General features: G+C 48.9%; 85 protein-coding genes (1 of these 85 only partly in view). 44 read left to right on the top strand and 41 right to left on the bottom strand.

The features are described 5' to 3' along the window. Nucleotides 1-532: 532 nt before the first annotated feature. Complete coding sequence (locus tag J3999_RS10365) at nucleotides 533-1741, top strand: histone deacetylase (protein WP_305791382.1); 1209 nt, start codon at nucleotides 533-535, stop codon at nucleotides 1739-1741. A 47-nt stretch (nucleotides 1742-1788) separates the two neighbouring features. Next, on the top strand, nucleotides 1789-1953 hold the full coding sequence (locus J3999_RS10360; RefSeq protein WP_208127821.1) for a hypothetical protein: 165 nt from the start codon (nucleotides 1789-1791) through the stop codon (nucleotides 1951-1953). 32 nt (nucleotides 1954-1985) lie between these two features. Here the strand turns inward: J3999_RS10360 and J3999_RS10355 are convergent, their stop codons facing one another. The 12 genes from J3999_RS10355 to J3999_RS10300 all read right to left on the bottom strand — a co-directional run bounded on the left by J3999_RS10355 (nucleotide 1986) and on the right by J3999_RS10300 (nucleotide 14122). Continuing rightward, entirely contained in the window at nucleotides 1986-2600 is a 615-nt protein-coding gene (locus tag J3999_RS10355; RefSeq protein WP_208127820.1) for a YigZ family protein, read from the bottom strand. Next, nucleotides 2601-5660, bottom strand: a complete 3060-nt coding sequence (locus J3999_RS10350; protein WP_208127819.1) for an efflux RND transporter permease subunit — start codon at nucleotides 5658-5660, stop codon at nucleotides 2601-2603. It lies immediately after the preceding gene. Further along, nucleotides 5660-6727: an efflux RND transporter periplasmic adaptor subunit gene (locus J3999_RS10345; RefSeq protein ID WP_208127818.1), complete on the bottom strand. Its 1068-nt coding sequence runs from the start codon at nucleotides 6725-6727 to the stop codon at nucleotides 5660-5662. Before J3999_RS10345 ends, J3999_RS10350 begins: the two co-directional genes overlap by 1 nt. Beyond that, nucleotides 6714-7160: a hypothetical protein gene (locus J3999_RS10340; RefSeq protein ID WP_208127817.1), complete on the bottom strand. Its 447-nt coding sequence runs from the start codon at nucleotides 7158-7160 to the stop codon at nucleotides 6714-6716. Before J3999_RS10340 ends, J3999_RS10345 begins: the two co-directional genes overlap by 14 nt. A 240-nt stretch (nucleotides 7161-7400) precedes the next feature. Then, nucleotides 7401-8030, bottom strand: a complete 630-nt coding sequence (locus J3999_RS10335; RefSeq protein WP_208127816.1) for a YchE family NAAT transporter — start codon at nucleotides 8028-8030, stop codon at nucleotides 7401-7403. 96 nt (nucleotides 8031-8126) lie between these two features. Next, nucleotides 8127-8705, bottom strand: a complete 579-nt coding sequence (locus tag J3999_RS10330; protein WP_208127815.1) for a histidine phosphatase family protein — start codon at nucleotides 8703-8705, stop codon at nucleotides 8127-8129. A 10-nt stretch (nucleotides 8706-8715) separates the two neighbouring features. Further along, nucleotides 8716-10077 (bottom strand): tRNA uridine-5-carboxymethylaminomethyl(34) synthesis GTPase MnmE, encoded by a 1362-nt coding sequence (gene mnmE, locus J3999_RS10325; RefSeq protein WP_208127814.1) that lies wholly within the window; start codon nucleotides 10075-10077, stop codon nucleotides 8716-8718. A 164-nt stretch (nucleotides 10078-10241) separates the two neighbouring features. Beyond that, nucleotides 10242-10574 (bottom strand): hypothetical protein, encoded by a 333-nt coding sequence (locus J3999_RS10320; protein ID WP_208127813.1) that lies wholly within the window; start codon nucleotides 10572-10574, stop codon nucleotides 10242-10244. 11 nt (nucleotides 10575-10585) lie between these two features. Beyond that, entirely contained in the window at nucleotides 10586-12262 is a 1677-nt protein-coding gene (gene yidC, locus J3999_RS10315; RefSeq protein ID WP_208127812.1) for a membrane protein insertase YidC, read from the bottom strand. A gap of 23 nt (nucleotides 12263-12285) precedes the next feature. Then, complete coding sequence (rnpA, locus tag J3999_RS10310) at nucleotides 12286-12744, bottom strand: ribonuclease P protein component (RefSeq protein WP_208127811.1); 459 nt, start codon at nucleotides 12742-12744, stop codon at nucleotides 12286-12288. 18 nt (nucleotides 12745-12762) lie between these two features. After that, on the bottom strand, nucleotides 12763-12897 hold the full coding sequence (gene rpmH / locus J3999_RS10305) for a 50S ribosomal protein L34 (protein ID WP_024852172.1): 135 nt from the start codon (nucleotides 12895-12897) through the stop codon (nucleotides 12763-12765). Nucleotides 12898-13255: 358 nt separating this feature from the next. Next, on the bottom strand, nucleotides 13256-14122 hold the full coding sequence (locus J3999_RS10300) for a delta-class carbonic anhydrase (RefSeq protein ID WP_208127810.1): 867 nt from the start codon (nucleotides 14120-14122) through the stop codon (nucleotides 13256-13258). 352 nt (nucleotides 14123-14474) lie between these two features. On the opposite strand from J3999_RS10300, the gene J3999_RS10295 reads away from it, so the two are divergent. From J3999_RS10295 to J3999_RS10230, 14 genes are all read left to right on the top strand, one after another. After that, on the top strand, nucleotides 14475-15281 hold the full coding sequence (locus J3999_RS10295) for a sulfite exporter TauE/SafE family protein (protein WP_208127809.1): 807 nt from the start codon (nucleotides 14475-14477) through the stop codon (nucleotides 15279-15281). A 211-nt stretch (nucleotides 15282-15492) separates the two neighbouring features. Continuing rightward, nucleotides 15493-16926 carry a chromosomal replication initiator protein DnaA gene (gene dnaA, locus J3999_RS10290; protein ID WP_208127808.1) on the top strand — a complete coding sequence of 478 codons (1434 nt, stop codon included), beginning with the start codon at nucleotides 15493-15495 and terminating at the stop codon, nucleotides 16924-16926. Nucleotides 16927-16955: 29 nt separating this feature from the next. Next, entirely contained in the window at nucleotides 16956-18065 is a 1110-nt protein-coding gene (dnaN, locus tag J3999_RS10285; protein WP_208127807.1) for a DNA polymerase III subunit beta, read from the top strand. 154 nt (nucleotides 18066-18219) lie between these two features. Next, nucleotides 18220-19113, top strand: coding sequence for a cation diffusion facilitator family transporter (locus J3999_RS10280; RefSeq protein ID WP_208127806.1), 894 nt, complete (start codon nucleotides 18220-18222; stop codon nucleotides 19111-19113). A 6-nt stretch (nucleotides 19114-19119) separates the two neighbouring features. Next, nucleotides 19120-20220, top strand: coding sequence for a DNA replication/repair protein RecF (recF, locus tag J3999_RS10275; RefSeq protein WP_208127805.1), 1101 nt, complete (start codon nucleotides 19120-19122; stop codon nucleotides 20218-20220). A 133-nt stretch (nucleotides 20221-20353) separates the two neighbouring features. After that, on the top strand, nucleotides 20354-20713 hold the full coding sequence (locus J3999_RS11935) for a hypothetical protein (protein WP_243755441.1): 360 nt from the start codon (nucleotides 20354-20356) through the stop codon (nucleotides 20711-20713). Nucleotides 20714-20925: 212 nt separating this feature from the next. Next, nucleotides 20926-23358, top strand: coding sequence for a DNA topoisomerase (ATP-hydrolyzing) subunit B (gyrB, locus tag J3999_RS10265; protein WP_208127804.1), 2433 nt, complete (start codon nucleotides 20926-20928; stop codon nucleotides 23356-23358). Nucleotides 23359-23542: 184 nt separating this feature from the next. Then, nucleotides 23543-24484, top strand: coding sequence for a phosphoribulokinase (locus J3999_RS10260; RefSeq protein ID WP_208127803.1), 942 nt, complete (start codon nucleotides 23543-23545; stop codon nucleotides 24482-24484). A gap of 275 nt (nucleotides 24485-24759) precedes the next feature. Beyond that, the gene (locus J3999_RS10255; protein WP_208127802.1) at nucleotides 24760-27555 is read left to right on the top strand and encodes a monovalent cation/H+ antiporter subunit A; all 2796 of its coding nucleotides are present in this window, start codon (nucleotides 24760-24762) and stop codon (nucleotides 27553-27555) included. Then, nucleotides 27555-27971 carry a Na+/H+ antiporter subunit C gene (locus tag J3999_RS10250; protein ID WP_208127801.1) on the top strand — a complete coding sequence of 139 codons (417 nt, stop codon included), beginning with the start codon at nucleotides 27555-27557 and terminating at the stop codon, nucleotides 27969-27971. The genes J3999_RS10255 and J3999_RS10250 overlap by 1 nt, the downstream gene beginning before the upstream one ends. Next, nucleotides 27968-29533, top strand: a complete 1566-nt coding sequence (locus J3999_RS10245) for a monovalent cation/H+ antiporter subunit D (RefSeq protein ID WP_208127800.1) — start codon at nucleotides 27968-27970, stop codon at nucleotides 29531-29533. Before J3999_RS10250 ends, J3999_RS10245 begins: the two co-directional genes overlap by 4 nt. Beyond that, nucleotides 29530-30039 carry a Na+/H+ antiporter subunit E gene (locus J3999_RS10240; RefSeq protein ID WP_208127799.1) on the top strand — a complete coding sequence of 170 codons (510 nt, stop codon included), beginning with the start codon at nucleotides 29530-29532 and terminating at the stop codon, nucleotides 30037-30039. Before J3999_RS10245 ends, J3999_RS10240 begins: the two co-directional genes overlap by 4 nt. After that, nucleotides 30027-30296 (top strand): K+/H+ antiporter subunit F, encoded by a 270-nt coding sequence (locus J3999_RS10235; RefSeq protein ID WP_208127798.1) that lies wholly within the window; start codon nucleotides 30027-30029, stop codon nucleotides 30294-30296. The genes J3999_RS10240 and J3999_RS10235 overlap by 13 nt, the downstream gene beginning before the upstream one ends. A gap of 12 nt (nucleotides 30297-30308) precedes the next feature. Then, complete coding sequence (locus J3999_RS10230; protein WP_208127797.1) at nucleotides 30309-30638, top strand: Na+/H+ antiporter subunit G; 330 nt, start codon at nucleotides 30309-30311, stop codon at nucleotides 30636-30638. Between the two features lie 77 nt (nucleotides 30639-30715). On the opposite strand, the gene J3999_RS10225 is transcribed toward J3999_RS10230, so the two are convergent. From J3999_RS10225 to hemF, 3 genes are all read right to left on the bottom strand, one after another. Further along, nucleotides 30716-31432 carry a hypothetical protein gene (locus J3999_RS10225; RefSeq protein WP_208127796.1) on the bottom strand — a complete coding sequence of 239 codons (717 nt, stop codon included), beginning with the start codon at nucleotides 31430-31432 and terminating at the stop codon, nucleotides 30716-30718. 106 nt (nucleotides 31433-31538) lie between these two features. Continuing rightward, nucleotides 31539-31907 (bottom strand): RNA-binding S4 domain-containing protein, encoded by a 369-nt coding sequence (locus tag J3999_RS10220; protein ID WP_208127795.1) that lies wholly within the window; start codon nucleotides 31905-31907, stop codon nucleotides 31539-31541. A 142-nt stretch (nucleotides 31908-32049) separates the two neighbouring features. Then, the gene (hemF, locus tag J3999_RS10215) at nucleotides 32050-32994 is read right to left on the bottom strand and encodes an oxygen-dependent coproporphyrinogen oxidase (RefSeq protein ID WP_208127794.1); all 945 of its coding nucleotides are present in this window, start codon (nucleotides 32992-32994) and stop codon (nucleotides 32050-32052) included. Nucleotides 32995-33154: 160 nt separating this feature from the next. On the opposite strand from hemF, the gene J3999_RS10210 reads away from it, so the two are divergent. Beyond that, nucleotides 33155-33940, top strand: a complete 786-nt coding sequence (locus tag J3999_RS10210) for a DUF4197 domain-containing protein (protein ID WP_208127793.1) — start codon at nucleotides 33155-33157, stop codon at nucleotides 33938-33940. Further along, the gene (locus J3999_RS10205; protein WP_208127792.1) at nucleotides 33937-34773 is read left to right on the top strand and encodes a M48 family metallopeptidase; all 837 of its coding nucleotides are present in this window, start codon (nucleotides 33937-33939) and stop codon (nucleotides 34771-34773) included. Before J3999_RS10210 ends, J3999_RS10205 begins: the two co-directional genes overlap by 4 nt. A gap of 8 nt (nucleotides 34774-34781) precedes the next feature. Here J3999_RS10205 and J3999_RS10200 read toward each other — a convergent pair whose 3' ends face one another. Together J3999_RS10200 and J3999_RS10195 are read right to left on the bottom strand one after the other, a co-directional pair. Next, entirely contained in the window at nucleotides 34782-35345 is a 564-nt protein-coding gene (locus J3999_RS10200) for an L-threonylcarbamoyladenylate synthase (RefSeq protein ID WP_243755440.1), read from the bottom strand. Further along, nucleotides 35338-36288 (bottom strand): homoserine kinase, encoded by a 951-nt coding sequence (locus J3999_RS10195; RefSeq protein ID WP_208127791.1) that lies wholly within the window; start codon nucleotides 36286-36288, stop codon nucleotides 35338-35340. The genes J3999_RS10200 and J3999_RS10195 overlap by 8 nt, the downstream gene beginning before the upstream one ends. A 61-nt stretch (nucleotides 36289-36349) precedes the next feature. Here J3999_RS10195 and polA point away from each other — a divergent pair, with 61 nt between their 5' ends. Continuing rightward, on the top strand, nucleotides 36350-39160 hold the full coding sequence (gene polA / locus J3999_RS10190; protein WP_208127790.1) for a DNA polymerase I: 2811 nt from the start codon (nucleotides 36350-36352) through the stop codon (nucleotides 39158-39160). Between the two features lie 197 nt (nucleotides 39161-39357). Further along, a complete protein-coding gene (locus tag J3999_RS10185; RefSeq protein ID WP_173283674.1) occupies nucleotides 39358-40080 on the top strand; it encodes a hypothetical protein in 723 nt (240 codons plus the stop codon). Between the two features lie 60 nt (nucleotides 40081-40140). Here the strand turns inward: J3999_RS10185 and yihA are convergent, their stop codons facing one another. Next, the gene (gene yihA, locus J3999_RS10180; RefSeq protein WP_208127789.1) at nucleotides 40141-40770 is read right to left on the bottom strand and encodes a ribosome biogenesis GTP-binding protein YihA/YsxC; all 630 of its coding nucleotides are present in this window, start codon (nucleotides 40768-40770) and stop codon (nucleotides 40141-40143) included. Nucleotides 40771-41085: 315 nt separating this feature from the next. Here yihA and J3999_RS10175 point away from each other — a divergent pair, with 315 nt between their 5' ends. The 5 genes from J3999_RS10175 to J3999_RS10155 all read left to right on the top strand — a co-directional run bounded on the left by J3999_RS10175 (nucleotide 41086) and on the right by J3999_RS10155 (nucleotide 47136). Further along, nucleotides 41086-43044 carry a cytochrome c biogenesis protein ResB gene (locus tag J3999_RS10175; protein ID WP_243755439.1) on the top strand — a complete coding sequence of 653 codons (1959 nt, stop codon included), beginning with the start codon at nucleotides 41086-41088 and terminating at the stop codon, nucleotides 43042-43044. Between the two features lie 13 nt (nucleotides 43045-43057). After that, nucleotides 43058-44236: a c-type cytochrome biogenesis protein CcsB gene (gene ccsB, locus J3999_RS10170; protein WP_208127788.1), complete on the top strand. Its 1179-nt coding sequence runs from the start codon at nucleotides 43058-43060 to the stop codon at nucleotides 44234-44236. Nucleotides 44237-44246: 10 nt separating this feature from the next. Then, a complete protein-coding gene (locus tag J3999_RS10165) occupies nucleotides 44247-44870 on the top strand; it encodes a thiol:disulfide interchange protein DsbA/DsbL (protein WP_208127787.1) in 624 nt (207 codons plus the stop codon). A gap of 232 nt (nucleotides 44871-45102) precedes the next feature. Then, nucleotides 45103-46746: an acetolactate synthase large subunit gene (locus J3999_RS10160; protein WP_208127786.1), complete on the top strand. Its 1644-nt coding sequence runs from the start codon at nucleotides 45103-45105 to the stop codon at nucleotides 46744-46746. Nucleotides 46747-46794: 48 nt separating this feature from the next. Next, on the top strand, nucleotides 46795-47136 hold the full coding sequence (locus J3999_RS10155) for a hypothetical protein (RefSeq protein ID WP_208127785.1): 342 nt from the start codon (nucleotides 46795-46797) through the stop codon (nucleotides 47134-47136). A gap of 84 nt (nucleotides 47137-47220) precedes the next feature. Here the strand turns inward: J3999_RS10155 and J3999_RS10150 are convergent, their stop codons facing one another. Then, complete coding sequence (locus tag J3999_RS10150; protein ID WP_243755438.1) at nucleotides 47221-47820, bottom strand: nitroreductase; 600 nt, start codon at nucleotides 47818-47820, stop codon at nucleotides 47221-47223. A 473-nt stretch (nucleotides 47821-48293) separates the two neighbouring features. Here J3999_RS10150 and J3999_RS10145 point away from each other — a divergent pair, with 473 nt between their 5' ends. Next, a complete protein-coding gene (locus J3999_RS10145) occupies nucleotides 48294-49220 on the top strand; it encodes a hydrogen peroxide-inducible genes activator (protein ID WP_208127784.1) in 927 nt (308 codons plus the stop codon). A gap of 17 nt (nucleotides 49221-49237) precedes the next feature. After that, nucleotides 49238-50023 carry a VacJ family lipoprotein gene (locus J3999_RS10140; RefSeq protein ID WP_208127783.1) on the top strand — a complete coding sequence of 262 codons (786 nt, stop codon included), beginning with the start codon at nucleotides 49238-49240 and terminating at the stop codon, nucleotides 50021-50023. Between the two features lie 13 nt (nucleotides 50024-50036). On the opposite strand, the gene J3999_RS10135 is transcribed toward J3999_RS10140, so the two are convergent. After that, entirely contained in the window at nucleotides 50037-50501 is a 465-nt protein-coding gene (locus J3999_RS10135; protein WP_243755437.1) for an Lrp/AsnC family transcriptional regulator, read from the bottom strand. A gap of 156 nt (nucleotides 50502-50657) precedes the next feature. Here J3999_RS10135 and J3999_RS10130 point away from each other — a divergent pair, with 156 nt between their 5' ends. The 4 genes from J3999_RS10130 (at nucleotide 50658) to pgl (ending at nucleotide 56473) form a co-directional block, all read left to right on the top strand. Beyond that, nucleotides 50658-52325 carry a 2-isopropylmalate synthase gene (locus J3999_RS10130; RefSeq protein WP_243755436.1) on the top strand — a complete coding sequence of 556 codons (1668 nt, stop codon included), beginning with the start codon at nucleotides 50658-50660 and terminating at the stop codon, nucleotides 52323-52325. Nucleotides 52326-52764: 439 nt separating this feature from the next. Further along, complete coding sequence (gene gnd / locus J3999_RS10125) at nucleotides 52765-54225, top strand: decarboxylating NADP(+)-dependent phosphogluconate dehydrogenase (protein WP_208127781.1); 1461 nt, start codon at nucleotides 52765-52767, stop codon at nucleotides 54223-54225. A gap of 2 nt (nucleotides 54226-54227) precedes the next feature. Then, nucleotides 54228-55709 carry a glucose-6-phosphate dehydrogenase gene (gene zwf, locus J3999_RS10120; RefSeq protein WP_208127780.1) on the top strand — a complete coding sequence of 494 codons (1482 nt, stop codon included), beginning with the start codon at nucleotides 54228-54230 and terminating at the stop codon, nucleotides 55707-55709. 23 nt (nucleotides 55710-55732) lie between these two features. Continuing rightward, nucleotides 55733-56473, top strand: coding sequence for a 6-phosphogluconolactonase (gene pgl, locus J3999_RS10115; RefSeq protein WP_208127779.1), 741 nt, complete (start codon nucleotides 55733-55735; stop codon nucleotides 56471-56473). 121 nt (nucleotides 56474-56594) lie between these two features. Here pgl and J3999_RS10110 read toward each other — a convergent pair whose 3' ends face one another. Beyond that, on the bottom strand, nucleotides 56595-57209 hold the full coding sequence (locus J3999_RS10110; protein ID WP_208127778.1) for a rhodanese-like domain-containing protein: 615 nt from the start codon (nucleotides 57207-57209) through the stop codon (nucleotides 56595-56597). 194 nt (nucleotides 57210-57403) lie between these two features. On the opposite strand from J3999_RS10110, the gene J3999_RS10105 reads away from it, so the two are divergent. Then, nucleotides 57404-59197 (top strand): Na/Pi cotransporter family protein, encoded by a 1794-nt coding sequence (locus J3999_RS10105; RefSeq protein WP_243755435.1) that lies wholly within the window; start codon nucleotides 57404-57406, stop codon nucleotides 59195-59197. A gap of 3 nt (nucleotides 59198-59200) precedes the next feature. Here J3999_RS10105 and J3999_RS10100 read toward each other — a convergent pair whose 3' ends face one another. From J3999_RS10100 to J3999_RS10080, 5 genes are read right to left on the bottom strand one after another with little or no spacing between them, the layout of a single operon-like run. Then, a complete protein-coding gene (locus J3999_RS10100; RefSeq protein WP_208127777.1) occupies nucleotides 59201-60490 on the bottom strand; it encodes a hypothetical protein in 1290 nt (429 codons plus the stop codon). After that, nucleotides 60468-61166: an ABC transporter ATP-binding protein gene (locus J3999_RS10095; RefSeq protein WP_208127776.1), complete on the bottom strand. Its 699-nt coding sequence runs from the start codon at nucleotides 61164-61166 to the stop codon at nucleotides 60468-60470. Before J3999_RS10095 ends, J3999_RS10100 begins: the two co-directional genes overlap by 23 nt. Nucleotides 61167-61178: 12 nt before the next feature. Then, the gene (locus J3999_RS10090; protein ID WP_208127775.1) at nucleotides 61179-62453 is read right to left on the bottom strand and encodes an FtsX-like permease family protein; all 1275 of its coding nucleotides are present in this window, start codon (nucleotides 62451-62453) and stop codon (nucleotides 61179-61181) included. 8 nt (nucleotides 62454-62461) lie between these two features. Continuing rightward, a complete protein-coding gene (locus tag J3999_RS10085; RefSeq protein ID WP_208127774.1) occupies nucleotides 62462-63712 on the bottom strand; it encodes an FtsX-like permease family protein in 1251 nt (416 codons plus the stop codon). Then, nucleotides 63709-64551, bottom strand: coding sequence for an outer membrane lipoprotein-sorting protein (locus tag J3999_RS10080; RefSeq protein ID WP_208127773.1), 843 nt, complete (start codon nucleotides 64549-64551; stop codon nucleotides 63709-63711). The genes J3999_RS10085 and J3999_RS10080 overlap by 4 nt, the downstream gene beginning before the upstream one ends. Nucleotides 64552-64696: 145 nt before the next feature. Here J3999_RS10080 and J3999_RS10075 point away from each other — a divergent pair, with 145 nt between their 5' ends. After that, complete coding sequence (locus J3999_RS10075; protein ID WP_208127772.1) at nucleotides 64697-65185, top strand: hypothetical protein; 489 nt, start codon at nucleotides 64697-64699, stop codon at nucleotides 65183-65185. Between the two features lie 39 nt (nucleotides 65186-65224). Here the strand turns inward: J3999_RS10075 and J3999_RS10070 are convergent, their stop codons facing one another. Continuing rightward, a complete protein-coding gene (locus J3999_RS10070) occupies nucleotides 65225-65644 on the bottom strand; it encodes a secondary thiamine-phosphate synthase enzyme YjbQ (protein WP_208127771.1) in 420 nt (139 codons plus the stop codon). 149 nt (nucleotides 65645-65793) lie between these two features. On the opposite strand from J3999_RS10070, the gene J3999_RS11980 reads away from it, so the two are divergent. Together J3999_RS11980 and J3999_RS10060 are read left to right on the top strand one after the other, a co-directional pair. Continuing rightward, nucleotides 65794-66045 (top strand): (2Fe-2S)-binding protein, encoded by a 252-nt coding sequence (locus tag J3999_RS11980; protein ID WP_371811880.1) that lies wholly within the window; start codon nucleotides 65794-65796, stop codon nucleotides 66043-66045. Between the two features lie 109 nt (nucleotides 66046-66154). Further along, the gene (locus tag J3999_RS10060; RefSeq protein ID WP_208127769.1) at nucleotides 66155-68200 is read left to right on the top strand and encodes a M3 family metallopeptidase; all 2046 of its coding nucleotides are present in this window, start codon (nucleotides 66155-66157) and stop codon (nucleotides 68198-68200) included. Nucleotides 68201-68315: 115 nt separating this feature from the next. Here J3999_RS10060 and J3999_RS10055 read toward each other — a convergent pair whose 3' ends face one another. The 3 genes from J3999_RS10055 to J3999_RS10045 form a co-directional block, all read right to left on the bottom strand. Beyond that, nucleotides 68316-69602: a porin gene (locus J3999_RS10055; protein WP_208127768.1), complete on the bottom strand. Its 1287-nt coding sequence runs from the start codon at nucleotides 69600-69602 to the stop codon at nucleotides 68316-68318. Between the two features lie 66 nt (nucleotides 69603-69668). Next, complete coding sequence (locus tag J3999_RS10050; protein WP_243755434.1) at nucleotides 69669-70163, bottom strand: DsrE family protein; 495 nt, start codon at nucleotides 70161-70163, stop codon at nucleotides 69669-69671. Between the two features lie 43 nt (nucleotides 70164-70206). Further along, on the bottom strand, nucleotides 70207-70701 hold the full coding sequence (locus J3999_RS10045) for a DsrE family protein (RefSeq protein WP_208127767.1): 495 nt from the start codon (nucleotides 70699-70701) through the stop codon (nucleotides 70207-70209). 234 nt (nucleotides 70702-70935) lie between these two features. Here J3999_RS10045 and J3999_RS10040 point away from each other — a divergent pair, with 234 nt between their 5' ends. Together J3999_RS10040 and J3999_RS10035 are read left to right on the top strand one after the other, a co-directional pair. Beyond that, a complete protein-coding gene (locus J3999_RS10040) occupies nucleotides 70936-71508 on the top strand; it encodes an RNA polymerase sigma factor (protein ID WP_208127766.1) in 573 nt (190 codons plus the stop codon). A gap of 2 nt (nucleotides 71509-71510) precedes the next feature. Beyond that, nucleotides 71511-72209 carry a hypothetical protein gene (locus J3999_RS10035; RefSeq protein WP_208127765.1) on the top strand — a complete coding sequence of 233 codons (699 nt, stop codon included), beginning with the start codon at nucleotides 71511-71513 and terminating at the stop codon, nucleotides 72207-72209. Nucleotides 72210-72233: 24 nt separating this feature from the next. Here J3999_RS10035 and J3999_RS10030 read toward each other — a convergent pair whose 3' ends face one another. Beyond that, complete coding sequence (locus J3999_RS10030) at nucleotides 72234-72725, bottom strand: DsrE family protein (protein WP_208127764.1); 492 nt, start codon at nucleotides 72723-72725, stop codon at nucleotides 72234-72236. 586 nt (nucleotides 72726-73311) lie between these two features. Here J3999_RS10030 and J3999_RS10025 point away from each other — a divergent pair. Beyond that, on the top strand, nucleotides 73312-73974 hold the full coding sequence (locus tag J3999_RS10025; RefSeq protein ID WP_208127763.1) for a gluconate 2-dehydrogenase subunit 3 family protein: 663 nt from the start codon (nucleotides 73312-73314) through the stop codon (nucleotides 73972-73974). Between the two features lie 5 nt (nucleotides 73975-73979). Continuing rightward, the gene (locus J3999_RS10020; RefSeq protein WP_208127762.1) at nucleotides 73980-75668 is read left to right on the top strand and encodes a GMC family oxidoreductase; all 1689 of its coding nucleotides are present in this window, start codon (nucleotides 73980-73982) and stop codon (nucleotides 75666-75668) included. Between the two features lie 72 nt (nucleotides 75669-75740). Here J3999_RS10020 and J3999_RS10015 read toward each other — a convergent pair whose 3' ends face one another. From J3999_RS10015 to J3999_RS10005, 3 genes are all read right to left on the bottom strand, one after another. Then, the gene (locus tag J3999_RS10015; protein ID WP_208127761.1) at nucleotides 75741-77729 is read right to left on the bottom strand and encodes a choline BCCT transporter BetT; all 1989 of its coding nucleotides are present in this window, start codon (nucleotides 77727-77729) and stop codon (nucleotides 75741-75743) included. A 29-nt stretch (nucleotides 77730-77758) separates the two neighbouring features. Beyond that, a complete protein-coding gene (locus J3999_RS10010) occupies nucleotides 77759-78982 on the bottom strand; it encodes a hypothetical protein (protein ID WP_243755433.1) in 1224 nt (407 codons plus the stop codon). Nucleotides 78983-79156: 174 nt separating this feature from the next. Continuing rightward, complete coding sequence (locus tag J3999_RS10005; RefSeq protein WP_208127760.1) at nucleotides 79157-79702, bottom strand: DUF924 family protein; 546 nt, start codon at nucleotides 79700-79702, stop codon at nucleotides 79157-79159. 268 nt (nucleotides 79703-79970) lie between these two features. Here J3999_RS10005 and J3999_RS10000 point away from each other — a divergent pair, with 268 nt between their 5' ends. Then, a complete protein-coding gene (locus J3999_RS10000; RefSeq protein WP_208127759.1) occupies nucleotides 79971-80345 on the top strand; it encodes a hypothetical protein in 375 nt (124 codons plus the stop codon). Between the two features lie 117 nt (nucleotides 80346-80462). Here J3999_RS10000 and J3999_RS09995 read toward each other — a convergent pair whose 3' ends face one another. The 5 genes from J3999_RS09995 to J3999_RS09975 all read right to left on the bottom strand — a co-directional run bounded on the left by J3999_RS09995 (nucleotide 80463) and on the right by J3999_RS09975 (nucleotide 88819). Next, a complete protein-coding gene (locus J3999_RS09995; RefSeq protein ID WP_208127758.1) occupies nucleotides 80463-81458 on the bottom strand; it encodes a formamidase in 996 nt (331 codons plus the stop codon). Nucleotides 81459-81539: 81 nt separating this feature from the next. Then, complete coding sequence (locus J3999_RS09990) at nucleotides 81540-82553, bottom strand: alpha/beta fold hydrolase (RefSeq protein ID WP_208127757.1); 1014 nt, start codon at nucleotides 82551-82553, stop codon at nucleotides 81540-81542. Between the two features lie 30 nt (nucleotides 82554-82583). Then, nucleotides 82584-83942, bottom strand: a complete 1359-nt coding sequence (locus J3999_RS09985) for a cytosine permease (RefSeq protein ID WP_208127756.1) — start codon at nucleotides 83940-83942, stop codon at nucleotides 82584-82586. Nucleotides 83943-84506: 564 nt separating this feature from the next. Continuing rightward, complete coding sequence (locus J3999_RS09980; protein WP_208127755.1) at nucleotides 84507-87629, bottom strand: efflux RND transporter permease subunit; 3123 nt, start codon at nucleotides 87627-87629, stop codon at nucleotides 84507-84509. Next, entirely contained in the window at nucleotides 87629-88819 is a 1191-nt protein-coding gene (locus J3999_RS09975) for an efflux RND transporter periplasmic adaptor subunit (RefSeq protein ID WP_208127754.1), read from the bottom strand. The genes J3999_RS09980 and J3999_RS09975 overlap by 1 nt, the downstream gene beginning before the upstream one ends. 195 nt (nucleotides 88820-89014) lie before the next feature. Between J3999_RS09975 and J3999_RS09970 the strand changes: the two genes are divergently transcribed. Continuing rightward, nucleotides 89015-89686 (top strand): TetR/AcrR family transcriptional regulator, encoded by a 672-nt coding sequence (locus J3999_RS09970; protein ID WP_208127753.1) that lies wholly within the window; start codon nucleotides 89015-89017, stop codon nucleotides 89684-89686. 56 nt (nucleotides 89687-89742) lie between these two features. Here J3999_RS09970 and J3999_RS09965 read toward each other — a convergent pair whose 3' ends face one another. Further along, nucleotides 89743-90327, bottom strand: coding sequence for a YceI family protein (locus J3999_RS09965; protein ID WP_208127752.1), 585 nt, complete (start codon nucleotides 90325-90327; stop codon nucleotides 89743-89745). Then, nucleotides 90324-90884 (bottom strand): cytochrome b, encoded by a 561-nt coding sequence (locus J3999_RS09960; protein ID WP_208127751.1) that lies wholly within the window; start codon nucleotides 90882-90884, stop codon nucleotides 90324-90326. Before J3999_RS09960 ends, J3999_RS09965 begins: the two co-directional genes overlap by 4 nt. A 150-nt stretch (nucleotides 90885-91034) precedes the next feature. On the opposite strand from J3999_RS09960, the gene J3999_RS09955 reads away from it, so the two are divergent. The 3 genes from J3999_RS09955 to J3999_RS09945 form a co-directional block, all read left to right on the top strand. After that, nucleotides 91035-91937 (top strand): LysR family transcriptional regulator, encoded by a 903-nt coding sequence (locus J3999_RS09955; protein WP_208127750.1) that lies wholly within the window; start codon nucleotides 91035-91037, stop codon nucleotides 91935-91937. A 75-nt stretch (nucleotides 91938-92012) separates the two neighbouring features. Then, nucleotides 92013-93278, top strand: coding sequence for an MFS transporter (locus tag J3999_RS09950; protein WP_208127749.1), 1266 nt, complete (start codon nucleotides 92013-92015; stop codon nucleotides 93276-93278). Between the two features lie 47 nt (nucleotides 93279-93325). Then, nucleotides 93326-94385 carry the 5' portion of an AMP-binding protein gene (locus tag J3999_RS09945; RefSeq protein ID WP_208127748.1) on the top strand. 1103 nt of this gene lie beyond the right edge of the window, so only the first 1060 of its 2163 coding nucleotides appear in the window; it begins with the start codon at nucleotides 93326-93328; its stop codon lies off the right edge, out of view.

The following is a 94385-nucleotide window of genomic DNA, read 5'->3' as shown; positions in this document are numbered from 1 at the left end:
TTTCGAGATTTTTTATCGGTCACTCATCTAGAGAGCTTCCACATAAATTATCTCTGAATTACCATATTGTTAAAGAGCTAACCAACTCGATCCGCGCTGCGTTCCTCGTTGGTAGGCCGCGTATTTTATAGAGTTAAAAACTTCGTGTCAAATGTTTTTTCAAACTTTTTTCAGAAAATTTTCAACCGTTTTAAAACACTTAAAACGACCGGCTAAATCATTCCGCTTACTCTCATTATATATTCCAATAACTCAAGCAAACTCAACCACTTAGCACCAAATTTTTCTTGTCTTTCGAAGCCTGCTTAGCGCCGCCCCTCAAGACAGGTGCGTATTCTAGGGATTTCTAAAAACAACGCAACCCTTTTTTTCACTTTTTTCACAAAAAATCGCAAAAAAACTCAACCGACCCGCTTATACACTTTACCCCACACCTTATCCACAGACTTATGCACATTTATAAGCTTTTACCGGTTGCAGTAACGGATTATCACTTCCTAATAAACTTAATTCACGGATAACTTTGTTCTATATGACAGTGATTTCGCAAATTCATATAGTAGGCAGTAATCCAATCCACTACCAGATGAGTTTCAATATGCCATCCAGTCGTCGTCAGTTTATTCAATACTCATTGCTCGCATCAATGGGACTCTTGAACAGCAACCGTCTGCAGGCACAAACGCCGGCTAAACATAATGTCGGTGTTCTGCTCGATCCGCTTTTCTTTAAACATGATCGTAAAGGGCATCCTGAAAGTGCCGCACGCCTTGAAGCGATTGATAAAGAGTTGAGCCGTCGTAATTACTGGCAGCACTTCACACCGGTAAAGGGACGACCGGCGACACAGGATGAATTGCTCAGCACACACCAGTCCGGATACATTTTCGAAATACGGACACTGAGCGAGGAAGGAAAGGATATCTTCTATAGCGCTTACAGCGAAGACACTTATATCAATCAGCACACCTACGATGCCGCTCTAATGGCCGCAGGCGGTAATATCGAATTGAACCTGGCGGTGTATGACCGCAAGATTGATCGCGGTTTCGGCCTGCTGCGTCCCCCCGGACACCATGCCAGAGCCGATCAGGCGATGGGATTCTGTATCTTTAACAGCGATGTCATTGCCGCACGCGCGCTGCAGAAGTATCGCGGAGTTAAACGCGTGGCGATTATCGACTTTGATGTCCATCACGGTAACGGCACCCAGGATCTGACCATTAAAGACCCTTCAATTATGGCCGTCTCGATCCATCAACACCCTTACTGGCCGATGACCGGCTTTGAAAGCTTTACGGGAATCGGCGATGCCGAGGGAACCAATGTAAATTGCCCTTTCCTCAAAGGCGCCGGTAATCAGACCTACCTGGATGTCTACGATCAGGTGATCCATCCGAAACTGGAGCAGTTTAAACCGGAACACATCATTGTTTTCGCCGGTTACGACGGTCACTGGCAGGACCCGTTAGCCGGTCACCAGCTATCGGTTGCAGGCTATAACCGTCTGGTACAGCGCTGTATCGATTCCGCCGAGGCACTTTGCGGCGGGCGAATCAGTTTTTCCTTGGGCGGCGGCTACAACCTCGATCCTCTGGCCCAGTCGGTGGCGGGCAGTCTGCACACACTATTAGCTCTGGAGGATGAGTTCGTAGATACCATCGGCGAAAGCAGCGAATCAGAAGAGAATTTTTCCGAGCAGATCGAAAAGCTTACCAAGCTGCATATTAGACAGATTTGAAACCTTCTATATAGTGTCAATAACGACCAAATAGAGGAAGAGAATCGATGGAATCTGAAATCGTCAAAGCAATCACCGGCGCCGCAATCATTTTAGGCGTGGGTTTTAGTAGCATTTTTCTACTCGACCTATTCTTTAAGTCAATTGGCAAAGAAGATAAGGAAGATGGTGATCAAAATGAAAAAAAATCAAATAATGATCGTCAGCCCTAAAACATTCACAGAATTAAATACCTGCCAAATACCTAGGCCGACTCGATTTCATCAGTAGCTCGGTAAACACATCCCATCGCATCCAGCTGCGCCTGTAACTCGGTAATATTTTCTTCCGGAAGCTGCAGATGCATGGTCACTTGCTGACTATAGTCGACAGAATTAACCACCCCCTCCCCCTGCTGGCAGAGATAGCGAACCTGCTGCTCCTGCGAAAAATCGCAAATCACCGTCAGCGCCTGCTGAGGCACCTGCTCTTCGGTCGGCAGACTTTCCATCACCGCTTGCGCTGCCTGCCCGTAAGCTCGGGTCAAGCCACCGGCACCTAACTTAATGCCTCCGAAATAGCGCACGACAATAATCATAATGTCGCCGATGCCCTTATGCTGAAGTACATTCAGAATCGGTTTGCCGGCCGTACCGGAAGGCTCGCCATCATCTCCCATACCGGCATTGGCGGCGCAGTTCGGATTTCCGAGAAGATACGCCCAGCAATGATGTCGAGCATCGGGATACTGCTGTTTAATCTGCTCGAGCCACAGCATTCCCTCTTCACGACTCTGAATGCCGCGCGCGTAGGCAATAAAGCGGCTCTTCTTAATTTCGATTTCCGCTACGGCCTCTTCGGCAGGAATTGGGTAGGACATTCAGGTAACCTTCACCTTAAACCAAAGCGCATATAATGCCGGTAAGAACAGCAAGGTCAAGAGGGTACCGACACCGACACCCCCAATCAGGACAAAAGCCATAGGCCCCCAGAAAGTCGATGTCGTTAACGGAATAAACGCCAGCATGGCGGCAACCGCGGTCAGCAATACCGGACGGGCACGTCGCAGAGTCGCATCCACCAGAGCCTCGTGAGCAGACATCCCGTGACGGGCGTTATCATCGATCTGCCCTGTCAGAATCAGCGTATTACGCATCAATATGCCCGCCAGACCGATCAAACCAAGATTGGCGACAAATCCGAACGGCTGCTGGAACAGCACCAAGGCAGCTACCGCACCGATCAAACCGAGCGGCGCCGTCAGAAGCACCATAAACATACTGCTGAAACTGCGCACAAACAGCATCAACAGCAAGGTAATCATCAACAGCATCAACGGCATCATCGCCTGAATTGACGCTTCGGCTTTGGCCGACTCTTCGACCGATCCGCCGACATCGATCCGGTAGCCCGGCGGCAGGCTGTCTTTCAAAGGCCCCATAACATCGAGAAGCTTCTGAGTCGCCACCGGCGGCTGCATTCCCGGAGTCACTTCGCTGTTAACGGCCAGGAACAACTCGCGGTTGCGGCGATCGAAGAGCATATCTTCGTATTGCGGTACCAGCTCGGCCAAATGACTGAGTGGCACGGTAGCGGAAGGCGTTCGGATCAAAATATCTTCAAGATTGCCGAGATTACGCCGTGTCTGCCGATCCGAGCGCAGAACCACTTCAAGAGTCCGGTTATCCTGTCGAATCTGGCCGATCGCCGTTCCCTGTAGCTGAGCATCTAACTGCGCCATTAACTGCTGCTGGGTCATGCCCAGTTGCAATAAGCGCTCGCTATCGAATTTAAGACGCATAACCAGTGAGCGCTGCCCCCATTGCAGATGCGGATCGATGGTAAAGTCCTGTTCGGCCATCAGATTTTGCAGACGCTTGGCGATCCCTCTTAAGGTTTCCGGATCAGGCCCGACAACACGGAAGGTCACCGGCCAAGGCACCGGAGGACCAAAAAGCAATGGATGCGCTCGAACGCGTGCCTCCGGGAAAAGTCCCTGGTCAATTTGTGCCTGTAGCTCCGCTTGTAGCTGGTCGCGATCTTCCTTGCCATGCGTGACAACGATAATCTTGGCAAACGCCGGATTCGGTAGCTCCGGATTCAGGGCCAGAAAGAAGCGCGGCGCCCCCTGACCGATATAAGAGGAGAGCGACTTAACCTGAGGATGGCCTTTAATCAGCTCTTCCACCCGCAGCGCCACCTTGTCGGTCGCTTCGATTGAGGTTCCTTCCGGCATGGCGATATCAATCATTAACTCAGGACGGTCGGAACTTGGGAAAAACTGCTTTTCAACCACATCTTTCATGGCAATCGCCGCAAGAACGAAAATTGCGAACGTCAGCAGCACCACTGTTTTCTTGTAACGCACACAGGTCTGCACAACCGAGCGCAGGAAACGGTAAAAACGGCTGTCGAACAGCTCCTGATGCGGATTACTGACTTTAGGCAGCATTTTTACGCCCAAATAAGGCGTGAAATAGACCGCAACCAGCCAGGAAGCGATCAGCGTCATCCCCAATACCCAGAAAATTCCGCCGGCATAATCGCCAACCTGCGACTGGGCCAGACCGATCGGCAGGAAGCCGACCACCGTCACCAGTGTACCAACCAGCATCGGTGCAGCAGTCACACTCCAGGCATAGGCAGCCGCCTTGGCTTTTTCCATCCCCTCGGCCATCTTCACCAGCATCATCTCGATGGCGATAATGGCATCATCGACCAGCAAGCCCAGTGAAATAATCAAAGCCCCCAGTGAAATACGGTCGAAGTTCAAACCGTTCAGGAACATAAACATAAACGTCATCGCCAGTGTAAGAGGCACTGCTAAGGCGACGATAAATCCGGCGCGCAAGCCCAGCGCCAGCAGGCTGACCACCAGAACCACCAGCAATGCCGTGACGAATTTAAGCTGAAAAGTACTGACCGCGCCATGAATCGCATCGGCCTGATTTGTCACCTTATCCAGCAGAACACCGGCAGGTAGCTGATGAATATACTGATGCTCAAAGTCGATCAGACGTTTTTCCAGCTTCAGGCCGTCAACCCCTTTTGCCATTACCACACCGACCAGAACCGCTTTTTCGCCCTTGTCGCGGATCAGATAACTCGCAGGAGACTGATAGCCCTGATAAACCACAGCGACGTCGCTTAAACGGATTGTCGTGCCGTTGATGTTGAGCGGTAAAGCCGCAATTTCGGATACCGTCAGCTCCCGGCCGTTTTGCGGCGCACGTAAATAGACTCTCGGTCCGCTGGACTCAATAAATCCACCAGACGTTTTCTGCAGATGCGCAGAGAGCTGTTCCTGCAGCGCGTTTAAATCCAAGGCCATCTGCGACAGTTTTTCATGATCAAAATCGATAAAGATTTTCGACGGCTGTTCGCCGATCAGATTGACCTTTTTGATTCCTTGCACACGGCGCAAGGCTACCGACATGTCATCCGCAACCTGAACCAGTTCCTGATGCGACCACCCCGGCGCCGTCAGACTGTACAGCGTGAAATAGACGTCCTCGAAGTCATCATTAAAGAAAGGGCCCTGAACACCTTGCGGCAGGGTCGGCGCCAAATCATTCAGACGCTTGCGTACCTGATAGTAAAGATCCTGCGACATACCGCTCGGAGTGTCCTGCGCGAAGATCACCAGCAAATCGGTTCGTCCGGGACGGGATTTGGTTTCAACCCGATCGAAATAGGCAATCTCTTCAAGACGCTTTTCCATCGGATCGGCGACCTGCTCCTGCATTTCGCGCGCCGTCGCTCCCGGCCAGGTCGCGGAAACCACCATGGTATTCAAGTCAAAGCTCGGATCCTCGGCACGGCCCATATGCAGGAAAGCGTAGATTCCGGCCAGCGCCACAACAATAATAAAATACAGCGTAACGCTCTGTTCCCTGACCGCCAGAGCGGACAGGTTCCACTTTGAAGGCTGATTCGACACTAAGGCATCTCCTCAAGCGCCTGCCCTTCCGACAGCAGATGGACCCCGAGAGCAATCACTTTGCTGTTTTCAGGAAATTCTCCGGCAACCCAGGCCGAGTCACGGTCGATACGCAATATCTGAACGGGAACGCGCTTGGCCTTGCCTTCTTGCAGAAGCCATACCGAGCGGTAATCGCCCTGTTCATACAGCGCGCTCAGAGGCAGACGGATTCCGCTTAGCGTCTGGGAAAACTGTACCCGAACCGTCTGACCAAGCGGTAAAGCATTGATCTCTTCCGATTCCGGAATTCGATAGAAAGCCGTCCAGGTGCGGCTCGCAGCATCCGCTTGCGGCTCAAGAGTTCGTAACTCGACCGGATATTCATGCCCCTGAAGACGAATTTGACCCTGTTTCGGCAAGGATGCCAGACGATTTTCCGGTACATCCACCAACACTTCGCGTTTTCCGTCGGCAATCAGTTGCAGAACCGGCTGCCCGGCGCTGACAACCTGATTCGCTTCAACCAGTTTTGCAAGGATGATGCCGCTTACCGGTGCCTTAAGCTGCGTATAGTCGAGCTGGTTTTGCGCCTGTTGCAGTTGCTGCTGATTGGCTTTTTGCTGAGCTTCCAGCACTTTAAGCTGATTTTCCAACTGTTGCTTCGCCTGCTCGGAAGCCAGTTTTCGTTGTTGGAGTGCCGTGATACGTTTCAGATCGGAGCGTGTTTGATTGATTTCCGCCGCTGTCGCTCTGATATTTGCCTGAGCGGAGGTAACCGATAACTGATAATCTGCCGGATCAAGGTGAATCAACGGCTGATCCGCATCCACTCGATCACCAAGATCCACATTCAATTGCGCGACTTCGCCCGCAACCCGGAATGAAAGATCGATTGTAGTCTTCGCCTGCAAGGTGCCGTTTAAAAACCATCGGCTCTGTTGCTGACTTTGCTCAATTAAAACCGTTTTGACCTTTAATAAAGGCGTTTCCGGTGTTTCCTGTTGCTGCTGACAGCCCGCGATTCCCAATACTGCCAAGCCGATAAATAAACTGCCCGCCCAGTTCAGGTACTTAATTTTTTGCATGTACCGATTTCCTTGATAGCAACTCTACGGTTGCCTTGTCATCTATAATTTCCAGCACGACCACATGATCCCCCGGATGAAGGCGTTCTTCATCAGTCACAATAGGCCAGCATTTATTTTTATATATTACTTTCAACTCACCATCAACGCGTGAAATAACGCCGGTACCGCCTTCGGGGTGTTCGTCCGCGAACCAAACCTTGCTTCGCCCGTTTTTTCCCACTTGATAGAGCAAAAACGCCATTATCAGCAACCAAATCAACTGATACAAGCCGTCTTTAATATCGAATATCAAAGTACCGGCGCCGACAATCAGCAAACTTAAACCGATTATTTTCAGCCAGTGCATCTGAGTCAGCAGCTGAAGAGCCAAAAAAATCACACCGATAAAAAACAGCAGCCAATAATTCACAATAGGGAGAACTTCTGACATAACGCCTCCAGCATCAAAACGGATCAAGCGAACGGAAAGACTGAGTATTTCAGTCTGAACGAATTCAATCCTTTCTTTTTAGCACTTGCCCGACACGGATGGAAACTATTCATTAGCGGCTTGATTTACATCAAGCACTAGCCTGCCATGATTACTTCGGCGGGTTTCACGTGGAAACAATCTTTTGCTGTTACCTCTGCTACCACGCTCGGCGCATGCGCTACCACCACGCAAAACGAATCAGGCAAGACTGGGGAAGAGCCCCTTCAGACCGTTGGCGATAAACTCAATCGCGATTGCCGCCAGCAACAACCCCATAATTCGGGTGATAATGTTGATCCCCACCTGACTGATATGTCGTGTAAACCAGGGCGTCATCATTAAGGTCACCCAGAGCAGAAAGGATAAAATCAGAATGTCCAGTCCGAGAAAGCCGTAATGGGCCACACCGCTCTGGCGGTGCGCCTCGATAATCACTGCGGAAATCGCTCCGGGGCCGGCCAATAGGGGCATCGCCAGAGGCACAACACCAATGGAATCATTTTGTTCGGAATCGAACTCATCCTCTTTACTGCGAATCGGTTTTTCGCCTTTGGTGTGCATCATCGAAATGGCCATCAACAGAATCAGAATGCCACCGCCAACGCGGAAAGAGTTAATTGAAATCCCGAAAAACTCCAGTATCGCTTCACCAAAGAAGAGCGCAACCAGAAGAATGGCCGCAACCGCCGTCACCGTGATATGTACGATTTTCTTTCTTTCCGGCAGACTCAAATCGGAAGTCATTGCCAGAAAGATCGGAAGAGCGCCGATAGGATTCACCACCGCGATCAAACCTACCAGAAACTTCGTGTATTCCGTATATTCCATGCCGCCACTCCCATCCGAAAAACCATCTCATCATAACCAATAAGCAAAAACCTTAAAAGCGGCTCCGCCTGACCCTAGTTGTACACAAGATGCAGTTTAATCAACTGGGGTTGCAGGCACTTCCAAAATACCCAGTACATCAAACAGCCCGTCGCCCAAAGGCTCAAAAACAACCATCTGTGCCGGGGCTAAACGCTGATTGGTAATATCGGCAACATTCGGACGGTGCGTCACCATCACCATATTGGCGGATTCGTTGTAATCACTCAGAATTTGGCGGATTTTTGCCTGACTGGCATGCGCTTTCTCGTCCGTAACCGTTCGCACCAAGTGAAGCAGCTCCGAAACCTCATAGTTTCCAAATGCGAGTTTTGCGGTATCTTTGGTACGGCAATACGGGCTTGCCCAGACCTTTCCAACCTGAACCGAATGCTCTTCAAAAGCCTGTTTGATTGATTTGGCCTGCTGTCTTCCAAAATCCGACAGATTCTTTTCGGAAAAACAGCTCGCATCCAGAATGGAAGAGTCACCCATATCTGGGTCGACCACCGCGTGACGCATCATGATCACTTTGCCACCCTCCTGCAAAGCTTCCCACAGCGACTGTTCGTCACTTGCCTGAGAACTTAATGGCAGAAAAAGCAGCGTCGTTAAGACAAAGAATAAGCGCCACATAATAATTCTCCTATTTACCGATACAGAAAGAACTGAAAATTCGCCCCAGAAGATCATCGGAAGTGAAGCGACCGGTAATTTCCGACAAGGCTTCCTGAGCAAGACGAAGGTCTTCGGCCAGAAGCTCACCGGCGGCAAACATTTCCAATTGCAGCTGGCCGTTGTGCGTATAGTCCAGGGCGGTTTGAAGCGCATCCAAGTGTCGTTTACGGGCCATGAAGACGCCTTCTTCGGTCTGCGCATAACCCATTTCGGTCTTCAGGTGCGTACGCAGCAGATCCAATCCCTGGCGGTGCTTAGCCGAAAGCCAGATCACCGTGCGCCCGCTCTCTTGCTCACACTCGATCATCGGTTCATGCCCGATCAAATCGATTTTATTACGCACCAGAGTCACCGGCATGGATTCGGGAAGCTTGTCGAGAATCGCCTGATCCTCGTCATGTATCGACTCGCCGGCCTGCAGCATGACCAGAACCCGATCCGCGTTGTCGATTGCCTGCCAGGCGCGCTCGATTCCGATTTGCTCTACCTGATCGGTCGCTTCGCGCACCCCGGCAGTATCCAGAATGTGTAGCGGCATACCGTCAATATTGATCTCTTCTTTAACGATATCGCGAGTCGTACCGGCAATATCGGTAACAATTGCGATCTCTTTGCCGGAGAGGGCGTTCAACAGACTCGATTTGCCGGCGTTCGGACGACCGAGAATCACTACCGACATCCCTTCGCGCAGTAACACCCCTTGCTGTGCGGAAGCAAACACCTGATGCAACCTTTGGAGAATATGCTCCAACTGACCGGCCACCTTGCCGTCGGAAAGAAAATCGATCTCCTCCTCCGGAAAATCGATTGCCGCCTCGACATACAGGCGCAACTGAATCAGTTCTTCAACCAGCGTATTCACCTCACGGGAGAAATCCCCCTGCAAAGAGCGTAGAGCCGATTTGGCCGCCTGAGCCGATGACGCTTCGATCAGATCGGCAATCGCTTCCGCCTGAGCCAGATCGAGTTTGTCGTTCATAAACGCCTGTTTGGAGAACTCTCCCGGCTCCGCCAGACGCGCGCCCAATTCGACCACACGTTCAAGCAACCATTGCAGCACGACCGGTCCGCCATGCCCCTGCAGCTCGAGCACGTCTTCGCCGGTAAAAGAGTTGGGATTCGGAAAATAGAGCGCAATACCACGATCGAGCACTTCACCCTGCGCGCCGTAAAACGGCCCGTAGTGTGCATAGCGCGGTTCGGGGATTTTGCCCAGTACCGCTTCGGCAATGCTTTTCGCCTTGTTACCCGATACGCGGACAATACCGACACCACCTCTTCCGGGTGCGGTCGCAACTGCGGCAATGGTATCGATATTTTCAAATTCCATAAATCAGCCTAAATAAAAAGGGGTTAAATCAGCTAGACGCAAAGCTCGTAAACAAAGCCGCCCGTTAGAATTTCATTAATTGTAGGACACTATAGACGATTGCGCATAGCAAAACGCCCACATTAAAGTGGGCGTCGTCGGCAGGAGCAATTCCAGCAAATCGATCAGTTCGCAAGAACCTTATAGGTTTTGCTTTCGATATCGCTGATAAAGGCTTTCTCCTGATATAGCGCGACCGTCTTATCGAGCTTCTTCTTCGAAGTAAAGGTTTGCTCTTCGGCTTCGCCATTTACCTTGAAAGAAAGTACATAAAGATCGCGAGTCGCTACTTCGGCTTGCGCTTGAGGAGCGGCAGCCGCAGGTGCAGCCCCTTCTTCAAGCGGAATATAACCGTCTTTGGTTTTGTAGCACAGCGGCTGTGTGCCGTCAGCTACCAGATATTCAACCTTGCCGAACATCGGGTGATCGGAACCCAGTTTTTGATAAGTAATCTGCATCTTCAAATCCTTTATTTCGACTCTTCGCCGGCTTCAATCTTCTTAGTGATATACCACTGCTGAGCAACAGAAAGAATGTTGTTCACAACCCAGTAAAGTACCAGACCCGCCGGGAACCACAGGAAGAAGAAAGTGAAAATAAACGGCAACAGCTTCATCACTTTCTGCTGCATTTCATCCATCATCGCCGAAGGGTTCAGCTTCTGCTGAATGAACATGGTGATCCCCATAATAATCGGCAGGATGTAGTATGGATCCTGCGCAGACAGATCCTGAATCCACAGCATAAACGGCGCCTGACGCATCTCTACCGAATACAGCAGTACCCAGTACAATGCGATAAACACCGGCATCTGAATCAGGATCGGCAGACAACCGCCCAGAGGATTAATCTTCTCTTCCTTGTACAGTTTCATCAGCTTCTGCTGGAAGATCGCCTTATCGTCACCGTAGTTTTCTTTCAGCTGCTGCAGCTTAGGCTGGAATTTACGCAGGCGCGCCATGGAGCGGTAAGAGGTTTCCGACAGCTTATAGAAAACCAGCTTGATCAGGATGGTTAGCATAATAATCGCTACACCCCAGTTACCGACAAATCCGTGAATCGCATCCAGAATCCAGAACAGAGGCTCGGCCAGGAAAGTCAGAACACCGTAATCGATGGTCAGCTCCAGACCCGGCGCGATCTCAGCCAGTACATCCTGCTTCTCAGGCCCGATATACAACTGCGAACTCAATTCGCCGGATGCGCCTGCAGGTACTTCAACCAGAGGCTCGACCACACCCACTGCATAACGGCCATCGCCGACCGGCTTGGCAAAATAACGGTTCTGCTCATCCTGATTCGGCACGATCGCACTCAGGAAATACTGCTGAATCATCGCCGCCCAACCGCCGGTTACGTTCTGTCCCGTGACCGACTGGGTGTTCAAGTCATCGAAAGAGTGCTTAACGTATTTCTCTTCGGCGTTACCGTCATACAGAACCGGACCGGTATAGGTATACATCATGAAGTTTTCTTCAGGATTGTGGCTATTACGCACCAGCTGAGAATATAAGCTTCCGGTCCAGTTTTCAGACGCCTGGTTCTCTACCTGATAAACCACGTCAATCAGATATCTGCCTTTGGTGAACTTATAGGTCTTGGTGACCTTAACACCGTCTTTCTCCCAAGTAAGAGGGACTTCCAGGGTATCGCCGTTCATCACGTATTCGGACTGAGCCGCCGTCCAGACGTCTTTGTGTGTCGGAGCCGGAAGCTTGGCGCTGCCTGATGTCGCCAGACCGTTCTGAGCCATATAGATCAGAGGCCCCTGATCGCTCATCAGATGGAACGGCTGACTGTGATCCTTGGTCGCACCGTACTGCAACAACTTGGCATCACGGATATCACCGCCCTGAGTGTCGATTACCAACTGCAGAGTGTCGGTTTTAACCGTAATGCGCTGGGCGGAAACGATTCCATCCTGCACAACCGGTACAGCGCTATTGGAAACGCTGCCGATATTGGCGCCAGGTACAGAGGTGTCTGCCGGAGCAACGCTGGCATTGTCACTCGCAAGCGGAACTTCCTGCGCAGTGCTGGTCTGCAAATTTACCTGCTCTTTCTGAGCAGAGAACTGCATCCATTCCAACCATATCCAGGTTAGCGTAAAGGCTAAGGCTAACCACCAAAAAGATCTCATATTCATGTTATACCCTTTATAACGCTTATTCAGTCGGGGCGGTGTTTCAATTTACTCTTACGAATTTTGCGTACCAGGTGCAGGAAACTGTCGTGTAACACTTGGTTATCGATCTGCTCCATCCCCTTTCGACCCAAAACCACAATATCATACCCAGATAAGTCTTTTTTATGTAAGCGAAATGCTTCACGGGCGATTCTTTTTACCCGATTACGCCAAACCGCACGCGCCAACTGCTTTTTTGCAATGGCCAACCCTAAACGAGGATAGCGTTTATCGTTCGGTCGAACAATCAACGTCCAATTGCGATTAGCAAAGCGTTCCGCCTTGGCAAAAACATTAGAAAAATCTTTGGGAGTTAACAGTCTGAGCGACTTGTCAAAGGTGTGGTCTTTCAGAGAGGGGGATGAGGGAGAGGTTTGACGGATCGTTTCAGCTTCAGGATGCGCTGAATTCAATCCGCCAGAAGTCGTTTCTGTGTGTACCATTTGAGAGCACACCCAGAATTACACAGTTAAGCGCTTACGTCCTTTCGCACGACGAGCTGCTAGAACTTTACGACCATTTTTAGTAGCCATACGAGCACGGAAACCGTGAGTACGTGCACGCTTAATTACGCTAGGTTGAAATGTACGTTTCATGTCTCAGTCCTTAAATTTCACTTTCCAGAATCGGAAAAAACCGGAATTATAAAGAGTTCTCGAACAGAAAACAATGGTTTTTACAACAATTTAGCGCATTTTGCCTTATTGGTGACATTAAACCGAACTGTTTGAATTCTTTAGCAATTTTATTCTTAGTAATTGAATAGAGATTAGATAACAGGCTCTGGTGTTTTACAGGATCTATAAACACAATATAAGCCACATTTTATTTAATATGCAGAAGCGTTAAAAATCGGCGTTGCGGTGACGGTAAATAAATAGCAGAAGGGATAAGAAAGGAAAAGCGATGCTGCGCAATCGGTAAAGATTGCGCAGCAAAGGCAAAACAAAGAAATTATTGCATAGGAGACAGAAGATCCGGGTTGATCACCAGGTTTCTTACGCCATGCGCGTGGTCTTCTTTGAAATCGTTACCCTGACACCATTGGCCAACCGTTTCGATATTCACCTTGGCTACTTTTGGACGAACCGACCATGACACCTGGAAAGGCGAACCTTTTTCGTTGTAACCAGGACCGGTGGTCGAACCTTCATAAGTAACCGGCGTTCCGGTATCGCCAGGAATATTCAATGCCTGGTATTTGCCGTCTTTCATGCCGTATTGAGTCAGCTTGTTGAAGTCCAATGCATTCTTATCGTTAACCAGCACATAAACCTGAGCTTCCACACGCAGCTGTGGGTTTTTGATGCTGTCGCTCAAACAAGAACCCAGGGTCGCACCCGGTGTCACCTGTGCCGTCGAATATACGTAGTGAACTTCGATCGTATCACCAACCGACAGTGCACCGTGCTTGCTCGGGCAGATCTCTTCATGGACAACATGCGATTCCGCTTCCGTTAGAGAGCCATTATATTTATACCCGCTAAGATAACCGTGGCCATCTCCATTACCGGCAAAAGTTGTGAACTCTCCCCCCTTATGTTCGGCATTTTTGTGGAAGTGGATATTACACAGATTCATAGCGCTGGATGCAGGTGCCGTACTGAAAGCGATGGTGTTGTTGCCCGCTTTAGAGTCGATATCACGCGGTGCTTGCGGACCAAAACCTTTACCGGCCGTATTTTTCGCCAAAGCGGCACGTTGTTCGGCAATCACTTCGTCAGACACAGGTCCATGTGAATTGGCTTCGTGATGAGGGTTGGATTGGCAGGCGGTTACTAATAAGGTCGTTGCCATAACAGCAAAAATTTTTGTATTCAAAAGAAAATCCTTTTTTTTGAGCTCAAGTTTTAAGACGCTTAAAAGGCTAAAAGTAAAATAGTTTTACCGACTAAGCGAAGAGGCAAAAATCTTATTTTAAGGATAGAAAATAAGCAATAATCATAAATAAATTTTGGGTTTTTCAACCAGCGATAAACTGAGCTTTTGAGTAGGACTTACTGAAAAAGAACCTATTGCCTCTCAATCATTTTTCTTTTCCAGCCCTCCGTTACACAGGATGCAACTCTCAGTACATCCCCGAATCACGCAGACGCAGCCAGTTTTTACTGCCTCTCTGTAACAGCCTCTTTATAATGGCAAACACGATTCAATCAGCGAAAAAGGATTACCCGTGTTCGACGCCTTCATACTCGAATTTTCGATCTATCTAATCACCGGTGCTTTCGTCGGCTTTGCCGCCGGTTTACTGGGTATTGGCGGCGGTCTGATTATTGTTCCGGTTCTGACAACCGCTCTGGTCTATTTCATGGACTCCTCCCAGATTGTCCATATCGCAATAGCCACCTCTCTGGCGACCATACTCATTACCTCCATTTCTTCGGTGCGGGCGCACCATCAGCATGCAGCGGTGCGCTGGGATGTTTTTCGACTGTTAACACTGGGCGTGCTGGCAGGGGCATTTATCGGCGGTTGGGTTTCGCAGTACTTCAACTCCACAACGCTATCGATAATCTTCGGAATACTGGAACTTTTAATCGCACTGAACATGCTGCTCGCCATTAAACCGAATCCAAGCCGCGAATTGCCCGGCCTGCCGGGAAATACTCTGGCCGGTTTTTTTATCGGTAAACTGGCGGCCCTTGTCGGAGTCGGCGGCGGTACTCTGACCACGCCTTATCTGGTATGGAACAATATTTCCATGCATCAGGCGATCGCGACCTCAACAGCCGTCAGTCTACCGGTCGCTTTGGCCGGAACCATCGGTTACGTTATCGCCGGTTTACAGGCGCATGATCTTCCCGCCTATACCACCGGCTATATTTACTGGCCGGCATTTTTCGGTATTATTTTGGCGAGTATCTTTACCGCTCCGCTCGGTGCAAAGCTTGCTCATAAACTTCCGGTAAAGACTTTAAAACGCGGATTTGGCGTATTTTTACTGCTGTTAGCGGCGAAAATGCTGTTTTTTACCGCTTAAAATCGATAAAAGTTATCAACCGAAAAAAACCTAATAAAAACAAACCATTAAAAATTTAGATAACAAATTTATCCACAAGTCTTACACACAACTTATCCACAAAAATAGTGCTTGAGTTAGATTTATTCACAGGTATACTGTCCTCAAAAAAACAGGCCGGAGAAATACGCACAACCGCCTTCCGGCCCGCTTAACGAATCTTAACCACTTTATGGCCGCTCAATCACCTCGTGTTTTTGAGCGTTCTGCACTTGTAAGGAACCTAACATTGTCTTCACTTTGGGCTCAGAGTCTTAAAATTCTTGAAGATGATCTTAACGATCAACAATTTCATACCTGGATTTTGCCGCTAAGGGCAATCGAAGAGGCTGACACAATTCGCCTTATCGCGCCTTCCAGCTTTATTCTGGACTGGGTAAATAAACGCCTGATGGAGAATGTTCGCCAGGCGGTCAGTCGCGTTGCTCCGATCAACACCCCGCAGGTGGTGATCGAGATGGGCGATTACGCAATGAACGATATCGAAGAAGACGATCAACCAACCGTTCCTCAACCGCTGAAAAACAAAGCCGAGAAAAGCAAACCGGCACCGGTCAAAAAAGAAGGCGGGAAATCGAAAATTCAGCATAACCTGAATACGAACTTTACCTTCGACACTTTCGTACAGGGTAAAGCTAACCAGCTGGCCGCCGCTGCGGCGCGTCAGGTTGCGGAAAATCCGGGCGGCAGCTATAACCCGTTCTTTATCTATGGCGGCGTCGGACTTGGTAAAACCCACTTGATGCACGCCATCGGTAATCAGCTTCTGGCCGACAATCCGGATGCCCGCGTCGTTTACCTGCACTCCGAGCGTTTCGTTCAAGATATGGTTAACGCTTTGCGTCACAATAAAATTGACGACTTCAAACGCTTCTACCGCTCTCTGGACGCTTTACTGATCGATGATATTCAGTTCTTTGCCAATAAAGAGCAGTCTCAGGAAGAGTTTTTCCATACTTTCAACACCTTGCTGGAAGGCAACAAGCAGGTTATTCTGACTTCTGACCGCTTCCCGAAAGAGGTTGAAGGACTTGAAGACCGTTTGAAGTCCCGTTTCGGCTGGGGTCTGACCATTGCCGTCGAACCGCCGGAATTTGAAATGCGTGTCGCGATTCTGCTGCGCAAGGCTTCCGAATACAATATTACCTTGAGCGAAGAAGTCGCTTTCTTTATTGCCAAGCGCCTGCGCGGCAATGTTCGTGATCTGGAAGGGGCTCTTAAGCGTGTTGACGCTTACGCTCAGTTCAGTAACAGCCGCGCGATTACCGTCGATACGGTTAAAGAAGCGCTGAAAGACCTGCTGGCACTGCAGCAGAAGATGGTTACTCTCGATAATATCCAGAAAACGGTCGCCGACTTTTACAAAATCCGCGTTGCGGATCTGCACTCCAAACGCCGTTCGCGCAATGTTGCCCGTCCGCGTCAGATCGCCATGGCGATCGCCAAGGAGTTGACCAACCACAGCTTACCGGAAATCGGTGACGCCTTCGGCGGCCGTGACCATACCACCGTTCTGCATGCAGTGCGTAAAGTGAAAGAGCTGCGGGAAACCGAACACCAACTGGACGATGACTACAACAGTTTAGTTCGTATAATTACCAATTAGTTCTGACAAGGAATGAGAAAGGCATTGGCATGAAAATCACCATTACCCGTGAAAACCTCCTAAAAGTTCTGCAAACGGTCGGTAGCGTTGTTGAAAAACGGCACACCATGCCGATCCTGAGCAACTTGCTGTTTCAGGTAAATAACAATGTGCTGACGGTAACGGCCTCCGACTCCGAGATCGAGACCCGCGCCCAGACCGAGCTGGAATCGTGCGATCTGGAGCATTTTGCGATCACACTACCGGCTTTGAAACTGATTAATATCGTGCGTTCCCTGCCGGATGGCCTGACGATCGTACTGGACTTCGATGAAACCCGATGCAATCTTTCTGCCGGTCGTTCACGCTTCAAACTGTCCACCCTGCCGGCGGAAAACTTCCCGGTGATCGACTTGACGCAAAGCGAACTGAGCTTTTCCCTGTCGCAAAATCAGCTTAAGCAGCTTATTACCCATTCAAGCTTTGCCATGGCAAGCCAGGATGTCCGCTTCTACCTGAACGGTATGTTGTTTGATATCAGCAATCAGACCTTGCGCGTAGTCGCCACCGACGGTCACCGTTTATCGACCTGTTCTACCGAACTGGCGATTCAGGGTCTTCCGGCGACTCAGGCAATTCTGCCACGCAAAGGGGTTCTGGAGATTTCTAAGCTGATTACCGACGAAGACACGCTGATCCAGGTTTCTCTGGCGAAAAATTACCTGACCATGGAAATGGACTCGACGGTTTTCACCTGTAAACTGGTCGACGGTCGCTTCCCGGATTACCGTCGCGTCATTCCGCAAGACAACGATCAGATCGTACAGACCGACCGAGAACTGCTGCGCAGCCTGCTGCAACGTGCATCGATTCTGTCGAACGACAAGTTTAAAGGGATCCGTCTTAATCTGAGCCAGAACCTGCTGGCGGTTAACGCCTCCAACAACGAACAGGACGAGTCGCACGAAGATATGGCAATCGATTATGCCGGTGCGGAGATGGAAATCGGCTTTAACGTCAGCTACCTGCTGGATGTATTGAACTCCATGCACGAAGATTGCGTGAATCTGCAGTTCAAAGACGCCAACAGCAGCTGTCTGATTTCAGCCAATACCGGCAGCTGCAGCTGTCAGCATGTCATTATGCCGATGCGTCTGTAGTTTGCTGAAAAAGTGCATCCAAAAGGGGGCTTTTGCCCCCTTTTTTATTTGCGTTTTCCCGCTTCATTGCTCATTGGCCCGATGGCTATCCTCACCCAAGGATTTACTATAAAATGGTGTTCGTTTTTAAATCTCAATATGCAGTGGTTCAACTATGAGCAATGCACAACTTGTTAGACTGGCAACCCTTGCTTCGGTATCTGTCGCGATCACTTTGCTGATCGTTAAGTTCTACGCCTGGGTACAGACCGATTCGGTCAGTATTCTTGCTTCGCTGCTTGATTCTGCATTCGATATTATCGCTTCACTGATGATTATGCTCGCTGTCTATATCGCGCAAATACCGGCCGATAAAGAACATCGTTTCGGCCACGGCAAAGCGGAGCCACTGGCCGCTCTGGCACAAAGTGTTTTTATCGCCGGTTCCGCGCTCTATCTTATTCTGTACTCGATAGAGCGAATCTGGACCAATGCCGAAGTCGAAAAGGTCAGTATCGGTCTGAGTGTCATGCTGCTCTCCCTGTTTCTGACCGTCACACTGGTCGCTTTTCAAAAATACGTTATTCGCAAAACGCACTCCACCGCCATTGCCGCCGACGCTCTGCATTATCTCTCCGATATTCTGGCAACGCTGCTGGTTATTGTCAGTCTGATTTTCAGCCATATGAACTGGGTTGACCCGATTCTGGCCATCGTGATCGCTATTTGGATCTTGCACAGCGCCTACCAGATTGCCAAGGACGCCATTAACCAACTTCTGGACAGAGAACTCCCGGAAGAGATGCGGCAAAAGATTTCCGACATCATTCTGCAGACTCCGGAAGTCCTCGGTTTAAACGACCTGCGTACCTATCAGTCGGGACCAAACCGCTTTGTGCAATTCGACCTGGAACTCGACGATCACCTGACACTGCAGGATGCGCATCATATTGCCGAAGAAGTCACGGATCGATTGCATAAGAGTTTTGAAAATCTGGATGTCGTCGTTCATCAGGAACCTGTCAGCCTGAAAAACGACCACGATCACCATACCTGGGGCAAAGAATAAATACCCATGACCCAGCTTAACCGTCTGCAACTGCAGCACTTTCGCAATGCAGCGCATATCCAATGCCAGCTCAGCCCCGGGCTGAATTTGTTTATCGGCGACAATGCCGCAGGCAAGACTTCCCTTATCGAAGCAATCTGGCTGCTGGCAACCGGGCGATCTTTCCGGACACGGCAAGCCCAGCACCTGATTCAACACAATCAGGCACAGACGACCATTTTTGCCGAAGTGTGCAGCAGCCTGCACCCGGAAAGAGTCAACCGAATCGGAATGCAACGCCAAAACGGTACTATGAGCCTGCGCCTGAACGGTGAGAGCGTCCGTTCGCAAAGCGAAATTGCCCAACAGATCCCGGTTCAGCTGCTGACACCGGAAAGTCATCGTTTACTCGAAGAAGGCCCGAAAGCGCGCCGCCAATTTATGGATTGGGGCTGCTTTTATCAGTTTCCGGAATTTATCCAATACTGGCGCCAGCACAAGCGGATTCTCAAGCAGCGTAATCACGCCTTGAAAAAACGCCTGCCGGCGGCTCAGGTCCAGCTCTGGGACCAGCACCTGGTCGCCACCTCCGAACATATAGACCAGATGCGTCGCAACTATCTTCAGGCCCTGACCCCTTTTCTCGAAGAATTCTGCCTCGCTCTGATGCCGGAACTTAACGAAACCGTTCACTGCCATTACCGATCCGGGTGGCCGAAAGCGACCGAAGACCTGTTACAGCTGATGCAGCAGAATTTAGCCAAGGATCTTCAGTTGGGTCATACCCAGTACGGCTCTCATCGTGCCGATATCCGTTTTAAATTCGGTACTCAGGAAGCGATGCAGATCCTCTCCCGCGGCCAACAGAAACTCTTTGTCTGCGCCCTGATGCTGGCGCAGGCCAAACTGCACCAGAAAGTCGCCGAAGAACCGGTGATTATGTTGATCGACGATCTGCCGGCGGAGCTGGATGAGTTTCACCGCCTTAAACTGTTACAGTTACTGCGTGAACTTGGTATTCAACATCTGGTCACCAGCACCGCGCTCGGACTGATTCCGGTTTTGGATAAAAACACCAGCAAGGCGTGGAAAATTGAACAGGGAACACTCAGCGAACTGGAGATATAAGCAACGAATAATACATTTTTATCTCCTACCAATCCGGGTATACTCTTTAGTCATTCCACAGGATTAAGGTGGTGCAATTGCCACCGGTATCCGCACAAGCGTCCAAACAACCGTTATTAAAAAGAGGCCCTGCATGGAAGAGTTACAATCGACTCCGGAAAAACCGGTTTCCACCACCATTCCAACCATTATCTACATCCTTTATCTGCTCAATATCGTTATCCCTTTCACCGGACTGGTCGCAGTCATTATGGCCTACGTCAATAAAGGCGAAAGCAACTTCCTGCAGAGTCATTATCAGTTCCAGATCAGAACATTTTGGATCGGCCTGCTATACGGTGTTATAGCGGTTATTTCGACAGCGATTCTGATCGGCTGGGTACTGTTGCTGCTATTTGTAATCTGGCTGATTGTACGCTGCGCCATCGGTCTGAAACACCTTGGCAAACAACAGGAAGTTCCCAACCCTACCAGCTGGGGCTTCGGCAGCTAAATTCATCGGCTTGCCACAGTCAAACAGGGGTTTGTCGCGCCAAACAAACCCCCAAACCCCTCCCCGCTTTTCACACCCTTATAACTTGTTGATTTAAAAGCCTTTTATCACCCCTTTTCGGCAGGAATTTTGTTGCTACCTTCACCCCTAAAATGTGCTAAAATCAGTGGATAATTTTTGCACTGAAAATAATAATAAAGACGTTGGATTCTATGACTCAAGAAACGCAATACGACTCTTCCTCGATTAAGGTACTCAAAGGGCTTGACGCCGTTCGTAAACGCCCCGGAATGTATATCGGTGACACCGATGACGGAACCGGTCTGCACCACATGGTTTTCGAGGTCGTCGATAACGGTATCGATGAGGCTCTGGCAGGACATTGCGACAAGGTCGTGGTGACCATTCATACTGACGGCTCGGTGTCGATCAGCGATAACGGACGAGGAATTCCGGTCGGTCTGCACCCTGAAGAAGGCGTTTCCGCCGCCGAAGTCATTATGACCGTACTGCACGCTGGTGGTAAGTTCGACGATAACTCCTATAAGGTTTCCGGTGGCCTGCACGGGGTCGGTGTCTCGGTGGTAAACGCCCTTTCCGAAAAGCTCTATCTGACCATCAAGCGCGAAGGCAAGGTCTGGAAACAGTCTTATACCCATGGTGTGCCGGATGCGCCTTTGGAAGCGGTTGAAGATACCGATGAAACCGGAACAGAAATCCGTTTCCTGCCGAGCAAGCTGACGTTCACCAATGTCACGGACTTCGACTTCGACTATCTGCTTAAGCGTCTACGCGAACTTTCTTTCCTGAACTCCGGCGTACACATTGAACTGCTGGATAAGCGTGACGATCGCCATGAAATCTTTGAATTCGAGGGCGGAATTAAAGCGTTTGTTGACTATCTGAACACCAATAAAACGCCGATTCATGAAAAAGTATTCTATTTCTCGACGGTTAAGGACGACATTACCGTCGAAGTCGCCATGCAATGGTCGGAAGCCTATAAAGAATCGATTTACTGCTTTACCAACAATATTCCGCAGCGTGACGGGGGTACTCACCTGTCCGGTTTCCGTGGCTCTCTGACCCGAACCCTGAACAGCTATGCGGAATCCGAAGGCTTGGCGAAAAAGTACAAGATCAACGTCTCCGGTGATGATGCCCGTGAAGGTTTGGCGGCAGTTATCTCGGTTAAGGTTCCGGACCCTAAATTCTCCTCGCAGACCAAAGATAAACTGGTTTCTTCGGAAGTAAAAGGTGCGGTGGAGTCGGCAATGAACGAAAAGTTTGCCGAATTCCTGCTGGAAAACCCGAAGGATGCCCAATCGGTATTCGCTAAGATCGTTGATGCTGCGCGCGCGCGCGAAGCAGCGCGTAAAGCGCGTGAAATGACCCGCCGCAAAGGTGCTCTGGACATTGCCGGGCTACCGGGGAAACTGGCTGACTGTCAGGAAAAAGACCCGGCGCTTTCCGAATTATACCTGGTGGAGGGTGACTCCGCGGGCGGTTCCGCTAAACAGGGCCGCGACCGCCGTACTCAAGCAATTCTGCCATTGAAAGGTAAGATTCTTAACGTCGAGAAAGCACGTTTTGACAAAATGCTCTCCTCGGCGGAAGTCGGAACCCTGATCACCGCACTGGGCTGCGGTATCGGTGAAGAAGAATTCAACATCGAAAAACTGCGTTATCACCGCATTATTATCATGACCGATGCCGATGTCGACGGATCGCATATCCGCACCCTGTTGCTGACTTTCTTCTATCGTCAGTACCCTGATCTGGTTGAAAAAGGTTATATCTACATCGCCCAGCCACCTCTGTACAAAGTGAAGAAAGGCAAACAGGAAAACTACCTGAAAGACGATCTGGAACTGGAAGCTTATCTGCTGCAAAACGCCATTGACGGCGCCCAGCTGAATGTTTCCAAGAACGCACCGGCCATCACCGGTGTCGGTCTGGAAAATCTGGCCAAAGAATACTTTAAGACAACGCACGTTATCAGCCGTTTAAGTCGCCGTTACAACAGCACCCTGCTGGAAATGATGATTGACCAACCGGAAATCGATGGCGCGATGTTGAACGATTTCGATGCCCTGAACGCGTGGGTTAATCAGGTCTTGCCGCAGCTAAAAGCCAACGGCGAAATCAATAAGGTTGACTATCAACTGGCGGTCGAACCGGCCAGCGACATCAGCGGATCGGCACAGTTCCAGATCCGTCTGACACAACGCGAGCACGGTACACCGAGTACTCAGGTTTACGACAGTGATTTCTTCGCGTCCAAGGATTATCAGCAGTTAGTTTCACTCGGTAAACAGCTGCAGGGTCTGCTAAGCAGCGATGCCTTTATTCAGCGCGGAGAAAAAACGCAGAACGTCAGTAGCTTCAAAGAAGCGATCGAATGGCTGTTAAGCGAAGCCAAGCGCGGCCAGAACATTCAGCGCTATAAAGGTTTGGGTGAAATGAACCCAGAACAGCTTTGGGAAACGACCATGAATCCGGAGGCGCGCCGCCTGATGCAAGTCACGATTCGTGACGCCATGATGGCCGATCAGATCTTCACAACCCTTATGGGTGATGAGGTTGAACCGCGTCGCGATTTCATCGAATCCAATGCGTTACAGGTTGAAAACCTGGATGTTTAATGCAGTTTCATTAAACCTTAATAAGCCACCTAAACCATTAAAAATAGAATTATTTTTTTGAAAATACGAGGCATTTAGTTTCTAATATCCGCCATTAGTCTAAAGCTATAAGAAATTAAAAAGTGAAAAAGCCTCGTTTCCAAACCTGATTTTGGAAATGATTTTTATAAATTAGGAGACATTTATGTCAGTAGAACATCCAATTGTTACGGTTACTGGATCATCTGGTGCCGGTACTTCTTTCGTTAAACGCGCTGTAGAAAAAATCTTTGACCGCGAAAACCTGAACGTAGCTATCGTTGAAGGTGACAGCTACCACAAGTACAACCGCGCGGAAATGAAAGAGAAAGTTGCCGAGTCTAAAGCGAACGGTGGTCCTGTTCTAACTCACTTCTCTGAGCAAGCTAACGAATTCGCTGAGCTGGAAGCACTTTTCAAAGAGTACAAAGAAAGCGCAACCGGTAAACGTCGTTACTACATCCACTCAGACGAAGAAGCCGCTGAGCACAACGCTCGTCTAGGCACTAACTTCTCTTCTGGTGAGTTCACTCCATGGGAGCCGATTCCTGAAGGAACGGATGTTCTATTCTACGAAGGTCTTCACGGTATGGTTAAGCGTAAAGACCACGGTCCTGAAGAAGGTATGCACGATGTAGCGCAGTATGTTGATCTTGGTATCGGTGTTGCTCCATCAATCAATATCGAGTGGATGCAGAAAATCTACCGTGATACCTCTGAGCGTCCATATTCAGTTCAGCAGGTTCGTGACGTCATCCTAGAGCGTATGCCGGACTACATCGAGACGATCGTACCTCAGTTCCACCGTACACACATCAACTTCCACCGTGTACCGCTGATCGATACATCTGATCCGTTCTCAACCATGTCTCCAGATGCGCCTATGGGTCCAGCTCCTGAAGATTCATTGATCATCTGCCACGTTCGTCATCAAGACATCGATCTTGAAGCGATCAAAGCACAGATTCCAGACGCTTTCCTGCAAAACGATGAAACTTTGGTTTGTAACGGTAAATACATGGTAGACGCTATGGATCTGATGATGACTCCGATCATCCAGAACCTGATCGCCAAAAAACGCGCAGCACTAGCTGCAATGGGTCAATAATTAAGTCATCGGCTTAACTTTCCCATCCAGAAAGCCCGCTTTATGCGGGCTTTTTGCTTTTCGGAACACATATAACAAATCGCGAACGATTTTCGATTCCTTAACGGCTTCCCGAGCAGAAAGCCTGATAAAATGGTTCGAACATTAAACAAACAGCTCTGCCTGCCCATCAAAAGCCGTATTGACCAGCGTTTCGGGATGCGAAATATTGACTTACACCGAACTTTTGATAGCCTTAGGCACTTATTAAATATTTTAATCTGGGTGCGACTTGCATGAATCTTCTGGCGTTCAACCTTCCTATTGTTGTCCTGCTGCCTTTTATCGCAGCGGCAGCGGCGGCTTATTCCGCGAAATTTAACCGTCTTGCCGCCGCCTGGGTAAGTGGAATCGCCACAATCATCAGTTTAGCTCTGCTTATACCGGCAGCGGCGGCCATTTTCGGTGGGGAAACCATCATTCAGAACTGGAACTGGCTGCACCAGGCCGGATTGCAGTTCGCTTTCCGTTTAGACGGACTGGCAATGCTGTTCTCCTTCCTGATTCTGATTATCGGGCTGCTGGTGATTATTTATGCCCGCTGGTATCTGGCCGCCAAAGACAGTATGGGGCGTTTCTTTGCCTATCTGATGATGTTTATGGGCTCGATGCTGGGTATCGTCATGTCGGAAAACCTGATCCAGCTGGTGGTCTTCTGGGAGCTGACTTCCATCACCTCCTTTCTGCTAATCAGTTACTGGCAGCACCGTAAAGACGCGCGTGAAGGCGCACGCATGGCTCTGGCCATTACCGGTGCCGGCGGTCTCGCTTTGCTCGGTGGCGTGATTCTGCTTGGGCATATCGTCGGCAGCTATCAGCTGAGCGACGTTCTCGCCAGCGGCGATCTGATCCGCAATCATGAGCTTTATCTGCCCACTCTGATTCTGATTCTGCTCGCGGTCTTCACCAAATCGGCCCAGTTCCCGTTTCATTTCTGGCTGCCGCACGCCATGGCAGCGCCAACACCGGTATCCGCGTACCTGCACTCGGCGACCATGGTTAAGGCAGGGATTTTCCTTCTGGCCCGATTTTTTCCGGCACTGTCCGGAACCGATGCCTGGATGTGGCTGGTCGGCGGTGCCGGTATGGCAACCCTGCTGATCGGTGCCTATACCGCTCTCTTCAAACATGACTTGAAAGGACTGCTCGCCTACTCGACCATCAGTCATCTGGGACTGATTACCCTGCTGTTCGGTTTCAGCAGCCAGTTTGCGACCGTGGCCGCCATCTTCCATATTATCAACCACGCGACCTTCAAAGCCTCGTTGTTTATGGTGGCGGGGATTATTGACCATGAAACCGGCAGCCGCGATATGCGTAAGCTGAACGGCCTGCTGAAATATATGCCGCATACCGCCGCTCTGGCGATTATCGCTTCACTGGCAATGGCCGGCGTCCCGCTACTGAACGGTTTCCTGAGTAAAGAGATGTTCTTTGCCGAAGCCGTTTCTTTCTCGCAGGGGAACAGCTTCGCATGGATCATTCCGGTACTGGTGACCATCGCCGGCGTTTTCTCGGTCGCTTACTCGCTACGCTTTGTGCATGACGTCTTCTTCAACGGCGAACCGATCGACCTGCCGCGTACGCCGCATGAACCGCCTCGCTTTATGAAAATCCCGGTCGATCTGCTGGTAATCGTCTGTCTCGCGGTCGGGATTCTACCGATGTATACGGTCGCTCCGATCCTCGATATTGCGGTAACCGCAAGCTTGCAATCGACCCCGCCGGAATACAGCCTAGCGCTCTGGCACGGGGTTAACCTGCCGCTGATTATGAGTGCTATCGCTCTTGGTGTCGGTGCGCTGGTGTATTTCCGCCGCAAACCGCTGATCGCCAACTATGAGCGCCACGAGCACATTAACGCCAAACAGTATTTCCAGAAAATTCTGGCGGCAGTGATCCGCTTCTCGGAATGGCTCAGCGCCCGTTTTGACAAAGGTTCGCTGCAAAATGCCGCCGCCTGGACGCTGTTTGCGACTCTGGTGATTTCCGCTTACGGATTTATCAGCTTTAACAGTCCTCTTCTGGGCGACAGAACCTTGTTGCCAATGGAACCAGTCAGCATGATTGCCGCTGCAGTCATTATCGTTGCCAGTATCTTAACGCTGGCCTGGCATCGCCAGCGACTGCAGAGTCTGATTGTCATCGGTGTTGTCGGTCTGATTACCTCTCTGGTATTTGTTAAGTTTTCCGCCCCCGATCTGGCGCTTACCCAGCTGTCGGTTGAAGTGGTTACTATTGTTCTGTTGTTGCTGGCACTGTACTTCCTGCCGCAAACCACACCGAAAGAAACCGGTATGTCGCGCCTCGGCCGAGACGCCCTGCTGGCGATCGCTTCCGGTATCGGCGTCTTCCTGTTTACCATGATGGTTCTCAGCCGAGATTTCAGCAGTATTTCCGAATACTTCCTGGCCAATAGCGTACCGGGCGGCGGCGGAACCAATGTGGTCAATGTCATTCTGGTCGATTTCCGTGGCTTCGATACACTTGGCGAAATTATCGTGCTGGCACTGGCCGGTCTGGGGATCTACGCCATGCTGCAAGGACTGCACATTAATCCGCACAGCCGTTTCAGAATTAATGCCGATGCCCATCCGGTCATTCTGCAGACATTCAGCCGCCTGATGCTGCCGTTGATGCTGCTGGTTGCAGTCTTTATCTTCCTGCGCGGACATAATCTTCCGGGCGGCGGCTTTATCGCCGGATTGATCGCTTCGGTGGCTCTGATCGTCGTCTATCTGTCCAACGGCATCGAATGGACGCAATCAAGACTTCGTGTCGATATGCATATGGTCATCGGCTTCGGTCTGCTGATCGCAACCACGACCGGTCTTGCAGCCATGCTGGTCGGTTATCCGTTCCTGACTTCCGCCTTCAGTCATATCCACTGGCCGGTGGTCGGCGATTTCGAACTTGCCAGCGCCATAGCCTTTGATCTGGGCGTCTTCCTGGTTGTAGTCGGTTCAAGCGTAATCAGTCTGGTACAGCTGGGACAGCTGAGCCATAAACCTGAAAATCCGGAGGGTGTGTAATGGAAATTCTGCTGGCGTTAAGCATCTCTGTCATGACCGCTGCGGGGGTTTTTCTAACCTTGCGGGCGCGAACCTTTCCGGTAGTTCTCGGATTAACCCTGCTGGCTTATGCGGTTAACCTGTTCCTGTTTTCAATGGGCCGCCTGCAGATCGGGCTGCCTTCGGTGATTGACCCGCAACAGGGCGGTTATACGGATCCGTTGCCACAGGCACTGGTTCTGACCGCGATTGTTATCGCTTTCGGAATGACCGCTTTCCTGATTGTTCTGGCTTTGAAAGCGCGGGCGGAACTCGGCAACGATCATGTAGACGGTTTGCATCTTGCTGCGGACGAAATTGATGAAAGCGCGGAAAAACCTAAAACCAGACACAGTTCAAACCGAAAAAAATTCACTAAACGAGATAAAAGAAGATGACCCACACTCCTTTTCTGCCACTCATTCTGCCCCTGATTGCGGGGATTCTGATACTGCTGGCAAAACCGGGCGGCATCAAACTTCAGAGAACGCTGGCGATAACGGCTACGGCAATCCTCGTTGCCGCCAGTTTGTATGTGATGCAGAGTGCTCTGCAGAACCCGCCGCAGATCTATGCTTTGGGGAACTGGAAAGCGCCTTTCGGGATTGTTCTAGTACTGGATCAGTTATCCGCTTTTATGGTATTGATTACCTCTCTTCTGGCAGCGGCTGCACTATGGTTCGCCATTCGTCAGAACACGGATACGGAAGGCGCACACTTCCATGTGCTGTTCCAAATCCAACTGTTCGGGATCAACGGAGCTTTCCTGACCGGAGACTTGTTCAACCTGTTTGTGTTCTTTGAAGTCTTATTGCTGGCTTCCTACGGGCTTCTTCTGCACGGAGGCGGTCGCCTGAAAACCCGGGCCGGGCTGCATTATGTCGCTATCAACCTGATCGGCTCGACGCTGTTTCTGTTTGCAGTCGGCGCCCTGTATGGCATTCTCGGAACCCTGAATATGGCCGATCTGGCGCAGAAAATTGCCTTACTTCCGGCCAGTGAACAAGGGGTGGTCGCAACCGCCGGATTAATGCTGTTTGTCGTTTTTGGTGTTAAAGCCGCGATGTTCCCGCTTTATCTCTGGCTGCCGCAGGCGTATGCCAACACTTCCGCTCCTGTCGCGGCGCTGTTTGCCATTATGACCAAAGTCGGTATCTATGCGATTTTGCGTGTCCATGGCCTGCTGTTCGGCGATGCAGCAGGAGATCTGGCCGGATTGCATATCGACTGGCTGCTCTGGCTGGGGCTGCTTAGCATGACTTTTGCCGCCTTCGGCGTAATCGCTGCCAAGAACCTGCGCCAACAGGTCGCTTATCTGGTTCTGGCCTCGGTCGCCACCTTATTGGTCGCTATCGGCATTAATACCGAACAGGCGCTATCCGCAGCCCTGTTCTATTTGATCCACTCCACCTTTATCGCCGGTGGCCTGTTCCTTCTGGCCGATTATATCCGTCAGGGACGCGGCCATGCTGAAGACGCTTTTGTCCGCGCCCACTCCATGCCAAGCGCCATTTTAATCGGATCGGTGTTTATCTTCGCGGCCCTGGCGATCAGCGGTATGCCGCCGCTTTCCGGCTTTTTGGGCAAGTTCCTGATTCTTCAGTCGGCGCTTGATCATCCGGCCTTCTGGTGGATTCTCGGCGTGGTTCTAACCTCCAGCCTGCTGATTATTATCGCGCTGGCGCGCAGTGGTTCACTGCTGTTCTACAATATCCTGCCTCAGGAAGAGAACCATGCACCCGATAACGCCCAGCAAACCAGTAGCGGCAAGATCAATATGCAAGGCTGTGGCTCGATTATCGGCCTGCTTTCCGTCGGCGCGATTTTGGTACTGTTTGCTCAACCGATCTACAACGTCACCGATTCGATTGCCCAGCAACTTAATCAGCCGCAGATGTATCTGCAAAATGTATTGCAATTTACACCGGTTGAGAATGCACATAAGGAGCTAGTGGAATGAATAAGACACGATCAAGCTGGCTGCCACATCCTTTTTTGAGCCTCAGTTTATGGCTGATATGGTTGCTGTTAAACAACACCGTTTCTGCCGGACATATGCTTCTCGGTGCAATTCTCGCTCTGGTGATTCCACTGCTGACACGAGGTTTCTGGCCGGAAACCCTGTGTCTGAGCAAACCTAAGACTCTGTTCAAATTCATTCTGGTGGTATTGTGGGACATACTGGTCGCAAACCTGATTGTGGCGCGCCTGATTCTCGGCAAACGCGATCATTTGCAACCGTCTTTCCTCGCCGTTCCTCTTGAACTGGACAGCCCTTTGGCGATCGGAATCCTGGCCAACACCATTTCACTGACTCCGGGAACCGTCAGCTGCGATCTCAGTGCGGATCGTAAAACGCTTCTGGTACACGCACTGGACGCCAAAGAACCTCAAGAAATCATTGACGAAATTAAAGAGCGCTACGAGCGCCCACTGAAAGAGGTGTTTGAATCATGCTCGAAATAAGTCTGCAAATCGCTCTGCTGCTGGTATCCATCGCGTTGATAATGAGTTTTTACCGTTTATACGTCGGGCCAAGCGCACCGGATCGGATTCTGGCTCTGGATACCTTATACGTCAACACCATCGGCCTGCTGGTCATCGCCGGTATTCTGCTCGACAGCGCTTTGTTTTTCGAGGCGGCGCTGTTGATTGCCGTGATGGGCTTTGTCGGTACGGTTGCGCTCAGTAAATACCTGCTGCGCGGCGATATTATGGAATAACGAGGAACAATTATGCCTTTCGCCTTTGAGCTACTTTTATCCGCTCTGGTTCTTGTCGGTGCCGTATTGACCTTAATCGGCTCTCTCGGCCTGGTTAAGCTGCCGGATTTCTATATGCGCCTGCATGGCCCGACCAAAGCGACCACCCTTGGCGGCGGCGCGATTCTGCTGGTCTCGGTCCTGTATTTCAGCCAGAAAAGCGGTGACGTCAGCCTGCATGAAATACTGATTACCCTGTTTCTGTTTATTACCGCTCCGGTCGGTGCGCACTTAATGGCCAAAGCCGCCCTGCATCTGAAAACCAAAAAAGTAAAACGCACCGGCGACTATCGCGGCGAATAGTTTGCTTTTCGTTATCGCATACAATAAAAAAGCCCGCTAAATGCGGGCTTTTAAGTATTTAAGACAAGCTGTGATCGTTAAAAACGATAGGTTGCGCCCAAACGCAGAATCGGCAACAAATCGTAATCTTTCACCTCATCCTGAAGGTTTTGCTCTTCATCGCGGATGACATTGTTATTATCGTCGGCAAGATCATAGGTGACCAGGCCGCCATTTGTGCTTACCGTCCCGTAACCGTCCAGTCTTACACCGGCCGAACCGGTAAAGACCGCACCGGCTTCAAATAAAAAGCCCCAACCCTGCTCAGGGCTGTGCCCCCAACCCAGACTCAAAGTCGGTGCGCTATCCCAGTCAAATTTACCGTTCAGCCCGGCGCTAGCCGATTCAACCGTATAAGTCGTTCCGTTAACGTCGAAACTATCGCCGTTGTTATAAGAAGCGGACGGTTTGATTTTGAAATCGCTCAAACCATAACCGGCCGACAGGAAAAATCCGTTCTGAAAAGGATGAATATCCACTGCCAATCGATTGATGGCGCCATCACTCTCAACGTTATAATCGATGTCACTATCCTGAATATCTTCATCAATCGACCAACCCGTCGACAAGGTTCCACGCACGGTTAAATATCCGTTAAGCGGATAACTGACTTCCAGAGTCGGGCCGGAAATAATATCGATACCGACCCCGACAGAAACAGGAGACAGGGTTGCCGCACTGTCCTGTGCTTGAACAACCTGAGAACTGATGGCTGTGAAGCTTAAAGCGACACCAGCAATAAGCATTTTTTTCATTACGCGTCCTTGTATTTTGATTAAATCGAATAGGAATAATAAGAAGCAGAAGTATAGAAAATAGCAAAAGCGTTAAATTAAACTTTTTTGAAACCGCACCCGACTCTTAGTGGGAAAAACGGTCAATCTTACGCCGGTCGCGTTTGGTCGGACGTCCAGCACCTTTTTCTCGGTATCCGGCCAGCGCCATATCCGCACTCGGCTTGCGCTGATTCAATACTTCGCTGTCGATCCGATACAGCATCTGCGCATGTTCCGCATTGCCTCGTTTATCGCTGAGAGCCAATACGGTAATTTCCACCTGACGGTGGGGCTGGGTAATTTTCATTTTATCCCCGACATGCACGGTTTTGCTCGGTTTCGGCTTGTGACCGTTTAACTCGATTTTTCCGCCTTTAACCGCATCGGAAGCCACGCCCCGGGTTTTGAAAAAGCGCGCCGCCCACAACCATTTATCAACGCGTAATGTATCCATATTGACCTTTTATTGCGTATTTCCTGTCAGTTTAAACAACCATGCAGAATTTATCCAAAAAAACCCTGCTGTCCACCGTTAATAACAAACAGGTCACAAAACAAAAAAGCCCCTTTTCGGGGCTTTTCAAAGGATTCAGCAATTAAACCCAATCTCGCGGAGAGAGGTAGTCGTAGATTCGCGCCTCTTCGCTGCCTGCTTCCGGTTGATAGGCATATTTCCACTTCACTTCCGGCGGCATGGACATCAGAATAGACTCGGTACGTCCGCCGGTCTGCAGTCCGAAAATGGTACCGCGGTCAAATGCCAGATTAAATTCGGCATAACGCCCGCGACGATAAAGCTGGAAATCTTTCTGACGTTCACCGTATTCGGTATCTTTGCGTTTAGCGACAATCGGACGATACGCCTTGATATAGCTGTCGCCCACGGCGCGCAGGAACGCAAAACAGCGCTCAAAATCCCATCCGAAAGTTTCTTCATTCAAGTCGTCGAAAAACAGACCACCGACACCACGGGTTTCATCGCGGTGTTTCAGGTAAAAGTAGTCATCGCACCACTGTTTATATTTCGGATAAACCTCTTCACCGAAAGGATCGCAGGCATCTTTAGCCACCTGATGCCAGTGGACGCAGTCTTCGTCGAAAGGGTAATAAGGCGTCAGATCGTAACCGCCGCCAAACCACCATACCGGTTCCTCGCCCTCTTTTTCCGCAACAAACAGACGAATGTTGGCATGTGAGGTCGGAACATAAGGATTACGCGGGTGGATAACCAGAGAGACACCCAGCGCCTGAAATGAACGTCCGGCAAGCTCAGGACGGTGAGCGGTCGCCGAAGCAGGCAGAGTTTTGCCGTGAACATGCGAAAAGTTAACGCCACCTTTCTCAATGACATCGCCGCCTTCCATGACTCGGGTACGACCGCCGCCGGTCAGCCCCATCACACCTTCTTCCCCTTCACGCTGCCACTCGTCGATAATAAACTCCATGGAGCCATCCTCTTCGGCCAATTGCGCGCAGATGTCCGCCTGTAGATTGAGTAGATACGCTTTAACCGCTGCAATATCAACTTCCTGACCAGCCATGCTCTGTTCCTTTCGTTAATTCTTATCGATAAAGGCCATATTCTATCAATCGCAATTTAGAATGACTTAATAATTTGTCATAAGGTTGCTTATTGCCGTTTCCTTCCTTCGGCAGTATGCTTTTAATTCATAACCAGAAACAACACAAAGCAGGTTGATCATGTTGTACAAACACTCAATGCTACTCTTAGCGCTCGGTATCACTTTCAGCACGCCATCCCATGCCGGCAGCGACTGGTGGAATAAAGGAATTGAGTATATTAAAGATGCTCAGGCGGCTTCCAAAGTACCGGAACCGAGCGAAACCGTGGAAAAAGGATCGACTTCAACAACAACGACGAGCTTCACATCCGCCGAGTTGGAAAAGGCTTTTCGTCAGGCGCTCAATATCGGAGCTGAAAATGTCGTTTCTCAGCTGGGAATAACCGACGGTTTCAACCTGGATCCGAAAATCCATATCAACCTGCCGAGCAGTCTGCAGAATGTAGACCGGATTCTCAGCCGCTTCGGTTACGGAAACTTGACCGAGGAACTGGAACTCAAGCTGAACCGCGCTGCGGAAGAAGCGACCCCTCAGGCAAAAGCGCTGTTTATTGAAAGCATTAAGCAGATGACGTTTAATGATGTACAGAAAATTTACAACGGCGGGCAGGATTCGGCAACGCAATATCTGAAAAGCAAAACCGAAGATAAAATCCGTGAAAAAATGGCGCCTATCGTGGCCGGTAAGTTACAGGAAGTCGGAGCCATTCAACTTTACGATAAAGTGATGGCGCAATACATGAGCTACCCACTGGTACCGAATATCAGCGCCAACCTTCAGGAACATGTTTTGGATAAAAGCGTTGACGGCATCTTTTATTATCTGGCCGAAGAAGAAAAAGCGATTCGTCAGGATCCCGTTAAACAGACAACCGAACTATTGAAAAAAGTCTTTCAACAATGAATTTGAAAATCAGTAAACCCTTACTTTTAAGTCTGGCGATCTTTGTCGGCGCCGGACAATTGACCGGATGCGGCACTACGACCACCAAAAAAGGCGAAGTTGGCGTCGAACGCAAACAGATTCTTCTGGTCTCCGAAGAACAGATGGTGGCCAGCAGCGAAAAAGCCTACAGCAATGTGATCGGCGAGGCGGAAAAAGAACGTAAACTCAACACAAACGCCAAGCTCACGCAACGCGTCCGTTTAATCGCCAACCGCCTGATTCCACAGACAGCGGTATTCAGAGCCGATGCGCCGCGATGGAACTGGGAAGTGAATGTGCTCGAGTCGGATCAGCTTAATGCCTGGTGCATGCCTGGCGGCAAGATCGCTTTCTATACCGGTATTATCGAAAAGCTGAATCTGACCGACGCCGAAATCGCCGCTATTATGGGCCATGAAATGGCGCACGCCCTGCGTGAGCATGGTCGCGAACGCGCTTCACAACAGGTTTTGCAGAATACCGGATTAAATATCCTTGGAGCGGCAACTGGAATGGGACAGGTCGGTATGGATCTAACCGCTCTGGCTATGCAGGTAACACTGACCTTACCGAACAGCCGGACGCATGAAACCGAATCGGACCGTATCGGTGTAGAACTCGCCGCCAGAGGCGGTTATGACCCTTATGCGGCAATTACGCTATGGCAGAAAATGGATAAGGCGACGCAAGGCGGGAAAACGCCGGAGTTGTTGAGTACCCACCCTTCGCACGGCACGCGAATTCAGGATTTACAGAAATACGCCAAAAAGGTCTATCCGCTGTACCTTTCGGCTAAAAAACGTTACCGCTAGAGCGACTCTCAGCGCAGTCTTCGGCCACTGACGGCTTCAAAGATCTGCGTCGGCTGCGAAAGTTCCCCTAAAGCGCCGTCCAGACAGTCGACGTGACCGGAAAAAATCTGCTCGATCTCCTGACAGGAACGCGCCGGTTCGCCGCCGCTGAGATTAGCGCTGGTTGAAATCAACGGCCCGCAGAATTCGCTGCACAAGGCTCGAACCAGTGCATGCGAGGAAACTCTGACCGCCACCGAATCACGTCCCCCGGTAATCCATTCCGGCAATTTATTTTTAACCGGCAACACCCAGGTTACCGGACCTGGCCAGGTTGCTTCCACCCGCGCTTGCCAAGGCTCATTCTGAAGTTTTACCAAAGGCAGAATCTGCTCGATTTCAGAAGCAATCAGAATAACGCCTTTCTCCAGAGGTCTTTGCTTCACGTGAAGCAGTTTCTCAACAGCCTGCTGATTAAAAGGATCACAGCCCAGACCGAACACCGCCTCGGTCGGATAAGCGACTACCTCTCCGGCCTTTAGCTTGGAAACAGCCTGCTCAACGGTTAATTTCTGCATAATGTGATTATGCATCGCGATGCAGTTTAAGCACCGCTTTAAAGACATCCGGATCTTTAATCTGAGTCATCTCCCCTTCGCGAGGCATATGCTTGTCTTTCAGGCGCGAAAGGAAAAAGCGCAACGCCGCCAGACGCAATGCCGCCGGCCAGGCGGCTTCTTCAGCATCGGTCAACGGACGCTGCGAACGATAGGCGTTGAGCATGGCGGTAATTTTCTCCTCATCGAAGAGAATCTCTTCGGCTGTATCGGCATTGATACGGCACCAGTCGTTCACCATGACGGCCAGATCGTATAAGAAAGGCGCATTACAGGCGTAATACAGATCGATAATACCGGACAGTTCGTTTCCGGAAAAAAGCGCATTATCACAGAAGAGATCCGCGTGAATCACGCCCTGCGGCAAATGCGCCCAGTCAATCGCTTTCTGAAATACCAGCTCTTCCTCGATCAAACATTTTTCGTCGTTAGGCAGAAAATCATTAATCAGGTTGATGGTCGACTGCATCCAGTCCAGACCTCGATCATTCGGACGAAAATCACTGAAATCTTTACCTGCCAGATGAAAACGCGCCAAATTTTCACCCATTACCGCGCATTGCTGTTGGTTCGGAACTTCAACGCCGCCGCCTTTGAGGCGCTCGACCAAAGCGGCCGGCTTACCTAACAACTCTTTCAAATAACCGTTGGAAATCGATTTAACCGGATGGGCTGTCGGAATTTCATGCTCGGCCATAAAAGCCATAATATTCAGAAAGTACGGTAATTCGTCGAAACTGTGGTGTTCGAAAATGGTCAAAACGAACTGCTGGCGCTGTCCGTCCTTCACGGTATTGACAAAATAATTGGTATTTTCAATCCCCGCACTGATGCCCTCAAAGGACGCCAGTTCACCGACTTCGTAATCCTGTAAAAATTCGACTAAATCTTCCTGTTCCACAACGGTATAGACAGACATAGAGTAATATCTCGTAATTCGCTAAAATGATTCGGCAAATTTTACCATAACGAGTATTTCAATGACTGCTTCCAATGACTTCCCGGTTAATCCGAATAGCCCTTTTATTTTAGTGGATGGTTCTTCGTACCTTTTTCGTGCTTTCCATGCCATGCCGCCCCTCTCTAATTCGAAAGGCCAGGCAACCGGAGCTATTTTCGGCGTTATCAATATGCTGGGGAAACTGCTGGTACAATACCAGCCGGAAAAAATGGCCGTCATTTTCGATGCCAAAGGGCCAACCTTTCGACATGAGATGTACAAAGAGTACAAGTCCCACCGTCCGCCTATGCCGGACGAATTACGCTCTCAGATAGAGCCGATTCACGAAATCGTTAAAGCGCTCGGGTTGCCTCTTCTCGTGATCGACGGCGTCGAAGCGGATGACGTTATGGGAACTTTGGCGCATCAGGCGACCGAAGCCAGACACGACACTCTGATTTCGACCGGTGACAAGGATTTGGCACAACTGGTCAATGAGCATATCACCCTTATCAACACCATGAACGATACGCTTATGACACCGGAAAGCGTACAGGAAAAATTCGGCGTCCGTGCTGATCAAATCATCGATTATCTGGCTCTGGTCGGCGACAGTGCCGATAATATTCCGGGTATTCCGAAATGCGGCCCGAAAACCGCCGTCAAATGGCTCAATTCATTCGGCAATATTGATAATCTGATTGCCAATGCACCAATGATTTCAGGTAAGATCGGCGAAAATCTGCGCAATAACCTCGAACAACTTGAACTTTCACGACAGTTAACCACCATTAAACTTGATTGCGAGCTTCCGGTAGGACTTGCGGACATTAACCGCCACGCTCCGGATATGGAAAAACTCAAGGAGCTGTTTGCCGAATACGAACTTCGCACCTGGCTTGGCCAGGTCGTTAAAGGCGAAATGCCGTTTACCCAGAATAACGGTGCTAAAGCACACAGCCAGACAGTACAGAAGAAATTGGCGCAGCCACAAACAGAGCAGCAACCAACAACGAACAGCACAGTCTCGACTGAGCCCTATCAAACCGTCTTTAGCGAAGAAGAATTCACGCAATGGCTAGAATGGATTCAGGAGGCCGATCTGTTCGCCATCGATACCGAAACCACCTCTTTGAATCAGATGCGTGCCGAAGTCGTCGGTATCTGTCTGGCGGTTCAACACAAAGAGAAAATCCACGCCTGTTATATCCCTCTGGCACATGATTACGAAGGTGCCCCTGAGCAAATTAGTCGAGAAAAAGCATTAAATGCTTTGAAGCCTATCCTTGAAGACGAGAAAATCGCTAAAGTTGGTCAAAACTTAAAATACGACTGGCATGTTCTGAAAAATCATTCTATTGAAATGCGCGGTATGCGTTTTGATACCATGCTTGAGTCCTACACCTTAAACAGCGTGGCAACCCGTCACAATATGGATGATCTGGCGCTTAAGTATCTGAGCCGTCGTACGATCCATTTTGAAGAACTGGCCGGCAAAGGCAAAAAACAGCTCACTTTCAATCAGATCGAAATCGATAAGGCCGCGGAATACGCTGCCGAAGATGCTGAAATCACACTGCAACTGCACCAGGCATTATGGCCTCAACTGCAGCAGGAAGCAGACTTGCAGAAGGTTTTCAGCGAAATTGAGATGCCGCTAATGCCGGTATTGGCCAAGATCGAATATAACGGCGTACTGGTCGATACAGATATGCTTGCCAAACAGAGCCAGGAATTGTCGGAAAAACTCGATGATCTGGAACAGAAAGCGCATCTGCTAGCCGGCGAGAAGTTCAATCTGAATTCCTCTAAACAGCTGCAAACTATCCTGTTCGAGAATCAGGAATTGCCGATTATCAAAAAAACCCCGAAAGGAGCCCCTTCTACAGCGGAACCGGTATTGGTCGAACTGGCCGAACAGGGGCATGAAATGCCGAATCTGATTCTGGAATACCGCAGTCTGGCGAAATTGAAATCAACCTATACCGATTCTTTGCCTAAACAGATTAATCCCGATACCGGACGAATCCATACCTCCTATCAACAGGCCGTCGCCTCTACCGGCCGCCTCTCTTCGACCGAACCGAACCTGCAGAATATTCCGGTTCGCAGTGCCGAAGGCCGCCGCATTCGTCAAGCATTTATCGCCAGACCTGGCTACAAGCTGATGGCCGCCGACTACTCTCAAATCGAGCTGAGAATTATGGCCCACCTTTCCGGAGATCAGGGGCTTCTCGATGCCTTTGCACACGGCAAGGACATTCACCGCGCGACTGCTGCGGAAATTTTTGGCGTCTCGCTTGAAGAGGTGACTAACGAACAACGCCGCAGCGCTAAGGCTGTCAACTTTGGTCTGATTTACGGCATGTCGGCTTTTGGTCTTGCCAAACAGCTTAATGTCGCACGCAATATCGCCCAAGATTACATTAATCTCTACTTCGCACGTTATCCGGGCGTATTGCATTACATGGAAAAAACCAAAGAAAACGCCAAACAGCACGGTTTTGTCGAAACACTGGCCGGACGCCGTCTTTATCTTCCGGATATCAATTCCCGCAACGGACAGTTGCGCCAATACGCGGAACGTACCGCCATTAATGCGCCGATGCAGGGAACCGCTGCGGATATCATCAAGACCGCTATGATTAAGATCGATCAGTGGCTGGATAACTGCGATCTGGATATTCAAATGATTATGCAGGTGCACGATGAACTGGTATTCGAAGTCGCCGAAAAAGATCTTGAAAAAGCGCAACAGCAAATCATAAGCATGATGGAATCGGCTATGACGCTGGAAGTACCACTGGTCGTCGAAGCCGGGGTTGGCGATAATTGGGATCAAGCCCATTGATGGGACTGATAAAAAGAAAAAATATAATCAAAGATTATAATTACAGACTTTTATCGCAATAAAAAAAGATTTAAATCCATGGCGGTAAAGTTTCACTTTTTAATGCCATTAATTAAAAATATAATACGTTGTTATAAATTTCGATATTCTTTGTTAAAAAAGAAAAATATTCCGTACTGATTTTTTGGGGTTACATTATGTTTGTTCGCAGATTTCTTACACCGGCTGTTCTTATCAGCTCTATCTTCAGCGGTAGTGCTTTTGCCGGTGACAATGACATCAACAGCATCTCCCTGACCTCGCAAAAAGAATTTTCCAACTTTGCGGAAAGCGTAACGAATGTTTTTGCCTATAAAACCATGCTGCCGGGCGAACCGCTTGGCGTTTTGGGGTTTGATATTGGAATCGGCGCAATTTCTTCGGAATCGCAATTCAAATTGAATTCCCAGTCACCGGATAACAACCATCGCGTTAATATCCTCAGCGTACACGCGCAAAAAGGTCTTCCGGGTGGTTTTGACCTCGGACTGCAATACAATATGTTGACCGACAGCGACGCTTCGACCATTAGCGGTGAGTTGCGCTACGCGATCGTTGAAGGCGGAACTTTGCACCCTAGTCTATCCGTAGGCGGACAATACACCAAGGCCTCCGGTATGGATGCCCTCGACTACCAGTCTTTCGGTGTCGATCTGGGCGTCTCTAAAGGATTTGCAAACTTCACGCCTTACGCCAATATCGGAATGGTTTCTTCGATTGTCGATCCGACGCTAAATACCGACTTGAAAGAAGAAAAACCGACTCTGGTTAAGGTCTCAGCCGGTTTGAACATCAACCTGTTCGCTTTCGACGTTCTGGTCGGCTACGATCAGGTTGGCGACAACAATAACTTCATCCTGAAAGCCGGTTACCGCTTCTAAAATTCAAATCATGCATAATAAAAAAGCCGACTTTATGTCGGCTTTTTTGTTTCACGGATGTTAACTTTGCGGTTTGTTTTTTACCGGACGTTCATATTCCATCCATTCGTCTAACTTGTTCCATACTTCAAGCAGGCCTTCACGTTTAAGAGAGGAGAAAAGCTGAGCCGTCGCATGCGGATATTCTTCCTTAAGCAGTTTTTTCAACTTAAGCAGGTTTGCTTTGGCCGGACCTTTTTTCAATTTATCGGATTTGGTCAAAAGAATATGTACCGGAAGCTTTAAATGCTGAGTCCAATCGAGCATTGTGATATCAATGTCCGTCGGCGGCATGCGCGAGTCCATTAAAAGCACAACGCCTTTAAGTTGCGGACGCTTTTCGATGTATTCGCTTAATCCCGCTTCCCAGGCACGCTTGACCTTAACATTGACCTTGGCAAAACCGTAGCCCGGCAAATCGACCAAAGCACGCTCTTCATCCAGAACAAAGAAATTAATCAACTGGGTACGACCCGGCGTTTTACTGGTTCGGGCCAGACTTTTTTGCGAAGTGATAACATTCAGTGCGCTGGATTTACCGGCGTTGGAACGTCCGGCAAAAGCCACTTCGTATTTCAAATCTTCCGGACAAAGGTCCAGAGTCGGCACACTCTTTAAATATTGGGCTTTCTGATATAGGGGATGCTGCATGGTTAGAGAACTTTAAGACTTTATCAATTGTTTACAAAATTATATACTCTATCCTATTTTGAATTGAATCTATCCATCAGAAAACTGATGTTTACACGATAAAAATGCATTATTAACCCACAAAAACAGTAGGTTATTTTTCAACGCAACAAAGTTGATCAAAAATGAACTTTTAAAATTGCGAAAAAGCATTGGATCAAAGCATAGACGCAACGGCTTACAACGTAGTTTTGTAGATGGATTAAGGGCAAACACCAAAACATGAACAGCAAAAATCAAACTGGCGCAAAAATTATTAAGAAGCCAAGCATATTAATGAATTTTCTGGGTTCGATGAATCTGGCGGTAACACTGTTGGTCATGCTTTCGATCGCCTCGGTGATCGGAACCGTTTTACAGCAGAACCAGTCTTTTCAGGACTATATTATTAAGTTCGGACCTTTCTGGACCGAAGTTTTTAACAGTCTTGGACTGTTCCATGTTTATGGTGCCGCCTGGTTTATTCTGGTTCTGGTTTTTTTGCTTCTCTCAACTTCCGTCTGTGTAGTTCGCAACGGTCCTGGATTCATTAAGGACATGAAGCAATTCAGCGAGAAACTCTCGCCGACCGCTTTAAAACACCAACCGAATCAAACTACTCTGGAAACCAACATCAGCGCCGAAGACCAGCAGAAAATCGTCTCCGTCGTTATGCAGAAACACGGCTACAAAACCAAAATCCATCAGCGCGATGACGGCTCTGTCACGATTGCCGGATTAAAAGGAAAATGGAACCGTCTGGGTTATATCTTTACCCACGTTTCAATCATTATTATCTGTTTCGGCGGCCTGCTCGACAGCAACCTTCTGCTGAAATACCGCGAACTGACCGGCAACCTGCTTCCCGAGACCCGTACCGTAAGTCTGGATCAGGTTAATCAGAAATCCTGGGTCGGCCCAGAGAATCTCTCTTTCCGAGGCACCGTCAATATTGCTGAAAACCAGAAATCCGACGTGCTTTTCCTGCCTTATGAAAACGGTTATCTGGTTCAAAAACTGCCGTTTACCATCGTAAACAAAGATTTCCGCATCCAGTACTACGATACCGGTATGCCCAAAAATTACGAAAGTGATCTTGAGCTCTATATTCCGGGTCAGGAAGAGCCGATCCGCCAGACAATCGAAGTGAATAAGCCGCTGTATTATGAAAACTACGCGATTTATCAGTCTTCTTTCGGGGACGGCGGCACCGAACTGAAAATTAACGTTTACCCTTTGCTGTCGCCGATGGTTAATCCACTGGCGCTGGAAACGGCTGTTAACAAAGTCGAGCCTTTAAAAACGCCGGTCGGCCGATTCCGTGTGGAATTCAACGATTTCCGCAACTTCAATATGGTGCCTCTGAGCGAAGAAGAGCAGAAAGAAACCGGGCATAAATTCCATAATAACGGCCCTACCGTCACCTTTAAGGTACGTAACGAGCAAGGTAAGGCGTGGGAGTATGAAAATTACGTGATTCCTAACGAACAGGAAGGTCGCTGGTTCTTTATGACCGGTGTGCGTAACTCCCCGGCTGAACCTTACCGCTACCTGTTTATTCCGGCAGACGCCAAACGTTCGAAAAATCGTTTCTTCAATTACCTGGCGATTCTTAACGATCCGCAAAAAGTCCGTCGTATCTTCCAACAGCAGTATCCTATGGCTGAAGGCATGGATCAGCGTACTTATCAGTTGCAAATGCGTCTGATCGAACAGTTGATGACACTCTTCCGCCAGACAGGTTTCGCCGGTATTTCCGATTTTGTTAAAAAGAGCGTACCGGAAGCTGAGCAGGCAAAAGTTTCCGACTACTATTTCACGCAAACAACCTTTGCTCTTCAGAGCGCTTATCTTGAGCTTCTGAAAGAAGAAGGTGTGATTAAATCGCATCAGGAAGATATTCCGGATTTCGATAAAACCTGGTTTGAAGATGCGTTAACCGTTGTTTCCAGTCTGTCGAAATACGGACCGCCGATGTACTTTGATATCACCAGCTTCAGAGAGATTCAGGCGACCGGTCTTCAGATCACCAAATCTCCTGGTAAAGATGTGGTTTACTTCGGAAGCGCCCTGCTGACAATCGGTGTCTTCTTTATGTTCTACGTTCGTCAGAGACGACTGTGGATCAACATCAAACCGGAAAACGAGCGACTTGAACTGACTCTGGCAGGTAAAGACAATAAAAACCTGCCGGAAGCAAAAACCGAATTTGACAAAATTGTCGAACAAATTCAAAACATTAGTAAACAAGCATAAGTAGGTAACGAATATGCAGACTCAAACGATTATGGATTCTCTCCAAGAAGAAGAAAAAAGACCTTACGGAATTAAAGACTTCATCTGGATTGCCTTTGTTATTCTAGGCAGCGTCTACTCCTATATGCAGTACGGCAGCCTGATGGATGTGTATGAAGTAGGAATTCTGGCTGGAACGGCCGTTGCAATGATCTGGCTGGGGCGCTTCTGGCCGAGTCTGATGCAGATGACTTACTGGGTTGCCGGTATGACACTGGTCGCGCTGTGGAGTTACCACAATCACGGCAATGTCATTACCGCGAATGAACAGGCGTTTTTCCTGAAGTTCCTGGTTTCCAGCCAATCTGCGATTATGTGGATGAGCGCATTGTTTGTTCTGGCCACTGCGACCTACTTCTTCGCTCTGATCAATAAATCCCAATTTACCGCAAAAACCGCTACCACACTGGTCTGGGCCGGTGTCGTTTTCGGTCTGGTCGGTATGATGGTACGTTGGCGCGAATCCTACATTATTAATGTCGATTACGGTCATATCCCGGTCAGCAGCCTGTACGAAGTCTTTATTCTGTTTATCGTACTGACCGGTCTGATTTACCTGTACTACGAACAGAAATACAAAACCCGTGCTCTGGGCGGTTTTGTCATGCTGGTCATCAGTTCCGCAGTTGCCTTCCTGCTTTGGTACCACTTCGATCGTGGTGCGCACGAAATTCAACCACTGGTTCCGGCTTTGAAGAGTTACTGGATGAAGATCCATGTTCCGGCTAACTTTATCGGTTACGGTGCCTTCTCGATTGCCGCCATGATCGGGATCGCTTACCTGCTTACCAACCGCTCTCTACAGAAGAACCCGAACAGCTCCTTTGCAGCCAAAATGCCTTCTCTGGAGATGATGGACGACCTGATGTACAAGGTCATCTCGCTTGGTTTTGCTTTCTTCACAATCGCCACGATTCTGGGCGCCATGTGGGCCGCGGAAGCCTGGGGTGGTTACTGGTCTTGGGATCCGAAAGAGACCTGGGCACTGATCGTGTGGCTAAACTACGCAGCCTGGCTACATATTCGCATGAGTAAAGGCTGGCGCGGAACGCCGATGGCCTGGTGGGCATTTATCGGTTTGTTGATCACCACCTTCGCTTTCCTCGGCGTAAACATGTTCCTGTCGGGTCTGCATTCTTACGGTGAGCTATAAGGAGATTGGCATGAATCGTCGTCTATTCCTGCAATCAATCGGCCTGAGCGGCCTGGCGCTACTGGCGCCAAACACCTGGGCACAAATGGAATTAATGACCGGTGTTCACTACAAAGTATTGAAAAAACCACAGTCAATCGCACCCGCGAAAAAGAAAGTCGTCGAAGTATTCGGTTACGGTTGCCCGCACTGCTATCATCTGGAAGACAGCCTGAACGAGTGGCTTAAACATAAGCCGGCGGATGTCGAGTTTGAGCGCATGCCGGTGGTATTCAATAACCCGAACTGGATATTTATGGCTCGCGTTTTCTACACGGCTCAGGAGCTGGGTATTCTGGAGCAGTCCCATGAGGCTTTTTTCCATGCCATTCACCGCGACCGCAAGCCTCTGTTCAGCGTTGACGCTCTAGGCGATTTTTACACCCAGTTCGGTGTTGAAAAGCAGAAGTTTATTGATACCTATACCGGCTTCAGCGTCGATCAGAAAATTCGCCAAGCCGGAAAACTGACCCGGGATTATGAAGTCGAAGGCGTTCCGGCTCTGATCGTCAACGGTAAATATCTGACCGACGTACCGATGGCCGGTAGCCGCAAGGAGTTGTGGCAGGTTATCGATCAACTTATCGAAATGTAACCCCCTCTTCAGCGAAGACCTTATCAAAGAGACTAAAACTTACCTAGATTTTTAGTCTCTTTTTTTATCCCTATTTGCCGATATCCGTGACAAATCAAGAAAACTTCAGGAATATCGCATCCGCCCTAGTCATTTACATTTGAAAACCTGATAATAAAACCTCAATTTCGTTGCAACACGAAATTAATCGAATTAAGCCCTGAGGGCCCTAACCACCTTTCTGGAAGCCATAATGAAAGCCGCTAAACTGTTTGTCGAATGTTTGGAAAATGAAGAAGTCGAATATATTTTCGGAATTCCCGGAGAAGAAAACCTGGATCTGATGGACAGCCTTCTCGACTCCGAAATCGAATTCATTACCACCCGACATGAACAGGGTGCAGCATTTATGGCCGATGTATACGGACGTCTGACCGGAAAGCCCGGAGTCTGTCTGTCAACGCTCGGACCGGGAGCCACCAACCTGGTAACCGGTGTTGCCGACGCGAATATGGATAACGCCCCATTGGTCGCTATTGCCGGCCAGGCGGCCACGACCCGTATGCACAAGGAATCGCATCAGGTCGTCGATCTGGTGAGTATGTTCAAACCGATTACCAAATATGCGACTCAGGTTCTGGAACCGGAAACCATTCCGGAAGTTGTCCGTAAAGCCTTTAAACTGGCGCAGGCGGAAAAACCGGGGGCGACCTTTATCGACCTTCCGGAAAACATCACCGAGATGGAAACCTCCGAGCGCCCCCTGCCATTTTCGGAAAACCGCCTGACTTTCGCCGATCGTGAACTACTGGCCAAAGCGGCCGACTTGATTAAACAGGCAAAATGCCCCTTGATTCTGGTCGGTAACGGCGCCGTACGCGGACAAGCAACCGACGATATACTGCACTTCGTAGAACGCCATAAAATCCCCGTAGTAAACACTTTCATGGCTAAGGGCGCTATTCCTTTCTACAACCCGATGGCAGTCGGTACCGCGGGTCTGCAGAAAGGCGACTATGAAAACGGTGGCTTCGCCAAAGCCGACCTGATTATCTGCGTCGGCTTCGATATGGTCGAATACCACCCGCACCTATGGAATCCAAACCGCTCTCATACCATTATCCATATCGATACGAAAAAGGCCGAAGTCGATAACAGCTATATTCCGGCAGTCGAACTGATTGGAAATGTCGGCGCTAACCTGAAAGCGCTCGGTAATGCGATCAGCGAACCGATCACTGACACCGAAATTAATTTTTCCCTGCGCGAAGCGATGATTGATGAAATGAACCGTTGTTCGCGCAGTGATGCCTGGCCGATGCTGCCGCAAAAGATCGTCTGGGATCTGCGTACCGCTATGAACTCGGAAGATATCGCAATCTGCGATGTCGGCGCCCATAAGATGTGGATGGCGCGTATGTTCCGCTGCGATCTGCCAAACACCTGTATTATCTCCAACGGGTTTGCCGGCATGGGAATCGCCGTTCCCGGTGCCGTTGCTGCCAAACTGGCTTACCCTAACCGCGCGGTTGTCGCCGTTACCGGCGATGCCGGTTTTATGATGAATTCTCAGGAAATCGAAACCGCACTACGCTGTCAAACCCCTATCGTTATCCTGATCTGGAACGACAGCCAGTACGGCCTGATCGAATGGAAACAGCAGAGACGTTATGGCCGTTCCGCCTATATCGATTTCAATAACCCGAATTTCGTTGATTATGCTAAATCCTTCGGTGCCGAAGGCGTGCGAATCAACTCTGCCGAAGAGTTGCTCCCCAGCCTGAAAAAAGCGCTTAAAACACCGACAGTGACTGTTATTGACTGCCCGGTAGATTACTCGGAAAATGACCGCTTAACGACTTTGTTGGGTAATGTCCTCTCTGAAATCGAAGACTAAAAACAATAGCCTGTCAGATATTCCAAAATGACGGCAAAGGATAATCTTATGCTCTATGTGAAAAAAGACGCTTCGGAAAATATTACCGATATTGAATTTCATCCTAAAGAAGGGTTTGAGGAGATTAGTCTTAACGACCCGCAGGTCAGTCATTTCATCGCCCAATCCGAGAACTCTCAGGAGTTAATCCAAGAACTTCTGCAAACCCTTGACCTTAAAATGATCCGTTCCATCGAAGATATCATTCAGATTCTGATCGATCGCGATGTGATGCTGATTACCGATCTGCCGGAACCGGTACAGAACATCATGCTGTTTAAAAAGAAATTGCGCCACATGAACCAGAATAATTCACCGGTCTTCGAAGACGAGGACATGATCAAGCTGTAATACGACGGTTGGCCGAAAATTCACTCTAAACGGCCCTACTCCGGCTAAGAGCGCCTATTTTTCTCCAACCTCAAAGCTCAAACTTTAAGGCAACCAGCGGCTGACCTCTTCAACCGGTTTGCGTTTAGCATTCTGGGTATTACAGTCACCTTTCAGATATCCCATATAGAGTGCACCGATCAATTCAACCTTATCTCTAGACTCACCCAGCATACGGTAAGTGACATCCGACTGTAAAATCGGTCCGGTACTCCACTGTACACCGATTCCCTGCTGCCAGGCCATCAGCTGAAGATTCTGAATCGCACAGGCACAGGCCGCATAATCTTCTTTTCGCCGTATCTCATCGCTATCCAGTACCTGCCCTACCAGAAGGATCCGCGGAAACTTTTGAAATCTTTCGATAGCTGCCTGATAAATCGATTGATGCGCTTCACTTTGCGGTTCTGCACGGCTGTCTGCTCTCAACTGCGCATAAACTTCGGCCAATTCAGACTGGCTCTGAGCGCCTAAAACCCAAAAGCGCCATGGCTGGGTTAATTTATGATTTGGAGCCCAGATAGCAGCATTTAAACAACGATAAACGGCATCGTCCAGTAGCGGCATGGTTTCTTTCGGGTTAAACAGATAACAAGTTCTGCGGGAAGCGATCAAACTCTGTAACTCTTCGGTATCCATACTCATTCCATGCCCTCCAATCCGTTTTCAGTTTTCTCGATTAAAAAGTTTCTATCAATAATGTCCGCCCATTCTAATGAATTCGGCCAAAAGTAACAGAAGCAGGCGATTTTTTTACCAGCAGAAATGCAAAAATCCGTCTTTCAAAGTATCATGGCAGGCGAAAACTCACAATTTAGCAGCCAACCCTCTGGATAAAGTGTGTCTTTTTGTGGATAAATACGTGTTTTTCTTAAATTCAAAATTTTATCCCCAATTCACCCACTTTTACTCACAAGGGTTATGAAAAAGGCTTTGCACAGCTTAATCACCGGTTAAACCTATGATTAAAAAGCTTTTTTCGCTTTTATCTACAGATATCTTCTGCATAAGAGTAAAGATAATAATGAATATATATTCAAATCTATCTTTTAATAACACTCTTGGTTTACTCACAAGTTTCCTTCTAGATAGGCTCATATAGGATAAAAATCGGACTTATGACATTAAGCGAATTGAAATACATTATTGCTGTCGCCAAAGAGAAACATTTTCGTAAAGCATCGGAAACCTGTTTTGTCAGTCAGCCTACTTTGAGCGTAGCCGTTAAGAAGCTTGAAGAAGAATTAGGTGTTACACTTTTTGAAAGACGTAAGCAGGATGTCATAGTCACGCCGGTAGGTAAAAAGATTATCAGTCTGGCTGAAGAGGTTATTGAACGCACTCAAGATATCAAGACTATCGCTCAGGAATCGCACGGCGATCTTTCAACACAGTTGAAAATCGGGGCAATCTATACGGTAGCCCCCTATTTACTGCCTCAGTTCATTCCTGAATTCAGTAAACAGTTTCCAAGCGTGCCTTTAATGATTGAAGAGAACTATACGCATGTACTGGCGGATAAACTTCAATCGGGTGATTTGGATATTGCAATTCTGTCATTGCCGTTTCAGGAGCCTAATATTGAAACCATGCCACTGTATCGTGAACCTTTTAAAGTCGTGGTTCCAAACTCGCATCCATTAGCTGAAAAAGAAGGCAAAATCGCGATTCATCAGATTAAAAACGAAACCGTGCTGCTGCTTGGCGCCGGTCACTGTTTCAGGGATCAAGTCGTTGAAACCTACCCTAATCTGATGCATATGAATTATCAAAGCGATCGTTTACAGAAAACTTTCGAAGGCAGTTCGCTGGAAACAATCCGTTATATGGTTGCTTCAGGAGCCGGTATTTCTATTTTTCCCTGCACCTCCTTATCCGAAAGAGACGAAAATCTATTCCAGATTCGAGAGTTGGCGCATAAAGATCAAGCCAGTCGCGTTGTCGCTCTAGCCTGGCGCAAAACATTTCCGCGTACTCAGGTTCTGGAAGTTTTCAGAAAAATTATTAAAAATATCAGTCTTCCCTGTACCACACCAATTGAATAAGAAAAGTATTTTAAATTATGAAAAAAACCATACTTTTTGCATTAATCACGTTTGTTCTCACCTCTAAAGTCTATGCGGATCAAAATCCGTCGACCGAGGTTTCTGTAACATCCGAACAGCAGCAAGGGACACAGTCCGAAGCTACGGCGATCAGTTCGTTGGATCCCTATGAATCCTTCAACCGCTCCATGTTCGATTTCAATATGGCTTTTCACGATGCTATAGGACGCCCGTTAGCTAATGCCTATAGAGAGATCCCTCAACCGGCGCGTACTGGGGTAGAAAACTTTTTAAATAACCTCAAGGAGCCTCTATCGGCTTTAAACAGCTTTTTACAAGGCAATATCGAGGATGGTCTTGGCGGGATTATGCGTTTTGCCCTCAACAGTACCTTAGGCTTATTCGGGATTCTGGATATTGCGACCGAAGCGGGATTACCTTCTAAGAACGAAGACTTCGGGCAGACGCTTTATGTCTGGGGCGTTTGGGATAATGCCAATTATCTGGTACTCCCTCTGTTGGGGCCGACAACTACGCGAAATCTTTTCGGCGATGTGACCGAGAGCGTTACCGATCCGACTCAGGTATATGATGCGGCTGATTTTGAGACCGAAGAAAGATTTGCGATCTTTGCCACTTCCGGTTTTGTCGAATACACCAAAATCGCCCCTCTGCTGGATGATCTGCAGAATCAACCGGATCCGTACTACTTCTCCAGAGAGAGTTATATTCAGTACCGTATCGGGCAGATTTATAACGGTAAACCACCTACGCCGGATCTGGACGATTTTGATATCGATTAGAACAAACTCTTGTTCAGGCGATCGGAATCATGGCGTCACTGACCACTTTTCTCAGGACAAAACTGGTGTGGACACCGCTGACGCCGGGAATTTGCGTTAAGTGGTTGAGCAGAAGTTCCTGATAGGCATCCAGATCTTTGACCAGCACTTTCAATTGATAGTCGGCGGTCTGACCGGTTAACAGCAGACATTCGACCACGTTCGGCAGTCTGACGATCGCATCCTCAAACTGCTGAAATCGTTCCGGAGTGTGTTTATCCATCGAAATATGCACCAGCGCCATCAGATCCAAATCCAGTTTTTTACGATCCAGCAGGGTGCGGTATCCCTGAATCACCCCCGATTCTTCCAATGCCTTAAAACGACGCAGGCAGGCCGATGGAGAAAGTCCTATCTGGTCGGCAATTTCCTGATTGCTGAGACGACCGTTTTTTTGCAGCGCATTTAGAATCTGTTTATCGTATTGATCAAATTTCATCACGCTTTACCTATTTTTGAGAATATTATTCTGATTATAGTTTTAAATTGAAATTTAATTGCATAATTAGTTGTTTTGTTTGCATAGGTTGCAATAAAAATGCGTGATCTTGGCAGTAAAATATCCTCAACGTAAAAAATTAATGAGAATATTGTCATGTCGATCAACGCCGTAATGCAGCCAGAAAAATACCGTCGTAACCCGACTCCGAATTTGCCGGATCGCCAGTGGCCTAATAATCAGCTTGAAAAAGCACCTATCTGGGTCAGCGTCGATTTGCGCGATGGAAATCAGGCTCTGGCCAATCCGATGACGGTGGATCAGAAACTGAAATTGTGGCACGAGTTGGTCGATATCGGTTTTAAAACCATTGAAATCGGTTTCCCATCTGCTTCCCAGCCGGAGTTCGACTTTACCCGCCGCCTAATCGAAGAAAACCGTATCCCCGAAGATGTGACGGTTCAGGTTCTGGTTCAGGCGCGCGAACATTTGATCGAGCGTACCTATGAGGCTCTGAAAGGTGTCAAGAAGGCTGTGATCCATGTTTACAACACCACTTCGGTAGTGCAGCGTGAAAACGTTTTCGAGAAATCGAAAGACGAAATCAAAGCCATGGCGGTGCAGGGGGCGAAATGGGTGCAGGAATATGCGCAAAAAGCGTCACTAGCGCATCCTGAGTCGGAATGGGTCTTCCAATATTCTCCGGAAAGCTTTTCACAGACCGAAACGGATTATGCGGTAGAGGTGTGCAAGGCGGTAATGGATGTCTGGCAGCCGACGGTCGATAATAAATGCATTTTGAACCTTCCGGCGACGGTCGAAAGCAACTCGCCGAACCGTTTTGCCGATCAGGTCGAGTATTTCATTCGTAATCTGCCGAACCGCGAAGCGGCGATTATTTCCATTCATACTCACAACGATCGCGGCTGTGCGGTTGCGGCCGCGGAACTGTCGCTTCTGGCGGGAGCGGATCGCATCGAAGGAACGCTTTTAGGGAACGGTGAACGTACCGGGAATATGGATATTGTCACGCTGGCAATGAATCTGTACTCGGAAGGAATCGACCCCGAGTTGGATTTCACCAGCCCGAAAAAGTGGATTGAAGTGGTTGAGGAAGTTACCCAGATTTCAACGCATCCGCGTCATCCTTGGGTAGGCGATGTAGTCTATACCGCTTATTCGGGAAGCCATCAGGATGCGATCCGTAAATGTCTGTTAAAACAGAAAAATGGCCAGCCGTGGAACGTTGCCTATCTACCGATTGATCCGAAAGATATCGGCCGCGACTACGAAGCGATTATTCGCGTCAATTCGCAATCCGGTAAAGCCGGTTCCGCTTTTGTATTGGCGCAGGAATACGGATTGAATCTGCCGAAATGGGTGCAGTTGGATTTTGCTCCGGTGGCACAGAAACTGGCCGAAGAAAAGGGCGGGGTGGTCAGTCATATTGACTTGTTTGAGGCGTTTAAAACGCATTATGCACTAGGTGAAAATAATCATCAGTTGGAAAATTACAAAGTGGATCGCAACGGGGAATCCGAGATGGTTCAGTTGGAAATTTCCGGTGAAATCTGGACTGGGAAGGGGCAGGGCACCCTAAGCGCTCTGTGCGATGCTTATCAGACGAAAACCGGCGCCAGTATCGATGTCATCGACTACTCAGAGCATGCCATGCACCAAAATGCCATGCCGGATGGAAAGGATGCTCAGGCAATCGCTTATGTTTATCTGGATATGCCGGAAGGAAAAAAAGTAGGCATTGCCATGGCGCAGGATACGGTGTCGGCAATGATTCTGGCGGCTTTGAGCGGACTTCAGCGTTAACGCTGTATTTATTTGATCGGCAATTTAACTGACCGGTATCCATTATTCGGGTACCGGTTTTTTTATTTTCAAAAGAAAAAAGAGGCCAGGTCTATTGGTTGTGTCATAGGATGAATTTGCCAGTATGGGCGCACTATCTCATACGGTTAACAACAGTAAGCCGCCAATAGATGGATTCTACTGGCGGTTTTTTATTGGTGAAAAGTGTCACGGTTTTTGCTGAATTTCTGTTTATAAACAAAATTTAAACGTTTTAGTCTGATAATCGCTTTTAAATAAAGACTCCGATTGCACCAAATTGGTGAAATTTCGAGTTAAATCTCATTGAAATAAAGATTTATTGAATTAATCAAATAAAAATCCTTTATTTTTTTATGTTTTTTAGGCAATTTAGATAATGGCTTTAGCGTATTTTTAGGTTGGCATTTAGGAGGCTTCTATGGCACAGCAGGCGGATATCGCTTTAATTGGATTAGCGGTTATGGGTCAGAACCTAGTTTTGAATATGACCGATCACGGTTTTAAAGTCGCGGTCTATAACCGTTCGCGCCAGAAGACGGACGAATTTTTGGCGGCTGAGCCGGATAATGCCAACCTGATTGGCTGTTTTTCGATTGAAGAACTGGTTAATTCTTTGAGTGCGCCGCGCAAGATTATGCTGATGGTCAAGGCCGGAGAAGTGGTTGATCTGTTTATCGAACAGCTTCTTCCGTATCTGGAAGCGGGCGATATCGTTATTGATGGCGGTAACTCTTTGTATACCGATTCGCAAAGACGCACGGAAGCCTTGGCCGAAAAGGGCATTCAGTTTATTGGAACCGGGGTTTCCGGCGGTGAAGAGGGGGCCCGTCACGGTCCGTCGATCATGCCGGGTGGAAATCCGTCCGCATGGCCTTCGGTCAAACCGATTTTTCAGGCCATTTCCGCCAAGGCGGACGGCGCTCCTTGTTGTGACTGGGTAGGCGACGGCGGTGCCGGACATTATGTCAAAATGGTGCACAACGGTATTGAGTACGGCGATATGCAGTTGATTGCCGAATGCTACCATTTGATGCGTTACGGACTGGGGCTGAGTGCCGACGAATGCCAGCAGGTTTTTGCCGAATGGAATCAAGGAGTTCTGGACAGCTATTTGATCGAAATTACCGCAGAGATCCTGAAATTCAAGGATCAGGACGGCGAACCTCTGGTTGATAAAATCCTCGATGCCGCCGGCCAGAAGGGGACCGGTAAATGGACCGGTATCAGTTCTTTGGAGTTGGGAATCCCGGTTACTTTGATTACCGAATCGGTATATGCGCGTTGTCTTTCCGCGCTTAAAGAGGAACGAATCAAGGCGGAGGCGAACTTCGGCGCATCGGCCGAACCGCCAAGTCTGAGCGACGCTGAGAAATCGGAAATGCTGCAGGCGATCCATGATGCTTTATACGCCTCGAAAATCGTCTCTTATGCGCAAGGTTATATGCTGATGCGGGAATCCGCCAAGGAGTTCGGCTGGGAACTGAATTATGGCGGTATTGCTTTGATGTGGCGCGGCGGTTGTATTATTCGCAGTACTTTCCTCGGAGAGATCAAAAAAGCTTACGAAAACGATCCGGAATTGAGCAATTTATTGCTGGCGGATTTCTTCAGTTCGGCACTTAAAAACAGCGCCGATAACTGGCGCAAAGCGGTGATTTTCGCGATTCAGCAACAGATTCCGACCCCGACTCTAAGTTCAGCACTGGCATTTTTTGACGGTTACAAAACGGCTAAACTGCCAGCCAACCTTCTCCAGGCACAACGGGATTATTTCGGAGCCCATACTTACGAACGAGTCGATGCAGCGCGCGGCGAGTTTTTCCATACCGACTGGATCCAGTCCGGCGGTCGAATCAGTTCGACGACCTACGAGGTGTAATCATGCCTGAAGCTTGTACTTATGTGGTTTTCGGTGCGACCGGAAACCTTTCCATGACCAAATTAATGCCGGCGTTTTATCATCTTGAAAAGCACAACCGTTTAACCGATGAAGTGAAGATTCTTGCAATCGGCCGTCGCGACTGGGATCGCGATGAGTGGATCGAAACTGTCAAGGAAGCGGTTATGCCCAAAGCGCGTGGCGGAATCACCGACGAAGTCTGCGACCGCTTCTGCAGCCGTCTGGACTATTTCAAAATGGATATTCTCAATGGGCAGGATTATTTGAAGCTGAAAGAGCATATCGAAGCCAATAACTGGCCGAATAACATGGCTTTTTACCTCTCTTTGGGTCCGGATCAGTTTGCACCGGCCGTCGAGCATCTTGGAGAAGCCAAACTGCTCAGAGAAGACTCGGGCTGGCGTCGTGTCGTGCTGGAAAAACCGTTCGGTTACGATGCCGAAAGCGCCAAGCAGTTGCAGAAGCGCCTTAACAAATATCTTGATGAAGAACAGACCTATCGTATTGACCACTATCTCGGTAAGGGGATGGTGCAGAATCTGATGGTATTCCGTTTTGCCAATCTGATGATGGAACCTTTATGGAATCGCAATTACATCGATCATATTCAAATTACCCACGCTGAAGACAAGCCGGTCGGTACCCGCGCCGGATACTACGATACCAGCGGCGCCATGCGCGATATGATTCAGTCGCATCTGTTACAGCTTCTGGCATTGGTGGCGATGGAACCGCCGGCGTCGATGGAGGCCGAAGCTTTGCGTAATGAAAAGGTTAAATTGCTGCAATCGGTCAGGCCGATTTTAAAGAAAAACGTACATAATCAGGCTTATCGGGCGCAGTATGCGGAGGGATCGGTTAATGGTGAGCAGGTTCCTGCTTATCTACAGGAACCTGGAGTGGATAAAAACAGCGTTACCGAAACTTATGCCGCTTTGAAGCTGTATATCGATAACTGGCGCTGGGCCGGTGTGCCTTTTTATATTCAGACCGGTAAGAACATGCCGAAAAACCGCACCATCGTGGCGATTCGTTTCAAGCATCCTCCGAAACAGTTCTTCCGCGATTCTCAGGTCAAAAAAATGGAGCCGAACTGGATTGTTTTTGGGATTCAGCCGGAAGAGTCGATTCGTATCGAGTTGACCGCAAAACAGCCCGGACTGGAAATCATGACCGAGCAAACCAGTCTGGATGCAACTTTGAAAGGAGATGTGGATACTTCTTACGATGCCTACGAAGAACTGTTGCTGGATGTCATCAAAGGCGACCGTTCGCTGTTTCTGCGTTATGACGAGGTGAAAGCGGCCTGGACAGTGGTTGATCCGATTCTTCAGGCCTGGAGTTCCGAAACCGCATATATCGATACTTATCCTTCCGGAAGTTGGGGGCCGGAAGGGGCTAAAAAGCTATTTGATCACCCGGAACAGTGTTGGCGTTATCACTATACGCCTGAATGCGCTTAGCTGAATTTGAACTAGGGGGATTGATGGCAAATACAGAAATCGAGTTTATTCAGAGCCCCGAGCAATGGCAGTTATATCAGGAAGCCGATGAACTGGTCGAGATTGCCGTCAGGTATATTCTTGATTGTGCTGAGAAGGCGATACAAGCTCGTGACGCCTTTAATCTGGTTCTGGCGGGGGGAACAACGCCTTTGGCTATTTACGAGCGCCTGCTTCAGTTTACCGAACAGGAGGCGCAGTTTTCTAAATGGTATCTCTATTTAGGAGATGAAAGGGTCTTGGCAATCGATGATTCGCAGCGAAACAGTGTTGCAATACGTACCCATTGGTTGGATAAATCACCGATACCGTCCGCTCAGGTCTTTATGATGCCGACGGAGTTAGGGCTTGAAGAGTCCGCCAAGGTTTATCAGGATATGATCGACGGCGTTGAATTTGATCTGGTTCTGCTCGGGATGGGGGAAGATGGACATACAGCCAGTCTGTTTCCGGAGCATCATCTGCAAGAGCATAAAGGTTTGGTCTGTGAATACGACTCTCCGAAACCGCCGGCCAAACGTTTAAGTCTCTCCTATTCGCGCCTTGCTTCGGCGGATTGTGTATTGAAACTGATTACCGGTGCGGCCAAGTACGATGTTACTCAGATGTGGTATCAGAGCCTTAAGATGGGAAGAGTTCCAGATTTACCGATTGCCAAAATATTCGGTCGAAAAGAGACTGTCGTGATGCTGGATCAGAGTGCTTTCAGTATGGGCGAGCAATGAATATTCAGGGCATTCATTAAACTCGGATTTAGATGTTTAATGCGACAAAAGGGTTATAAAAAAACCGGCAAATGAAGTGATTTCATATTGCCGGTTTTTTTATCGAAAAATAAATCGGGAATTATTTTTCTAGGTAAGCGTTTTTGGTATCGATTTTATAAGTCCAGGTATCGACAGGGTTGTTTACTTTCCAACCAGCCTTCATACGCCACTGTTTGTGTTCGCCTTTCTTAACTTTACCGCCTTCGAAGCCGTCAGTCATAATGTAGACGTTTTTATAACCGTACTGGTCAAGCATTTTCGCTGCAGGTTGCGCACGGGTAGCACCTGAACGGCACATAACGACGAAAGGGGTATTTTTATCTGCGCCTAGATCGAAAAGTTTTTCTTCGAATTCAGAGATGAATTTATCGTTGATAACCGATTTATAACGCGGTTTTTTATCATCCACTGCGTTATATTTGAACAAAACTGATGGAATCATAATCTGCGCCATTGGAGTATACCCAACAAACTGCCACTCAGCCGGAGTACGAACGTCAACCAGAATCACGCTGTCGTCTTCTTTCATCCATTTGTAAGTGTTTTCAGCAGTGATATAAAGACCTTGTGGCGTGTGGCGATCCGCTTTTGCTGGTGCTTCAGTTGCCCATTTGCTCGCTTCCACAGCAAAAGATGCAGAAGAGAAAGCGAAGGTCGCAGCCAGCGTGCTGGCAAGTAGTAGTGTCTTTTTCATTAAGTAATCTCCATTGATTTAGTTTATATTTCTAACAAATATGGTAAACAATTTTACATAAGAATTTGCTTAATATTTACTGTTGTCAATATAAAATTTTTATGAAATGAAAAGAATAATGTATTAACTGCAATTTAAAGTCATAACTATCTATGCTAAATAAATTTCAAACAAAATCAGGTAATAAAACAATTTTGAGTTTTTTAATTGTTTTTGTCTTTCTCGCGGTCTCTTTTAGTGCTTTTTCTGCGAATGATATGGTCGCTGTTGAGCTCCAAAATGGAGTCGAACTTGATTGGTTTCAGATGACGATGGGGCTGGCAGGCGGGCTGGCTCTTTTTCTATACGGCATGGATTTGATGGTTCGATCCTTGATGATGGTCGCCGGCGACCAGATGAAAGGGCTTCTGGCTAAACTGACAACGAATCGCGTAATGGGCGCTCTTACCGGTGCAGGAATTACCGCCGTTATTCAATCGTCTTCGATTACCACCGTCCTGACAGTAGGGTTTGTTTCCGCCGGTTTAATGACTCTGACACAGGCGGCCGGGGTAATCATGGGGGCGAATCTCGGGACGACCGTTACCGCTCAGATTGTCGCTTTTAAAGTGACCAACTTTGCGTTGCTGATGATTGCCGTCGGTTTTTTAATGAACTTTGCCGGAAAACTCCATAAAACCCGGGCTTTGGGGCAACTGATTCTCGGTTTGGGTCTGATCTTTTTTGGAATGAATCTGATGAGTCAGGGAATGGCTCCGCTGCGTTCATACCAGCCGTTTCTGGATTTGATGCTGGAGATGCAGAATCCGTTTCTGGCGATTTTGGTCGGTGCTTTGTTTACCGCCTTGATTCAGTCGTCTTCGGCCACCATCGGGATCATTATTGTTATGGCCAGTAACGGCTTTCTGACGCTTCCGGCCGGGATCGCTCTGGCGATGGGCGCACACATAGGTACCACCATTACCGCATTACTGGCCAGTATCGGTAAATCCCGAGATGCGCTCAGAACGGCTTTAGTTCATACCTTGTTCAATGTTTTAGTGACACTTATATGGCTGCCTTTAATCCCCGATTTGGCGCAATGGGCGATCTGGATGTCATCGCATGACCCTGGCGTTAACGGTTCCATGGCGGTTCTGGCGCAGAACGTACCGCGGGAGATTGCGAATGCCAATACACTGATGGTGGCCATCGCTTTGATTGTTTTGCTGCCTTTTGTTCCGATTTTTGTCTGGGCGGTTAATCGTCTGGTTCCCAAGATAGAGGAAGAAAAAGTTTCGATGGACCTTAAACCGGATCATCTGGACGAGAGTTTTATTTCCACGCCGAGTGTCGCCATTCAGGCGGTTACTCTGGAGATCCAGTCCTATCAGAAACAACAGTCTCTGTTTTATAAACGCATGGTTGCTCTGATTTCCGACCCGGATATCAATAAACTCAGTAAAGAGATGGTAAATCTGCAGAAATTCAAAAGCTATCAGCAGCAGATTTTAAGTTATCTGGCGCGTACCGCCCAAGGGCCACTGAGTGATTCGGAACATGGTACCTATACCGAATTGATGCTTATCGTACACGGTTTTGAATCAATGCGAACCGCGATGGAGGATCATATCGTTAAGGTAATCGATCGCATGATTTCGGAAGATATCAAACCCAGTGACACCATGCTGAATCTGGTAGGGCAGTTGACGAACGAAGTTGCCAAATCAATCGATAAGTCCCTGAACAGTCTGCTGGAAAACGATCCCGATTCGGCGATTGAAGTCATGGGCGCGGAATCGAAAATCGAACACTTGATACAGGAAGCGCTCGATCACCAGTTGAAACGTTTCCAGCGTACCGAAAAACGTCTGAGTATTTTCCGCTTTGAAATGGAAATTATTGAAGGTTTCAAACAGTTATACAGTCTGTCGAAACGTCTGGCGCGCGCCGAACTGGGTAAAGCCAATGCGGCTACCAAAGCCGCTCACGGAGAGCAGAAATCGTAATCATTAGAGAGCAAAAAAGTGTTGCCATTGGATAAAAAGCTGTCGGCTGTATGACGAATAGCCGGATGAAAGATCGCTTTCCAGACCGGTGAATTCACTGCCTTTTCGGCCGACAGGCTCCTGCCAGTTGGTTATGATTAAATCGTTATCACTGAGTGAAACCTGTAAATTCAAACTAAGCAGGTGGCTGCCGTCCTGCAGATTGCTGATTAGGGTCGGACTCAGATTCCACAGCGGATCCAGTTCAATCGTCGCCCCCAAAGCGCTATAGAGACGGTTACTGACAAAGGTTTTACCGCTCGATAGCAACAATTGCAACTGCGCAGGGAGTTGTTCGATTTTCGGACGGTTTACGGTTGAGCCATAGCCGTTGTAATAGAGTTCAGCAAAAGCGATCGTCTGCTTGCCGAGTAATTCGAATGAATTCTGCCAGTTTCCCAGAGCGCTGTAATAATGGCGCTTGTGTTCATTGTCGTAACTCCATAAAAAATCCATATTCCAGAGACCGTTCTCGCGAGTAACCGTAACTTCCCATCCGAACAGCTGTTCACGGGCATCTTTGGCAAGAATCCACTGATAATCGGCATTTTGACCGAAGTGATACAGTTTGAAACCGTAGCTGGAAGCGTCGTAGCTCAGTTCTTCCGTTGCCAGTTCACGGCGCGGCAGAATAAACCAGTTGAGTTCGTCACCGTTATTCAGAGAGCGCTGTCCGCTCAGCATATCCAGGCCCGGCTTGTAACTTTTATCGATCTGGTTCGGTGCAAAAGGGTTGATTCGATCAAGGGGGTTGAATACCTGGCCGTTCCCCCAACTCATGACCTGACGTCCGAATTTAATGCTGTAGTCAGACGCATTGTAGGTTGCATTTAAACGATCGAGACGCTGATAGATGAACAGTCGGCCGGAATCTTTAATAATATCGGTCAGATTAAAAAGCTGCGCTCGATCCGGTTGATTGTAATAAGGTGCAAACGTACTTGTTATTGTGTTCAGGTAGGAATCGGAACCGCTTAATTGATAGTCGAGTGCAAAAGTCCATTGATTCTTAAACCACTGCTGTTTTAAACGGCTGTCGAAACTGCCGCCCAGTTTGTCGAACCCGTTTGGATCATTTTGCAAATTTTGCTCGATATCCTGCCAGAAAGCGGCGCCCTTAAAGTGTCCTTCAAGCGCTTTTGACGGTAGAGGGAATGCACCGACCAGGGATAGAGCCAAAAAACTTCTGAAAACCGCTGATTTTAAGGATTTTTCCGAAAGCGCTTTGTTTTCAGTTTTGAATAGAGTCATCATGGATGATTTTTCCGTCAGCCAGTTCGATTCTGCGTTCTGCCGCCTCGATCACTTGAGGATCATGACTGGAAATAATAAACGTCATACCGAGATCGCGGTTCAGTTCATGCATTAACTCCAATAGCTGTTCGGAGTTTTTTGAATCCAGATTGGCCGTTGGCTCGTCGGCAAGAACAATTTTCGGCTCGGCGACAATCGCCCGGGCGATCGCGACCCGCTGCTGCTGGCCGCCTGATAGTTCCGACGGACGTCGGTTCAGCATTTCGCCCAACCCCACTTTTTGCAGAATGGCCTGGCTTTTCGACAGCGCCATTTTGCTGTCCACACCTTGCATCTGCATAATAAAAGCGACGTTTTCCAGAGCGGTAAAGACCGGAATCAGATTGTAAGACTGGAAGATAAAACCGATTTTGCGCAGGCGCACATCGGTTAAGGCGTCGTCGCTGTAATGGCTTAGGGGGTGTTTGTCGAGAAAGACCTCGCCGCTGCAGGGACGATCTAGCCCACCGATCATATTCAGCAGGGTGGTTTTTCCGGAACCGGAAGCGCCGTAGAGGCAGATGAACTCGCCGGAAAATACTTGCAGATCGAGTTGGTCGACCGCTTTAATGACGCTGTCTCCGTCGGCAAAGGTTTTGCACACCTGCTGACATTCAATGACCGGAGCATAATGCATAACGTAAATCCTTTAATGATTATCCAGCGTGTGCTGGCTGGCTTTGAGCCTTTGAATTCGGGTCGCGCGCCAGATCGGAATCATACCGAACAGGAAAAGCCCGCAAAACAGCTGAGTCGTGTTCGTTAGCCAAAGTTCGTAGTCATAGCCTAAAAACAACTGGTGGCTGATGCCGAGCCATGCGGTACCCTCGGCAAGAAAACTCAAATCGATACCCTCCCTCAGGGAAGCGACCAGCGCGATCAGAAGTGTCCAGCTGATGATGATACTGATCAGTAGAACCGCGAGATGTTCCAGAAGCAGAAGACGACGCAGATCGCGGGGTTTAAGCCCGAGAATAAACAGACGCTGCAGTTCGTTTCTTCGCTCATACAGCGACATATAAAGCGTATTAAGCATGGCAAACAGCATCATTATGCCGATCATCAACAACCAGACCCAGTTGAAGTTGTACATCATTTCGATAGAAGCGAAAGCGAAGGGTTGAAGTTCGCGCCAGTTGAGAATTTTCTGTTCCTTGAAAAGAGGACTGATCCGACGCAGTTTTTCCGAAGAAAAATTGGCGTTCTTAACCATTTCCAGAGAGAGCTTTTGCGGACTTTTTACGGCGATTTCACTGATCTCATGCGGCAGCTTAAGCCATTTTTGTGCGCTGGCCAAAGGCATGAAAACCATGCTTTTTTCAATATTCGGATCACTGTGTCGGTAGTTGGCGGTAATGCGCAAACCAATTTCCGCCAGCTTGCCGTCCTTGCCCTGAGTCATCAATACCAGCTTGCGTCCGACGGCAGTTTTCAATCGGTTCAGCAAGGCTTCACCGACAATAATCTGGTACGGCTGAGAACCGTCATCGAACTTTTCGATCAGTTCGGGATAGGAATGGGTAAAACGGCCAATAAACGAGAGCCGCTGCTCGTTCCGTAAATTGACCGCCATAAAATCCACTCCGGTAGTGTCGTATTCGCTCTTGAGAACGCCGGGCAGGTGAATTCTTTGCGCCCAATACAGGCCACTCTGCTCGAGTGCCTGCTGCTGCTCAGGAGAAAATTCAAAACGGTGTTCGATATCGCGGTTCTGTTGATAACCGGGAGCATTAATCTGCCATTGTGCGCCAAGGTTATTCAGTGTGTTGTCGAGCATGGAGTTACTCCACGACAACATCAATGAGTTAAAGAATAGTGTGGTTGCCAGACCGAGAACCGTGACGGTAATCAGTATTGCAGTGCGTTTCGGATAGCGCCACAGATTGCGCCAGGCAAAAATCATAATCGGCCATTGCTGTTTCATCCCAAGCCTCACAGTTGTCTTCCGGTTAGAGGACGAATGCCGGAGAGTTTAAATCGAATCACCACGCTCATAGCCATCCAGGCCATTACAAATACCGCCGGTACAAATCCCATGCTCAAGCCGCTCAACTGCGGATAGAGTGTGCCGCTGATACCGAATTGGGCATACATCTCTTCCATTCCGGGCAGATTAATGCCGACTTGAATAAAGTAGGCGCTGATCGCCACGCCGCCGAGCCAGCCGAGAAGCAAACCGAGCAGAATCAGAAACAGGGTTTCAAGCGCCAGCATGCGGCTGATCTGGTTCGGTTGCATACCCAGCGCGTGCAGTAAAGCGAATTCGTTGTGACGTTCCAAGAGACTCATATAAAGCGTGTTGACGACTATCAGAATCACAATCAGCAACAGAGCGCTGTACCAGAGAAAGGCGCTGGCAATATCCATCTGAATGGCTTGATAAAGGGCGGGCTGGAGATCCTTCCAGTCGCGCCAAAGCAGATTTTCCGGGTAGTTTGTCTGTTGCAGTTGCGCAAAAAGCGTTTTGGCAAATAGATCCATCTGCGGCAGTTTGTCACTTTTCATGACCAGCTGCTGAGCCTGGTTCTGATAAGCAAACAGCTGCTGGAAATCGCTCAGTCGGATCTGCGCCAGCTGTTGATTCAGCTCGGGAATATTCAGATCGAAGGTCCCAACCAGTGTAAAGAGTTCAACGGCCAGGCTGCCGTAAGCATCCTGTCCTAAAAGCTGCAGTTGATCGCCGATTTTCAACTCCAGATAGTCGGCCAGTTGTTTTCCGAGAACGATCGGCATCTTAACCGACTGATCGGCAAAATAATCACCACGGGTGACTTTCTGACTCAGGCTGGACAGCAGTTTTTCCTTATCCACCTGTACTCCGATAATCTGTACAGCGCGATTGCGGGTGTCCGGAAGATTGCTGAGAATGGCAAATGTCTGCGCACGAAATCCGTAAGCGGCGAGCATTTTCTGCCGGTTCAGAATCTGCGGCCATTCTCCGGGAATTTTAAAGCCGTGTTCCAGATTGGGCTGTTCTTTGAAATCCGGGTTCTGCACCTGGGCGAAACCGCTGAGCAGACTGAGGTTCTGCTCTTTCATGGTTTCATAGGTGCCGAACTGGAAGCTGAGCATAAAGACCAGCAGCAGGGTGGTTATGGCGATGGCGCTGACCGTGAGCCAGCTGCGGGTTTTATGGCGCCACAAATTACGCCAGGCCAGTTGTTTGATATTGCTCCGCTTCATGGCTTTTCATCCAGGTCGCTTGCCCGGTCAATGCGCCAGGGTCGTGGCGATTTCAGGCTGCTCAGGCTAAAGATATTATTCGGAAGCCGGAGATCGAACCAGATATTGTCGGTGTGTACTTCAGTCCATTCTTCGGTTTTGCTTAAGGTTTGCATACGCATTACGGTCGGATAGGCACCCAATATACTGTTGCGGATTTCTAGAGTGCTCAGTTCCCGCACCGGTTGCATCGCCTGATCGAAAAAAATCTCTTTGAGGAGCACGCCGTCTTCGCGAATCAGCAGCTCTTCCTTACCCCAGACGACCGGGGCGTTTTCTTTCGGAATCAGTTCCAGACGATAGACGGGCAGCAGCGAACCAAATGAATCCGTTTGTTGAGCGGTAATCGTGGCATGGTAATAACGTAAAATCTGATCGCTTTTGGCCAGATCGTTATAGGAAAAATCCGAGCCCATCCAGGATTGGCTGAGCATGGAATTCGGCAGTTTGGTCACCCGTTGAAGTTTCGGTGTAAAGAGCCACATATCTTCGCCAAGTTTGAGCGTGGCATTACCCGAGTCTTTCGGCGGATAGGTAAAACGCATCAATGAATTATCCAATCCTTCGGTCCAGCCTTCGATGCGCATTTTACGTTCCCATTGCGGGCGGTGAATAATCATCGTGACCTGACTGTACGAGTTTTTACCGCGCCAGCGTTCCAAAGCGTCGGTGATTAAACGCTCGGCGCTCGGCAGGGATTCGGTCGCGCTGATTTCGCTCGCAACCTGTGGTGAATTCTGCGCATGGAGCGGGGTGGCGATAAGCGCTAAAATAAGCGCGCTAAGAATGGAACCTTGCATGGCGACCTCAATATTGGCTTGTGGTTTGACTGCCGTAAATTTCTACTATAACGGTTCCAGCTGTTTTTCACGTGAAACAGATCAATTTTTATGCACAAGTTTGTAGAAAACGCCGGTCGAAATAATAGAAGAGAAAGGAAAAAATATGTGCGGTGGGGTCGAATTTCACTGGGATGGAAACAACCAGAAAGTTTATTTTCCCTATCCGAATGCGAAATTGCCGGTGATTCGCCGCGACGGCGGAATTGAACTGGTGACCTGGGGGAGACGAAATGAAGAGAACGACCCCGATGCCTTGCCGTTTCCGGTGAATGGTTGGGTTCGCGAGGACAGTTACGCACGTGGCGACTCCATGTGGAACCGCTACCGCAGCAAGCCGGTCAGAATCGCGGTTGACGCTTTTATGGAGAAAGACGATAAGGGCAATTCACATTGGTTTTCTATGCCTGATGGGCAATGCCTTCAAGGGCTGTTGCTGATCGTTGACGGTAAATGGCGGGTGTATGTGATGACCATCACGCCGCCGGAAAATGCGATTCCGAAAATCGCAAACGATAATCATGATCTGTTCGGCGCGATCGAAACCGAGCCGGTACAAATCCACCAGCGCTGGCCGATGCATACCTCGATTTAATAAATTAGCTCGGTTTAAAGCAGTTTAAGAAACTTCGCTTTATTCGCCCTGCAAGGTGACCACTAGTCTGCGGCTGCCGCCGTAGTTGCGATGCTCGCACAGATAGATGCCTTGCCAAGTTCCCAGATTTAAGCGACCGTTGGTAATCGGAATATTCAGGCTGAAACCCAGTAGGGCGCCTTTTAAATGCGCCGGCATATCATCCGGTCCTTCGTCGGTGTGGGTGAAGTAAGGCTCGTTTTCCGGCACAGCTTGATTGAAAAAGCTTTCGAAGTCGCTTCTTACCGACGGATCGGCGTTTTCGTTAATCGTCAGGCTGGCCGAAGTGTGCTGTATAAAGACATTCATCATGCCGACCTTGAACTCCTTGAGTTCCGGGAGTTGTCGGAGGATTTCATCGGTTACCAGATGGAAACCACGTGATTTGGATTGCAGATTAATGACACTCTGTCGCCACATTTTGGACTCCTTTAACGGTTTTTATTCGGTTTCACGTGAAACGCAATGCCGGTTTGCGGCCATCCTATCATGTTTAGCGCGAGCGATTTTTGCCTGTAACCCGGGCAACGGCTAGAATGGTCGGGTTTTCGATAAATAAAGAGTCAACAGTGGAAAAAGATTTATCTCAGCGCTGGCAACAGGAGTGGCAGAAAAACCCCAAGAGAAATCTTTGTGTCTGTTACGACGTCCCTAAAGAGGAGGTTATGCAGGCGATTGAAAAGGGCGCTTCATCTCTTGAGGAAGTCAGTTCTCAGACATACGCCTGTCAGGGCGCCGGGTGTTGCGAACGACAGGTGGAACGCCTCCTGGAATTTTATCGTGCGCAGGAACAGCCTGCTGAAGACAAAGAGTCGAATTAACGCCCGGCGACGACTTGGAATTTGCAATTTTGCCTCTATTAAAAACCTTATTCCTGAGCTGATACGCATTCACTGAATTTTGAACAGAATTAACACAAGAGAAGATTAAATGAGTAACCCGTTTTTTGATTTGGACGCCTTTCCGAGATTTGACCTTTATTCAGTCGAGCATATTCGACCTGCCGTCGAGCAGGTGATTGAAGAAAATCGGGCGGAAATCGAACGCTTGGTTAATTTGCAGGAGACGCCGACCTGGGAGAATTTTATTGAACCTCTTGAAGCCATCGACAACCGTTTTGAGCGTGTTTGGGGGCCGGTAGGGCATCTGGATGCGGTGAAAAATTCGGATGAGTGGCATCAGGCGTACAGCGACTGTCTGGGGTTGGTGACAGCTTATAACACCGGCGTCGGACAACATGCCGGATTATATGACAAGTTCAATCAATTGGCGCAAAGCGAAGAGTTCAAAGGATATTCTTTGGCGCAGAAAAAAGTGATTGAAAACGCTTTGCGTAATTTCCGTCTCAGCGGTATTGCTTTGCAACCGCAAGAGCAGACGCTCTTCAAAGAATATTCGGAAAAACTGTCGCAGTTGAGCAGTCAGTTCGGCAATAACGTCCTGAAAGCGACGCAGAGCTGGTCGAAAACAATTACCGCCGAACAGGATTTATCCGGATTGCCCGAGTCGGCGATGGGGCTTCTGGCGCAGCTGGCGCAACAGAAAGGAGAAGCCGAGGGAAGTTGGTGTGTTACGCTTGATTTTCCCTCCTATCTGGCGGTTATGACCCACGCAGACAACCGAGAATTACGCGAGGAAGTCTATCGCGCTTTCAGTACCCGTGCTTCCGATCAAGGCGAACACAGCCAGTACGATAATAGCGAAATTATCGAAGAGATCCGTGCTTTGCGTCATAAAAAAGCACAATTGCTCGGGTTTGATAACTACGCCGAGTTGTCGCTGGCGACCAAAATGGCGGAAAGCAGCGAGCAGGTTTTAGGCTTTTTACGCGATCTGGCACAGAAGTCCAAACCGCAGGCGCAAAAAGAGCTGGCGGCGCTTGAAGCCTATGCGGCTGAAACTCTGGGATTGCAGAAACTCGAACCTTGGGATGTCAGCTACGTTTCGGAAAAATATAAAAATGCGACCCTATCGCTTTCGCAGGAAAAATTGCGTCCTTATTTCCCTGTGGAAACGGTACTTGACGGCCTGTTTACCATTACTGAGCGTCTATTCGGTGTACGTTTGAAAGAGAAGCAGGGTGTGCCGGTATGGCATCAGGACGTGCGTTTCTTCGAGCTTGAGGATGAGGCGCACAAGGTGGTCGGACATTTCTATCTGGATCTGTATGCGCGTGAAAACAAACGCGGCGGCGCCTGGATGGATTCAGCCGTCACCCGCTGGCAGTACTCGGGCGGAAACCTGCAGACGCCGGTCGCTTATCTGGTGTGTAACTTTACGCCACCGGTCGGTGATAAGCCGGCTTGTCTGACGCATGATGAGGTCACGACGCTGTTTCACGAATTCGGGCATGGTATACACCATCTGCTGACCAAGATGATCCATCTGGATGTTTCCGGAATCAGCGGTGTGCCTTGGGATGCAGTGGAATTGCCGTCACAGTTTATGGAAAACTTCTGCTGGGAGCGCGAAAGTCTGGATCTGATGTCGGGTCATCTCGAAACCGGCGACAAGCTGCCGGAGAGTCTGTTTGTCTCTTTGAAAGAGAGTCGTGGCTTCCAGTCGGCCATGATGATGTTGCGCCAGATCGAGTTTGCCTTGAGTGATTTTGAATTACACGCTTTCTATCAGCCGGACGAAGTGGAGGCTTTAAGCGAATTAAGCGCCCGTATCCGTCAGGAAGTTGCGGTTATTATGCCGCCGGAATATAACCGTTTCATGCATAGCTTCAGCCATATTTTTGCCGGAGGTTATGCGGCCGGTTATTTCAGTTATAAATGGGCGGAAGTGCTTTCTTCGGACGCGTTCAGTCTGTTTGAGGAAAACGGGATTCTTGATCAGGAAACCGGGGCTAAATTCCGAAATACCATTCTGGCGGCGGGTGGTTCGATCGATCCGATGGAACTGTTTAAATCTTTCCGTGGTCGTGAACCGGAAATCGATGCGCTTTTAAGACATAGCGGTATCGCTGCCTAATTCGGAGTGTTTAAAAAAAGATCCGTATCCGAAAACGGATACGGATCAAGGCAGTCTCAATAGAAACTAGCTAACTTCCGATAAAGGAAAAAGTGAATTGAGTTGAGGTGTCGGATTAGAAGACGACACTGATCTGAGCGGACACACGGTCGTCGATCGAGTCCAGGATGTCGTGTACCGGTGATGCATCCGACAGATCCGGTGCGCCAATCGAACGCATTTCATAGTTGATTCTCAGAGCAGTCTTCTTATTCACAAAATACTGTGCGCCGAGCGTAGTGGTTGTGAATTCGCGATGGTTGGCATCGGTTTCGGTACCGCTGTCCAGAAAGTCGTATCGCAGATTCAATTCCAGATTCGGAATGACGCGATAGCCCAGATCGACATAATAGCCTTTAGCTTTTTCGTCCGGTTGAACACTGAACGTGGCGCCGTCATCAGGCGTACCCGCTCCCGTCGTGCCTCCATAAATCATGCCGTCGGCGGTGATATATTCGGCTGCCAGACGGTATTTCCCATCGAAATAAGTGCTCCCCAGTCCGGATCGTTTGCGGTCCACTTCGCCAACGTCATCCAATGTTCTTTTACCATCTTGCATCCAGGCGAAAAGTTTGACGCCCTGACGGCGAGGCCCTTTACTTTCGGCAAATATTTTTTCCGCCGAAACATACAGGTAATAGTCTTGATTGTTGTCATTATCAGTCATCGAGATGCCGTTTCCGTTACCCAGCATGGCTGCGTAGCTGTATTCCCAATCGTCATAGCGGAATGCATCGAAAATCTGTACCCCGGTATCGCGGAAAGCGCCGACGGGCGCATTACGTCCGGTATTTCCAGTGGCATTGTCAAACGAACGCTCTAAAAGTAAGCGGTCGGTGACATTAGTGAAATTGATATAGTTAAAGACACCTATCGCCTGCAAGCCTTCCTCGGCGCCCGGAGTTTTGAACAGTCCGGCGCGGATACGTGCTCCCGGAATATGATTCAGGGTAATACTGGCATCGGTAAGCTGGCCCCGGGAAGCATCCCCGCCGGTGGTGATACCGTTATTACCGAATTCGGCCAGTAAAAAGTAGTTTACTTTAGAGTCCAGAGGCAGGTTGTTTCCGCGCACCCCGATACGTGCTCTGCGGACATTGAATCCCTGTGCGGATTCCAGTTGTGGCGCCATCTGGTTAAAAGCGGCTTCCTCTCCGGCAAAAGGTCCGGCTTTGAGTTTGGTGTTGTCGGTTGCTTGGTACTCAGCCTGAACAAAGCCCCAGAGTTTTGCCCTTGGTGCCTGATGTTCGGCTTCCGTCCCTTGTAGCATCAGCCAGTTGGCCGCTTGCGCTGGCTGGCTTAGCGCAATTCCTCCCAAAGCGATAAGCAGTGTGTTTTTTAGAATTTGATTTTTAATAGGCATAGGAATCCCCTTCCTTGTATTTAAGGATTTTTTAAATTGGTTGTTAGTTAACGGTTTTGGGAAGAATTAAGGGCGCAGGTAGAGGTAACCTTTGCTTTGAAGATAGGCGAGTTCGGCAACGCCGCTGGGAACAATGTTGGAAGTTTCTACATCATACAGATCGCGTGCGACATTAACTTGGCGCCCTTTGACCGTATTGGCACAGACATTAAAGTCGACGCCGAGCATTTTTAGCTGGTCGATTTTCTGAATCATGCCCTGATTGGCGTTTGCGGCCTTGAATTTAGGTAGATTTTTTAGCGCTTCCGGTTTGATGAGCATGGACAACCCATTACCGTGCATGACCACTTTGATATCCAGGTTCTCTGCACCGACGGCATTGATATGGTTTTGAATATTTCGCAGGGTAGACGACTGTTTTTTAGGGTCGTCGTAATTGACGTGGTAGACCACTTTTTGTGTGCCGTATTTGCTGACGGTTTCGGCTGCAGAAGCTGTTGCTGTCCACACAGAAAAGACTGATAAAAACAGCATCAGGATTCGTAGAATTGGGTTCTTCATAGTGATTATTCCTCTAAGTAAGCTTGTTTTATTTGTTTTATTTTTAAGGTTTTAAAATCTGCCATCCGGCAGCGTTCAGTTGCAGGATACGTCCGGCTCCGGCAGGAACTTTTTGTACGCCATCGATGATTTCCGGGGTCTGGCCGAGAATTTTTGCGAAATTCTGCAAGGTATTCGAGCAGGCGCTGAAACGAACGCCGGCGTTGATCATGGATTTGATGCGTGCGGCATTAGCATTGTCTTTAAGCATCAGACGGACGCCCGGGCCGAAGGCGACTACTTCGATGTCCAGATTCGACGGGCCGTAATAGCGTTGCAGGTTGGCGGCGACATTCAATACCAGAACCTGTTTTTTCGGATCGGCGTCGCTGATCTGCAGCACGACCTTATGCTCGGCGAATGTATCCGGCAGAGGCGCTTCTTCCTGAGCAGCCATCGCTGTGGTTGAAAGCAGGGTGAACAGAAAAGCCAGACTGCTTTGGATAAATAAGCGGTAGACGGCGAATGTATGTGCCTTGATCGGCAGAGGTTTTCTCATGGTCGGTTAGCTCCTTTTTTTGAGTTTCCTGTTGGTTAAACGAATGGGGACAGGAGTTTATTCCAACTTTTTAGACCAGTAATTTTTATTTATCGAGCAGTATTTTTTATTTTATAAATCGTTAATATTTTTATAAAAATTCGCTTAAGCGCCGGAAAAAATTTTTGTTGCAATCGTTTTTGGTCTTCCATTACTATCGAAAAACTCACAATTTTGGAAAGCGGATTCACAAAAATGAAATTAAGCAGCAAAGTCGCAAATTTATTTTGCGCCGCGCGAGACCGCAGAGAGTTTAACGAGGCTTTAAAGCAGCAATATGCGAGTCTTTACCGCCTGGCCTACGCCTGGTGTCACCATCCATCAGTCGCTCAGGATCTGGTTCAGGAAACCATGTTAAAAGCGCTTGAAAAACGTGAAGATCTAAGCAGTTTGCAGCATTTAAAAGCATGGCTTGCTAAGATCATGCGAAATCAGTTTCTTGACGATATGCGTTTTAAGAAACGTTGGGAGTGGGTGGAAGAGTCGGAAATCGATGCCCATCACTGTCACGAATGCAGCGAAAGCGAGTTGATAAAGAAACAACGGCACGAGATGCTTTATCGGGCGGTTGCGAGACTGCCCTATGATCAGAGGGAAGCGATTGTACTGGCGGATTTGCAGGGTTTCAGTTACCAGGAAATCGCCGATATTACCGCAACACCGATCGGCACTGTAATGAGCCGGATTTCACGTGGACGTCAGAAGCTCAAAGAGTTGCTACAGAAACAAGACCTTCACACTAAAGTCGTCGCTTTTAGAGGACACTAGAAATGCGCAATAAAATTGAAGATTATCAGCTTCAGGCTTATGTTGATGATCAGCTGTCAACGGAAGAACGGTTTGAAGTCGAACGTTGTATTGAAGCGGATGCCGAGCTTATTCAGAGAGTTGCCGAGTTACGCGAGCTTAAATCAAGCATCAGGCAGGCTTACGGGGATATTGCAGTACCGGAACCCGATTTCTCCTTGCCGGCAGCTAAAAAGCCTTTTTGGAATGTTCCCAAGGCTGCGGCAGCAGCATTGGTTATGGGGATTCTGCTGGGAGGCAACGTCGGGTTTTTACAGCATTCAGCCGATCTGCAGAATATGCAGGCATCTGCACTTAACGAAAGCGCCGCGACGGATAAATTCATTATCCATATCGACTCGGACGATTTGAGTAAGCAAGTTGCGGCTTTGCACAAAATTAAAGATTTGTATGCGGAAAAAGGCCCGTCGCTTAAGGTGGATGTGATTACCAATTCCGATGGTGTTCGTCTGTTCGATGTAAACAGCCCCAATAATGCAGAATTAAGCGAACTTCTGGAGCAATACAGCGGGATAGCGCTGTATGCTTGTCAAAGAGCCTTGCAAAGAGCGAGCCTGAAAGGCGAGCCAATCCATTTGATTGATAAGGTAAAACACAATAAACCGGCAGTGGATGAGATGGCCGAACGACTGAATTCCGGTTGGAGCTATATCAAAATATGAGCTTATGAGACCATGGTCGAAAGGTTATGGTCTCAGATAAACAAAACCGTTTGACTGCAGTTTGGCCAATTCCGCCACTCCGCTGGGCACAATGTCTTTCTTATCCACATCATACAGGTCGTTATTGATGTCGATATGGTAGCCTTCGACCGTGTTACGGCAGATATTGAACTTTACGCCGTTAAGTTTCAGTTGGTCGATTTTCTGTTGCATCGTCAGTGTCGCGTTTCCGGCTTTAAACTTATGCAAACGGGGCAGGGCTTCCGGTTTCAGAAGCATGGAAAGGCCGTCACCATCCAATATGACACGCAGATCAATGTTTTCTACACCGACTTCGTCAAGGTGGTATTGGATATTTCTTAAGGCCGAGGTTTGCTTCTCATAGCTGTCGTAATTGATATGGTAGACAACTTTATGACTGTCTTGCCTTTTGGCATAGTCTCCGACGGAGATGTTAGGCAGAGCAAAAGTGACGCCTAAAAACAGAGTGAGTAGGGCTAGATTGGTTATTTTCATAGCGTTTTTCAATCAACTTACTTAAGTGTTTACAAAATAAGAGTCGATGGAATTACTCATTTTAGCTTTATTGGCTTTGACTTCGGTTTCATTTGACGAGGAAAAAAATCCGGAAATCACAACCGATATCAAAATTTTTTAGATCAAAGTCCTTTCGATTACATCCATCTGAGAGCAAGATGATACTTATTGCTCTTCAAGGAAATGAGATGAAGAATCAATTCCATTTTAACTCTTGGGCAAGTCATTATATTTATTAATGGCTTTTTATAAAGTGTGTTTTGGCAAAAAGGTAAAAATTTTTAACTTTTGCTACAGCTTTTTTACGTAAAAGCGCTTAAAGCAAAAGGTAAACCACTTTTACCGTTTTATGAACCGCGCTGATTGTAATGCCCTTGTTTTATGGCAATATGAAACTTTTAAGACATCGAATAACGAAATTTCCGAATAAATAGTTTAGGTATATTTACTAGTTTGGTGCACTAAGATGTCATTTTTGACACAGTGATGAACACTATCTATGATCGGAATTTGCTAGCATAAATACCTACTTTAAATAGTCGGTAAAAAGTGAGATCGACGGTTTATGAGTGATTCTCCATTTAAATTGCATGAAAACACTAATGAAAAGAAAGCGTTTTCTTTGTATCGGCGTCAGCTGCTGAAATTAGCTTCAATCTTTCCCGTAACGGGCGTGCCTGCTTCGGTGTATGCGCAAACCTCTGTTACAGAGCACTCAGATATCGGCTCGGAGAAGGCGTTACAGGATCCGTGGTTGAGTCTTGATGCGGTGCAAAATCACCTTTTTCCGCCATCCGAGAGCGGTTTGAGCGCTAAACAGCTTAAGGCTTTAAACTATCTGCAAAAGAAACTCGAACGACCTTTGGCCGATCATGAGGAGCAAGAGTTCTTATTTCAAGGTGTAGGGTGGTTAAACGATCTGTCGATCAGTGATTATCGTCGACGTTTTGTCGCTTTGGACTATGCCGAAAAAGAAGCGCTGTTGCAGAAAATCGTCAAAAGCCGTGCCGGAGAAAACTGGTTGTCGTTAATCATTGATAATCTGATAGAAGCCCTGGTGACAGATCCTGTATACGGCGGTAATCCTGATGGTTCGGGATGGAAAGCGATCGGGCAGATTCCGGGGTTTCCGCGTCCGCAGGCACAGGATCGCTATTATGAGCTCGGTTATCAAAAGCGTCAGCGGCTCTATCGTCAGAATGACGAAAAACGTCTAACCAAAGGATAGAAATAATGGCTGCGCATATTCCGGAATTTGATGTTTGTGTGATCGGTAGCGGTGCCGGTGGCGGTCCAGTGGCCTTTCGGTTGGCTCAGGCCGGTTATCAGGTTTTAGTCCTGGAAAAAGGACCGTGGCTTAAGGAAGAGCATTTTTTCAAAGATGAATTGAGCTGCTGTCGACATTCGATTTTTACCCCCGATCTGGCAGACGAGCAACATGTTCTGGAAACCCGAAACGATTACGGCGACTGGTATTCCGAAGCGACTTCGCAGTCGGGTTGGAATTTCTGGAACGGCAATATGGTCGGCGGTTCAAGTAATCTGATGAGCGGTTTTTTCTATCGTCTCAAACCGCAGGATTTCCGTCTTAAATCGGAATTTGGTGCTATTGCAGGGGCCAATATAGAAGACTGGCCGATCTCTTATGATGACCTTGAACCCTACTATACGTTGGTGGAAAGCGAGGTTGGCGTATCCGGTCATGCGGTTGATCATACGTTTGCCGAGCCGCGATCGACAGAGGATTTTCCTCACAAACCGACGGCTGAACATCCGATCGTCAAGCGGATCGAGAGTGCGTGTGATGCGCTTGGCTATCAGCCATTGCCGACGCCGCGGGCGATTCTTTCCACGCCGGATAAGGGGCGCCGCAGCTGCGAATACTCCGGTTTTTGCGGCAGCTACGGCTGTGCTTCGGGTGCTAAAGGCAGCTCACGCGCTGCACTATTGGATCGTGCCGTCAAGAGCGGTAAGTGCCATATTTGGGATAATTGCAAAGTGAACCGCCTGATTTCCGGAGCCGACGGTAAAGTGGTCGAAGCGGAGTTTGTGAATGCCGAAGAGCAGGTGCAGAAAGTAACGGCAAAGATATTTGTGGTTGCCTGTCAGGCCGTAGAAACCAGTCGACTGCTGCTTGCTTCCGTCGGGCCGAAGCACCTCAAAGGACTTGGCAATAATCATGATCAGGTCGGTAAAAATCTGCTGTTTTCCGCCGGCGGTGCGGGCAGTGGTGATCTGCTGTATGCCGATTTGGATCCCGAAAATATCAAGGCGCTGCAAACGCGCGGCCCGTTTGTAAACCGGAACCTGCAGAAGTGGTATGTCATCGACGACGAAGAACTGGGTGGGCGAGTCAAAGGCGGAACGATCGATTTTCTGCTGCGTCATCCAAACGCCTTGCCACAGGCGCTGCCGCAGAAATGGGACGACGACGGTAATCTGCTGTGGGGTAAGACGCTGCAAAAACGTATAAAATCGGCGATTAGCGGCCAGCAGACATTGAATTTCGAAGTGTTTAACGATTGGCTGCCGACCGACAACTGTTTTGTTTCGCTGGACTCTTCAGTAAAAGATCGCTGGAATCAGCCGGTGGCGAAAGTGCGACTCGGCTACCACGAACATGACCTGAAAGTCGGAAACTATCTGGCTGACAAGGCGGCCGGCGTTTTGCAGCAGATGGGGGCGAAAAATATCAACTGGTCGGTCAGCGGATCACCTCCTGCCAATCTGATGGCCGGTGGCTGCCGTTTCGGCACCGAGATCGAAACTTCGGTACTGGATCCAGACTGCCGTATGCACGACTGCGAAAACCTGTATGTGACCGATGGCAGCTTTATGCCGACCGGCGGCAGCGTGACCTATACCTGGACCATCTACGCCAACGCATTCCGCGTTGCCGATAAGATTATCGCTGCCCTTTAAGGTGTCTTAATGTAAATCCGAAAATAAAAAAGGGGCTGAAAAGCCCCTTTTTTATTAATGATGCTTTGCCAATTAACGAAGGATATGCAGGAAGTGCATATGCTTGTGGTAGTGGTCGATCACATCATTAATAATCGCCAGTTTCGACCAGCCCATGACATCGTAATCCTGACCGCCTTCGCTTAGGTGGATCTCGGCGCGATAGTAGTGCGCGGATTCATCCAGCTCTTCTGGTGAAAGGTCGACCTGACTGGCGAATTCCGGTTTCAGGTGGGCGCGGCTGCGCACTTCATACAGGAAATCCACTTCATCGCCGTGCTGGACAAACAGGCGCACGCGTTCGCGTTCTTTATCATGCTCGACCTCGACTTCCAGATCCTGAGCACGCAACTCTTCGGCGACCTCTTTGCAGGCCGGCCAGACAATATTCTGAATATAGCGGCTGACGGCTTGTTGGCTCGGATAGTCGACAATATTGTGCAGACGTGATTTCCAGTTATCGTCGCTGCTGCCTGTATTGACCGGCGCCAGATTGGTCTGCAGTGTATCGCGTTTGGTAATATCCACACGCAGTGCCTTGATCAAGCCATAGGTCGCCAGCAGCAGAACAATAGAGAACGGCATGGCGCTGGCAATGGTCATGGTCTGCAGAGCGCCCAAACCGCCTGCCAGCAGCAGAATAACCGCGATCAGACCGACGCCGATCACCCAGTACAGGCGTTGCCATAGCGGTGTATCGTCGCGGCCGTTGGAACAGAGCATATTGACCACCAGTGCGCCGGAATCGGCCGAGGTGACAAAGAAAACCACCACCATAACAATGGCGATAAACGACAGTACCGACCCGAATGGGAACTGATCCAAAAACGCGAACAGGGCCGTAGCGACATCATTTGACACTGCCTCTCCCAGGCTGCTCATGCCACGGTTAAGAATCATATCGATAGCGGAATTTCCGAAAAAGGTAAACCACATCATACTGAAACCGACCGGGACAAACAGGACACCCATCGCGAATTCACGGATGCTGCGGCCGCGAGAGACACGGGCGATAAACAGGCCGACAAACGGCGCCCAGGCGAGCCACCAGGCCCAGTAGAAAATCGTCCAGCCGCCGATCCAATCGGTCTTTTCATAGGCATACAGGTTAAAGGTGACACGGATGATATCAGACAGATAAGTCCCCGCGTTCTGAATCAGCGCCTGCAGCAGGAAAACTGTTGAGCCGAGCACCAGTACCAGAAGCATCAGCAGCACCGCCAGGCTCATATTCAACTCCGACAGGCGGCGAATCCCTTTATCCAGACCGGTGGCGACGGAGACAGCGGCCATAGCGGTCACCACTGCGATCAGAATAATCTGTGCCGTTACGCTGACCGGAATCGAGTCAAACAGGTAATGCAGCCCGGAGTTCATTTGCAGGACGCCGTAGCCAAGAGATGTTGCGATCCCGAAAATGGTCCCGATAACGGCAAACACATCCACGGCATGCCCGATCGGGCCGTAAATACGTTCACCGATTAAAGGAAACAGCGCCGATCTCAGTGTCAGTGGCAAACCGTGTCGGTAGCTGAAAAAAGCCAAAATCAACGCCACTATGGCGTAAATCGCCCAGGCATGCAGCCCCCAGTGGAAAAAGGTGATTTTCATGGCGTCACGCGCCGCTTCAATCGTTCCGGGGTCAGCATCCGGTGGGGTCAGGAAGTGCATAACCGGTTCGGCGACGCCGAAAAACATCAGGCCTATCCCCATCCCGGCAGAAAACAGCATCGAAAACCAGGTGATTTTCGAGTAATCGGGTGTAGCATGATCCGGTCCGAGTTTAATTTCGCCGTAGCGAGACAATCCGAGAAATGTGACGGTAATCAGAATAATGGCGACAGTCAGAATATAGAACCAGCCGCCATTGTCTATAAGTACGCTTTGCAGGTTGTTGAAGGTATTTTCGGCGTTTTGAGGCCAGAGTGCTGCGTAGATCAGCAGCATGACCACCAATGCGGTGGCGCTGTAAAAGACAGGCGGATTGAGTCGCGCCTGCGTATCAGTTGCGGATGAGTGCATTGCTCTTTCTCCGTTTTGGCTAGGGTTGGCTATTTACTTTGTGAGTAGTACCAGTCGATCGACAGATACAGGGCGTTGAATTCATAGTCGGAATCAACGATATCGCCATAACGGTCGATATAGCCGTTTTGTGTCAGGTACTCCGCGTAGATCCAGCCGGGGCCGTAGTCATAGCGAATTCCCGGTGCATAGGCGGAGATTGTGCCTTCACGGTTACCGTCGGTCTGGGATTGCGCCCAAGTGGCGTCGAGGTAGTAGGTCCAATTCCCGCTGTTTCGTCCGATTTCCAGCGCGTAACGTCGGGTCTCGCGATCCTGTTCCAGTGCATCCTGCTGAGCCAGATCGGAGGGCAGGCTTCGGTAGGTCTGGATGGCTTCGGCGTTGACAAAGTTATTGCCGAATTTCCCTTTGTAGTAGAGGACGCCTGCGCTCTGTTCACCATCCCTCTCTTTTTGGTTATCGATTTTCAGCCCGGCGGAACGTAGTGCCGTCAGATCTTCGAGTTCGCCTGTTTGCAGAGCTATCCCCAGTGTATGTTTGGGGGCGATTTCCATATTCAGGTCGGCCACGATGGTATTGAGCTTCCGGTAGCTGTCAGACGATCCCCAGTGACGGTTATCATCGGTGGTGTCGGTACTGGTGCTCCACCAGTCATCCCGTGGGTAATAGGCAAGGTTATAGCCGAACCGGTTCTGACGGCCCTGTAGTTTGATGCCGACATCCATCTGATCGCCGTAGCCCGCTTGGTACATATCTCCTGGCCAGAAGTTAGAGGTTTTCCAGCCGAAGGGTACTTGACTTTTTCCGATGATGACCTTATGGCTGTCGTTGAGATCCAGGCCGATCCAGGCTTTGTGCAGGGATATTTCGTCGCCTGTGGCATTATTATCAACATCGGTAAAGCTGCCCGGTCCGATGCGCAGTTCGGCCGAGTAGGACCAGATACCATGACCCGGTTCTGCATTGCCGTCCACATAAAAAATGACCGCTTCATTGCCGAATTCACCGTTTTTGGTGTAGGCATCGGTCGGCAGGTTGTCGTCTTCTTCGGCGAAGTTGTACCAGGCTCCCAGAGTGAAGGTGTGGCCGGCCTGTGCCGAAAGAGGCGTTAAGGCAGTCGTCAAAACTAGGCTGCCTATAAAGACTCCGTAGCGCGCGTTATGTTTGAAAATTTTCTGCTGAGGAAAAGTACAAAGATTTTTGGTCTGTTTTGAAAAGAGATGAGGCTTCAAAGATTGAAGTTTCATATGCATAAAAAGGCTCCTTTGACCTGATTTATCATGTCCAGGATGAGAAGAGAGGACCGTCGTCGCGGATTGGGTTGCTTTTTTATGCTAACAACTTGAATTTAAGGCTGCAAACCGGGAGCGGACTTTAAGGGGCTCTGTGAAAGCAGGAATCCGGTTAATTGAGGCATTTAATGTCAATTAACCTTTGAAAGCCTCCGGTGAGTTGAGATAGTCGATCTCGGTTTGCGTGTTTTGCCGTCCAAGAGCTTTATTGCGGTGCGGGAATCGGCCGAATTTACGCACAATTTCGCGGTGATGCCGGGCAAAGCGGGCGTTATCTTCCAGGGCGGATTTTTCGAAGAGACGCACCGATTCATTCTGGTCTTCGAGATTTTCACTGTGCATTAGGGGCATATACAGAAATGCCCGCCGTTCGAGCGGCAGTTCAAGATCAAAACCCTTCGCTACGGCATGCTTACACACCGCCACGGCCTGCTGCTCGGTCGAAAAGCTTTTTGCTTCGCCGCGGAACATATTCAGTGGAAACTGATCCAACACGATACACAGCGCCAGACACCCTTCGGCACTCTGCTTCCAGTGATCCAATTCATTATCGGCCGCCTGTTGCCATAAAGACTCGAATCTCCGACGAATTTCCATATCGATTTCCGATGTGGAATTAAACCAATGCTCGGATATCGGCGGGGTGTACCAGAATTGCAGGATGTCAGAAGGGCTTGTCACACCAAGGCTCCAAAGAAACGGGCGTGCTTAAATCTTACCTGAATAAGTGGTTTTATGGAGGTTTTTGGGCGAGTTCTCAACGAACAATACAAAGATCGAAAAATTTACTATGCGTATGCTATCTCGTGTCGGTTAGCGAAGCTGTAATTAATTTCAACTCGTTGAATTTAAAAGATATTAGTGTTTTGTAATGCTTGTTGCCTCCGGTGAGATTTACGCTATAAATAAGCAAAGTCTTTCAATAATAGGTGTGGTATCTGGAGGGATTATGGCTCGTAAATTTTTATCTATTTCCTGGATTTATCTGTTAGCGGGGCTGCTTTTGGGGATCTATATGGCGGCATCTAAAGATCATGGTCAGCTTCCGACTCACGCGCATATTATGCTGGTTGGTTTTTTGCTGAATTTTGCCTATGGTTTGACCTACAAGCTTTGTCTACAGAATGGGGTACAGGCCGGCAAGCTGGCTAAAGGACAATTCATTCTGCATCAAATCGGTGCTCTGGTCATGGTGGCAGGGCTTTTCCTGCTGTATGGCGGTAGCGCTCCAGAAGCGACACTTGGTCCGATTCTCGGCATCTCCTCAATTTTTGTCTTGCTGTCTGCCGCGATCATGGCGTATCAATATTTCAAGCATGCGTAGCGGTAATGAAATTGATCGAATCAAAAAAGCCGACGTAATGTCGGCTTTTGAACAGCGGTAGAACTCATAGAGCAACAAACCTGTTTTTAGCTGAATCCAGGCGTTTCACGTGAAAAGTTATTGCGGCTGGTAAGTTCTTTCCGGGGGCGGGAAGCCACAACTGGTTCCATCGGTAACCTGTATTTTGTCTTCCCAGGGAAGCTTGTATTTTCCTTGAGCCAGATCGGTCATATAGGTATAGGGACAATCCATTGCACCGCCCTTGACCGCAACATAGCCGCGATGTCCGAACTGATAGATGTTGTTTTCAACCCCCCAGGTATTGCGAGCTTCGTCAACGAGATCCGGGCGCACTTCGGCGGTAATGATTTCGTCGGCAAGTCCGTTTCCTTCGGCAATAGGAACCCCGTCAAAGTTTATGATCGACCCTTCGCCCATCGAGTTGAAAGTACCGTCTGTCCCGGCAAGACAGACATTGGCGGTCACCATAAGGTTGCAGAAGGCGTTGGCCTGGTTGGTGATTTTCCAGCTGTGGCGGATTGGGGCCGTATAGCCAGCCGTGCGCAGCATGATATTGGCACCTTTATAGGCGCATTCTCTGGCCATTTCCGGGAACATTCCGTCGTGACAGATAATCAGTGCCAGTTTGGAACCATTAGGACCATCGCAGACCGGAATACCCATGTCGCCTGGTTCCCAGGGTTCAACCGGAACCCAAGGGTGCAGCTTGCGATAGAAAAGTTGAATTTCGCCCTGATCATCAATAATGATCCCGGTGTTGTAGGGGTTGCCTTGCGGGTTGAATTCCATAATCGAAAAACAGCCCCAGATTTGGTTTTCTTTGCACACGGCCTGAAAGGCTTGCACTTCGGGGCCGTCACGATGACACATAATTTCCGGATTGGTGTCCATCGACAGGCCATGCAGGCAGTATTCGGGAAAAACGACCAGATCCATGGTCGGCATTTGCCGCCGCGCCTTGCGGACCAGATCGCACACTTTCTGGGTTTCGTTTGCCAGGTCTTCCGGGGTTTTGACATCCGGCAGCTGTTTTTGAACCAGCCCGATGACAACGCCGTTAGGGGATTTATTAAGTCCTCCGAGTCCACTCATTGAGTCTTCTCCTTATTAAATAATTTTGGATTTTGCTGTGAGGAATGAAAAGGGCGATCAAATGATCGCCCTTGTTATGGCTTAGCTGGCAAGCAGCTCTTTCAGTGCGTCATCAATGAAAGTGACGTCGACAGGGTTCAGGCCAGGGCCACCGGCGAAATGTCCCCAAACGGATGGGATTGGACGGAATTCCGCATTCGGCATATTGCTGACTTCGTATTCGTTGTCTTCCGGAGGGAAGTACAGGTCAGTTGCACCCGGCATAACAATCGCTTTAGCCGTGATGGAACCAAGCGCTTTTTCAAAGTCGCCGTTGTAGATCGGGTTGGCACTGATATCGCCGTATTGCCATGTCCACAGCATTGCCAGAAGGTTATTGGCGTCACGCTCAAGGAAGAAGCCTTCCCAGAATGCCACCAAGAAATCTTCAAGAGACGAATAACCAAGCTCTCTGAATAGTTCCTGACGATAGAACGGCTGAGAAAAGCCCCAACCTGCATAAACACGGGCCATTGCGCGTAGACCTTTTGTTGGTGGCTTTTCATACCAGCCATGTTCAAAAGCAACGTCTGCAGTCAGCGCGGCTTTAACACTTTCCAGGAATACGAAGTTATGCACCGAGGTTTTCGCCGATCCGCAGAACGGAGCGATACGTTCAACCATATCCGGGTATTGCGCACCCCATTGATAAGTTTGCTGTGCCCCCATTGACCAGCCGACAACCAAGGCAATCTTTTCAATGCCGAACTCTTCGGTGACAAGGCGGTGTTGCGCCGAAACGTTGTCATAAAGTGTTGTACCCGGGAAACGCGCCTGATCATATGGTGCAGGGGTGTTGCTTGGAGAGGAAGAAAGTCCATTCCCCAGCATGTTCGGGATAATAATGAAATACTTTTCCGGATCCAGAGCCATGCCTTCACCGACTAGCCATTCATTATCGTAATGCTGACCGGAATACCAGGTTGGGTATACGATCACATTGTCCTTGGCTTCGTTTAATGTTCCGAATGTTTTGTAAGCCAGTTTTGCATCGCGGATTGTTGCACCGCCTTGTGTCACAAAATTGCCCAGTTCAAAAATTTGATAATCTTTCACGTTATTAAAATCTCCAAAATTAAATCTAAATTACTTGGCTACGGCTGATTTGCTGCTTGACATGATTACCCAATAAGCCAAACCACCGATGATGAATGAAGAAACCGCTGTAGATAGTCCTGGGAAAGACTTTTCAACAATGAAGGCAGCGACAGAACCGATAGCCCAAGCGATAAAGGCTTTTGGACGCCAGTCGGTGTCGATTTCAGAGTCTTTTCTCATCAGGTACTGGTCAAGCAGAATAATTGCACCGATTGGTGGAACAAGAATACCTAGCAGGCTTAGCCATTCGATGAAGAACGCCCAAACGTTGGTTGCGGCAATAACGATACCGATCGCACCTAGAATGACGGCAAGAAGACGCATGTGGCTTCCTACAATGCGTGACCAACCGGTTGCAGCGTTATATAGACAGTGAGAACAAACAGAACCCAGGTTAAGCAGCAAGAATACAAAAGCGACTACAGCCAACCAGCCGATGTTTTGCGAGATCATATAACCGAACATATTGTCGGCACCGAAAGGATTCGCATCCGGAACTGCCAGAGCAGCGGTCATGATTCCACCGACAAGCATGGCGATCATGTTTGCAAACGGGAATGCACTGAATGTTGCGACCAGAGAGCTTTTAGAGTCTTTAGCCCAGCGGTTGAAGTCACCGGTTACCGTTCCGGCATCGATGAATAGTGCGATTACCATAGTTAAACCGATACCGAAGGCCATTGGAACTTCAGGGTTGTTTCCAGGGTAGGCTGCGATTTCCGCCCAAGTAGTGGTGCTGGCAGCATCGAAAGCCACCCATAAGCCGAGGATGACGAAAAGCGGAGCTGAGATCATGCCGATCCAGTGCAGGCCGCGAACCCCCAGGAAGGTGATAGCGATATATAGAATACCGGCGATGATTGCCATCATCGTATAGTTGATATCAAAGGCGCTATTGATCAAAGCACCGGTAATACCGGTTTGTACCGCGAACCAGCCCAATAACAGGGTGGCTAAAAGTCCGGAGGCTAAAACGTAGCCTTTGCGACCGAACACGACACTGGCGATAAGCGCAAAGTTGTAACCTTTTTTGGTTCCAAGCAGACCGAGTCCACCAACGTAGGCGAACATTAATACGTTACCGATGATCATTGCCCATAAGGCGTCGATGAATCCCATACCCATTACCAGCAGAGAGCCGGTCATGGCACCGGTAATGATCATAGGGAAACCGATCCAAACCATGCTCACTGAGAACATGCTTCGTCTCGCTTTGGCCGGCACGGCACAGTGTTCATACTCTTCACCGAGTACGTGATCGACTTCTTCTTCGAGGTGTTCTATTTTTGCTTCGTATTCATCTATTTTTGATGGAACACTCTGCTTCGTATTCTCCAATCCTGACATGGTTGGCTGCTCCTTGTAAATTTGCGTGATTACATTGAAAGTGAAACTAAAGTTAAGGAAAGTTGTTAAAAAAATGGCCAATGTTTAACTTTGTTCAAAGTTAAGAGTTTCTTTGACTCAGAAAAACTTAATAAACTTTATTGATTAAGAATAATTTTGGCCTAAATATTTTTTGATTAATAAAAACAATGTGTTACGTAGGAATGGCTTTTTTTACAAAACTTTAAATTGCTTTTTTGGTGCTAAATTTCCATTTTGTTTATATAAGTTGGTGCATTCTGGAGTGTAATAAAATATTGATTTCTAAGAGGTTTTTTAAGTAAATGTTGTGGAATGTTTGTTTTTGGAAGTATGAAAGAGGGGTTTTGTTGATATTTGTTTATTTGATTATTTCAGGTAAAAATCGGAGCCATAAACCTAAGTTCAGGGTTTGAGTTTATTAAGTGATTGAGTGATTTATAGAGCGTGTTTTGAAAGGATTTAAAATGTATGCGGACCGCAAACAAAAACACCCTCGAATAGATACTTCTACGCGAGGGTGTTTTTATCAAAAAGTTCGTTTAATTAATTTGGTTTTTTGCGAAGAAGGTTTGTATTTTCGCTCAAACCGGCAATCAATTTAAAGAACATCGGAACAAACAACGGAGCCAGAAGGGTCGCCGCAATCATGCCGCCGACCAGTCCTGTTCCGACCGAAACACGAGCCGCTGCACCGGCACCTTCCGAAAGCATCAGTGGGATGGCTGCAATGGTAAAGGCCAGCGAGGTCATGACAATCGGACGGAAACGGGTTTTGGCTGCCAGCTCGGCCGCTTCGCTCAATGACATGCCCGTGCGGCGTTTCTGCATGGCGACTTCGACGATCAGAATCGCGTTTTTCGCCGACAGACCGATCAGGGTCAACAGACCGAGTTCGAAGTAGATATCGTTGCTCAGTCCGCTGAACATGACCATCAGCGAAGCCCCCAGCACGGCAAAGGGCACCGCGGTAATTACCGCCAGCGGGATCGACCAGCGTTCATACTGCGCGGCCAGAATCAGGAATACAAACAACAGTCCGAAAAGGAAGGCTTGTGATCCGGAATCCGAAGAGGCTTTCTGTTGATAAGCTTCACCGACCCAACCAAGCTGGAAGCCATCCGGCAAGACTTCCGCAGCCACTTCTTCAAAAGCGGCCAGCGCCTGTCCGGACGAATAACCCGGTGCCGGATCGCCCATCATTTTGGCCGATGCAAACAGGTTGAAGCGATCCACGGTATCGGCACCGGTTTTCCGTTCGACCGTTACCAATGCGCTCAACGGAATCATATTACCGTCTTGCGAGCGGACGAAGACCTGAGACAGTTTATCCGGCGTGTCTCGATAGTCGGCTTCAGCCTGCAGGTTAACCTTGAAGGTGCGTCCGAACAGCGTGAAGTCGTTGACATACAAACTTCCAAATGTCGCCTGCATCGCCGCGAAAATTTCGTAAGCCGATACATTCAGCAGCTGTGCTTTTTCACGGTCTACCAGTGCTTCGTATTGCGGTACGCGGGTATTGAAAGTGGTACGAACCTGTTGCAGTTCAGGGCGTTGAGACGCTTTGGCAACCAATTCCTGAGCGACCTTATTCAACGCTTCGGAACCGGTTCCGTTACGGTTTTGCAGGTAGGCTTCAAAGCCACCGGTCATACTCATACCCATAATGGTCGGCATGCCGATCGGGATACTGAAGGCATTCGGGATGGCATTCAGCTGACCAAACAGCTGGCCGACAATCGCGTCGGACGGCAAGCCTTGTTCCAAACGCTGATCCCAGTGTTCAAGTTTTACGAAAGAGACACCGGAGTCGGTACGGTTGGTAAAGGTTTGCAGGTCAAAACCGGCAAAGCTGACCGAGTGTTTGACGCCCGGATGAGCCAGCAAGGTTTCGCTGACCTGGTCACGCACGTCTTCCATCTGTGCCAGCGACGAAGCTGGAGGCAGGTAGCTGAGAACAAACAGTGTCCCTTTATCCTCTTGCGGCACCAGGCTTTTCGGCAGGCTTTGCAAAGTGTCGTAAGTGACATACACCAGACCGCCGAACAGCAAGATGCTGACCAGGCTGTAGCGCATAACGGTGCGAACACCGGCACTGAAACCTTTGGTCAAGCCTTCAAACCCACGGTTAAAGCCGCGGAACAGGAAGTTTGCCTGCTGATGTCCTTCTTTAAGCATATTCGCGCACAATGCCGGAGTCAGCGTCAGAGCGACAATACCGGAAATGGTTACCGAAATAACAATGGTGATGGCGAACTGTTTATACATTTCGCCGCTCAGACCTTCGATAAAGGCCACCGGAATAAAGACCGCACCGAGAACCAGAACGATGGCGATAATCGGTCCGGTAATTTCGTTCATTGCCTGAATGGTCGCTTCTCTTGGTCCTTTATGTTCCGTGCGCATAATCCGTTCGACGTTTTCGACCACGATAATGGCATCGTCGACCACGATTCCGATGGCCAGAATCATGCCGAACAGCGTCAGCTGGTTGATCGAAAAGCCGAGCAGATACATACCGACGAAAGTACCGACAATCGATACCGGAATCGCCAGTACAGGGATCAGAGTGGCACGCCAGTTCTGTAGGAAAAGGAATACCACCAGTACGACCAGAATCAGAGCTTCAACCAGCGTATACAGCACCTTGTCGATCGAAATCTTAACGAATTCGTTGGTGTCGTACGGAATGGAGTAGTCCAGTCCCTGGGGGAAACGCTCGGCCAATTCGGCCATTTTAGCGTCGACTATTTCACCGGTTTCTAGCGCGTTGGCACCCGGCTGCAGGAAAACACCCATCGGAACGGTCGGTTTGCCGTCAAAAGTTGCATTGAAGTTGTAAGCCTGAGCGCCGAGTTCGACGCGGGCCACGTCTTTCAGACGCAACAGGGCACCGTTCGGTTCCGAACGCAGAATAATGTTTTCGAACTCTTCCGGATTATTCAGACGACCTGCTGTGGTGACCGTATAGGTAAAGGCCTGCCCGGTTTCGTTCGGTTCAGCACCGAATTTCCCGGCAGCAAACTGCGAGTTCTGCTGACGGATGGCCGATTGGACATCGGCCGGCGTCAGGTCAAACTTCTTCAGTTTGTTCGGGTTGAGCCAGATGCGCATTGAGTAGTCTTTGGAACCGAACTGGCGGACTTCGCCGACGCCCGGAATACGCGCTAATTCGTCCACTACGTTAATCAGACCGTAGTTGGCGATAAAGACGGTATCCAGACTCTCGTCACCCGAATACAGCGAGATAACCTTCAAAATACTCGGGGAGCGTTTGTTGACCTTAACCCCAAGCTGTTGGACTTCGGCCGGCAGTTTGTTCAAAGCGCCTTGCACCTTGTTATTGACGTTGATATTCGCCTGATCGATATCGGTACCGATCTGGAAGGTTACGGTCAGAGTCAGAACCCCCGAGGATGAGGATACGCTGTTGATATACAGCATATTATCCACCCCGTTAATCGCCTGTTCCAGTGGTGCGGCGACGGTTTCAGCCAGGGTTTCGGCACTGGCGCCCGGATAGGTTGCCTGAACCTGAACCTGAGGCGGCACAATTTGCGGATACTCCGAGATCGGCAGGGATTTCATTCCCATGTAACCGGCAATAACGATTATCAGCGAAAATACCGTCGCGAAAACCGGCCGGTCGATAAAGAATTTCGACAGCATTATTTACCTCCCGCGTTCTTGTCGGCGGATTGTGGCGGCAGAACGGTGACAGGGGTTTTAGGACGCAGTTTGATCAGGTTTCCGGTAATGACTTCATCACCGGCCTTAAGACCACCCTTAACTAACCAGCGGCCCTGATAAAGACCGGCAAGCTGAATCGGCAGCATTTGTGCCATGCCTTCTTTTGCCACATAAACAAACGCCTGAGCTCCGACTTGCATTACCGAAGATTCCGGAATACTTGGCATGTTTTGCCATTCGCCGAGGGTCGCTTCAAGGCGAACGAACTGACCGGGAAGAAGTCGGTTGTCCTGATTGGCAAAGGTTGCTCGAACCGGTTGACTGGCGGTTGCGGCATCCAATTGCGTATCAATAAAGTCGACCTGACCTTCTTGGATCTCTGAGCCGTTAGCGTTGATTAACATAACTTGCGGCGTGGCGAAAGGCTTGACCAAACCGGCATCCACCTGCGCCAAAAATGTCTGGCGATCACTGTCGGAAATCGAGAAATGCGCATAAACCGGATCGGTTTGAGTAATGCTGTTCAGCAAGCTGACACCGGCTTCCGGGTTAATCAGGTCGCCGACATCCATCTGACGCTGGCCGATGACACCGCTGATTTCCGCTTCGATTGTCGTATCGTCCAGCTCGATCTGGGCACTGTGCAGTTTGGCTTGCGCAGCGTCACGATCCGCCAGAGCAACCTGCCATGCGGTATAGGCGTCATCGACATCCTGAATACTGACAGACTGTTTCTCGCGCAGCTTTTTGACACGGTCATAATTGATTTTGCTTTGCGTTACTTGAACCTTGGCGCTTTGCAGAAGTGCTGCCGCCTGCTCTTTTGCGGCCACATAGCGGCGGTCATCAATTTGATACAGTTTATCGCCGGCTTTGACCAACTGGCCTTCCTGATAGAACTGTTTTTCGATAATGCCGGTGACACGGGCATGTACTTCAACCGATTTACTGGCCGCCAGTTGTGCAGGGTAGGTAGCCTTGTATGGGAAATTCTGAAGGCTGACTTTTTCAACCTGAACCGGCATAGGCGGTCTTTCCTGTTTGCCTGCAGCAGCATTGCCATCGGCAGCAATGACTTTATTGCTGTGTACCAGACCTAGCATTAAAAAGGAGCAGATTACCAATGGTAAAAACGATTTTCGGTGTGATGTTGCGAGAGAGTATTTCATATAGAGCCAGCCTTAAAGAGTGATTAAGTCTTTAATTATTAAACGAAAAGAATATTCTATACATAAAAGTGTAATTGTCACTACATTTATTTCAAAAAAATCGTATGATTCTTTTATCAATGCCGCTTTAAAAGCATTTTTGGGGATTATGTATATAATATGTGGTGTAAAAATTTGAGCTATTGAAGGGAATCTATGACGCAAAATCCTGCAAATCAATCTACCGATAAAGAACCTGTTGAACAGACTAAACCGGAAGTCTCGACCAATAAACGCGGTCTGGAGCGCCGTAAAAAATTGCTTGAGGTTGCGGAAAAACATTTCTTTTCATTCGGCTATGCAGGCACCAGCGTCAATGAGATTGTCAAGGAAGCCGGAGGTTCCCTGAATACGCTCTATCGCTATTTCGGCAATAAACTCGGGCTTTTCGAAGCGGTCTTCAAACTCAAAACTGATGAGTTGTTTACGCCTTTTGCCCATATGGATTTCTGGCAGGATGATATTGAAACCAACCTGTTTCGGTTTGGTGAATGTCTGCAAAGAGTGACTTCAACCCCGGACGGAATTGCAATTTACCGCCTGGTCGTGACCGAAAATAACTTTGAGCAGAGCGAGATACAGCGTATTTTTTATCAACTCGGTCCGCAGACGGGGATTCGAATCCTTGGCGATTATCTGCAGCGTATGAAAGACAAGGGCAAACTCGATCTCGAAGATCCTTATCTGGCGGCTTCGCAGTTTATCGAAATGATTAAAGGCCCTTTCCTTTATCCGCGACTGTTTGGTGAAACGATTGAAGAGCAACAGTTGCATCAGGCGTTGAAACAGGCAATTCATATTTTTCTCAACGGCTGCCTGCAAAAATAGCCGTCGTTTCACGTGAAAAGAAACAGGGGAAAATACTCCTTTTCCCCCTGCAAGACTTACTTACGAACCCCTTCGATATCCAGAGTCAGAAACACCTCGGTTGAGGCGGGTCCTAAATCATAGGTAATCCCGTAATCGGCCATTTTGAAGCTGGTTGTACCGCTAAAGCCGGAGCGGTAGCCACCCCATGGGTCTTTGCCTTCGCCGATTTTATGAGCGTCGATTGTTAGAGGTTTGGTCACACCGTTCAGGGTGAAATCGCCGGTAATCGTCAATTTATCGCCTTTTGCCTGGACATCGGTGCTGACGAACTTAGCCTGCGGGTATTTACTGACATTCAGGAAGTCCTTACTGCGCAGGTGCTTGTCGCGCTCCGCGTGGTTACTGTTCAGACTGGTGGTGTCAATGGTGACTTGTACCTTGCTCTGATCCGGTTTGCTGCTATCGTAGCTGTAGTTTCCGGAAAATTTTTCGAAACGCCCGTTTAACCAGCTGTAGCCAAGGTGTTTAATCTTGAACTGGATTGCGGCGTGCATGCCCTGAGTATCGATCTGGTAATCGGCCGCCTGAGCGCTGTGTAACGGCGTCGCCAGTAGAGCCGGGGTTAAAAGCAGTGCGCCTAAAGTCGCTTTAATATTCATAATATGTCTCCTTTGCTGGTTGTCAGCATACGTTTTAAAGTTTTGTCTTGGTTTATGAAATGGTGTTTCAATGCAGCGGCCAGGTGTACCACCACCAGTGCGATCAATGTCCATGCGATAATCTCATGGACTTCTCCGGCAATATCCGCCTGTTGCTCGAATTGCCAAGGTAAAGCGGGTATCGAGAAGAGCCCGAAGACACTGATCGCTTCTCCTTCTGCACTGGATATGAAATAACCGCTAAGACCGAGTAGAATCACCAGCAGATAGAATGTCAGGTGAGCGCTCTCGGCCAGAAAATTCTGCATTGGGCTTGTGCCCAGAACGGCCGGTTTCGGATTGCTCCAACGCCATAGCAGACGCAGCAGCATTAAACCGACTACAATTACGCCGATACTCTTATGCAGACTCGGAGCTTCGTGATACCAGTTGTGGTAATAGCTGAGATCAACCATCCAGGTTCCCAGCCAGAATAGCCCGAGCAGGGCAACCGCCAGTAGCCAATGAAAAGTGATCGCTACCAGTCCATAGCCATTTTTATCGTTGCGCCATTGCATTGCATTTCTCCATAATGGGGAACGGATAGCTCTGTTCCTTGATCCATGTTTAATAATTTAAATTTTTTCCAATTAATAGAGAATATGCTGATAATAAAAAGACTTTTTCCATTTAAGTGGTAATGACTAGGAAAATTGCTGAGGATCGCTATGCAACCGGATGTTTTTGAGGGAATGAGTGTCTTTGTGAGTGTGGTCGAGGCGGGCAGTTTCAGTTCTGCAGCGCAGAACCTCGGCGTGTCGGTCTCTTTTGTCAGCAAACAGGTAAACCGTCTGGAAGAACGTTTGAATGCCCGACTTCTACAGCGTTCGACCCGCAGTTTGAGTCTGACCGAAGTCGGCCAGATGTATTACGCCAAAGCGCGCGATATAGTGCGTTCGGCACAGGAGATGGAAAACAATATTCACTCCTTGCAGCAAAATCCGGTCGGTACCATCAAGGTCAGCGTTCCCTTGAGTTTCGGGCATTTGCATCTGCAATCGGTTATTACCGACTATATGCGGCTGTATCCACAAGTGGAACTTCAGGTTGATTTCAGTAGCCGTTTGGTCGATTTGGCGGGCGAAGGGTTCGATGTCGCTCTGCGTTTGGGAGAACCGAAAGATTCCAGTCTGATCAGTCGCAAGGTAACCGAATTTAATCTAGTCACCTGCGCAATTCCGGAGTTTTGGCAGAAGTATCCGCAAATTACCCATCCCAGCCAGCTGCGGCAGTTACCGGCAATCAAATACCATTATCAGCAGGCGCCCTTGATGATGGAATATTTCGTCAACGGTCAGAGCCTGCATATTGATGTCCCTGCCAAGGCGCAAACCAATCACTTGCCTCAGCAACTGGAGCTGATTCTGGCCGGTATCGGGTTCGGTCGCTTGCCGACGTTCATCGCCGACGATTATTTGAACAGCGGTCGTTTACAGGCCGTATTGCAATCCTATGAAATGCCGGTTCAGGGGATTTATATCGTTTATCCGCACCGGCATCATCTCTCGGCAAAAGTAAGAGCTTTTGTGGATCTGGTTTGTGATGCGTTCAAGAAAGAGGTTGGGAAGTAAAGCGGTAAATAATTTTGAGTTTTATTGCTTGAGTCATTAAGCTTGCAGACATCCCGCAGTGTAAAGGACAAGTCTATGTGGCCGGTGCTTCGTTTTCCCGCCTTCAGGGCATTTTTCGGCATTCAGTTTCTTGGTGCCTTTAACGACAACCTCTATAAAAACGCTCTGGTGATCCTGATTACCTTTAAATTAAGCCAGTCCGAAGAGCAAACCGGCCTTCTGGTGACACTGGCTGCCGGACTTTTTATTCTGCCGTTTCTGCTTTTTTCCCCTCTGGCGGGCCAGCTCGCCGATGCCTACGATAAACGCTGGCTGATCCGTAAAATCAATCTTGCTGAAGTCGGTGTGATGCTGCTCGGCGCCGTTTCGCTGATTCAACAGTCGATCGAACTGCTGCTGTTTACACTGTTTCTGATGGGAACCCAGTCGGCTTTTTTCGGCCCGATCAAATATGCGTTTCTACCAGAGATTCTGCCGGAAAAACAACTCATCAAAGGGAATGCACTTTTTAGTGGTTCGACCTTTGTCGCTATTTTGCTGGGAACGATTCTCGGCGGTCTGGGGGTAATGCCGGATGAAGGCGTTTACCTTATGGGGGCCGCGGTGATTGTCGTCGCTTCTTTAGGTTATCTGGCCAGTTTCGCCGTCGGGGAAATACGGCCTCATCCCGGTTACCCAGAAAAAATCCGTTTTATAGGTAATACCCGATCCATTTTTCAGCAGGCGATCCGCCATAAGGAAGCCTTTTTTGCGGTGCTTGGCATCTCTTGGTTCTGGTTTTTCGGTGCCGTGATTCTGAGTCAGATTCCTACTCTGGTGAAATATGGTCTGCAGGCGGACGATCAGGTTGTTGTCTGGTTTCTGACCCTTTTTTCCATTGGTATCGCTCTTGGATCGGCCGGCATCGCTCAACTTTTCAAAGGGCAGGTTCATCTGCGCTGGCATCCGCTTCTGCTGCTTCTGATGAGTACCAGTCTGCTGGTGGCGGTCTGGCTGATTCATCTGCATGCGCCGGTCGACGGAAGTTTCGCTCTGACAACGCTGGGCGAATTTCTTTCCGGTGCCTACGGCTTGGCGTTAAGCGTCAGTTTTGCGTTGATGGCCTTCTTTGGCGGCGCCTATATTGTGCCTCTGTATACTCTGATGCAATGTAAGACACCGGCCGAGCAGCGGGGGCAGATGATTGCCGTCAATAACCTGATTAATTCGGGGCTTATGGTGCTGTCGTCTCTGCTGCTTATGCTCGGGTTCGGATTAGGGCTTTCGTTACTCGCCATGCTGGTTATTTTGGCGGTTGCGAACATTTTGGTGATCGTATTGTTTAAAATGGGTGCAAATTAGCAATTTTTGTGTACTTTTTTAACTTTTTTCTTTTAGGGTGTCATTAAATGAAGTGGTTGTTCAAATCCTTGGCAAAGCTGCTTTTTAAACTGTTGTATCGCGTTGAAGTCAGGGGCTTGGAGCATTACCGGGCGGTTAAGCAGGCGCAGCAGCCGCTGTTGATTATTGCCAATCACGTCTCCCTTCTGGACGGCCCGCTTCTGGATCTGTTTCTTCCCGGTGAAACCACGTTCATGGTCGATAAAAGCCATACCAATAAATGGCATGAACGCTGGATTCTGGCAATGAGTCATTATTTCAGCGTTGATATGCACAGCCCGTACGCGGCTAAACATATGATTGAAGAACTGCGCACCGGTAAGCAGTGCATGATTTTTCCGGAAGGGCGGATTACCACCACTGGCGCAATGATGAAAATTTATGACGGAACCGGGATGGTTGCGGCTAAAAGCGGCGCAATATTACTGCCGGTTCACATAGATGGCGCGGTGCTGAGTCGTTTTTCCTATCTGGATGGCCGCCGTTTCGGTTTTATCAAACGCTTCTGGTTTCCGAAGATCACCCTGACGATTTCTCCGGCACAGAAACTTTCCGCTCCGAAAGGAGTCAAAGGGCATGACCGTCACAGACTGCTCACCGAACAGGTGGCGAAGATCATGCGCGACAGTGCCTATCTGGGGGCTATCCAGAAAAAATCCCTGTTTACCGCTTTATTGCAGGCCAAGACGAAATTCCGCGCCGGTGATATCTGCGTCGAGGACATTAACCATCAAGAGCTGACGCTGAAAAAGATCGTGCTTGCTGCCAAGGTTTTGGGTAAGGCTCTGCACAAGGAACTTAAGGATGAGAAGCGTGTCGGTTTAATGTTGCCGAATGTCAGCGGAATGCCGGCCAGCTTCTTTGCGTTGCAGGCTTATGGCTATGTTCCGGCGATGATTAACTTTACCGCCGGAAAAAACGTGATTCGCTCCGCCTGTCAAACGGCAGAGTTGAAAACCATTGTTACCTCGCAGCGTTTTATCGACGCTTTCGGGCTGCAGGAATTGGTCGAAGAACTCTCGTCTGACGTGCGTTTTATTGTTCTCGAAGAGGTTCGGGAAAGCATCG

It is taken from the genome of Thiomicrorhabdus sp. 6S3-12, from assembly GCF_017571475.1.
GTDB lineage: Bacteria > Pseudomonadota > Gammaproteobacteria > Thiomicrospirales > Thiomicrospiraceae > Thiomicrorhabdus.
The sequence above is the reverse complement of the archived record's forward strand: the minus strand, read 5'-3'. Positions and strand labels throughout refer to the sequence as shown.

What these genes read in the sequence shown, in the direction of transcription:
- J3999_RS10025 (WP_208127763.1), top strand. Translation starts at nt 73,312, where the DNA reads ATGAGTGATTCTCCATTTAAATTGCATGAAAACACTAATGAAAAGAAA.
- J3999_RS10205 (WP_208127792.1), top strand. Translation starts at nt 33,937, where the DNA reads ATGAATTTGAAAATCAGTAAACCCTTACTTTTAAGTCTGGCGATCTTT.
- recF (WP_208127805.1), top strand. Translation starts at nt 19,120, where the DNA reads ATGACCCAGCTTAACCGTCTGCAACTGCAGCACTTTCGCAATGCAGCG.
- J3999_RS10080 (WP_208127773.1), bottom strand. Translation starts at nt 64,551, where the DNA reads ATGCAAGGTTCCATTCTTAGCGCGCTTATTTTAGCGCTTATCGCCACC.
- J3999_RS10095 (WP_208127776.1), bottom strand. Translation starts at nt 61,166, where the DNA reads ATGCATTATGCTCCGGTCATTGAATGTCAGCAGGTGTGCAAAACCTTT.
- J3999_RS10230 (WP_208127797.1), top strand. Translation starts at nt 30,309, where the DNA reads ATGCCTTTCGCCTTTGAGCTACTTTTATCCGCTCTGGTTCTTGTCGGT.
- J3999_RS10195 (WP_208127791.1), bottom strand. Translation starts at nt 36,288, where the DNA reads ATGTCTGTCTATACCGTTGTGGAACAGGAAGATTTAGTCGAATTTTTA.
- polA (WP_208127790.1), top strand. Translation starts at nt 36,350, where the DNA reads ATGACTGCTTCCAATGACTTCCCGGTTAATCCGAATAGCCCTTTTATT.
- J3999_RS09960 (WP_208127751.1), bottom strand. Translation starts at nt 90,884, where the DNA reads ATGCAATGGCGCAACGATAAAAATGGCTATGGACTGGTAGCGATCACT.
- J3999_RS10175 (WP_243755439.1), top strand. Translation starts at nt 41,086, where the DNA reads ATGAATTTTCTGGGTTCGATGAATCTGGCGGTAACACTGTTGGTCATG.
- pgl (WP_208127779.1), top strand. Translation starts at nt 55,733, where the DNA reads ATGGCAAATACAGAAATCGAGTTTATTCAGAGCCCCGAGCAATGGCAG.
- J3999_RS10155 (WP_208127785.1), top strand. Translation starts at nt 46,795, where the DNA reads ATGCTCTATGTGAAAAAAGACGCTTCGGAAAATATTACCGATATTGAA.
- J3999_RS10100 (WP_208127777.1), bottom strand. Translation starts at nt 60,490, where the DNA reads ATGATGACTCTATTCAAAACTGAAAACAAAGCGCTTTCGGAAAAATCC.
- J3999_RS10235 (WP_208127798.1), top strand. Translation starts at nt 30,027, where the DNA reads ATGCTCGAAATAAGTCTGCAAATCGCTCTGCTGCTGGTATCCATCGCG.
- J3999_RS10220 (WP_208127795.1), bottom strand. Translation starts at nt 31,907, where the DNA reads ATGGATACATTACGCGTTGATAAATGGTTGTGGGCGGCGCGCTTTTTC.
- yihA (WP_208127789.1), bottom strand. Translation starts at nt 40,770, where the DNA reads ATGCAGCATCCCCTATATCAGAAAGCCCAATATTTAAAGAGTGTGCCG.
- J3999_RS10355 (WP_208127820.1), bottom strand. Translation starts at nt 2,600, where the DNA reads ATGTCCTACCCAATTCCTGCCGAAGAGGCCGTAGCGGAAATCGAAATT.
- J3999_RS10135 (WP_243755437.1), bottom strand. Translation starts at nt 50,501, where the DNA reads ATGAAATTTGATCAATACGATAAACAGATTCTAAATGCGCTGCAAAAA.
- J3999_RS09975 (WP_208127754.1), bottom strand. Translation starts at nt 88,819, where the DNA reads ATGAAATACTCTCTCGCAACATCACACCGAAAATCGTTTTTACCATTG.
- gnd (WP_208127781.1), top strand. Translation starts at nt 52,765, where the DNA reads ATGGCACAGCAGGCGGATATCGCTTTAATTGGATTAGCGGTTATGGGT.
- J3999_RS09985 (WP_208127756.1), bottom strand. Translation starts at nt 83,942, where the DNA reads ATGTCAGGATTGGAGAATACGAAGCAGAGTGTTCCATCAAAAATAGAT.
- J3999_RS09950 (WP_208127749.1), top strand. Translation starts at nt 92,013, where the DNA reads ATGTGGCCGGTGCTTCGTTTTCCCGCCTTCAGGGCATTTTTCGGCATT.
- J3999_RS10360 (WP_208127821.1), top strand. Translation starts at nt 1,789, where the DNA reads ATGGAATCTGAAATCGTCAAAGCAATCACCGGCGCCGCAATCATTTTA.
- J3999_RS10000 (WP_208127759.1), top strand. Translation starts at nt 79,971, where the DNA reads ATGGCTCGTAAATTTTTATCTATTTCCTGGATTTATCTGTTAGCGGGG.
- J3999_RS10280 (WP_208127806.1), top strand. Translation starts at nt 18,220, where the DNA reads ATGAGCAATGCACAACTTGTTAGACTGGCAACCCTTGCTTCGGTATCT.
- J3999_RS10130 (WP_243755436.1), top strand. Translation starts at nt 50,658, where the DNA reads ATGTCGATCAACGCCGTAATGCAGCCAGAAAAATACCGTCGTAACCCG.
- ccsB (WP_208127788.1), top strand. Translation starts at nt 43,058, where the DNA reads ATGCAGACTCAAACGATTATGGATTCTCTCCAAGAAGAAGAAAAAAGA.
- rnpA (WP_208127811.1), bottom strand. Translation starts at nt 12,744, where the DNA reads ATGGTACACACAGAAACGACTTCTGGCGGATTGAATTCAGCGCATCCT.
- J3999_RS10225 (WP_208127796.1), bottom strand. Translation starts at nt 31,432, where the DNA reads ATGAAAAAAATGCTTATTGCTGGTGTCGCTTTAAGCTTCACAGCCATC.
- J3999_RS10330 (WP_208127815.1), bottom strand. Translation starts at nt 8,705, where the DNA reads ATGTGGCGCTTATTCTTTGTCTTAACGACGCTGCTTTTTCTGCCATTA.
- J3999_RS10335 (WP_208127816.1), bottom strand. Translation starts at nt 8,030, where the DNA reads ATGGAATATACGGAATACACGAAGTTTCTGGTAGGTTTGATCGCGGTG.
- zwf (WP_208127780.1), top strand. Translation starts at nt 54,228, where the DNA reads ATGCCTGAAGCTTGTACTTATGTGGTTTTCGGTGCGACCGGAAACCTT.
- J3999_RS10085 (WP_208127774.1), bottom strand. Translation starts at nt 63,712, where the DNA reads ATGAAGCGGAGCAATATCAAACAACTGGCCTGGCGTAATTTGTGGCGC.
- J3999_RS10045 (WP_208127767.1), bottom strand. Translation starts at nt 70,701, where the DNA reads ATGAGAAAACCTCTGCCGATCAAGGCACATACATTCGCCGTCTACCGC.
- J3999_RS09995 (WP_208127758.1), bottom strand. Translation starts at nt 81,458, where the DNA reads ATGAGTGGACTCGGAGGACTTAATAAATCCCCTAACGGCGTTGTCATC.
- J3999_RS09965 (WP_208127752.1), bottom strand. Translation starts at nt 90,327, where the DNA reads ATGAATATTAAAGCGACTTTAGGCGCACTGCTTTTAACCCCGGCTCTA.
- J3999_RS10035 (WP_208127765.1), top strand. Translation starts at nt 71,511, where the DNA reads ATGCGCAATAAAATTGAAGATTATCAGCTTCAGGCTTATGTTGATGAT.
- J3999_RS09980 (WP_208127755.1), bottom strand. Translation starts at nt 87,629, where the DNA reads ATGCTGTCGAAATTCTTTATCGACCGGCCGGTTTTCGCGACGGTATTT.
- J3999_RS10110 (WP_208127778.1), bottom strand. Translation starts at nt 57,209, where the DNA reads ATGAAAAAGACACTACTACTTGCCAGCACGCTGGCTGCGACCTTCGCT.
- J3999_RS10185 (WP_173283674.1), top strand. Translation starts at nt 39,358, where the DNA reads ATGTTTGTTCGCAGATTTCTTACACCGGCTGTTCTTATCAGCTCTATC.
- rpmH (WP_024852172.1), bottom strand. Translation starts at nt 12,897, where the DNA reads ATGAAACGTACATTTCAACCTAGCGTAATTAAGCGTGCACGTACTCAC.
- J3999_RS10255 (WP_208127802.1), top strand. Translation starts at nt 24,760, where the DNA reads ATGAATCTTCTGGCGTTCAACCTTCCTATTGTTGTCCTGCTGCCTTTT.
- J3999_RS10015 (WP_208127761.1), bottom strand. Translation starts at nt 77,729, where the DNA reads ATGCACTCATCCGCAACTGATACGCAGGCGCGACTCAATCCGCCTGTC.
- J3999_RS10070 (WP_208127771.1), bottom strand. Translation starts at nt 65,644, where the DNA reads ATGTGGCGACAGAGTGTCATTAATCTGCAATCCAAATCACGTGGTTTC.
- J3999_RS10010 (WP_243755433.1), bottom strand. Translation starts at nt 78,982, where the DNA reads ATGCATATGAAACTTCAATCTTTGAAGCCTCATCTCTTTTCAAAACAG.
- J3999_RS10030 (WP_208127764.1), bottom strand. Translation starts at nt 72,725, where the DNA reads ATGAAAATAACCAATCTAGCCCTACTCACTCTGTTTTTAGGCGTCACT.
- J3999_RS10150 (WP_243755438.1), bottom strand. Translation starts at nt 47,820, where the DNA reads ATGAGTATGGATACCGAAGAGTTACAGAGTTTGATCGCTTCCCGCAGA.
- J3999_RS10345 (WP_208127818.1), bottom strand. Translation starts at nt 6,727, where the DNA reads ATGCAAAAAATTAAGTACCTGAACTGGGCGGGCAGTTTATTTATCGGC.
- J3999_RS10260 (WP_208127803.1), top strand. Translation starts at nt 23,543, where the DNA reads ATGTCAGTAGAACATCCAATTGTTACGGTTACTGGATCATCTGGTGCC.
- J3999_RS10200 (WP_243755440.1), bottom strand. Translation starts at nt 35,345, where the DNA reads ATGCATAATCACATTATGCAGAAATTAACCGTTGAGCAGGCTGTTTCC.
- hemF (WP_208127794.1), bottom strand. Translation starts at nt 32,994, where the DNA reads ATGGCTGGTCAGGAAGTTGATATTGCAGCGGTTAAAGCGTATCTACTC.
- J3999_RS10365 (WP_305791382.1), top strand. Translation starts at nt 533, where the DNA reads ATGACAGTGATTTCGCAAATTCATATAGTAGGCAGTAATCCAATCCAC.
- J3999_RS10090 (WP_208127775.1), bottom strand. Translation starts at nt 62,453, where the DNA reads ATGAAACAGCAATGGCCGATTATGATTTTTGCCTGGCGCAATCTGTGG.
- J3999_RS10040 (WP_208127766.1), top strand. Translation starts at nt 70,936, where the DNA reads ATGAAATTAAGCAGCAAAGTCGCAAATTTATTTTGCGCCGCGCGAGAC.
- J3999_RS10160 (WP_208127786.1), top strand. Translation starts at nt 45,103, where the DNA reads ATGAAAGCCGCTAAACTGTTTGTCGAATGTTTGGAAAATGAAGAAGTC.
- J3999_RS10145 (WP_208127784.1), top strand. Translation starts at nt 48,294, where the DNA reads ATGACATTAAGCGAATTGAAATACATTATTGCTGTCGCCAAAGAGAAA.
- J3999_RS10245 (WP_208127800.1), top strand. Translation starts at nt 27,968, where the DNA reads ATGACCCACACTCCTTTTCTGCCACTCATTCTGCCCCTGATTGCGGGG.
- J3999_RS10060 (WP_208127769.1), top strand. Translation starts at nt 66,155, where the DNA reads ATGAGTAACCCGTTTTTTGATTTGGACGCCTTTCCGAGATTTGACCTT.
- J3999_RS10320 (WP_208127813.1), bottom strand. Translation starts at nt 10,574, where the DNA reads ATGCAGATTACTTATCAAAAACTGGGTTCCGATCACCCGATGTTCGGC.
- J3999_RS10340 (WP_208127817.1), bottom strand. Translation starts at nt 7,160, where the DNA reads ATGTCAGAAGTTCTCCCTATTGTGAATTATTGGCTGCTGTTTTTTATC.
- J3999_RS10055 (WP_208127768.1), bottom strand. Translation starts at nt 69,602, where the DNA reads ATGCCTATTAAAAATCAAATTCTAAAAAACACACTGCTTATCGCTTTG.
- J3999_RS10210 (WP_208127793.1), top strand. Translation starts at nt 33,155, where the DNA reads ATGTTGTACAAACACTCAATGCTACTCTTAGCGCTCGGTATCACTTTC.
- dnaA (WP_208127808.1), top strand. Translation starts at nt 15,493, where the DNA reads ATGGCCGCTCAATCACCTCGTGTTTTTGAGCGTTCTGCACTTGTAAGG.
- J3999_RS10140 (WP_208127783.1), top strand. Translation starts at nt 49,238, where the DNA reads ATGAAAAAAACCATACTTTTTGCATTAATCACGTTTGTTCTCACCTCT.
- J3999_RS10165 (WP_208127787.1), top strand. Translation starts at nt 44,247, where the DNA reads ATGAATCGTCGTCTATTCCTGCAATCAATCGGCCTGAGCGGCCTGGCG.
- gyrB (WP_208127804.1), top strand. Translation starts at nt 20,926, where the DNA reads ATGACTCAAGAAACGCAATACGACTCTTCCTCGATTAAGGTACTCAAA.
- J3999_RS10020 (WP_208127762.1), top strand. Translation starts at nt 73,980, where the DNA reads ATGGCTGCGCATATTCCGGAATTTGATGTTTGTGTGATCGGTAGCGGT.
- J3999_RS10250 (WP_208127801.1), top strand. Translation starts at nt 27,555, where the DNA reads ATGGAAATTCTGCTGGCGTTAAGCATCTCTGTCATGACCGCTGCGGGG.
- J3999_RS09955 (WP_208127750.1), top strand. Translation starts at nt 91,035, where the DNA reads ATGCAACCGGATGTTTTTGAGGGAATGAGTGTCTTTGTGAGTGTGGTC.
- dnaN (WP_208127807.1), top strand. Translation starts at nt 16,956, where the DNA reads ATGAAAATCACCATTACCCGTGAAAACCTCCTAAAAGTTCTGCAAACG.
- J3999_RS10240 (WP_208127799.1), top strand. Translation starts at nt 29,530, where the DNA reads ATGAATAAGACACGATCAAGCTGGCTGCCACATCCTTTTTTGAGCCTC.
- J3999_RS09970 (WP_208127753.1), top strand. Translation starts at nt 89,015, where the DNA reads ATGACGCAAAATCCTGCAAATCAATCTACCGATAAAGAACCTGTTGAA.
- J3999_RS10075 (WP_208127772.1), top strand. Translation starts at nt 64,697, where the DNA reads ATGTGCGGTGGGGTCGAATTTCACTGGGATGGAAACAACCAGAAAGTT.
- mnmE (WP_208127814.1), bottom strand. Translation starts at nt 10,077, where the DNA reads ATGGAATTTGAAAATATCGATACCATTGCCGCAGTTGCGACCGCACCC.
- J3999_RS10050 (WP_243755434.1), bottom strand. Translation starts at nt 70,163, where the DNA reads ATGAAGAACCCAATTCTACGAATCCTGATGCTGTTTTTATCAGTCTTT.
- J3999_RS11935 (WP_243755441.1), top strand. Translation starts at nt 20,354, where the DNA reads ATGGAAGAGTTACAATCGACTCCGGAAAAACCGGTTTCCACCACCATT.
- yidC (WP_208127812.1), bottom strand. Translation starts at nt 12,262, where the DNA reads ATGAATATGAGATCTTTTTGGTGGTTAGCCTTAGCCTTTACGCTAACC.